The sequence below is a fragment of the Lysobacterales bacterium genome, assembly GCA_016703225.1.
GTDB lineage: Bacteria > Pseudomonadota > Gammaproteobacteria > Xanthomonadales > Ahniellaceae > JADKHK01.
The window spans coordinates 57,437-172,779 of record JADJCM010000001.1 but is presented as its reverse complement, the minus strand read 5'-3'; the positions used below and the strand labels follow the sequence as shown (position 1 = coordinate 172,779).

Here is a 115,343-nt window from a genome sequence, read left to right as displayed (position 1 = left end):
CCGTCGAACTCGCGATGATCGAGCTCGACGCGGTAGCCGAAGTCGCCGGCACCGCCGCTGATCTGGTTGTAGGTTGCATACAAGCCGTCGCCGCCGCCGATGTGGCGCGAGCTGGCTGCGAACTCTGCTTCCGGCAACGGATCGCGCGTCACCAGGTTCACCGCCGGACCGGGCTGCGGGCCATACAACAGCGCGGAGCCGCCACGCACGAATTGCACCCGTTCCAGGCGCTCGGTCGGCGGCAGGTAGTACATGGTCGGATAGCCGAACCAGCTGCTGGCGAGCGGCACGCCGTCTTCGAAGAACATCACGAACTCGGACTCGTGCGGATCGCCGAGGCCGCGGTAGTTGATGTTGAAGTGACTCGGGACCTGCTGCTCGGACACCAGCAGCCCGGGCACGCGCACGAAGGTCTGGCGCAGCTCGTTGTTCGCGACCGCGGGTTGCTCGGCCAGATCCACGTCGGTGGTCTTCTTGCCGGCCAGTACCTGGCCATCCTCGATCTCTTTGCTGACCTGCGGGAAGCGCGGATCGGCCTGGGCGTCGGCTTCCACCTCGGTGCGGTCGAGACGGTGCGGTTTGCGATCTCCGGCGTCTGCGGGTTCGGCCAGGGCAAAGGCCGGGAGGGCCGCGGCCAAGGCCAGGGCGAGCAGTTGGGGGCGGTGGGAAATCATGGGGTTACCTCGTGCAGAATCAGGTCAGCGGGCGACTGTAATGCGAATAGCTCGCATTTACAACCGAGAATGGCTCTCATTGCCTTGCGCTCCTTGATATCGACGGATAGCCTGCGCGCCTCCCCCAGTTTCCCCTTTCTGGCCCGCCCGGGCACGGAGTTTTGCCATGACCTCCCAACTCGCGACCCTGAACGCCTGGGTCCAAGACGTGGCTGCATTGACGCGGCCCGACCGCATCCACTGGTGCAATGGCAGCGAGGCCGAGCTGCAGCAGCTGACCCAGCTCATGCTCGACAGCGGCGATCTGCTGGCGTTGAATCCGGATACTCATCCCGATTGTTATCTGCACCGCTCCCACCCGTCCGATGTCGCGCGCGTCGAGCACCTGACCTTCGTCTGCACCAAGCATCAGGAGGACGCCGGGCCGAACAATCACTGGATGCACCCGAGCGAAGCGCACGCCGAGATCGACGCGCTGTTCCAGGGCTGCATGCAGGGCCGCACGCTGTACGTGATCCCGTATTGCATGGGACCGATCGACTCGCCGATCGCGCGTTGTGGCGTCGAGATCACCGACTCGCCCTACGTCGTCGCGAACATGCGGTTGATGACGCGCATGGGCAGCGCCGCGTTGGCGCGCATCGAGCGCGAGGGCAAGTTCGTCAAGGGCCTGCATTCGACCGGCGACCTGGATCCGACGCGTCGCTTCATCATGCATTTCCCCGAGGAACTGACGATCAAGTCGATCGGCTCCGGCTACGGCGGCAACGCCCTGCTCGGCAAGAAGTGCCATGCCTTGCGCATCGGCTCGTGGCAGGCGCGCAGCGAAGGCTGGCTGGCCGAACACATGCTGATCGTCGGCATCGAGAACCCGCAGGGCGAGGTGCACTACGTCGCGGCCGCATTCCCCTCTGCCTGCGGCAAGACCAATCTGGCCATGCTGATCCCGCCCGAGGGTTATCGCGAGGCCGGCTGGAAGGTATGGACCATTGGCGACGACATCTGCTGGATGTCGCCCGGCGAAGACGGCCGCCTGTGGGCGATCAACCCCGAGGCCGGTTTCTTCGGCGTCGCGCCGGGCACCGGCGCCAAGACCAATGCCAACGCCCTGGCCATGCTCAACCGCGAGGCTATCTTTACCAATGTCGCGGTGACGGACGACAACCAGCCGTGGTGGGAAGGTCTCGATGCCCGCATTCCGGTCAAGGACTGGAAGGGCAACGACTACATCGCCGGCAACGGCCCGGCTGCGCATCCGAACTCGCGTTTCACGGTCTCGGCCAAGCGCTGCCCGAGCTGGACGCCGAAGGCCGAGGAAGCGCGCGGCGTGCCGATCTCGGCGATCGTCTTCGGCGGTCGCCGCGAATCGCTGGTGCCGCTGGTGTTCGAAGCGCGCAACTGGACCCACGGCGTGCTGGTCGGAGCGGCGATGGCCTCCGAGACCACGGCCGCCGCGACCGGTGCGGTCGGTGTCGTGCGCCGTGATTCGATGGCGATGAAGCCGTTCTGCGGCTACAACTTCGCCGACTACTTCGCGCACTGGCTGTCCTTCGACAAGCCAGGCGCGAAGCTGCCGAAGATCTTCCACGTCAACTGGTTCCGCAAGGGCGCCGACGGCAAGTTCCTGTGGCCCGGCTTCGGCGACAACCTGCGCGTGCTCGAGTGGATGCTGAAGCGCTGCGAGGGCAAGGCCGGCGCAGTCGAAACCGCGATCGGTCATCTGCCGAAACCCGCCGACCTGAACGTCGATGGGCTCAAGCTCGGCGAGCAGGGCATCGCGCAATTGCTGCACATCGACGAGAGCGGCTGGGCGCGCGAGTTCGAGGCGATCAGCGAGTACCTCGACGAGTTCGGCGCACGCGCGCCGGCGGCGCTGCGCGAGGAAGCGGCGCGCATCGCTGCACGCCTGCCGCAGCGGGAAGTGCAGTCGGCCTGACGGCCGGTCGTTCAGTACCCGGCGGCGAGACCGGTGCCGCGGCGTGGGTCGTTCGCGCCGTGGAAGCGCATGCCCGGGATCGGCGCCGCATCGCGCGCCGGGGCACCGATCAGGATCGCGGCCAGGTGGTTTTCCGGCTGCGGTCCGCCGAAGCGGTGGCCCATCGCCTCCAGCAGGCGGCGCGAGTCGGGACTCAGCGCGAACGGCTCCACGTTGGTCTCCGGCGGTTGCCATTGCTGGTGGAAGCGCGGTGCGTCCACCGCCTGCTGGATGTCCATGCCGTGGTCGATGACGTTGACCAGGGTGTGCAACACCGCGGTGATGATGCGGCTGCCGCCGGGCGTGCCGACCACCATGAACGGCTTGCCGCCGCGGTTCACCAGCGTCGGCGTCATCGAGCTGAGTGGTCGCTTGCCGGCCGCCACGGCGTTGGCCTTGCCCTCGACCAGCCCGTACAGGTTCGGCGTGCCCGGGGCGGTGGCGAAATCGTCCATCTCATTGTTGAGCAGCACGCCGGTGCCGGTGGCGGTGACCTTGGCGCCGAACCAGTCGTTGAGCGTGTAGGTGACCGCGACGACATTGCCGTCGGCGTCGGCGATCGAGTAGTGCGTGGTGTGGCTGCCCTCGTGCGGGGGCTTGCCGGGTGCGAGTGCTGCGGAATCGCCGGCCTTGCGGTCGTCGATCGCGGCGCGGATGGCCGCGGCGTGCTGCGGCGCGATCAGCGCGGTCACCGGGTTGGACACGAACTCGGGGTCGCCGAGGTAGTGGTTGCGATCGACGTAGGCGTGGCGCATCGCCTCGATCATCCAGTGCGTCGCCTGGGCCGAACCGAAGCCGTGTTCGGCCAGCGGGTAGCCCTCCAGGATGGCGAGCAGCTCGCACAGGATCACGCCGCCCGAGCTCGGCGGCGGGGCCGAGACGATTTCGAAGCCGCGGTAGCGGCAGCGCACCGGCTCGCGCTCGATGGCGCGGTAGCCCGCGAGGTCTGCGGTGCTGATCCAGCCGCCGCCCGCCTGGCTGGCGCGCGCCAGTGCCTCGGCAATCGGGCCGCGATAGAAGCCCTCCTGACCGTGGCGGGCGATGCGCCTGAGCGTGCCCGCGAGTTCGGGTTGGCGCAGGCGATGACCCGGACGCGGCACGCTGCCGTCGGCGCTGAGGAAGACGCGCGCCGCTTCGGGGTCATGGCGCAGATCGTCGGCGGCGTAGGCGATCATGGCGATGTCGCCGGCGTCGAGGTCGAAGCCGCGCTGCGCCAGTCGGATCGCCGGTGCGACCAGGCGTCGACGCGACAGCGAGCCAAAGCGCATCCGCGCGAGTTCGAGCCCGGCGACGGTCCCGGGTACCGCAACGGCACGGTGACCGAGTGTGCTGGCGCCGGCGATCGGCTTGCCCTCGGCGTCGAGGAAGCTCCGCGCATGCACGGCCGCCGGCGCGGTCTCGCGGAAGTCAATGAAGTGCGCGCTGCCGTCGGCCAGCTGGATCGTCATGAAGCCGCCGCCGCCCAGGTTGCCGGCGGCCGGGTAGACCACGGCGAGCGCGTAGCCGACTGCCACCGCGGCATCCACCGCATTGCCGCCCTCGCGCAGCACGGCGACGCCGACCTCGGTGGCGTGGTGCTGAGCGCTCACCACCATGCCGTTGGCGGCGGACACCGGGGCCGGGGAGACGGCCTTGCCGGGCAGGCCGCAGAGGGCCAGCGTCGCCGCCAGCAGGAACGGGATCGGTCGCAGCAGGCGCATCGCAGTCTCCTTGGATGGAGCCGCGATTCTGTCGTCGCGCCCTGCCGCCGGCAATGCGCTCAGTCCGGGCTCGCGCCCTGCGATCGGCCGTGCTCGGTGTCGCGGTCGTAGTGCTTGCTCTTGCGGCCGGCAGCGTCGAGGTGCTCGTGTCCGAGCCGGTTCGCGGTTTCCTCGAGCAGTTCGCACGAGGCCATTTCCGGCAGGTCGAGAATGTCCTGATCGACGCGCTCGGCGGCATCCCGCGCGATTTGCGCGTGGCCGTCCTCGTGCTCGGCCAGCGCCTCGCGGAAACGCACGAAACGCGCCTGCATGGCCGGAGTGCCGCCTTCGAGTTCAGGCAGGGTGATGTCGAGGTCGAGGTGCGTGGTGACTTCGGTGATGCGGCAACGGCCATCGGCTTCGTGCCACCAGCGGAAGTTCCAGCGCACATGCCACTTGGTGTAGCCATGGAACAGCTTGCCTTCCTCGCGGATCGGACTGGCGGCATCGAGCGCCTGGCGCAGGGTCTGGCCGCGCCGCGGCGTTGCGGTGTAGTCGATCCGGTCGAGGTTTTCGATCACCTCGGCGCCGGCGGCCTGGGCCACGGCCAGCAACAATATCGAGCATGCGGCGTGTTTCATCGGTGCGGTTCCTTCAGCTCCTGGCGGACGGCGTTGCGGGTATCGAGCGCCACGCGGCGCGCGGCCTCGGCGAAGTCGAGTCCTTCGCTGGCGTAGAGAATGGCGCGCGAGGAGTTGATCATCAGGCCGCCGGCAGCGGTGGCGCCGGCGCGCACGGTCGCGTCGATGTCGCCGCCCTGCGCGCCGATGCCGGGGACGAGCAGGGGCAGGTCGCCGACCAAGGCGCGCACGCGGGCCAGTTCCTCGGGAAAGGTGGCGCCGACCACCAGCGCGTTCTGGCCGTGGCGGTTCCAGGGGCCGGCGACGAGTTCGGCGACGTGCTCATAGAGGCGCCGGCCGTTCGAAAGTTCGAGACCCTGCAGGTCGGAACCGCCGGGGTTGCTGGTGCGGCAGAGCACGATCAGGCCGCGCTCCGGATAGGCGAGATAGGGTTCGATCGAGTCGAGGCCCATGTACGGATTCACCGTCAGCGCGTCGGCGTTGTAGCGCTCGAAGGCCTCACGCGCGTATTGCTCGGCGGTGGCGCCGATATCGCCGCGCTTGGCGTCTAGGATCACCGGGATGCCGGGATGGCGGCCGTGGATGTGCGCGATCAGGCGTTCCAGTTGGTCTTCGGCGCGGGCGGCATGGAAGTAGGCGATCTGCGGCTTGAACGCGCAGGCGAGATCGGCGGTGGCATCGACGATCGCGGTGCAGAAGCGCAGCACCGCGTCCGGCGCGTCGCGCAACGCGCGCGGCAGGCGCCGCGGGTCAGGATCGAGTCCGACGCAGAGCAGGGTGTCGGCATCGCGCCAGCGCGATTCGAGCTGTTGACGGAAGTTCATCGGCGAACGCAGACCAGGGCAGGGGCGGGAAGCGCGGCATTATCGCCGTTTCGCGCGGTTGAATCGCGGGCGCGTGGCACCATGTCGGGCTTCTGGTTTCGAAGGACGTCGCATGCCGAACAGCCTTGCCCTCGCCGAATCGCGCCTGCTCGCGCCTGGCGGCTTGTCCGCCGACCAGCTCGGCCGCGTGTTCTCGCGCCTGATGTCGCCTGGCATCGACGCCGCCGATCTGTACTTCCAGCATTCGCGCCACGAGAGCTGGGTGCTGGAAGACGGCATCGTCAAGGAGGGTTCGCACAACATCGAGCAGGGTGTCGGCGTGCGCGCGGTCAGTGGCGAGAAGACCGGCTTTGCCTATTCCGACGAAATCGTGTTGCCGGCACTGCTTGAAGCCGCCGCGTCGGCGCGCGCAATCGCCCGTGCCGGACAGGACGGGACCGATCGTTCGCTGACGCAGGTGCGCGGACATGCGCTGTATGCGCCCGCAGATCCGATCGACTCGGTGCCGGTGGAGCGCAAGGTGGCGCTGCTGCGTGAGATCGACGCCTACACGCGTTCGCTCGATCCGCGCGTGAAGCAAGTGGTGTGCAGCCTGTCGGCGGCGCTGGAAACGGTGCTGGTGGCGCACAGCGACGGCACCCTCGCCGCCGATGTGCGGCCGCTGGTGCGCTTCAACGTCAACGTGATCGTCGAACACAACGGTCGTCGCGAATCCGGCAACGCTGGCGGGGGCGGACGTTTCAGTTACGCCGAGCTGCTGGGCGGCGATTTCCCGCAGATGCAGGCGCGCGAAGCGGTACGTGGTGCGCTGGTGAATCTGGAAGCGGTCGATGCGCCGGCCGGCGAGATGCCGGTGGTGCTTGGTCCGGGCTGGCCGGGGGTGTTGCTGCACGAAGCAGTCGGCCATGGGCTCGAGGGCGACTTCAATCGCAAGGGCCTGTCGGCCTATGCCGGGCGCGTCGGCGAGCGCGTGGCGTCGCCACTGGTGACCGTGGTCGATGACGGCACCCTGGCCGGTCGTCGCGGTTCTTTGAACATCGACGACGAGGGCACGCCGACGCAGTGCACGACGCTGATCGAGAACGGCGTGCTCAAGGGCTACCTGCAGGACAAGTTGAACGCCGGGCTGATGGGCGTGGCGCCGACCGGCAATGGCCGTCGCGAGAGCTTCGCGATGCTGCCGATGCCGCGCATGACCAACACCTGCATGCTCGCCGGCACGTCCGATCCGGGCGAGATCATCGCCTCGGTCGAGCGTGGCCTGTATGCGCCGAACTTCGGTGGCGGCCAGGTCGACATCACCTCGGGCAAGTTCGTGTTCTCGGCGAGCGAGGCGTATCTGATCGAGCACGGCAAGATCACGCGACCGGTGAAGGGCGCAACCCTGATCGGCTCCGGCCCCGAAGCCATGCAGCGCATCTCGATGGTCGGCAACGACATGAAACTCGACAGTGGTGTCGGCGTCTGCGGCAAGGACGGCCAGAGCGTACCGGTCGGCGTCGGCCAGCCCACGCTCAAGATCGATGCGCTGACTGTGGGCGGGACGCGGGTTTGATGGTCAAGAGCATCGCGACGTGGACGTCGCTCCCACTGTGGGCACAGATCCCGCTGTGGGCAAAAATCCCACTGTCGCTAGTCGGAGCTTTGGGGTGGGTCGACTGCATCAACTGCACTTCTCCTCTCTCCCCTCGTGGGAGAGAGGCCGGGAGAGAGGGGGCGACTGCGCGATGAGGCTACACCGCTGCGAACTCACCCTCTCCCCAACCCCTCTCCCATCGAGGGAGAGGGGCGGGCGCGCATCGGTTGAACGCGCGCGACCGCGGCGATCAAGGCGTGTCGTTGCCCGCCGCGATGTCGTCCAGATCCCGCGGCTCGATCGCTTCGCCGTAGGCAGCCTGGATGGCGCGGAACAGTTGCCGCGCGGCGGCGGGCGGCTTGTTGGCCAGGGCCTCGGCCTTGGCCGTGCGCAGCAGTTGGCGCAGTTGCTGGCGGTCGGCGTTCGGCAGGGCGGCGAGCAGTTCGTTGATCGCGTCGTCGCCGTCGCGAAGCAGCTTGTCGCGCCATTCCTCGATGCGGTGCAGTGCGGAGGCGGCGCGGCGGCGTTCGGCCTTGGGCGCTTCGAGCGCAGTGCGAATGGCGGGCAGTTCCTCGTCGTGCTTGCGCATCTGCTTGGCCAGGAATTGCACCTGGCGCTTGTGCGCGACGTGCGCGGTGATGCGCTGCGCCTCTTGCACGTGGCCACGCAACGCTTCCGAAAGCGGTACGCGGTCGAGTTCGCGCGGTGGCAGCGCGACCAGTTCCTTGGCCAGCGCGAGCACGTCCAGCGCTTCGCGCTTTTCCATGCTGCGGCTCGGCCCGCCGTAGTACTCGTCCCAGTCGATCTTCTCGTCGTGCATCGCGATGAACCCCGCATTCAATGAACCAAGGATAGCCCGTGAGCGCTGAACTCTCCCGCCCCGCATCGCCCGAGCGATCCCTCGACGAACTCGCCAACCTGGCCGAGGATGTGCTCGCGCGTTGCCGCAAGCTCGGTGCTTCGCAGGCCGAGGTGAGCCTGAACCTCGACGCCGGGCTCGATGTCAACGTGCGCATGGGCGAGGTCGAGACGGTCGAGCACAGTCGCGACCGCGGCGTGGCGATCACCGTGTATTTCGGCGGGCGCAAGGGCTCGGCCAGCACCGCCGACGTGCAAGCGGCCTCGATCGCCACCTCGATCGAACAGGCCTGCGCGATCGCCCGTCACACCGAGGAAGATCCCTGCGCCGGGCTCGCCGATGCCGCGCGCATGGCCACGTTCTTTCCCGATCTCGACCATTGGCACCCGTGGGAGCTGGACGCGAACCATGCGATCGAGCTCGGCATCGCCGCCGAAGCCGCCGGACGCGCGCTCGATGCGCGCCTGCACAATTCCGACGGTGCCAGCGTCTCGACCAGCAGCAGCGTTGCGGTCTATGCGAACAGCCACGGCTTCCTCGGGCGCGAGTCCGGCACCCGGCATTCGATTTCGTGCTCGCTGCTCGGCGAGGACGGCCAGGCCATGCAGCGCGATTATTGGTACACCACCGCCGTCGCGCGCGAGGACCTGGAGACCGCGGAGGCGGTCGGCCGTCGCGCCGCCGAGCGCACGCTGGCGCGGCTGAATCCACGCAAGCTCGGGACGCGCACCTGTCCGGTGCTGTTCGCACCCGAACTCGCGCGCTCGCTGATCGGACATCTGGTCGGCGCCGTCAGCGGTGGCGCCCTGTATCGGCGTGCGTCGTTCCTGCTCGACAGCGTCGGCGAGCGGTTGTTTCCGGACTGGTTCTCGATTCTCGAACGGCCGCACCTGAAACGCGGCGCCGGTTCCGGTGCCTTCGACGGCGAAGGCGTGGCCACCGTCGATTCGGATCTGGTGCGCGACGGCGTGCTCGCGCGCTACATCCTCGGCTCGTATTCGGCGCGCAAGCTCGGGCTTGAAAGCACCGGCAACGCCGGCGGCATCCACAACCTGGTGGTGCCGGCGAACGCCGGCGACTTCGCCGATCTGCTGCGTCGCCTCGACACCGGCCTGCTGGTCACCGAACTGATGGGCCAGGGCGTCAACACCGTGACCGGCGACTACTCGCGCGGTGCCGCCGGCTTCTGGGTCGAGCACGGCGCCATCGCCTATCCGGTGGACGAGGTCACCATCGCCGGCAACCTGCGCGAGATGTTCCGGCGCGTGGTCGCCGTCGGTTCCGATATCGACCGGCGCGGACCGATCCTCACCGGATCGATCCTGATCGAGCGCATGACCGTGGCGGGCGAGTAACAGGCATGGTCGGCGGTGCTCGGCCCCTCCCGGGTCCGCGCGCCCCTTTCTCTCGTGAACTGATGCATCCCGGTTGACGGGCGCCGAAAGGCAAGGCGAGTTGCGTGCATCGCGACGACCATGCACGGATTCCCGACCAAGTTCCGTTACTGGCGACAAATGCGCTGCATTGCCAGTTGCGTTGCCAAGGGATGCGTCCGCGACGGGTGCGCCTGGGGCTGCAACAGGGAACCGCTTCCGACTGTGGACCAAGTCGGGCGCCCTGCGGGGACGAATGCGGGTCAGGTCGCGGTTTGCTTTGCCGAAGTGGAGAACGCCATGAATGCACGAACCAGATGGCTCGTCAGCGCCATTCTCATCAGCGTCGTCTGCCCTGCGTGGGCGATCGTGTGTCCACCGGGTGTGGGCCTGCACACGGTAGGGCCGCACGGGCGTTTTCGAACCATGAACGAGGCGCTGCGGGCGATCGGCGGTTGTATCGCAAGCCAGAACATCATCTTTCTGGAACGGGGCGTTCACCGGGAGAGTCTGAGTCTCGAGTTCAGTGCGGGCGACTTGACCATCGCCGGTGGCTGGTCGCCAACCACCAATTCCAGTGCTCCTTACGACACGCAGTGGCGGGCGCCGCCCGATGGCGGTCGCGTGCTCAGTGTGCGCTTGTCCGGATTGGCGCGATTCACGCTCCGGGACATTGCGCTGATGGACGGATGGGATCTGCGCGAAGGAGCCGGTATCTACGCCGACCTGGACAATCAGTCGCAGATGTCGCTGATCAACACGTGGCTTTCTTACAACGAGGTCGCCACAGTGACCGCCGATCAATGGGTATCGACGGGTCGGGGCGGCGGCATGAGCGCGCACTTGCGTCAGTCCGCGCGGCTGGGACTGGATACGGTCCTTGCCCAATACAACGCGATCGCAAACGCCGCGTCAGCGCATGGTGTGGGTATCGCCATCACCAGTTATTCGCCGTACACGCAAGCTTCGTTGAACCGCGTGACGGCGTTCGCCAATGGCGGTTATGCGCCGGGTGCGCCGGGAGTGAAGGCCAACGAATGCCGCGGCGCGGGTGTCGATTTGGTGATCGATGATGCCTCACCTCCAAGGACATTTCTGCATGAGGGTCGGTACTTGGACGCAGACACCCACGAGCCAATGTATCTGGCAGATCACAGGTTGGTGGTGCGGTCCTCCACGTTCGAGTCCAACTACTGCTTCGGCTGGCAGTGGCCCGATGGAGTCGGGCTCTCTGCAACGGTCAACGGCACGGGAACGGAGATCACCGATCCGAAGAACCAACTCGAAGGCTACTTTGGCGCGAACATCCTGTTCGAGGCCAACACGCTGGCTGGGAACTACGAGTGGGGCGGCAACGATCAGGACGCGCAGCTCCTGATGCTCACGACGCGTCACAAAGACCGCTTGCTGGCGCGCAACAATCTCTTTGACGGGCGGGGTGGCTCCAACGCGGCGGCAAGGCTCTATCACTCCGGTCTCGCACCAGAGGGAATCCCGCTGGTCGTTCAATCGACGATCAAGTTCATCGGCAATACGGTAGTGCGCCACCTGCGCAGGCCGCTTCTGATGACCGGCGTCGCGACGACCCTGCATGACAGCATTGCGTATCCGCTGTATGTCGTGCGCAACAATCTGATCACGCACGCAGCCGAGATCGGTCCGCAGACGATCGACGATGTGCTCTCGAACACGGCCTTTTTTCGGCCCGCGCCCGGTTCGGTGCCGGCTGTCGAACTGCACCCGAACTGCGTGCTCGCCAATCCTCTGTTCGTGGACCCGGCCAACGGAGACTACCGACTCCTCAACACATCTCCCGTCGTGGATGCGGGGGCCGTGCTTTCGACGGAGGAGATGGGCGTGTTCGACCGCTGGGGCAGGACGCGCGTGCGGGGTCCGGCTCCCGATTGCGGCGCCCACGAGTTGTAGCCGTTGCGGCCCCTGCGTGCGAGCGCGCATCCAGGATGCAGAAGCGGTTGTTCCGCCGCTTGGGTGATTACCGGGGGCGGTCGTGACACACGACCGCCCCGCGATAGTGCTGCTCCAGGGCCCCACGTCGACGCTTCGAGCGAGTTGCCGCAACCCATTCGATGAGCTGCGAGAGTGGACCGAGGCTTCAGACCGCGAAGGCACTTGGTCTTCAGCAGTTCCGGCAGTTCGCGCCGTGTCCAGGTGGCTTCAAGGCGGGAGGCGATGCCTTCTTCAACTTTCCGCCAAGTTCGCTACGGCCCCATCAAGTCCCAACCGATGTCTTGGAGGAGCGCCGGTGTCAGGTCAAGCTGATCGAACAAGCCCGGCGTTATCACGGGCTCCATCAGCAGGTCGGGGCGAGCAGCAGTGCTGAAATGGGAAACCGATGATCCCGGCGCAAGCCCTGCAGGTGCGTGCAGACGCACCAGGCGAGACGTGGTTCCCCATGGCAATCCCGTCGCGGGATTCGTTTGGAGCAAGTCCTCGAACTGGAGGCGCACGTTGAGTCCGACCCAGACCAGGTTCGGGTCATTCGTGCTGGCTGCTGTGATTTCACTCGGGCTCATGTACGCAAACCACTGCGCAGCCCCGAGATCGAGTATCAATGCGCCGAATTGCGAAGGCACGTTCATGGGGAAACGCGACGTGCGGAAATCGATCATTGCGGTGAATCCCAGTCCATGTGCCAGTTCGTGCAGCACGACAGGCAGCAGGGCAAATCGGCGGTCGCCTCCCGCCGCTCGGTTGAATCCGTACCACCATTCGCGGCCCGGGGCCAGGCATCCCTGGTCGATGTCGGAATTGAATCTCGCAACGATCTCGGCACGCCCGCCGTTCAGATCTCTGCGCGTTCGCGCATTGGCCAAGGCTGCGGGTAACAAGTAGGGGCTTTCGCTCGCGACGACATGGGTGGTGGTTGGCCCCGCGCTACCCAGCGTCGCGCTGCTCGCGGAGCACGTTAGGGAATCGAAGTTTGCTTGCACGCGGATCTCGACGTCGCTTTGCAGGCGTGCGCCCCAGATATCTGCTGCGCGCTGGAAAACGAGGAGTCGCTGTTGTCCCAGCGTCGTGCCCGGATTGCCGCCGACCGACATCACCGGGGTGGGGTCGTTGAATCCCTCATCGGGTCCATCGTTGTTGACGATCGTGATCGTGGCTGCCTGCGCCGAGAGGCTCAGGGAAAGGAGAGTCGCAAGTGCGCAGTTGCGGAAGTGAGTGCTCATGTGAACGGTACCCTTATTGTGCTTTGGTCAGGTTGGCGCGCTTCGACTTGCCGCCACTTGCAGTGCCCGTTGCCGCGTCTTGATGGGCGTGGGTTCCGCAGGCTTGAACCTGCGTCCCGTCCGGCTGCGTGGTCACCGACATGTTCTCTTGGTAGCGATCATCCAAGAGGATGGTGATTTCACCCTTGGGCAGTACGCGCAATGGCAGGTAGGGGGTCTCCGCCTTGAGCATCGCGTAGACCGTGGGGCTGATCGCTTGCTGCTCCGGCGTCATGGGGTGCAGCGAGAGTGCGCCGCTCTTCGGGTCCTCGTAGACGTAGCCCTTCTGGGTAGCCAGTAGCTCCGCAGCAAAGTCGTCGTCGCCGCTCGCGGCGAATGCGCGGTCGCAGGGCAACAAGCCTAGAGCGAGCCAGCCCGCCAGTGTCCAACACAAGTGGTTCTGCTTTGTCATGTTCTCGTCCTCGATGTGGGGGGTGAAGAGTGATCTGCGGTGCCGGTCGAGGCCATCCGCAAACCAGATCGACCGATGTAGACCCACGCCGACCATTGCGTTGTCGGCTGTGGGCAGGCGCCCTCGGTTCGGGTGCGCCGAAATCCCAGAACGCGCAAGGCCCCGATTTCCGTGCAGGCAGAATCGATCGACGCAATGCGCACCACGTGCGATGCGCCATCGAGCAGTGCCGGTGGACGCCGCCGCGATGCCGGAATTGCGCGGTGCATCCGCCGTTCCAGGAAAGGCATGCACGGCTTTGGCGCCCAACGTCGTTACCTCCAACATCAACACAGCGGAGGCCACCATGGGTGTAAGAGCACAGGCAAGCTGGGCCGACGCGGCGTTGTCGCTCGGTGCATCGACCAATGTCGCCGGTGAGGTCGAGTGGCTGGACGGATCTTCGGCGGTGCTGGATGCCTGCGCCGATGCCAAGCGGGTGCTGTATCCGGTCGGGCACGATCGCGTGATCGGCGGTGCACGCGTCTTGCTGGGAGGGGAATTGCTGGCCACCGTGCTGCTGTGGGGAGGTGGACAGCAGGGGTTGGTGGTACTCGGCAGTTCCGTGCCCGGGCTCGTGATAGGACCGAATCAGGCCTGGCTGGCGTGCCATGCGCACGCAACCCTGCTGCTGTGTGTTTCCGATGTTCCTTCGCTGAGAGTCGAGCGCGGGCAGCGCAGCTTGGGGTCGAAGCCCCCGCAGAGACTTGCGCCGATCCGGCCGCCGGGCGATGTTCGTGCCGAAATTGTCGATCGACTGCGTTCGCTGGTGCAGCTCAATCGATGGGCGATGCCACGCGATGCGCGCACTGGACTGGCACTCCGGTTGTTGCGCGAGAGCCTGCACCTGCGGGTGCGCGCGGCGATCATCCGTGCCGGTCTCACCGACAGCGAGCCGATGCTGGCCAGGTTGCTCTGCGATCCCGACGTGGCCGAAGACGCGACGGGTTGTTTCCTGCGGTGCGCCGAGGAAGTGTTGGGGTGTGTGCAGTCGATGGCGAGCGTGCGCCCGAGGCGAGGAGTCTGTCGTGTTATCCCGTAGGTCTGGTCGTTGCGTGTCGAAGGCGTGTTTGGCGCTGGTGTTGGCTCTGCTGGCCGCCGCTGGTCTTGCGCAGGTGTTGCCCACCTTTCCCGGCGCCGAGGGATTCGGAGCGGTTGCGAGTGGCGGTCGCGGGGGGCGGGTGCTGTATGTGACTTCGCTTGATCCCGATCCCAACGGATTGCGTCCAGGCTCTCTGAACTGGGCGCTGGCGCAGAGTGGACCCCGCTACATCCTGTTCAAGGTCAGTGGCGTGATCCATGCGCCCGCCAATGTCGTGCATGGCGACGTCACCATCGCCGGGCAGACCTCGCCCGGTGGGGTGATCGTGCGTGGGCTGGTGTGCGACGCGCAGTACCAGCGCAATGACTGTGGCAACCTGGTCGTGCGCCATTTGCGCTCGCGTCCGGCAGCACAGTTGGGCGTTCCCGAAGGTGGTGATGCGATGGATGATGCGCTGCGACTCGACGGTATCCACGTGTTCATGATCGACCGCAGCTCGTTCGCCCATGCCACCGATGAGGGAGCGCAGGTTTCGTGGGCTTCGCAGGGAACGATCCAGCGCAGCATCCTCGCCGAAACCATCGGCGGACATGCGATCCACGGTGGAATGCTGCTCAACTACGCTCACCCGGAGTATCCGCAGGATCAACTGAGCATCGTGAAGAACCTCTGGTTTCGCTTGTACGGGCGACTGCCTGAACTCAACTGCGAAGCGTCCAGTTACGGTGGCGGGCCGCCGTACTCTTCGGCGGAATGCGCCGCGCGACCGCTGCGGGTTGAGGTGTCGAACAACCTGCAGTTCGATCCGGGAATCGACATTCAGATGGCGCAGTACGTGGATGGTGATCCGAGTCTCGGGCCCTACCGCATCCACTTGAACGCGGTGAACAACCAGGTGATGTCGCGAACCGGGTACGGCAACGCCTTGTTCAGTCACGTATTGCTGGCGAATGCCGAGAACCGGGTGTATCTGTCGGGCAACACGATGGATCTCTATCCCGCGTTCTCGGACTACCAGCTCGTGTACTGCTGCAACGATTTTCCGACCGCGGCACCCAACACCGACATGGGTGTGGCCGAGCGCTTGAGTGCGCGACACCCGTACCCGGCGATCGCCTACTGGACCCCGGCCGAGACCCGTGCGCAGCTTCCGTGGCGCGTCGGGGCGCTTCCGCATGATCCGATGGACCGCCGCATGCGTAGCCGTGCCCTGAGTGGAACGCCGCAGATCCTGCCGCACGCACAGCCCGAAGCCAATGATGCGTTCGACCTCGATTTCACCGCGCCACCCGCGCCCCCGGCCGACACGGATGGCGATGGCATGCCCGACGCCTTCGAAGTTCAGTACGCGGGTCTCGGACTCAACACGAGCTTGCCGCAAACCAATGGGCATGAGTTGTCGGTGCCATTACTCGGGGTTGCGGGTTACGACAACCTGGAGGTGTACCTGCATCTGCTGTCCGAACAGTTGGCGACGCCCACCGTGCTGTTCGCCTCCGGCTTCGAGAGCGTGCCGTGAGCGCGGTGGCACAGTCGCTCTCGATCACGCCGGCCTTCTCGCGGCAGCAGCGCATGTCCACGCAGACGCCGGCATGGGTCGCGACCGCGGCGGGAGCTGGGTTCTCGTTGCGCGAAATCGACCTCGGGCCCTTGCGCGATGACCAGGTGGAGGTCGCTGTCGAACACTGCGGGCTGTGTCGTTCCGACCTGGCCATGTGGCGCAATGAATGGGGGCGTTCGCACTACCCGTTCGTGGGCGGCCACGAGGTGATCGGCCGGGTGGTGCAACTGGGCAGTGGCGCGCGTGGCGTTTGCCCGGGACAGCGCGTTGGTATCGGCTGGATCAGCCATTCCTGCCTGGCTTGCGAGCCGTGTCGGGGCGGTGCGTTGCACCAGTGCGAGACGCTCGGGCGGCTGCTGATTGATGGTGTCGGTGGCTTCGCCGCGCGCGTGCGTGCGCACTGGGCTTGGGTGTTTCCGCTGCCCGACGGTCTGCCGGCCGCCGAGGCCGGCCCGCTGTTTTGTGCCGGAATTACCGTTTTTCATCCGATCGCGCAGTTCGTGCGTCCGGTGCATCGCGTGGCGGTGGTCGGTATCGGCGGGCTTGGGCATCTGGCGGTGCAGTTCCTGCGCGCATTCGGCTGTGAGGTGGTGGCATTCGTGCAGCGCGCCGAAGACTGCGTCGATGCCGTTTGTGTGGGCGCCCACCAGGCGCTGCCGGCGGGCTCGGATGCCGACGTGCTGCGTCGCTGCGGGCCCTTTGACCTGGTGCTGGTGACGACGTCGGGCGGTATCGACCTGCAGGCATTCGTGGGGGCGCTCGGACATCGGGGGCGGTTGCACGTGCTCGGCGTGGGCTCTGCGCCCGCCGCCTTCTCGGCGGATGAACTGATGGGTCGAGGCGCGTCGTTCTCTGCGTCGGCGATCGGCAGCCCCGCGCATATGCTGGAAATGCTGCGATTTGCGGAACGCCACCGCATCCTGCCGCAGGTCGAGCACCTGCCGATGTCGGCCATCGATACGGCAATGCAGCGGCTGGAGGCCGGCGACGTGCGCTACCGCCTGGTGCTGGACGCGGACTTCGACTGACGCTTGCGCGGCAGGCGGGCCTTGGTCTGGGCCGCGTTTCAGGCGTGTCGCCGGCGCCGTTCGACCGCCCATGCGCCGAGCGCGAGCAGGGCGCAGATCAGCACGATGGCACGATGCCCGAGCAGTGGCACAGGGACGGCGCTGTCTTGCAGCCACAGGAAGACGTCGGAAACGTTGTTGCTGTCGCCTGGTACCAGTTGGGTAGCGGCGGATGCGAATGCCACGCGCCTTCCGTTGGCCGAGAGGCTGGGTTGATAGCTGTCGCCATCACCCCCCACCCCGAAATCGCTCTCGCTGATGCGGGTGGTTCGTCCCGAAGCTCGGTCATGCACGAAGACATCCTCGAGCCCGTTGCTGTCCGCAGATACCAGGTTGGACGCGTAGGAGTGGAAGGCGACCCGCTGGCCGTCGGCCGATATGCGGACGCCATAGGTGTCGCCATCACCCTGGGTGCCGGTGCTATCCAGGCTGACACGGGTGGTCTGGCCGTTGCTGCGGTCATGTACGAAGGCGTCCGCACGCGCATTGGTGTCCCCCGGAACGAGATTGGTCGCGAGGGAATAGAAGGCGACGAAGCGCCCATCCGCCGAGAGGCTGGGCCACTGGCTGTCGCCATCGCCCTGGTTACCCGCGCTGTCAACACTGACGCGGGTGGTCAGGCCGGAGGTCCGATCATGCACGAAGATGTCCCACCTGCCGTTGCTGTCGCCCGCCACGAGTGCGGTGGCTCGGGAGAAGAACGCGAGGACTTGGCCGTCTGCCGAGACGCTCACGCCGTAGCTGTCGAGATCGGTCTGGCCACCCGAACTGTCCACGCTGATGCGCTGCGTCTGGCCAGTTTGCAGGTCGTGCACGAACGCATCCCACACGGCATTGGTGTCCCCCGGCACCAGGTTGGTGGCCATGGAGTGGAACGCGACATGGCTTCCGTCGGCGGAAGCTTCCGGACGGTAGCTGGCGCCATCGCTCTGCGCGCCCGCGCTGTTCACGCTGATGCGCGTGGTTCGTGCGGACTGCGTATCGTGCACGAAGATGTCGCGCTGAGCATTGGTGTCGCCGTGCACCAGATTGCTGGCATCGGAGGAGAACGCGACGTAGTGACCGTCAGCCGAGAGGCTGGACCAGATGCTGTTGCCGTTGCCCTCGGTACCCGCACTATCGAGGCTGACGCGCCGGAGTTGGCCGGTCTGGAGGTCCAGAACGAACACGTCCGAACTGCCGTTGTGGTCTCCGGGCACCAGATTGGTGGCATAGGAGTAAAAGCCCAAGTAGCGACCGTTGGCGGAGATCGATGGAAAGTAGCTGTCGCCATCTCCCTCGGCCCCGGTGCTGCTTACGCTGGCGCGCTGAACCGTCGCAGCGTGAGTTCCGTCCGCGGCAAGCAGTCCGATGGCCAGACCGAACGCAGCGGTCAGGCGCACGACGATAGGACACATGGAAATGGCCACGAGTTACTCCTATTCGAAACCGTCGGCGAGCAGGGTGTCGAAGGCCTGTGACGCTCGGCAGGCGTTGGCTTGCCCGCCGTCGACGACGACGTTGAACAGTGCGTCTGGGGTGGCATTGCGCACCTTCCAACGGCTGGGGGCACCGGGGCCGGTGGGCGGAGCATGTTGCAGCGAGAAGGGGGCAAGATTGAAGTGGGCGCCGTCGCCCAGGTCGTCAAAGCGACCCGCGATCGGAGCGGCGCAGGGGTTGTTGTCGAGCAGCGGGTGCTTCAGCGGATGCATCGCCCTGACGCGCAGACCGTTCGGGGAGTATGAACGCGGCGCCATGATGTTGAACGGGATGCCGGCCGACAGCACCACGCCGTCCTCATTGCGGATGCGCCAGCGACCGCCGTTGTCGGTTGTGTACGTCGCAGCGATCGCATGGTCGTGGTAGGTGCCGGGGCCGGTGTACTGCGGCATCACGATCAACGCCAGCGAAGAGTCACCGTTGATGCGGGCATCGTCGATCTCCTGATAGGAAAGTGCGGAAGCAGTGCTGACAAACGGCAGTGCGAGCTTGCTGAATACGGGCGTCATCACCGAAAACGTGCGGCCCAAAGGAACGGGAGAGAGGTTCTGGTGGAACACCTCCCATCGATTCGCGTCCGTGTCGCGCCAGACGCCGAGGTTCGGGTAGGGCGATGGGAGTTCGTCATATCGCGGTGTGGCGAACAGCAGGTCGGTTGCGTACAGCATGGTCGGATAGTGGTCCACCCACACGGTGTTGAATTCGGTGTTGGATGGCGTTGCGAGAAGGGATGTGGCGGCGTCCCAGCAGAATTCGAAGGCGCCGATATCGGTGTTGCCGTTGCATACCCGCTTCTCGCCGTCGGCGTCCACGACCGCAAGCACCGGAAGGTCGGCGGGGTTTCCGGCATCGAGGGCGACCGAACCGAGGCGCGGCTGCGGGTGGCCGATCGAGTCGAACAACGGATCGCCCAGCACCGTGCTCGGATCGGCGGAAAATCCGGGATTGTCGGGCACCGCGTGCAGCAGGTTGTGGCTGTTGCTGACGGCGGTGGATGTGGGACTGAGTTGGATGCCCACTTCCGACTGGTACGCCACGATGTTGTTGGCGAGACGCCCGGTGCCCACCGTGGCCGGCAGCACGATGTCGATGCCGGTGTGGCCATAGGCGACGGTGTTGTGGACCACGGTCAACGTGGTGGTCGGTGCTGAGTCCTCGAGGTCGGCCTCTATGGCCGCAAACCGAGCGATGCCTACCGCGACGTTGTTGTGGATTGCGATGGCCGATGATGTGGCTGGGTGGCTGCCCAGGAGAATGCCGCCCGCGATGCCCCGACCGACCATGCTGTTGCGGGTGATGCGGACAGTGCCGTCCCCCGCCCTGACCAAGATGGCCTGCCCGAGTGAACCGGCGAGAGTGGCGTGAATGCGGTTGGCGATGATGTTGATGTCGCGCGGAGGTGAAGCCGAGAATGCCTGAGCGACGCAGATGGCGTAGTCACTGCTGCCCAGCGCCACGGTTTCAGCCGGTGGCTCCAGGACGTTGCTGCTGATGTTGACGGTCGCGTGGGTCGAACCATCTGCCTTGACATCGATCCCGCAACCGATCGCTCCCGTCCGTTCGATCGCGGCGAGACGGTTGTGCTCGATGTTGACCGTTGCGCCAGCGGTACTGGTCGAGTACGTCACCTCGATGGAACCCTGTCTGAGCACCAGGTGGCTGATCGCAAGCCGATGGCCCAGAAGATCCAGGTCGGCGCGGACGTGCCGGTGTGGGGCAAACACCGCGTCGACGTCCGGCGCTGCGGTCAGGGTGATCGGGGTGTTGATCGAGATGTCCTCGTCAATGGCGGTGTAGCCATCCGGAGATGTGGTCTGATCGATGATCAGGACGGTATCGCCCAGGGAAGCCCCGTCGATGCATTGCTGCAGCGTGCCCGGGCAGGGGTGGGTGGCGGTTGTACTCGGCCACTCCCAAGTCCGCACAATCGCGTGGGCCGACAGGGGCAGCAATAGCGCGAATTCCGTGAGGAACGATCGCATGGGGAACACACCTCCGTCGTTATTGACGATGAACACGAAAGTCGGAGGCCATTCCGTGCACGGGAGGGGTTGAATGCATGCAGGGCGGTTGTAGGTGCCGGGGCGATGCTGCATTCTGCCCCTCGGTGGCTGCCTGCTGGGTCGGGGGCACGAGGGACGAGGGGTTGCCGATGCGAGACACAGCGAGCCACAGCCGATGGACTGCATGACGACGAGCGACCAACCGGCCCTCGCCGTGACCGTCGCGTTGCTGCGAGAGACATCGCTGGCCAAGGCTGCGGCCGGGCTGGGTATCGCGAGGGACGCTGTGTTGGTGGCGGTGCGTGCGACCGAGCAGATGCTTGGGGTCCGGCTATTCGTGTTTGCAACCGGATCGGTGGATCGCATCGAAGTCACTGCGGATGGGCGCCGCTTCTTGCACCTGGCTCCGCAGCTGATGGCACACGAGCGTCGGTTCGTGAATGCGTTCAGCGCGGACTGCGCTGCACAGCCGCTGCGTGTGCTGGCCAGTCAGTACTTGGCGTCCTATCTGCTCATCGACATCCTGGGGCGTTACAAACGGGCGTACCCCAGGGCGCCGCTGCGTCTGAGCATCCGCACCGAACAGCAGATTCTCGGGGCGCTGCTGCAATGCGAGGAGCGCACGGTCGGCTTCGCCGCACCGGTCGATTTTTCCGAGGACGTGCGGTACCTGCATTGGTTCGACCTGAACTGGTCGCTGCTCGTGCCCGAGTCGCATCGGTTCGCAGCGTACGCGCGCGCGGTTTCGCTGCGCGAACTCGCCGATGAGGAGTTGATTCTGTTCGAGCAGGGATCCACCGGGCGCCAGCATGTGCTGGAGGCCTTGCACGCCGCGCAGGTGCGTCCCTGTTGCGGCATGCAAGCGACCGGCACGCACACCATCGTGCAGATGGTCGAGGCCGGGTTCGGCGTGGCGATCCTGCCGTTGTTGGCCTCCGGTCGGGTGACTGCCGGGCACGCGGTACGAGTCGTTCCGCTGGTCGAGCCGGTGCAGCCGATCCAGTCCGGAATCCTGGTGGCCAACGCCTGGGCGGAAGATCCGCAGATCCTCGACCTGATCGCGTTCGTGCGCGCCGCGGCGGTCTGATCAGCGCAAGGTGGCGTCGAACACGCCGCGCAGGCGCAGGTCGTCGAGGGCGAGCAGCAGGGCAGCGAGCGCGAGCAGCGCCAGCAACCCGGTGGTCCTCGGCGAATCCGCAGCGATCTGCTGCAGCCGTTCCATGGCGGACCAGTGCCGCGCCGCGATCGGGCGGTGCCGTTGCCACTGCAGCAGATCGGCCTGCAGCGCCGTGACCGAGGGATGGCGCTGCAGGGGATCGGGCTGCAGGCAGCGCTGCAGGATGGCTTCGAGATCGCGCAGCCCGTGCCGCACTCCAGTCGTACGTACCGATGCAAGATCGACGACCGGTGGCTGTGTGTCCGCGGTCAGCTCATCCAGGGTTGCCGCGCGGCGCGCAGCCGGCAGCGCGCCGGCCAGCAGCAGGTGCAGGAGCAGGCCCAGCGAGAACTGATCGGCGGCGGCGTCGGAGGGGGCGCCACGCAAGCGTTCGGGCGCTGCATAGCGCGGCGTCAGCGAGGGGTCGCGGATCTCGCCGCCGGCAACCGCGGGACCGGTCAGGCGCGAGGCGCCGAAATCGATCATGCGCGCGCGCTGGCCATCGACTAGGATGTTGCCGGGCTTCAAGTCGCCGTGCGCTACGCCCTGTGCGTGCGCCGCAGCGACCGCGTCCACCAGTTGCAGCATGACCGCGATGCGTTCCGCGCTGCCCGGGTTGCACGCCGCCAGCCAGTCGTCGAGTGCGCGGCCGGCGACGTATTCGGTGACCAGGTAGGAGGCGCCGTCGGCTGCGACGCCGCCGTCGAGCAGTCGCGCGATGCCCGGGTGGTCGAGGCGCGCCAGTAGCTTGCGCTCGTGCGCGATGCGCCAGTCTTCGCCCTCGCGGTCGGCGCGCTGCCGCTTGAGCGCGCCACGTTGCGCGTAGGCATGGTCGGCGCGTTCGACTTCGTACACCTGCGCGAAGCCGCCGGTGGCGATCTCGCGGATCACGGACCAGCGGCCGATGGTCTGGCCGCCGATGAGGTTGCGCCGCGATATCGATGCGACATCGAGCAGGCCGTCCGAGGCGTCGATCGCGCGCAGCCAGCGCTTGAGGGCCTCGGCCTTGGCCGGGTCGTGCACGGCGACCCGCGCAATCGCGCGTGCGCGTTGATCCGGGGGGAGGTCGAGCACATCGTCGAGCTCCGCCTCGGTAAGCTGGGCGCGCTCGTCGATCGGTTTCACGAGGCCGCTTCCAGATGCATCAGCAGCCAGGCGCGGGCCTTGAGCCAGTCGCGACGGACGGTGCTTTCCTCGACGCCGAGTACCTCGCCGGTCTCACGATCGTCGAGTCCGCAGAAGTAACGCAATTCGACGACCCGCGCTGCACGCGGCAGTACTTCCGCCAGTTGCTCGAGTGCCGAATCCAGCTCCAGCAACTCTTCGGCGATCGGTTGCGCTGCGGCAACCTGCGTCGCGGCTTCCAGGGGCTCGTGTGTGGCGCCGCCGCCACGTTTTTGTGCACGTTGGATGCGCGCGTAATCGAGCAGGATCTGGCGCATTGCGCGCGAAGCGGTCGCCAGGAAGTGCTTGCGATCCGCGAAGCGGGAATCGGACTGCGCGAAGCGAAGATAGGTTTCGTTGATCAGTGCCGTCGTCGAGAGCGTTTCCGATGCGCGCGTGTCGCTGCGCGCGCCGTGCGCGATGCGGCGCAGATCGGACTGCGTGAGTCTGAGCCATTCGGTCAGGTCTGACTCGCCGATCCGGCGCGTGTCGGAAATTGCCGCGATCATTGATCGCAGCGCGTCTGCGTGGTCGGGATCCGAGGGCGCAGTCATCGGTTGACTCCGGTGGCGGAACGATTGTCGGCGCTCACGACGATCCCGGGCAAGTCGGTCCTGCGCGGCGGCGCGGCCACATCGCCGCGCCGCTGCGCTGCGGGTTACTCGAAGCCGTCGCCGAACAGCGCGTCCGGCGCCGCGATGTTCCAGCCGATGTCCTTGAACAGCGGGATGGTCAGGTCGACGTCGTCGAAGATGCTGGTGTTGAGCGCCGGTTCCATCAGCAGGTTCGGGAAGGTATCGACGGTCCAGTGCGACACCGATGAACCCGGCTGCACCGGGTTCGGCGCGTTCATGCGCACGTAACGGGTGCCGCCGCTGACCTGGGTACCGGCCAGCGTCGGCAGGTAGGTGAGGGTGCCGTTGACGGTGACCGGCAGCGCCAATTGCGCGCGGATGGCATTGCCGTCGGCCTGCGAGATGCCGAGCGAGGGAATGGTGACGGTGGGGTCGGAGCCGCCCATGCCGGGCAGGCCGCTGGCGGCGTTGTTGTCGATCACTGCCGCGATCGCCCCGGCGTTCTGCGCGTTCTTCACCTTGACCGTGAAGTTGCAGTTGCCGCGCACCATCAGCGCGATCTTGCCGGAGATTTGCGCGCCATTGGTCAAGGCCTCGCAGCCATCCAGCGTGGAAGCGCCAGCGCCGTCGGCAGCGGCGATGATTTCGCCGGGAAGCCCGCCGGCCGGTGCATACGAACCGAAGGCCGCGGCCTGGGCGGTCTTGTCGCCAACGATCGCCGCCGGCGCGGTGATGCGCAGGATCGGCGCGCCGAGCAGGAAGTTGCCCTGTTCCGCGGTCACGTTCGGGCCCTTCCAGATCAGGTTCGGGTCGCTGATTGCGGAAGCCTGGCGGGTGGCGTTGTCGGCCATGTTGAACCAGGTGGTGCCGCTCGTGGCATCGGCCAGGAAGGTGTCCCAGATCGCCGGCGTGCCGCTGAAGAAGGCGCCGGTGCTGGAGCTGGTGAAGGTCTGGAAGCCGAGCCCGTGTGCGAGTTCATGGAACACCACCGGCAGCAGCGGGATGTACCCGGCCGGCGTCGCGTCCGAGGCCGCGGTCGAGTAGTACCACCCGGTGGTGCCGGTCAGGCAGGTGCCGTTGTCGATGTCGACGTTGAACTGCGAGTTGATGTCGTTGGTGCCGGCGCCGTTGACGTCGCTGTTGGCGAGCGAGCTCGCCAGTGCGGGGCAATACCAGACGCCCGCCACCGGGGCATTCGTGAAGTCGGCGTGCACGGTGGTGGCGCCGGCCGAGCCGAGCGTGGCGCTGGTGCCGCTGCAGGTAAGCGGATTGAACGCCGCCTGCACGCGGATTTCGATATTGCTCTGCAGCAGCGCGCCCCACTGGTTGGCGGCGGTCTGGAACACGTGCAGACGCTGCGCACCGCGCGTGGTGAACGGATTGCTCGGCAGTGCTGCGACCGGCGTCGGGTCGTTGAAGCCTTCCCCGGCGCCGTCAAGGTTGACGATGGTGATGGTGGCGGCACCGACGGTGCTGCTGGCGAGGGCGGCGCATGCGCCGAGTGCGATCAGTCGTTTCATGGCGGCGCTCATCGGGTGGGGTCGTCATTGGCGGCGGCGGGGGCTTCCGGCGCTGCCGGTGCTGCCGGCGCTGGGTGCGAATGCGCGCCCGAGGCATGGGCTTCGACGTCATTGCACTCGGTCTGGATGCTGCCGTCGGCGGCGACCGTGGCCACCATCGCCACTTCGAAGCGGCCATTCAGGTGCGCCATCTTCGAGCCGTCCGGCATGCGGATCACCGCGACGCCGGCGTCGTCCTGGCGGAATGCGGGATCAGGAGTTTCTGCAGCCTGCTGCTGTTCTGCGGTCACTGGCGTCGAGCTCAGCGCGCCAGTTTCCGGGTCGATGTAGGCGCGCATGCCTTGTTCCGCCTTGGTTGCGGTCGGCTCTGCCGCCTTCGCGGGCGTCGATGACTCGGGTTCGGTGGCGGCGACGGACCAGCTCGCGGCGCAGGCCAGCACGAGGCACAGCGTCTTTCGGGAAGTGTTCACTTGGGAGTCCTCTGGGCAAGCGGCAACCCGCCGCAGGGCGCGAGGGTAGCGCCGTAGCAGCTCGGCCACCAATGCCACCACCCTGACCGGCGTCAGGGCGCGGTCTCGAAACCGTCCGCGAACAGCCGCGCCTGCGATTCGTAGGCACCAATGTCGTAGAACGCGCCGTTGAGGCGGGGCAGACCCGAAAGATCGAGTGCAGGCAGCGGCAGGCCGCTGCCGCCGTGATCGTTGATGGTCAGGACGGCGCCACAGTAAGCGCTGTCGCACTGGTTGTCGCGGATCAGGCTGTTGCTCAGCACGAACCTGCCACCGTCGCTGCCGCCATCCATGCCGCCGCCGATCGTGCCGGTGTTCGAGTGGACCACCAAGCGCTCGACCAAGACATCTCTGGCATAACCCGCGCCGCCGCCGACTTGCAGTCCGCCCGCGCCGCTGCTGCTTACGCCATTGCGCACGGTGAAGTTGCGCAGCGTGAAATTGCCGGCGCCGGCAAAGCCATAGACAAGCAGGACCCTCCGTACGTTGCTGCCGTCGAGCGTGGTCAGTGTCGGGTCGTCGATGCGCGCCCCGCACGTGCCGGGACCTCCGCCAAGTTGCCAGCCGCCCTCGACGACCAGCGCGTTCGCCTCGCTGGACGAGTAGGCGAACGCAACCGCGTTCATCGTCGCGTTGTAAGTCCCGGCACGGACGCGGATCAGATCGTCTTCGCCGTTGCCGCTGGCCGCATTCAGCGCAGCGCGAAGTTCGTCGCCGGTGCCGACGCAGAAGGTGGCGGCGGCCGCCTCCGCCAGCGGCAACAACGGCGTCAATGACAAGTACAGACGGCATTGGATCGGCAAGTCGGCGACTCCGCAGTGAGGGTTCTGATCTCAACGCGGATCGGTGCTCGAACCGAACGCGATGGCGTCCGCCTCAGGGCTTGCGGCAGCGGCCGTCCACGCAGTCGTGGCCATCGGCGCAGTCGGTCGGGCCGTTGCAGGTTGCGCGGCAGCTGCCCATCGAACAACGGTAGGGGCTGCGGCTCGCCGGCTGGCCGCCAGCCGATTCGACGGTAAAGGCGTCGGCGCAGTGGTAGGTCGCGACCACGCACTGGGGCGTCTTCTGGTCGCAGACCGCGCCCGGCGCACATTCCGCGGTCAGCTGGCAGCTGGCGCGGCACAGCGTGGTGCCGGGTTCACAGCCGAAGGGGTAGCAGGGCACGCGGAAGGCGGGCTGGCATTGCTTGCGCGCGTCGCCGACCGAGAATCGTCTGCACGCCGGTCTTGCACTCGACGGCGCAGATGCCGCCACTGTCCGTACCATCATCTACCGCCGCGGCGGCCAGCGAAAGGCGCTTCACCGGGACGGTGGTGGACGCGGGTCGTGCCGGCGCCGCGGTCTGCGCGAGCGTGATCGACTGCATCGCTGGCGCGGCGTCGCGTTCGGAGGCGAGCGCGCTGCCCGCCAAGTTGAGGAGCAGCAGTGCGGGAGCCAGAGCGAAACCGAGACGGTTCATGACGGCCTCTGCGGGCGCGGCGACACGATGCGTGCCGGGGCCGAGTCTATGCCGGACCCGGCACCGGTCAAGCGCTCAGGCAGGTTCAGCGTCGCGGTAGATGCCGACGCGGATGGCGTCGCCTTCGAGCCAGGCGCGGTACATGCCGGGCGAGTTGAACGGCAGCACGGTGCGACCTTCGCGGTCGATCGCGATCAGGCCACCGCTGCCCCCGAAGTGCACGACCTTGTCCAGCACAGCAGCGGCTGCTTCGGAGAGCGGCTGACCGCGATAGATCAGGCGCGCGTGCAAGTCGTGCGCGAGCACGGCGCGGATGAAGGCTTCGCCATGGCCGGTCGCCGATACTGCGCAACTGTCGTCGTCGGCGAAGGTGCCGGCGCCGATCAGCGGTGCGTCGCCGACGCGGCCGACGTGCTTGTTGGTCATGCCTCCGGTGGAGGTCGCTGCGGCGAGGTGGCCTTGCCGATCACGCGCGACGGCGCCGACGGTGCCGCTCTTGCGCGCGATGAGGTCGTAGCGTTCATCGTGGTCGAGGCTGATGCGGTTCTCGCGCTGCGCCTCGCGCAATTGCGCGAGGCGGATCGGCACGATCAGCGCTGCCGGATCGCAGACCTCAAGACCCTGCTCCCGCGCGAATCGTTGCGCGCCATCGCCGGCCAGCAGCACGTGGCGGCCATCGCGGCGTACGGCATCGGCAACGCGCACCGGATTGTGCAGTCCGCGCGTGGCGCACACCGCACCGGCCGAGCGGTCGCGGCCATCCATGATCGCGGCGTCGAGTTCGACCTCGCCGTCGGCATTCAGCACCGCGCCGTAGCCGGCGTTGAAGAACTCGGCGTCCTCCAGTTCGGCGACCGCCTGGCCGACCACCGCAACGGCCGAGGCGCCGCCGCGCAGCGCGGCGCAGGCGTGCGCCGCGATCGACCGCAACGTGCGCGCGACCTCGATCCGACGCGCCTCGGGAAACGAGTTCGGGTCCAGCACGCCGGCGCCACCGTGCAGGGCAAATCGGATAATCGAATCGGTCATGGCGCAACGCCGCGAAAGGGGCGCGCATCGTCGCGGGCGCGGCGGCGCGGTGCAAGCGGCGTCGCGCTTCAAGCCAGCAGGGAGGCCACCCGCTCGCCGATCGCGAGGCTGGAGGTGAGGCCGGGCGACTCGATGCCGAACAGGTTGACCAGATTCGCGATGCCGTGGCTGGTGGCGTCCTGGAGCACGAAGTCGCCGCTGGGTTCGCCGGGGCCGACGAGCTTGGGGCGCACACCGACGAAGTCGGGTTCGAGTTGATCGTCGCGGAGCTGCGGCCACCAGCGCTGGATTGAGTCTGCGAAAGCGCCGCGCTGGGTGTCGTCGAAGTGGTAGTCGGGTGCATCGATCCAGCGCGTATCCGGGCCGAAGTGCACGTGCCCGCCGCGATCGAAGCCGAGATGCACGCCGAGCCCGGCCGCCTGCGGCACCGGATAGATCAGGCGCGAGCATGGCGCCCGTCCGCGCAGGCGGTAGTAGTGGCCGGAGGCGTAGTGCTGCTGCGGGACGTGCTCCGGTGCGAGCGCGTCGATTGCGTGCGCGACGTGCGTGGCGCGAAGCCCGGCGGCATTGACCAGGCGCCGGCAGCGCACGCGGTCGCCGCCTTCGACCTCGACGCTGAACACGCCATCCGCGCAGTGCACCGCAGTCACCGGCATCGAGCAGGCCACACGGCCACCGAGTTGCTCGATCTCGCCGACCAGCGCCATCACGTATTCCGGCACGTCGAGGATGCCGGACTCGGCCGATTCGATCGCGGCGGTGCACTGCAGCGCCGGTTCCAGCCGCGTCGCATCGGCGGCCTCCAGATAGCGCAGGCCCTCGACGCCATTGGCCTCGGCGCGTGCGAGCACGCCGCGAAGCGATTCGGCTTCGAGCCAGTCACTCGCGACCACGAGCTTGCCGAGCTTGCGATGACTGACGCCGCGGCGCGCGCAGAACTCGTACAGCAGCCGCCGCCCACGCACGCAAAGCGTCGCCTTGAGCGAGCCGAGCGCGTAGTACAGGCCGGCATGGATCACACCGGAGTTGCGACTGGAAATGCCCTCGCCGGCGCGCGCCTCCGCCTCCAGCACGAACACCTCGCGCCCTGCTCGCGCCAGCGCACGCGCCACCGCCAGCCCGACCACGCCGGCGCCGATGACGATGCTGTCGATGTCCACCGCTGGTGTGTTCATGCGGCGAGCTTATCGCGGCTGCCACGGCAGGGGCGGCTGCCGTGGCCGTTCTGGGGCGAGCATCTTGAGCCATGGGGAGCGCATCGCGACCCGCGGGTCGCTCCAGCAACCGCATTGGCGGGTGTCGCTGTGCGGCGACGCCCGCCTGCCCTCAGTGGGTCTCGATGTGCAAGGTCTTCGCGAGGAACGCATAGATGTCGGCGTATTCCTCGATGATCATCGTGGTCGGCTTGCCGGCACCATGACCCGCGCGGGTCTCGATGCGGATCAGGGCCGCGTTGCCGTCCGGATTCGCGGCCTGCATCGCTGCGGCGAACTTGAAACTGTGCGCCGGGAACACGCGATCATCGCGCTCTGCCATCAACCCCAGGCGGATGGGGGCCGCGAGCGCAACGCGGACGAAGGATCCGAATGCCTACCGATCTTGCCGGTAGGAGCGACCGGGGTCGCTCCGTCGCACGATTGGCGTTGATCGCGTTGGCGAGCGGTCGTCGCGAATACGCCGCATCGAAATTCGATGTGCAGGCCTACTTTCTGGTCTCCGGATTGAAGAACGGAATCGGCGCGCCGGCGTAGATCGCGGTCGGCAGGGCACCATCCCATTTTTCGGCCTTGATGCGCTCGACCTCGATGCGGCGCAGCTCGAGTACGTCCTTGTTCTCGGCCAGGGCGGCGTTCTGAACCTTGAGCGCGTCGGCCTGGGCGGTGGCGAGCTTGAGGTTCGCATAGGCCTGGCCATCGGCCTGTGCCTTCAGCGCCGCCGCCTCGGCCTCCGCGATCGCGACCTTCTGCTTCTGCTCGGCTTGCACGGTCAGCAGCTTGTTCTCGGCGGCGAGGCGCAGCTGCTCCTGGGTGACCTTCTGCGAGATCGCCGCCATGTAGTCGGGCGAGAACGCGAAGTTGCGCATGTCGACATTGATCACCTGGGCGCCGTACTGCGCGAGCTTGAGGCGCAGGCCCTCGACGATGTCGGCCGAAACCTGGCTGCGCTTCGCGATCAGGTCGGGCGCGGTGTATCTCGCGGTGACCGCCTTGAACACTTCCTGCGTCGCCGTCTGCACATACGACGACAGGTCGCCGTCGCGGCTGTACTTCTCGAACACCTCGGCGACCTTGTCGACCTGGATCGAATAACGCACGGTCAGCGACACCTTCACCGGCTGCGTGTCCTTGGTGCTGCCATCCGCATCTTCGACCGCGGCCTGCTCGGCGCGGATGTTGAAGATGCTCAGCTTCTGCCAAGGCCACAGCAGCATGAAGCCTTCCGACTTGATATCGCCGATCGCGCCGCCGATGGTGACGACGCCACGATGACCGGTCGGCACCGTGCGCAGCGGCCACAGCCAGCTGATGAGCATCAGCACCACCACGGCCACGATAGCGTCGCGCAGGATCACGCCCGCGCGCGGCTTGTCCTGCGCATCGATATATCGCCCGCTCATTGCCTTCTCCGTCTGGTGAAAGCGTCAGTCTAGCTCGCGCCGCGGTGATGTCTTCGCGTTGACATGCAAACCGCGATGTAGGAGCGACCCCGGTCGCGACCTATGACGCCGCTGCCTGCGGTCGTCGCGAACGCGCCGAATCGCGAACATCGATGGCGCCGCGTCCACGGTCGCGACCGGGGTCGCTCCTACGCCGCACGATGGAATTGCATCGTGGTGATGGGGGGCGAACACACCGCATCGCGACCATCGACGGTATTGCGTCAACGGTCGCGACCGGGGTCGCTCCTACGTCGCAGGATGAGATGTCATCGCGGCGACGCCCGCGCTCAGCGGATCTCGATGTGCAGCGTCTTCGCCAGGAACGCGTAGATGTCGGCGTATTCCTCGATGATCTTCGTGGTCGGCTTGCCGGCACCATGACCCGCGCGCGTCTCGATGCGGATCAGGGCCGGGTTGCCGTCCGGGTTCGTCGCCTGCATCGCCGCGGCGAACTTGAAGCTGTGCGCCGGGAACACGCGATCATCGCGCTCTGCGGTCGTGATCAGGGTCGGCGGATACTTGCTGCCGGGTTTGATGTTGTGCAGCGGCGAATAGGCATGGATGGCCTTGAACTCGGTGGCGTCCTTGACCGTGCCGTAGTCCGATTCCCAGGCCCAGCCGATGGTGAACTCGCGGAAGCGCAGCATGTCGAGCACGCCGACCGCAGGCAGGGCGGCGCCGAACAGTTCCGGGCGCTGCAGCAGGGTCGCGCCGACCAGCAGGCCGCCATTGCTGCGACCGGAGATCGCGAGCTTGGCCGGCTGCGTCACCTTGTCGGCGATCAGGTATTCGGCACCGGCGGCGAAGTCGTCGAACACGTTCTGCTTGTTTGTCTTCATGCCGGCCTCGTGCCAGGAGCGGCCGTATTCGGAGCCGCCGCGCAGGTTCGCGACCGCGTAGACGCCGCCCATGTCTAACCACTGGATGATGGCCGGGCTGAACTTCGGCGTCACCGCAATGTTGAAGCCGCCGTAGCCGTACAGGATGGTCGGGTTGTTGCCATCGCGCGCGAAACCCTTCTTGGCGGTGATGAACATCGGCACCTTGGTGCCGTCCTTGCTCGGGTAGAACACCTGGGTGGTTTCATAGGCGTTGACATCGAACTTCACCGACGGCGCCTTGAACAGGGTGGTCTCGCCGGTGGTCGCGTCGAGGCGATAGACCGAGTCCGGCACCGCCCAGCTGCCGAACGCGAAGAAGGTCTCCTTGTCCTCGACCGCGCCATCGAAGCCGGTGGCGGTGCCGAGGCCGGGCAGGGTGATGCTGCGCAATTCCTTGCCGGCGGCGTCGAACATCTTCACTTCCGAACGCGCGTCGCGCAGGTAGTTCGCGATGAACTGGCCATGCACGTGCGAGACCTGCAGCAGCAGCGCGTCGTTCTCGGCGATCACCGTCTTCCACTTGTCCTTGGCCGGGTTGGCGGTGTCGACGGCGAGCAGACGATTGCGTTCGGCGCCATCGTCGCTGAGGAAGTACAGCACGCTGCCATCGTTGCCGACAAAGTCGTAGGCGGCGACCAGGTCCTCGATCAGTGCCACGACCAAGCCATCCGCCTTCGCGAGGTCCTTGTAGAACACGCGATTGCGCACGTCGGTGCCCTGCGAGCCGTTGATGATCAGGAACGCGCCGTCATCCGACACCGTGGCGCTGAAGCCCCAGTCCGGCTGGTCCGGGCGCTCGTAGACCAGCGTGTCGTCGGCTTGCGGCTTGCCGATCGTGTGCAGGAACAGCTTCTGGTTCTTGTTGACGGCCTTGAGCGGGTCCTCGCCTTCCGGTGCATCGAAGCGGCTGTAGAAGATGCCGCTCGAGTCTTTGGTCCAGGCGATGTTGGTGAACTTCGCCCAGCGGATCTCGTCGTCGAGGTCCTGGCCGGTCTCGACATTGCGCACCTTGATCGTGCGCCAGTCGGAACCGCCGTCGGAGAGCGAATACGCATAGAGCTTGCCGTCGGGGCTGACCGCGGATTCGCTGAGTGCGATCGTGCCATCGGCCGACAGCGTGTTCGGGTCGATCATCAGGCGCGGCTCGCCGTCGAGCGTGTCCTGCACATACACCGGCGACTGGTTCTGCAGGCCGTCGTTGCGGGTGAAGAAATACTTGCCGCCGTGCACTTTCGGGGTGCCGAAGCGCTCGTAGTCCCAGAGCGCGGTCATGCGCGTCTTCAGCTGTTCGCGGTTGGGCACATCGCTGATGAAATCGGCGACCAGCTGGTTCTCGGCCGCGATCCACGGCTGCAATTCGGGGTCGTCGAGGTTCTCCATCCAGCGATAGGGATCGGACACCTGGGTGCCGTGGTAGTCGTCGACCTGTTCGACCGTGCGTGCGACCGGATAGGTCAGCTTGGCCGGCGCCGCAGCTGCCGCAACCGGCGCCGGCGTTGCCGTCTCGGCTTCCTTGGAACCGCCGCAGGCGGCAAGGGTCGCGGCCAGCGCGACCGCGAGGGCGGCAGTGATGGGGGAACGCTTGAACATCGGGAATCTCCAGCAAAGAGGCGCGCAGGGTACGGAATTCCACCGCTGCTGCCAGTGAGGCTGGGACGGGGCGACGGGTTTCGTGGTCGGGGCGGGCAGCAAGAACCGGCCACGACCGCGGCGCGGGAGAAATCCGTCGCGAACGTTTAGAATTCGCGCCCTCGCAATTCAGGATCGGCGGCAATGGGCAAGAAGTGGAAGGAGAAGGGCAAGGAACTGGTCGCGAATGCCAGGGGCAGTCTGTTCACCAAGCTGTCCCGCGAAATCACGGTCGCGGCGCGCGCTGGGGCCGACCCCTCGACGAATTCGCGTTTGCGTCTCGCGGTCGAACAGGCGCGCAAGCTGTCGATGCCGCGCGACACGGTTGAGCGTGCGATCAAGAAGGGCGCCGGCCTGCTCGACGGCGGGGCACAGTACGAGAAGCTGACCTACGAAGGCTTCGCACCGCACCGCGTGCCGGTCATCGTCGAGTGCCTGACCGACAACCCGAACCGCGCCGCCTCGGCGATCCGCGTGCTGTTCCGCAAGGGCCAGCTCGGCAGTTCGGGCTCGGTGAGCTGGGACTTCGATCACCTCGGCATGATCGAGGCCGAGGCCGCCGCTGCGAATGCCGACGCCGAAACGGCCGCGATCGAGGCCGGCGCCCAGGATGTCGAGATCGACGATGGCGTCACTTTCTACACCGACCCGACCGACCTCGATGCCGTGAGTCGCGCATTGCCGAACTTCGGCTACACCGTGCAGAAGGCCTACCTCGGCTACCGCGCCAAGAACCCGGTCAGCGTCGAAGGCGCAGAACTCGATGAGGTCGAAGCCTTCCTGCGCGCGCTCGACGACGACGACGAAGTGCAGACGGTCTACGCCGGGCTGGCTTGAGGCCATAGCGTCAACGCGCATGCAAGTGGTGGGCGCGCTTTCGCTCTCGTGGAGCGCGCCGTCTCAATCGCCCGAAATCGTGTCCGGGCCCTCGCCTGCGGTCTTTTCGTACTTGCCTTTCTCGACCTTGCGGTACTGGGTGAAGCCGCGTTTCGAGAAGTGGCTTTCGCGCAGGTGATGCGTGCCGCCGACGATGACGGCGCTCGCCGAGATCACGCGGCGTATCGGTTGCTTGCAGGTCGGGCAGTGGGTGAGTGCGTCTTCAGCGAGCTTCTGCACGATCTCGAAGCTCGGCGCGCAGTCGGAGCAGCCGAGGGTGACGGGCGCGTATTCGTAGGTCGGCATGGCGGATCTCCTCGGCGCCGATATGGGCGCGCGCTCGGCGCGGGTCAAGGCTCTTCGAGCGTGGCCGCGGCGATGTCGGCTTCGGCGTCGGGCGGCAGCGCGGCCATCGGCGTCGCGTCCGGCGCGACATCGACGAAATACTTCCAGCGGTTCACGATCAGGCAGAACAAGTCGGCCGTGGTCTCGGCGTCGTAAACGGCCGAGTGCGCCTCGTCGCTGTTCCAGTTCAGGCCCGCGGCCTGCACCGCGCGACTGAGCACGGTCTGGCCGAGCGCGAGGCCGCCGAGCGTGACCGTGTCGAAGCACGAGAACGGATGGAACGGGCTGCGCTTGTGGCCGGTGCGCTTGATTGCCGCATTGACGAAGCCGAGATCGAAATGGGCGTTGTGGCCGACCAGCACCGCGCGCGTGCAGTCGGTGGCCTTCATCAGTTTGCGCAGCGGCTGGAAGATGTGGTCGAGCGCGACTTTCTCGTCGAGCGCGGCGCGGAACGGATGGGTCGGGTCGATGCCGGTGATTTCGAGTGCGCGCGGATCGATGTTCGCGCCCGGAAACGGCACGACGTGGGTCGATACGGTTTCAGCGCGCACGACCTCGCCGTTCTCGTTCATCAGGATCGGCACCGCCGCGATCTCGAGCAGGGCGTCGCGCTCCGAGTCGAAGCCGCCGGTCTCGACATCGACGACCACCGGCAGAAAACCGCGGAAGCGCTCGGCGAGACGCGCGTTGAACTTGGTCAGGGGCATGGGGGCAGGATAACAGCGAGCGGTTGCGTGAATCGTCGGGGCGCGTGGCTGCGATCTGCGCTGAGGGAACCCCGAATCGGGCGGCCACGGGGGGCCGCCCCTACAGGGTCGCGGTGAATGGGGTCACCGGAGTGGGTATGCGCGATGCATGATTTGTAGGGGCGACCCCCGTGGTCGCCCTGGTCGGTTCTCGCGGTGCACGATTCGTAGGGGCGACCCTCCGTGGTCGCCCTGGTCGGTTCTCGCGCCGCCTGTGTCAGGCCCGCGACGTCCAACCCGACCGGCTGCCACCACCGCTATTGCCGCGGCTGGCGCCGCCCTGGTTGCGACGCTGGCCGGGCTTGGCGCCGGTGCTGCTGGGCTTGGCGTGATGCGGACGATGCGCGCCGGCCTTGCTGCCGCCGGGACGCTGGCCGTCGCGAGACGGACGCTGGCCACCGCGATTGCCCATGATCGGGCGCGGGCCGCCGGCGTCGATGCGCAGCGGACCGGAAGGCGCGTAGCCAGCGAAATTCGTGATGGTGATTTCCTGCTTGATCGCGCGCTGGATGTCATGCAGCAGGCCGGACTCGTCGTGCGACACGAGCGACACCGCCTGGCCGGTTTCGCCGGCGCGGCCGGTGCGACCGATGCGATGCACGTAGTCCTCGGCGACCATCGGCAGATCGAAGTTGATCACCACCGGCAGCTGCGGGATATCGAGCCCGCGCGCAGCGATGTCGGTCGCGACCAGCACCGTCACGCGACCGGACTTGAAGTCGGCCAGGGCCTTGGTGCGCGCACCCTGGCTCTTGTTGCCGTGGATCGCGGCGGAACGGAAACCGGCCGCGTCGAGCGATTCGGCGAGCTTGTTGGCGCCGTGCTTGGTGCGCGCGAACACCAGCGTCTGCCGGCGCGAATCCTGGGCCATGAAGTCGATCAGCAGGTTGCGTTTGCGGCTGGCGTCGACCGGATGCACGATGTGCTGGATGGTCTCGGCGATGGTGTTGCGCGGCGTCACCGACACTTCCTTGGGGCTGCGCTGGAACTGGCCGGCGAGCTGCTTGATCTCGTCCGAGAAGGTGGCCGAGAACATCAGCGTCTGGCGCTGCTGCGGCAGCGCCTGCACCACGCGCTTGAGCGCCGGCAGGAAGCCCATGTCGAGCATGCGGTCGGCTTCGTCGAGCACCAGCACTTCGATTTCGCGCAGGTCGACGGTGCGCTGCTGCATATGGTCGATCAGGCGACCCGGAGTCGCGATCAACACGTCCATGCCACGACGCAAGGCATCGACCTGCGGCTGCATGCCGACACCGCCGAAGATGGTCGCCGAGCGCAGCGGCACATGCGCGCCGTACTGCTTGAAGCTGTCGTGCACCTGCGCCGCGAGTTCGCGCGTCGGCGTCAGCACCAGCACGCGCGGGGCGCGGCCGGCATGGCGCGGGGCACCTTCGGGGAACAGACGACTGAGGATCGGCAGTGCGAAGCCGCCGGTCTTGCCGGTACCGGTTTGCGCCGCAGCGAGCAGGTCGTTGCCGGCCATGACCAGCGGAATCGCCTGGACCTGAACCGGAGTGGGGGTGTCGTGGCCGAGCGTGACGAGCGCACGCAGGACTGCGGGCGTGAGCCCGAGGGAAGAAAAGGACATGGTGTGGCTCCAGAAGAAAAACCCGGAGCGTTCCCAAAAACCGCGCTACGAGACAGGGCGCTTGCGCGCTGGTGGTCTGCTGCCCGATGGCTCTCGAACTTCAATCGCTATGCGACGGAGTGATACGAGCACTGGGAATTCGTGCGGCAGATGATTTCGCGGCGGAGTCTGGCGGCTGGCTCTGGGCAAGTAAAGCCAATCCTCGTGCAAGCTGAATCGCCGTTCACGCTTGCCCGTGGCATGCTGCCCGGACAGTGAGGCTGCGGCGCGGAGTGCGTTCGAGGATGTTGCGAGGCGATGATGGTGCGCGATTGCCCTGTCCAGCGTACGCGATTGCCAGTCGGGCCGAGTAGCGCGCGTGGATTCCCTTTCGCAAATCGTGCTCGGCGCTGCCTGCGTGGCGGCGGTGGCGCCGGCTGCACAACGGCGGCGGGCATTGGTAGTGGGCGCCGCGCTGGGCACGCTGCCGGACCTGGATGTGCTGCCGCTGCTGTTCGTGCGTGACCCGATCCAGTTCCTGACCTGGCATCGCAGCTTCAGCCATTCGCTGCTGGTGTTGCCGCTGCTCGGGTGCTGGTTGTGGTGGCTGGCGCAGCGGCGCTGGTCGTGGGCGGGCGGCGAGCGCTGGCGGTGGTTCGCGGGTTTTCAGTTGGCGCTGATCACGCACCCGCTGCTGGATGCGCACACGGTCTATGGCACGCAGTTGTTCTGGCCGTTGCCGGGCGAGCCGGTGATGTGGTCGACGGTGTTCATCATCGACCCGCTCTACACCCTGCCACTGCTGGTCGGTGCCGTTTGTGCGTGGCGCTGGCGCGAGCGTGCCGCGGCCTTGCGTGCGGTGCAGATCGGCCTGGTGCCCTCGACGGCGTATCTGGGCTGGTCATGGGTCGCGAAGTGGCGGGTCGAGCACCAATTGGTGCCGATGCTGGAACGTATCGGGCTCGAGCACGATCCGCTGCTGACCGTGCCGACGCCGTTCAATACGCTCGGCTGGCGCGTGGTGGTGATGCGCGACGATGGCTACTTTGAGGGCTTCGCCAGCGCGCTCTATCCGGATCGTCCGATCACGCTGAGATTTCACGCGAGACACGGCGAATTTGCGCGACGCTTCGAGCGGCTCCCGGCCGTGGTCCGGATGAAGTGGTTTACCCGCGGCTTCTTCCACATCGAGCAGCGGGCCAGCGCCGCCGTGCTGACCGACCTGCGCATGGGCATGGCGCCGGACTACTTCTTCTCGTTCCTGATCGCACGCGACAACGGCACGCGCTGGACCACGGTGCACCCGGCCGAGCAACTGCCGCGGCCGCGCGCCGACGAAGCATCGCTGGCGCGCGTCCAACATTCGGTGTTGCAGGCGTTCGAGCCGGTCAATGCGGTGGTCGAGGCGATAGAGGCGGCGGAAGAAGGCAAGCCTTCGCGGGTCCTCCGTTCGCCCTGAGCCTGTCGAAGGGCGGTTGTGCGGGTCCTCGGTCCCGCGGTCTCGAGGCACCGGCCTTCGACAAGCTCAGGCCGAACGGAATCAGTCGCGGACCGAGTCCCAGTCAGGCGGCTCGCGGCAGGCCTTGATCGGCGAGGCGGTCGAAATATTCCGCGGTCAGGCGACGCTGGTCGGCGGCGGTTTCGGCGCGCACTGCGACCTGGCGGAAGGCTTCGTGCTCGGCACGATCACGCGCGTACCAGCCGAGGTGCTTGCGCGCGATGCGTACGCCCTGCAACTCGCCATAGAACGCGTACAACTCGTCAAGGTGACCGAGCAGCACGTCGCGCACCTCAGTCGGCGTCGGTTCCGGCAGGAGTTCACCGGTCGCGAGGTAATGCGCGATCTCGCGGAAGATCCATGGCCGCCCTTGCGCGGCGCGACCGATCAGCAGGCCATCGCAGCCGGTGTGCGCGAGCACCTGCTTCGCCTTCTCGGGCGAGTCGATGTCGCCATTGGCCGAGACCGGGATCGACACTGCCTGCTTGATCGCGCGGATGGTCTCGTACTCGGCCTCGCCCCGGTACAGGTCCGCGCGCGTGCGGCCATGCACGGCGAGTGCGGCGATGCCACTGGCTTCCGCGATCTTCGCGATGGTCACGCCATTGCGATGCGCGCGATCCCAGCCGGTGCGGATCTTGAGCGTCACCGGCACCGCCACCGCGCGCGCCACCGCCGCGCAGATGCGTGCGACCAGATCTTCGTCCTGCAGCAGGGCGGACCCCGACCAGACATTGCAGACCTTCTTGGCCGGGCAACCCATGTTGATGTCGATGATCGCGGCGCCGTGGTCGACATTGAAACGCGCCGCATCGGCGAGCATCTGCGGGTCGTAACCGGCGATCTGTACCGCGATCGGCGCCGGTTCGTCGACGTGGTCCATGCGCAGCCGAGATTTGCGCGTATGCCAGAGCTTGGGGTCGGCGTGCGTCATCTCCGACACGGCGAGCCCGGCGCCGAAGCGCTTGCACAGTTGCCGGAACGGCTTGTCGGTCACGCCCGCCATCGGCGCGAGGATCAAATTCGGTTCGATGGCGTGCGGGCCGATGTGCATGGCCGGATTGTAGTGGCGGCCGCAACGCGCGGCCGCCACGGTGTCGCGCCTCAATCGGGGCAGGCCCCGAGCCGCTGCAAGGTCACGCTGCGCTGCAGGTTGGCGAAGCTGCCGGCGACTACGCTGTCGTCGAAGCGGTAACTCAGCGTCGCGTGCGCGCAGTCGTGCACGGTGAGCGTGGCCTCGCCGACGGCGTGGGTGTTGCGCGTGGGTTCGCCGGCACGCGAGCCGCCGATGGTGCGATAGATCTGCGCAGCCACCGCGACGCCGTAGCCGGAGGGGTTGGCGCCTTGCAGCGTGAACCAGTGCTGGGCCGATTCGTCATCGACCCCGGCTTCGGTGTCGTAGGTGAACCAGCCGGCGAGGAACTGATTGAAGCGTGTGCCGCTGGCCGATACTGCCAGACCCTGTCCGCTGCGACTCGGGTCGTACCAGGCGCCACTCAGTTCGATGACGGGCGCCGCATCCTGCGCCGGCGAGACGCCGCTGCCAGTTTCACAAGCGCTCGTGCGTGGCGTCAGCCGCTGCAGCGGCAAGGCACCACTCTCGTCGCCGATGCGATACCAGAATTCCATGTGGTCGCAATCGGTGAACACCAGTTCGGCGCTGCCGACCGGTTCCGCACCGGTCTCGCCCGCTGCATCGAATCGTCCGCCGCCATTGCGGTAGATCGGCAGCGTGATCGAGCCACGTTCGAGCCCGACATTGCCCTGCACGCTGAGCCACTGCTGCTTCTCCAGGCGATTGCCGCCCTCGGCCGCATAGGTGTGCCACGCCGCGAACAGGTGGCTGCCTTGGTTCAGCTGATCGACGATCAAACCCTGTCCGGTCGAGGACGGTGAGTACCACGAACCGGAAAGTGCGGTCTGCGCGACCTGGCCCGCGAAGGCCGGCGTCGTGGGCTGGTAAAGGCGCAGCCAGTAGCGGTCGGTTGCGGCATCCGAGTCGGTCGCCTGCAGCAGGCCGTCACCGGCGACGTGCAGCACCGTCCCGTGATCGAGCGCGAGCGCATGTCGCTGCGAGATCGTGCCGCCGGCGTCGACACGCAACAGCGACACACTGCCGGGTGAGGTGCCGGTCAGCCATGCGCCGGAATGGTTCGACTTCCAGAAGCGGATGTCGAGGCCGGGCGCGGGTTCCGAATGCAGGACGCTGCCGAGGTCGCGTGACAGCGCGTGCACCTGCGGTGCCGCGCGACCTTCATCGGCTCGCGTCGCGACCAGCACGGAGCTGCCAGTATCGATGGCATCGCTGATGCGCTGGTCGTTGGCGAAACGATGCTGCCCGACCAGAGTGCCGTTGGCCGCGAGCCGAAACAGGTGGCCTTCGTCGTTGCTGAATCCGCTGAGCAGCAGGCTGCCATCGTCCGACCAGCGCGCGCGCTCGAGTTCGATGTTCGCGGCGATGCTGATGCGGGACCGCGCTTGTCCAGCGAGGTCGTACAGCACGATCTCGGCACCGGTGAGCGTGGCGATACCAAATCGGCTGTCGGCCGCCGCAAAGCCCGCTGCGGGCAGGGTGAAGCGCAGCGTGCCCGCAGCATCGTATGCGAATACATTTCCGTCGAATTGGACCAGTAGATCGCCGTCGACGCCGAGAATGCGGCCGCGCGGGAGCGAGGCGAAGCCCGCGTTCTGCTCAACGCTGGTCAAGAGGGCGCCACTGCGTCGATCGAAGCAATCGGTACGGCTGCCGTTGGACAGAGTGAACACTTGCGTCTGCATTACGCAGATCCGCGCCATGCCGGCGCGGACGCCATCGATGCGGTCATAGAGAACAGGCAGCTGGAGCGTGATCGAGGACGGCGCGCCATGTTCCGCCAGCACGCGGAGCTGGTTCCTGTCTCCCTGCACCAGCACGCCGTCGAAGGCCAGCACGGAGGCATTCGCTGGGCCGAGGGGCAGTGTGTCCTCGTCGGCGAGCTGTTGTCCGTTCGGTGAGTACAGCGCAAGCCCTGCCGAGGACTGGACAAGCGCGAGTCCGTTGTCGAGCACATCCAGCGAATGCATGCCATGAGCCAGCGGGACTACGGTGCGCACGCCGGAGGAGTCGATGTGGATCAGACTCAGGAGACCGGGTGTCTCGAGCCAGAACCCATGGTCGTAGGTGCGCAGGGCCGATGGGGTGACGACACCGAGGCGGAAGCGGACGGCTCCGTTTGCAGCGCGATACTCGATTTCCTGACCCCTTGCGGTGACCACGCCGCCCTCGCGAGTCGCCTGCAGCGGACGGGCTCCCGCGATGGTTTGATCCTGCGGCCACTGGTCGCCATTGGCGAGGAGGTGGGTCGCCCGCCCGCCCCCGTCCAGGGGATCCCTGACGCCGACCCAGGCGCCGCCAGCGAGGTCGTCCACGACGCTCGTGGCGCAACTGCCTGTGTCCCAGCGCGCCAGCGTCCGCCCGCGGGCGTCGATGCGCTTGACGCTGCCGCCGCTGGCGCCATCGAAACTGAGGCACTCCGCGATCAGCGCACCGTCGCGGTCGACCAGCGGAGCGCTCGGTGGGGCTTCGCGGTCTGGCGAGAACGCGAACACGCTGCGCGTTGCGCCGTCGCGGGCGAGGCGATCGACCGAGCCCAGTCCGGAGAAGAAATCGGAGTACTTGCTCACCCACAGGTTGCCGGCGCCGTCTGCGCGCAGGTCGTACGCGTTGTAGTCGGCGTTGTCCCACAGCTTTCCGCGGCGCGAGCTGTACAGCGATTTCCCGCGTACCCCGTACTGTTCGGGAAGGTCGTAGATGCCAACGCGGCGCCCTTCACGGTCGATCGCGAACGCGGTGCCGACCGAAAATCCGTGGGGTCCGGTCACGATCACCGGATGCGCGCTCTGATCATCGGAGGCCGGCGAGCTGATGTCGGTACTCTGTGTCCACTGCGCTGCATCCGCACCGCTGGCGAGCATTCCGAGCAGCAAGGCGAGGCTGTGCTTCTTGGTCTTGTTCATGGGGTTCACTCCGTTGAATTGTCGTTCTCGTCGGGTCTGTGCCCGATCTGGCCCGGCCCGCGACGAGTCGCGGGCCGGAGAGGTGGTGTTATTGCGGGCAGGCCCCGAGCCGCACCAGCGCCACGCTGCGCTGCAGGTTGGCGAAGCTGCCGGCGATCACGCTGTCGTCGAAGCGGTAACTCAGCGTCGCATGCGCGCAGTCGTGCACGGTGAGCGTGGCCTCGCCGACGGCGTGGGTGTTGCGCGTGGGTTCGCCGGCACGCGAGCCGCCGATGGTGCGGTGAATTTGCGCCGTCACCGATTCACCGAAGTGTTCCGGCGTGGCGCCCTGCAGGGTGAACCAGTGTTGCGCCGCTTCGTCGTCGACGCCAGCCTCGGTGTCGTAGGTGAACCAGCCGGCGAGGTAGCTGCCGAAGCGTGCGCCGGAGGTGTTGAAGGTCAGGCCCTGGCCGCTCTGCGAGGGCACGTACCAGGCACCGTCGATGGCGAGACCCTTCGCTGCGTCGAGCGGCGGCTGCGTGCTGCTGCCGTCGTCGCAGGTCTGCGTGCGCGGCGTCAGGCGTTGCAGCGGGAAGGCGCCCGTGTCCGCGCCGATGCGGTACCAGAACTCCATCTGGTCGCAACTGGTGAACACCAGTTCGGCGCTGCCGACCGCTTCGGACGGTGTGGTGCCGTCGGTGTCGAAACGGCCATTGCCGTTGCGGTAGATCGGCAGGGTGATGCGCCCGCGTTCGTTCGCCACCTCGCCGGTGACAGTGAACCACTGCTGCTTCGACAGCGCATTGCCGCCCTCGGGTGCATAGGTATGCCACGCACCGAACAGCACGTTGCCATTCAGAAGTTGCAGCAGCAGGCCTTGGCCGGTCGAGGCCGGTGAGTACCAGGAACCGGTCAGCGCGGATTGGCGGATGGGGCCAGTGAAGGCGCTCGGTGTCGGATGCGAGATGCGCAGCACGTCGCGGCCCAACGAATCATCCGCCGTCATGGCTCGGACGGTGCCGTCGGGGTCGACATTGAAGCGGTTCGTCGTGCCGCTGATCGGAAGCACCTTCCTCTCCATCGCCACTGCTTGGCCCGGCCGGTACTGCAGCGTCAGTAGTCCGAATGCAGCCTCGTAGCCGAGCCGTGCCGCTCCGAGGCGCGCCGGCCACAGGCGCGGACCCGGGTAGCTTGTCGTGTCGGGGCTGCGGAAATCGTGTTGGCCGCGCAACTCCAGGCCGCGGTCGAGCAGGAGCAGTTGCGCGTCGCGCATGCCCGCCTGGGCGGCGGCGGCCGCCAGCAATTGCACGCCATGCGCCGATCCATCTACAGCGATGATGCTGAACGCGGCAGCGGGAAGCGCCACGTCGCGTTGCGCCAGCAGCGTACCCTCCTGGCTGTAATGAAACACCGTGGCCGGAGAGGCAGTTTCGGCCACCACGGTGCTGCCGTCGCTGCCGACACCGACGATGGCCTCGCCGGTCGCGATCGGTGCTGCAACATCAAACATCGGGCTCCCGTCCAGTCGGTAGCGCAGCAGTCGTTGGGCACCATCGACCGAACGCAGGACAGCGATGCCTTGGGTCGGATGCAGGTGGTAGTCGAGCGCGTCAGCGAGGCTGATGCGGTTGACCAGGGTTAGCTCTGAACCCCAGACCTCAAGTGCGCTGCCAGAAGCCGTCACCAGCGTACCGTTCAGGTGTAACAGACGTCCCCCGGTGACGTCCGCGGTCGTTCCGCTCCTGCGAGAGTAGCAACGCACAACGTGGGGGTGCCCAAGCTGCACCTTCTCGTATCCCGCGCAGATGTTGTTGGAGTCCGCCAGAACCTGAAGCGCGCGACCCCGAGGGGTATCGAGCCTCGGTGCTAGAGGTCGACCGTTGCTGTCGAGGGCCTCGACGCCATCGTCGTAATACGCGGCGGCAGAACCGCCGATGGAGGAAACTTCTATTCGCGTGCGTGTGGCGGTCGGGAATTCCGTGCCGGGCAGATCGCGCAGCGGCATGCCGTTGCCGGAGTGGATGCGGTACGCACCGAATCCGGCCGGCTCAGATGGTGCGGCAGGGTAGGCGAGGACCAGCGTGCCACCGGGATGGGCGGCGTAGGCGGTGGCACGAGCATCGCTCACTTGCGTGACCCAGCTGCCATTGGAGCTGACACGCGTGAACTTGCCCAAACCGGCGTCGTGGAACCAGAAACCGTCTTGCACGGCGACACCCGAACGCTCCGATCGCGAAAACCGGATGCGACCTCCGATGTCAATCGACTGCATCCTCGGCGCGGAGGGTTCCGGCGAAAGCACGAGCACTCCACCATCGGCGCTGATTCCGTCGCGGGAAAGGAACGCTTGCATGACCTGGCGCGACCAAGCGCCGCCGCTCGTTCCAGGTAAGTGATGAAGCGTGCCGGCGGCGAGCGGGCTCGTCGCCTCGCACAGTGCGTAGAGTCCACCGTGGCGGTCTTCGGCCGCGTTCTTGCTGCAAGTCGGAACCGTGAACTCGCGAATCACGCCACGCAGCGGGTCGAGCTGCACGGCGAGAGCACGGGTGGCGTTGGTCAGCAGGACAATGGCGCCGCGCTCCCGCATTCGCGGCTGCACGCGCACAACGTTCATATCGGGATGCCCCAGGCTGGCGCCGTTCCAGCTCCAGTACTGGGCTCCGTCGGCAGCAAGGTAGACGGCTTGGTGGGAGTCCCAGAACCCCCCTGACGCGTCTTTGTCGTGGCCGAAGAAGCCGATGGGGTAGCGAGCCTGCCAGATCTTGCCGCGCCGCGAACTGACCCCGCTCATGTAACCCACGAGATCGATCTTCTCGGGGATCGTGTAGGGCGAAATGTCTGCGCCCGTAATTGGATCGAGCGCGCGGGAGGGGCCGAGCCAAATCGCATCTTCCGTGGCGGTCGGTGCATCTCCGTTGCGCTGCGCCGCGGTTTCACTCTCATAGATGTCGACCGTGGTCGTCCATTCCGCTGCGTCGCTGCGGCCGACGCCGCTGGCCAGCATTCCGAGCAGCAAGGCGAGGCTGTGCTTCTTGGTCTTGTTCATGGTGTTCACTCCGTTGAGCCTTCATCGCCGTCGGATCTGTGCCCGATCGGTCCTGCATGCGGCGTGCCCGGATGGGGTCGCGCAGTGCATGCGGAGGAAGTTAACCCGCCTTGGCGAGGATGGTTCCGAAATGTCACGCAAGTGCTGTTGCGGGAGCGCAACAATTCAGCCGGCGAGGCGTTGCTCGACGTCGGCGCGGGTGGGCATGGCCAGTGCGGCGCCGCGTTGTTCGGTGGCGATGCCGGCATAGGCGCTGGCAAAACGCAGGGCCTGGGCGAGCGGCTGTTGCGGATCGCGTGCGAGTTCGGCGGCGAGTGCGCCGTTGAAGGCATCGCCGGCGCCGGTGGTGTCGATGGCGTTGGCCTTGATCGCGGCGATGCGATAGCTGGTGGCGGTGTCGTTGAACGCGGCCGCATCGGCGTGCGAGACGAAGCAGCCGGCGGAGCCGAGCGTGATCGCGACGCTGCCCTGGTGCAGGCGTCGGCACAGTGCGTGCAGTTCGCTGCTCGGGGTCGAGGCGATGTCGTCAGCGCGCACGCGCTCGCCGAGAACGTGAAGGCACAGCGCGGCGAACTCGGTTTCGTTCGGGGTGGCGAGGTCGGCGAGTTCGAGCAGCAGTTCGTCGACCACGGCGTCTGCCGGTGCCGGGTTGAGCAAGGTGCGGCGCCCGGTTTCGCGTGCGATCGACAGGGCGCGGAATACCGCGTCGCGATCCACTTCGAGTTGCGCCAGCACCACCACGGCGTTGCGGATGCGTTGTGCTTCGCGCTCGATGAATGCGGTCGAGAGTGCAGCGTTGGCGCCGGGCGCGACGACGATGGCGTTGCGGCCGCGGGCGTCGACGAAGATGCCGGCGGAACCGGTGGCGATGTCGCCATGCACTTCGTCGACCAGATCGATGCCGCAGCCGGTGGCGAGCGCGCGCGCGTGCTGCGCGGCGAGGTCATCGCCGAGCGCGACCAGAAAGGTGGTGGCCGCACCGCTGCGCGCGCAGGCCACCGCCTGGTTGAAGCCCTTGCCGCCGGGGCCGCTGTGATAGCGGCCACTGCGGGTGGCGCCGGACGCGGGCAGCTCCTCGCCGACCCAGACGTGGTCCTGATTGTACGAACCGACCACGACCACGGTGCCCATCGTCGTCACCTCAGGCGAACTGCGACAGCACGCCGGCGATGGTCGCGGTCATGAAGGTCGCGATCGAGCCGCCGAGCACGGCGCGCAGGCCAAGTCGCGCCAGGTCGCTGCGGCGTTCCGGCGCCAGTCCGCCGATGCCGCCGATCTGGATCGCGATCGAGCTGAAGTTGGCGAAACCGCAGAGCGCGTAGGTGGCCACGAGCGCGCCCTGCTGGGTCAGTTCCACGCCGCCTGGCTTCAGGATTTCCGACAGTTGCAGGTAGGCGACGAACTCGCTGATCACCACCTTCTGCCCGATCAGCGAGCCGACGGTGTTGGCGTCGCTCCAGGGCACGCCGATCAGCCAGGCGATCGGCGAGAGGAGGTAACCGAACAGGTTGGCGAGGTCGGTCGGCTTGCCGAGCTGTGCGGCGATGCCGGTGACTTCACCGAGCCAGGTCAGCGGTGCATTGACCATCGCGATCAGCGCGATGAAGGCGAGCAGCATCGCGCCGATGTTCAGCGCCAGCTTCAGTCCGTCGCCGGCACCGGCGGCGGCAGCGTCGATGATGTTGCTGGTGGTCTTCTCGACTTCCATGCGCACGGTGCCGCGGGTCAGCGGTTCGCCGACCTCGGGCACCAGGATCTTGGCGATGACCAGTGTCGCCGGTGCCGCCATGATCGAAGCGGCGAGCAGGTGTTTGGCATAGAAGCCCTGGGCCGCCAGGTCGGGGCCGCCGAGCATCAGCACATAAGCCGCGAGCACGCCGCCGGCGATGTGCGCCATGCCGCCGATCATCATCGTCAGCAGTTCCGACTCGGTCATCCGGCCGATGTACGGGCGCACCGTCAGCGGCGCCTCGGTCTGGCCGATGAACACGCTGGCGCAGACGCTGGTGGTCTCGGCGCCGGAAACCTTCATCACCTTGGTGATCGCCAACGCCATCACCCGCACCACCGCCTGCATCACGCCGAGGTGGTAGAGCACGCTCATCAGCGCGGCGAAGAAGATGATCGTCGGCAACACCTGGAAGGCGAAGATGAAGCCGTACTTCGGAATGTCCATCAAACCGCCGAAGACGAAGTTCGATCCGGCGGCAACGAAGCCAAGCACCTTCACGAACACGTCGCTCAACCACTGGAACGCGTCCTTGCCGCCGGGCACCAGCAGCACCAGCGTGGCGAAGGCGATCTGCAACGCGATGCCGGTCGCGACCAGCGTCCAGTTGACGCGGCTCTTGTTGTTGGAGAACAACCAAGCGATACCGATCAGGCAGAGCAGCCCGAACAGGCCGAACAGAATGCTGACAACCACGATCCACTCCCCAGGGGCAAAGACCAGCGCAGGCTAGCCGGTCGCGACCTGCAGCCGCAACCTGCGCTGCCGCATCAGCGCAGCGTCGCGAAACGATCCTGGTCGCAGGCTTTGCGCTGCGCGTCTTCCTGCTCCCACGGCGGCCGCCTCGAGTCCGTCGTGGCGTCGGTACGCGGCCACGAGGTGCGCAAGTCGGCCAGACGCTGGTCGGCGCGCGCCTGCTCGTCCGCATCGAGTTGCGACAAGGAAGGCGGTGGCGCCGTCGCCTCGCCGCGACGATCCATTTCGGAACGCGGCAATGCGATGCCGCGTTCCTGCATCAGGCGCAGGATCGCCTGGGCCTCGGCCGCGTCCGGTTGGATCGCCTGCTGCAACAGCGTGCTGCGCGGGCTGCGCTCGGGCGCGTAGGCCAGCAGCAGTTGCTGCAGTGCTTCGGGCGAACCGGCAGCGGCAGCCGCGCGCATCAGGCGCTCCGCATCGCGCTTGTAGCTGCCAAGGCGTTCGAGGTTGTCGAGGGTCGCATTCAAGCGGAACGCGTCGCCCCGGGCGTAATGCAGCAGCGATGGCAGATGGCCGCTGAGCGCGGCAGTGCGCCACCAGTCGACGTGCCCGGCGACCTGGGCATCGCTCAAGCCCTCGCAACGCGCGTCCAGCGCCGCAGCGTAGTCGGCCTGGCGCTGCGCCAGGTCGAGCATGCGCGATTCCCACTCCACCTGCCGGGGGTCGTTGCTTGCCGACGGCGGCCGGTTCTGCATGCGGCGCGTCGCCTGGTCGAGATCCTGCAGGATCGCCTCGCGCCAAACGCACTGCTGCAGCTCGATCGCGAGCCGGCATGCCGCCTTGCCGTCGCCATGTTGCGCGCGCTCCTTGAGCGCGTCGTGGATGTCGGCAATCTTTGCATCCAATGGCGGCAGCGGCGCGGCGGCGAAGCCGGGCGCGACCTGCGTGATCATCTCGAAACCGACCGGTTGGGCGGGCGACATGGACGCGCCGGCGGCGGGCGCTGCACGGTCGGCAGGCACCGCATCGCCGGCCGCAGTCGTCGCGATCTCGCCGTCCGATTCCGAATTCGCTGCAGGTGCTTGCCGATCGCGCGTCCAGAACCCGATGCCGGCGCCGAGCGCGAGCATGGCCACGGGGATCAGCCAATCCTGCTTCTTCATGCCGGGCATCCTTCTGCTGTGCTTGAATGCGCACCTTTCCATGCGGAGGCGTGCCCATGCAATACCGTCGACTGGGAACTTCCGGGTTGCAGCTTTCGGTGCTGTCCTATGGCACTTGGGTCACCTTCGCCAATCAGCTCGGGCGTGGCGAGGCGCGCGAGTTGGTGGCGCAGTGCCACGACCACGGGGTGAACTTCTTCGACAACGCCGAAACCTATGCCAACGGCGAATCCGAACGCATCCTCGGCGACGTGCTGGTCGACCTGCGCCTGCCGCGCGACTCGTTCTGCGTGTCGAGCAAGGCCTTCTTCGGCGCCGTCGATGCGCCGCGACCGACCCAGCGCGGGCTCTCGCGCAAGCACCTGCGCGATGCCTGCGACCAGGCGCTGGCGCGCATGCGCCTCGATTACCTGGATCTGTATTTCTGTCATCGGCCCGACCCGGAAGTGCCGATCGCCGAGATCGTGACCACGATGGATCTGCTGATCCGCCAGGGCAAGGTGTTGTACTGGGGCACCAGCGAGTGGCCGGCGGCGCTGGTGCTGGAGGCGATCGAATTCGCGCGCGGCAACGGCTTGTTCGCGCCGCAGATGGAGCAGCCGCAATACAACCTGCTGGAGCGCGCGCGGGTCGAGCGCGAATACCTGCCGCTGTTCGCCGAGCATGGTTTCGGTGCGACGGTGTGGTCGCCGCTGGCTTCCGGCCTGCTCACCGGCAAATACGCCCAAGGCGTGCCCGAGGATTCGCGGCTCAACGCCGAAGGCTACGAATGGCTGCGCAAGTTGGTGCTGGCGCGCCGCGATGCGGTGCAGCGCAGCCTCGCCCGCTTCAGCGCGCTGGCCGATGCGCTCGGCGCGGCGCCGGCGACGCTGGCGATCGCGTGGTGCCTGCGCAATCCGCAGGTCACCACGGTGATTCTCGGCGCCTCCAAGCCGGCCCAACTCGATGCGAACTTCGCAGCGCTGGAACTGGTCGCGAGCCTCGATGCGGAGATGGTCTCGCGCATCGAGGCGTGTTTCGCGGCGAATTGAATCAGGCTTCGAGCATCGCCACCGGGGCCACCGGTGGTGCCGGTGGCGCGGGTGGCGCCGAAGGAGCCGCCGGAGCAGCCGGAGCGGCCGGAGGAGCAGGCGGCGCCGGCGGCGCGTGCATGCGGAAGAACAGGTCGTCGCGCTCGGGTGCGGCGATCGTCAGCACCAGCTTCTTGCGCTCGCGCAGCACTTCCACGTTCAGCATCTGCCCGGGCTCCTTGGCGGTGAGCAGGCGCATTGCACCCGGCACGCTTTCGGCCGGCTGGCCGTCGATCACCTGGATCACGTCACCGGCCTTCAGCTGCGGCAGCTTGTCGCCCTCGTTCTCCAGTACCAGCACGCCACTGCCAGCGCCGAAGTACTTGCCGAGCTCGGCATTGAGGCTGGTCAGGTTCAGGTCCAGCCCACCGGCGATGAACCGCAGGTGTTCACGCATCGGGCCGCGATCGCCCTGGTGCATTTCGCGCACGATCTTCTCGCTATCCTTCATGATGATCTGGATATCGCGCTGCATGCGTCCGGGATCGCCATGCATGGGCGCGTGCGGGGCATGGCCCGGCGGCAGGTCGAGCATGCCGACCCAATCGCCCGGCTCGCGCCGCTCGGCGACCATCTTCGCGTCCACGGTCTTGCCCTCGCGCTGGTAGCGCACCGTCACCTCGGTGCCGGCTTCGAGTCCGCCGATGCTGTCGCGCACGGCGGTGACCGCTTCGCGACTCTTGCCCATGGCCTTGCCGTTGACGGCGACGATCAAGTCACCGGGCTTCAGGCCGGCCTTCGCCGCCGGGCTGCCGGGCGTGACCGCGGCGATGCGCGCGCCGTTGTCATCCGGCTCCAGCACCACGCCGATCAGGGCGCGCCGCGGTTCGCCGGCGAACTCGAAGGCGAAGGCGCGCGGTCCGTGGTCGCCGAGCTGCATCGACAGTTCGGCGATGCGCCGCGTCAGTTCGCGAAGTTCGCCGCGGGCGGCGTCGAGTTCCTTGCGCGCATTCGCGCGCGTGGCCTCGTCGGGTTCGGCGCAGAAAGCGGGCGTGCACGCGAGCATCAGTGCGGCGGCGAGCAGTGTGGGTTTGAGCTTCATCGGAATCTCCTTGCGGGTTGCGGTCAGTCGATGCGGTAGTCCGCGCGCTGCAGGTACGCGTCACCGTTGTCGGAAAGGGCGTCGAAGCGCGCGCTGGAGCGCGTCGCCGCGAGTCGGGTCATCAGCTCAACGCGGCGCGACCACAAGGCCTCAGCCTCGTCGTTGCGGGTGGTTGCGTTCAGTTGCAGATCGGTCAGTCCGATCAGGTTTTCGAGCTCGACGCTGGCCATCGCGCTGGCGGCGTCGATCGGCACGCTGCGCGCATCGAGCGCGGCCAGGATCGCGTCGAGCTGCTGCGACTGCTCGATCAGTTCGCGCGTACTGGCGTTGGCGTCGCGCGAGGGCGCCTCAGGTTGCGGATGCAGCACGCGTACGCCGACGATTGCGGCGAACAGGGTCGCGGCCAGTGCCAGCCACGCCGTGGCGACGCGGCGCGTCCCGAACGCCCGATCCGGCCGCGGTGTCACCAGAGCCAACTCGCGGCTCAGCGCGGCGAAGCCGCCTGCGCGCGGCGACCGCAGCGGCAGGGCGCGCAGCGCCGTTGCCAGCGCGGCGTCGTCGCGGTCGGGGTTGGGCGGGAAACGATCATCAGGCATAAGCCACCTGCGCCTGCGGCGCGTCGTAGTAGTCGCGCAGCTTGCGGGTGCCGCGCGCGAGTTGCGATTTCGAGAAGCTCACCGACTTGCCGAAGCTGGTAGCGATCTCCTCGTGTGAATAGCCTTCGACGTGATACAGCCAGACCACACTGCGGGTGATCTCCGGCAGCTTGGCGAGCGCGCGCTCGAGGTCGCGCTGATGTTCTGGCGAGGCGGCCGCGTCATCGGCGGGCTCGGGCATCTCGTCGACGGTCTCGACCACACCACGCCGGCGCAGCCGCATCAGCGCCTCGTTCACCGCGATCTGGCGCAGCCAACCCCAGAACGGGGCGTCGCCGCGGAACTGTCCAAGCTTGCGGAACAGCTGCAGCATGGCGTCGTGCAGGATCTCCTCGGCCTCTTCGGCGTCGCCGAGCAGGCGCAGCGCCAGCGTGTACACCGGGCGTTCGAACAGGCGGTAGATCTGCTCGAACGCACGCATATCGCCGCCGGCACCTCGTTCGATCAGGCTGGCGGGTACGTCGATGGCGAAATGGCTGCTCACGGAACCTAGGATGCGCCGGGGCCGGAAAGGGTCGCAAGCGCCGCGGCCCGCCGGCTGGAGCCGGTTGACCGTGTACGCAGAGCAGCCAATACTCGGACTTGCATTGCCCGCATGGCGGGCGCGAGCGAGGAATCGAGATGAGCGCAAGCGTGTCGAACCTGCCTGAGTCCCCGGTGATCATGCCGTCGCCAGCGATCTCGCCGCAGGGGATGCGCGCGTCCTTCGCACGCTTCTGCTGGGTGCTGCTGCTGGCAGTCACGGTCCACGTTCTGCTCGCGGCTGCGCTGGCTGCGCAGTTGGCGCAGATGGTCTTGCCGCTGCGCATGCTTGCCGACGCAGTGCTCCTGCTCGTCGCGGTCGGGGTGCCGGCCTGGTATCTGCTCTACCTGCCGATCATGCGCGAGGCGCGCTGCGCATTGGATGCCAAGGAGCAGGAGTCCGCAGCCCTGCACGAGCGGCTGCGCGTGCACGACCTGAATGTGCGTCTGGCGGAGGCGCTGGAGATGGCCGAGGATGAGGATGCCGTGCTGCGCATCGCGCGCCAGGCGCTGTCGGTGGCCGCCGACGGTGCTCCGGCGCAATTGCTGCTGGCCGACTCGGCGGATTCCTCGATGCGTCATTCTCTAATCGAGGGCGACTTGCCCGAGGCGGTTCGTTGCTTCATCGAACGCCCCTGCGACTGCCCATCGGTGCGGCGTGGCATGGGTACGGTGTACGAGGACAGTCTGGTTCTGAGCGCGTGTCGCGGGCTCAAGGGGCCGATCTCCAGTTCTTGCGCCGCTGCCTGCACGCCGATCACCGTTGCCGGGTCCGGGGTGGGCATGGTGCGCGCGCTCGGGCCGGCGGGCGATCCGGTGCTGTATCGCTTGCTGCAGGCACTGAACACCGCGGCGCACCATGTAGGCGCACGTCTCGCGGTGATTCGCTCGATGGCTGCGTCCGCGCGTCAGGCGGCGACCGATCCGCTGACCGGTGCCGCAAACCGGCGCAGCGCCGAGGCACGCATGGCCGATCTCGCGCAGCAGCCTGGCGGCTACGTGCTGGCGATGATCGACATCGACCACTTCAAGAAGATCAACGACGGCCATGGTCACGAGGTCGGCGATCGCGCCCTGAAACTGCTGGTGGACACGGTGCGTCGGGTGATCCGCCGCGAGGACGTGCTCTGTCGCTACGGCGGTGAAGAGTTCCTGCTGATCCTTCCCGGCATCGACCTCGCGAACGCGGTAGGCGTGCTGCAGAGCGTGCGCGGCGAACTGCCGGCGGCCTGTGCCCATGCCGGCTTGCCGGCATTCACCATCAGTGCCGGCGTCGCCGATGCGCCTACCGCCAACCCGGGAATGCAGATGCGTGCAGCCGACGCGGCACTGTATCGAGCCAAGGCTGCCGGTCGCGACCGGGTGTTGTGCGCGGAACCCTTGGCTGTGGCCGCGACGTCGGAGGAGCGCGCCTGATCCGCCCGCCGGAGGGAGTCGGAGCGCAATAAAAACGCCGCGGACCGGCCGCGGCGTTCGTGGGGTCGCGTCTGACCGATCAGAGATCGGTTGCGATCGTGATCGAGAAGTACACGCGCTGGTCGGCGGTTTCCGCCCAGAAGGCCTCGGCTTCGCTGTCGCTGTCGGCCCAGCCGAGCGTGGTGCTCACCGGTCCGAACTCCTTGGACAGGGACACGCCGTAGTGCATGTAGTCGATGTCGTGGGCGCCGGTCTGTTCGCCCTCGTCGTTGAACTCCGGCCAACCGCTGCCGACGCTGAAGTGACCGACTTCGCCATCGAGGGTCAGGTCCCACCACGGCAGGCCGTAGCTGCCGGAGAGGGCGAAGTAGACGCCGTCATCGTCGAGGTTGAACACGTCATTGGTGTAGCCCACCGTCGCCGTGATCATCTCGTTGAAGGTGATCGAACCGACCAGTTCGTTGTAGTCGTAGTCGACGCCCTCGGCGGTGCCGGGATAGATGTAGCGGATCAGCTGGATGTCGCCGGCCAGGCTGTCGTTGAAGTCCCAGGCGTAGCCGATGTAGGTGTCGAGCTCGATCTTGGCATCGTCCTCGTCCATCCAGTCGGTGTCATCGGGGGTGAAGTCGACGCTCGAACCCCAGACGCCGCCGTAGAGGCCGGACTCGTGCTCGAAGGCGAGCTCGCCTTGCAGCGCGAAGTCCTCCTGCGACTGCGAAACGCCGCGCCAGACATAGTCGCTGGTCAGCGTCGCCGAAGCGCTGAAGGTCAGCGGGCCCGAGCTCTCCTCGCCTTCCTCGTCCTGCGCCATGACCGACAACGGCAGCGCGGCGAGCAGGGCCAGGGCAAACAGCGATTTCTTGTGCATGTGGAACCTCCAGTGGTTGGGGCAATGGCCGGGAGTCGCGTAACCGTCCTGCGACGCCTTGGCGCCGAGTGTAATCCGGTTTCGGCCCCGGCAATCACCCCCGCAATCGTCAACCTTGGCGCCCGTGGGGGTGGCGACAACGCCGGCTCCCCATGCTGGCCCGAGCCGGTTCCGATGCGCGAAGCCGGCTGCCGGGGGCATGTCCTTCAATCGGTGTGCGGCCAAGCGAAGCCCGGTCGATGCCGAAAGGAGATGTGAAATGTCGAACTGGCCCCACCTTCGCCGACACGACTCATTCAAATCCATCTGCGTGCATCGGTAGATCAAAGATCACAACGCGATTTCCCTTCGATTGCACGGCGACACGTTGTTCATTCGGAAATCGAGCGATGTTCCCGACACCACCGTACTCGATTGTGCCGATACAGCTATTTTCTTCGCTCACGATGCCGCGCGGCTGCACCGATCTATTGCCGACAGTCACGGCGCCGACATTTTGCAGTCCATTGTGATCGAAAGTACGCGCCTTCAGTACGAAGAGCCCATCGGGATAGATCACCGGATCATCCCATCCGACCGAGTCACCCTCGGAATCGCCGACCCAAGCATTCTCGGACGTAATCAACCCTGTTGCGGCGCCGTTGCCAGAAAAAATGGCGCCCGAGAACGCGGCGGGGCCATTCGACCAACGGTCGGAGCGGAGCAGGAAATGGCCTGCTCCGACATCATCGATCGCTCCGAAGAAATCACCGGTGCTTGCGCCGAGCAATGACACCGTTGAAGAATGCGTGCCAGTGATTGCCGCGAGCCCGTCCGACCATCGCACGGCACCTACGTCTTGCCGGGCGCCATCGTCCCAATTGTAGGAGACAATCGCGTACGCTCCTCCCGACAGAAGACGTACGCGACCCGCGATGGACTCCGAGTTTGCACCGACAAACGAATTGGCCGAGGACACGAGTCCGCTGGTGCCTCCTAAGCCGTTGCCCCAGGTGACAGCGCCCGCGTCCGCACTCGCGCCATTGGCCCAACCGCCCGAGTCAACCACGTAGTTGCCGTTTGGCAGCGCTTGAACGGATCCGACACCATCGTGCATGGCGCCGCCGACCAGGGAATTGGACATGTTGACCGGTCCGGCCGCTCCGACGAAGCCGTCGCACCACGTCACTGCGCCCGCATCGACCAGTCCTGCGTGGTCCCAGAAAGAACTGCTGGCCACGTAGTGTCCGTTGCTCAGCGGGACAACGTTGTAGCCGACGTTGTCATAGGCAGTGCTTCCGATCAGCGAGTTGGACGCGGATACCACGCCCGTGGTGCCCGACATGCCATCACCCCACGTTGCAGCGCCTGCGGATGATGCACCGGGCGCATTCCAGTTCATGGATGCAACGACGTAGTTTCCATTCGCCAGCGCGGTCACTCCGGAATTCGAAACGCGGTCGTTCGTCGTACTGCCGACCAACGAGTTCAGTGCACTGACTTCGCCGATCGTCGGCGCACCCGGGTTGATCCACGTGGCAGCTCCGGCATCCACGGCTGCGCCGTTGTTCCAGGATTGCGTCTGTGCGACGGCTCCGCCTGAGACGAGTTTGGTTAACCTGTATCCGACGCGATCTGCGGGCGCCGTGCCCACCAACGAATTCGCGAGACCGACCGGGCCGGATACGCCAGTCATTCCGTCACCCCATGTCACTGCGCCCGCATCCGCAAGGGGAGGCCCGGTCCCAGTTCGGAGAATTAACCACGTAGTTGCCATTGTCGAGCACGATTAGATCGCTGCCGACTTGGTCCCCAGCCGATGTGCCGACCAGCGCATTCGCAGACGAAACAGGACCCACGCTTCCTCCGGACGAGTTCAGCCAGACGACTGCACCGGCATCGACAGCGCTGCCGTTATTCCAATGCCGCAGGGGCATGGCGATGTTTCCCCCGGCCAGCACCACCGGGTTCGATGCGTGGAGACTGACACTGTCCCCCGCCGACGATCCCACGATCGAATTGGATGCCGAGACAACGCCAACGGAACCTCCATTGCCGTTGCCCCAAGTGACCGCGCCGACATTCGCCAGAGGTGGATTCATCCATCGTTGGCTCGATACGAAGTAGTGCCCGGTCGACAACGGAAGTACGCCGCCGTAACCGATGGCATCGCCCTCGTTCGATCCGATCAGCGAATTCGAAGCTGACACGACACCGATGCACGGCGAAATCCCGGGGCACCAGGTCACCGCTCCGCGCTTGCCACGCCAATCGTTGCTGATGACTACGTAATTTCCGTTTTCTAGAACCACCGCAGAGTCAGGTCCGAACTCAGAGCCTCCTCCCACCTCGTCGTCAGGTTGATCGCCGACGAGCGAGTTCGCTGCAGAGACAATGCCTGTGGTTCCGGTCACGCCGTTGCCCCATGTCACTGCACCGAGCCAGTGCGACTCGCCAACGCTCCAATCAGGCATGGTGAGCACGTAGTGACCATTCGGCAGCGCAGTCACCCTTGCCCAACCCAGTGAGCTGCCGCTCGCCGCAACGAGCGAATTTCCTGCGCTGACGGCGCCATTGAGGCCTGTGACCCCGTTCACCCATGTGACGGCACCGCGTGGAGCCAATCCTGGCGCGCCGCCCCAAGAGTCGCTACCGACCAAGAAATTGCCGTTGGTGAGCAGGTGAAGTTGCTCGCCGACCATGTCATAGGCATTGGATCCGGTGAGTCGGCTGATCAACTGGCCGTTGGGACGGTAAAGATAGACGGCGCCCACATCCGGGGTCGAACCCAAGTCAAATCGACGATCGGCAATTACGAGATTGCCCGACGGAAGAGCCAGAATCGACGACCCGAATTCCTCGCTACCCGGTGGGCCGACAATGTCGATTCGCCTCACGAGGCCAGCGCCTAGAGACGGCGTCGCAAGCGCAAGAGCCAGCGTGCCACAACAAATCAGCTGCGGATTCAGAAGTTTTTTCATGGACTCAGATCTCGACGAGGCGACCGCGCCATCCGGCTGGGACGACACATGGGTTTTCTGCAGTTGGAGTCACCGCGACTCCCCCGAATCGCGATGAAAGACGGCGCGCACTATAGCCTCCGTAACGGGGTTTTACAAAGTGAGGACGGGATATCGGCAGCTCTCGGTGACATCGCCACCACCATCCCCGCGCGCTCAACGCTGTGCTCGACCGCCGGCTGCGCTTGAGTTCGAGGGAGCAGTCGTTGTGGCCGCGCCGGCGCGGCTGACCCATCGCCCAGATCGGCTCGTAGGCGCGCGTGGGGGCGATGTTATGATCCGGCGCGATCCCTACACGTGCCCCGATGAGCACCACGCCTGCCTTCAACATTCCCGGTTTCGAGCTGATCCGTGAACTCGGCGTGGGCGGGATGGCGACCGTGCACCTGGCGATCCAGAGCTCGCTTGAGCGCAAGGTCGCGATCAAGGTCATGCGGCGCAACATCGACGATGCCGAGAAGTTCGAGCGTCGCTTCCTGGTCGAGGGGCGCACGCTGGCCAAGCTGCCGCACCGGAACATCGTCGCGGTCTACGACATCGTCAAGAGCGACGTCGCCACCTACATCTCGATGGAGTACCTGGAAGGCGGCACCCTGCACGAGAAGATGCGCAGCGGCCTGTCGCTGGCCGAGGCGGTGGCGATCGTGGTGCAGATTGCCGGGGCGCTGCAGTTCGCGCACGACCACGGCGTGATCCACCGCGACCTCAAGCCGGCCAACATCATGTTCCGCGACGAGCTGACGCCAGTGCTCACCGACTTCGGCATCGCCAAGCAGCAGGACGCTTCAGCCACCCGCCTGACCCAGACCGGCATGCTGGTCGGCACCCCGACCTACATGAGTCCGGAGCAGATCAACGGGCTCGATGTCGATGGCCGCTCCGACCTGTACAGCCTCGGCGTGATGTTCTACGAGCTGCTGACCGGGCGCGCGCCATTCCAGGGTGAAACGCCGATCGCGGTGTTGATGGCGCACCTGACCAGCCCGCCGCCGCCGCTGCCGCCACAGTTCCGTGAGTTCAGGATCCTCGACCGCATGCTGGCGAAGAATCGCGACGAGCGCTTCGCCAATCTGAAGGAGTTCACCAAGTCGCTGAAGGCGATCGTGGTCAACAACGATCGGCTGTGGGAGCGCTTGCAGGCTGACCCGAACCAGAGTTCGTCGGAACAACTGCGCGCGCTCGGCTTCTCGGTGAGTTCGTCGACCGCGCTCGATCCGGTACAGCAGGGCTCGCCGTCGAAGCGCCAACTGCCGGCGCCGCGGGCGCTGCCCACGCATGTCGCGCGCACGCCCACGGCTTCCGGCGGAGTGACGCAGATCTCCAATCCGACCCTGCATCCGGCGGGCTCGCAGCATTCTGCCGGGCCACCGCGTCGCGGCGGAATCTGGCTGGGTGCCGGGGCGGTGATTGCAGTGCTGGTGGCGGTGCTGGCGTGGTGGGTCTTGCGTGCGCCGGGAGAGGAAATCGACCCGCGCATCCGCGGCGAAATCGATGCGCGCCTGGTCATCGTCGATCGCTACGTCGGCGAGGGCAAGCTGACGGTTGCGGCCGGTGCCGACAACGCCTTTGACACACTCAAGGTGGTGCAGGAACGCGCCCCTGATTATTCCGGCACCCGCAAACGTGTGCAGGCGCTGCTCGCGGCACTGAAAGCGGAAGCCAAGGCGCGCAGCGCGCGCGGCGAATTCCTCGACGCCGAAGGCGCGCTTGATTCGCCGAGTCGCTGGCGCCCGAAGACGCCGAGATCGCGGCCCTGCGCACCAGCATCGCCGACGCGCGCGCCGGCAACGAACGCGCCACGCAGGCGCGCGAATTGCTGACCAAGGCCGAGGAGGCTGCAGCCGCGGGACGCGATCTCGGTGGGGGCAGTGCCTATGCCTTGCTGCGCCAGGCAGCGCAGTTGGCACCGGCTGATCCCGCTATCGGGGCAGCCCAGCAGAAACTGCTCGCGCGCCTGCTGGCACCGACCCGAGATGCACTTGCCGGCGGTGATCTGTCACGGGCGCAGTCGCTGCTCGATGGCTATGCCGCGGCGCTCGGCAACGATCCGGCCTGGCGCAAGCTGCGGGATGACATCGCGGCGGCTCGCACCGTGGCCGAACGCAGCGCCCAGATCGCCGGGCTGCAGAACCAGTTCGACCTGCGACTGCGCGCCGCTACGCCGAGCCCTCCGGCGACAATGCGCTGGAGTCCCTCGCCGCGCTGCGCCAGCTGGATGCCGCAGCGGCCGCAACACGCAGCGCGACCTGGCTGCCGCCCTGCTGGTCGATGCGCGTGCAGCCATGGCCAGAGGGGAGGCCTCGACCGCGCTGGCACAGGTCGAGCTGGCCCTGCGCGTGCAACCCGGTTCGACCGAAGCCGGCGCGCTCAAGCGCGAGATGGAAGGGCGCCTCAGTGCCGAACAGCGCCGTGTCGCCGGATTGCTCGGCCAGGCGCAGCAGGCGCTGGCCGAGCGCCGCATCTTCGCACCGCCGGGACAGAACGCCGCCGAGTCGCTGGCCGAATTGCTCAAGCTCGATCGGACAATGCCGAGGGCATGCGCCTGCGCGATGGTTTGGCGCACAGCGCCATCGAAGCGGCGCGCGCCCTGGCGCAGGAGCAAAACGTCGAAGCCGCGCTCGAACTCGCGAACCAGACCCGCCAGCGCTATCCGGAGGATGCCGAAGCGTATGCGCTGGTCGCGCAGTTGAAGCGGCAGCAGGCTGCTGATGCGGCGGCGGTGATGCGTCGCCAGAAACTGGAGAGCGTGTTGTCCGCTGCCGCGCAGCGACCCCTGGACGTGGCGACATTCCAAACCGCGCTCACCGACGCCGCAATCTTGTTGAAGGCCAACGTGCGCGATGTCGACGCCCAGACCGCGCGGCAACGACTGCTCGATGCCCTGCGCGAATCGGCCGAAGGCGCGGCGGACACGGCCGCGCTCGATCAGGTCGAGGGACTGTTCCAACGCTATCGCAAGGCCTTCGCCGACGATGCGGTGCCGGTTGCGGCAACCTTCCAGAGCGCGCGCAGCCGGCTCGCCGAGGAGTCGCGTGTGCGTCTCGCCGCCACCGCCGGTGACCTGGTGCTGCTGGCACTGCCGTGGGGCGAAGTGGACTCGGTGACCGACGTGCAGCGCAAGAGCAACGTCGAGTTGCCGAATGACCGGGTGACGCCGCTGCGCCTGCGTGTGCCGGCCGGGTGTATCGCATCACCTTCAAGCATCCCTCCGGTGCACGCAGCAGTGCGCAGGCGACGGTGAAGGCGAAGACGGAAACCCTGAGTTCGGCCGCGTTCGCGGCGCTGGATGAAAAGGAGTACGTGCGCCGTGCCGGTCTCTGAGCGCCGTCTTGCCGTACTGATCGCCGCTGCGCTGCTCGCGCCGGCCGTCGCGTGGGCGGACTACAAGGCCTATGCGCGCGGTCAGGAAGCCGCCGAGAAGCAGGACTGGGGCGCGGTCGAGACGGCGATGCAGGAAGCGCTCGCCGGCAATCCGACGCCGAAAGTGCGGGTGAAGCTCTACGGCCAGCGTTTCGCGCCTTATGTGCCGCACTACTACCTCGGGCTTGCCGCCTACAAACAGAACGACTGTGCCGGCGCGATGCGCTGGTTCGGTGATGCGGCGGCGGCGGCGGTGATCGCGCAGTTGACCGAGTTCAAGGGCGTGGCCGATACCGCGCGCGGCGACTGCAGCGCGAAGCTGGCGCTCGCTACGCCAAGCAAACCACCGCCGACAGCAACGACCGCAGCCGCGCCGAATGCCGCCGGTGTAACCACCCCGGCGCCCGTAAAGCCGGCCGCCACGACCACGCCAGCGCCGCCGTTGGTGCCGACGAAACCGCAACCGGGTGCGACCACAGCGACCACTGCGACTCCCGCCACGGTGCCGGCGGCGCTGCAGAACGCGCTGCAACAGTGGCTGGGCGGACGCTATCGCAATGTCGTCTCGGCTTCGCTGGCCGGCGTCCAGGGCAAGGCGCTCGCGCACCTGCATCTGTTGCGCGCGGCGTCCTCGCATGCCCTGTCCGAGATCGAGGTCGCGAATGCCGCAGCGCATCGCAGCCGCGCCGAGCAGGAGATCCGCAGTGCACGCGCCGCGCAGCCATCGATCGCGCTGGACGCCGGTTTCTACTCGCCGCGCTTCCGCGCCTTCTTCAGCAGCGTGCGCTAGAAACGACGACGCCGCGCAGGTGCGCGGCGTCGTGGTGCAGCGGGCAGGGCTTGAACGATCAGAAGCGCAACACGCCGGAGAGCGAGAAAGTCTCGTTGCGCTCGGACGCGTCGAAGGCAGCGTCGAGCTGGAACTTCTCGAATGCCCAGCCGAATCCGACCGACGTGTGCAGCTCGTCGTCGCCGTGCGAGAACAGCACGGCATTGGCGACGGCATCATCGCCGGTTCGTCGTTCGGCACGCCATTGAAACGGATCGTGTGTTCCGGGTCGCGCCAGACGCCGGCACGCAGCGATAGCGGCACTTCCATTTCGGTAAAGGTGTACTCCATGCCGAGGCGCACTTCGTAGTCGTCCTTGGTGAGCAGCGGGTCGATCGCCGCGCGACCCGCAGCAGTGTCATCGTTGAGGTTGAAGTTCGAGACCATGTCGTCGGTCAGTTGCGAGTACTGCACATGCGACACGTCCAGCGCCAGCGTCAGGGCATCGGACGGGCGATAGACCAGCCCGAGGCCGAGCAGGTCCGGGGTGTCCAGGTAGGCCTGCTTGTCCAGGCGCGTGAAGGTCTGGGTGCCGGGAACGATGCTCGCGGTGTACTTGAACTTCGGTGCGCGCCGGAACACCAGGCCCGCCTGCCACTGGTCGTTGATGTGGTATTGGGCACCGAGACCGAAGCCGGATGCGCCGTCGTCGCCCCGCTGCTGGGTCGAGAAGCGCACCAGCGTGTCGGCGACGGTCGTGAAGCGGCGCGTGTTGGAGTCGAGGTCCATCTGGTAGGCGTTCAAACTGGCACAAACGACCACTTGTCGCCGAGCTTGAACGCGCCGGACAGTCCGTAGCTGTAGACCGACACGTCGATCGCGGCATCGAAGGGATAGATCGAGCCGATGCCCTCGGTACGGAACGCGGTCTGGTAGTTCAGGAACTCGTGGCGGTAGAACGCAATCGCCCAGTCTTCGCGCGGCAGCACGGCGGACAGGAAGGACAGGCCACGGGCGTCGCTGTCGGCCTCGCGGTAGTTCACGCCGGCGGTGCTGAACGGGTCGGCGGTAAACGAGCCGCTGTGCGCGTATTCGGTGCTGAAGTCGTTGGCGCGGAACTCCATCGAAACCTCGGGCGACGCGAGCTGGACCAGCCCGGCCGGGTTCGAAAATGCGGCGGTGGCGTCGTCGGCCAGGCCGATGAAGGCGCCGCCCATCGCCAGCGAGCGTGCGCCCGGAGCCGAGAAGTTGAACTGGAGCGAGGCGTTGCCTTCTTCGTCGGTGACTGCGAAGGCGCTGGAGGCAGCGGCCAGCAGCGCGACGCCGATGGCTAGGGGGAGCAGCTTCTTCATCGTGGTTTCTCCTCTCGTTCGGGATAGGAAGGATCGCTCGGGGCGAGCGCGCTCAGTTTAACGCTTTCTTGACTCCGCGCGGCGCGTTGCGGAACTCCTATACTGCGGGCCCCGCCACCTGGAGGTCGCCATGTTCGAGCCGATTGTCCTGTTCCTGCTTGCCTTCATCATCTTCACCCTGTGGAAGGGCGTGGTCATGGTGCCGCAAGGCTTCGAGTTCACCATTGAGCGCTTCCGCAAATACACGCACACGCAGACGCCCGGCATCGGCATCATCATCCCCTACGTGTTCAATGTCGGGCGCAAGATCAACATGATGGAACAGGTGCTCGACGTGCCGTCGCAGGAAGTGATCACCAAGGACAACGCCGTGGTCAAAGTTGATGGCGTTGTCTTCTATCAGGTGCTCGATGCCGCCAAGGCTGCCTACGAGGTCTCGAACCTGGAGCAGGCGATCATCGCGCTGGTGATGACCAACATCCGCACCGCGATCGGCTCGATGGATCTGGACGAGTCGTTGTCCAAGCGCGACGAGATCAACACCAAGCTGCTGCGCGTGGTCGATGAAGCCACCCATCCCTGGGGCCTCAAGGTCAATCGCATCGAACTCAAGGACATCCAGCCGCCGCGTGACCTGGTCGATTCGATGGCACGGCAGATGAAGGCCGAGCGCGAGAAGCGTGCGCAGATCCTGGAAGCGGAGGGCTCGCGCCAGTCGGAGATCCTGCGCGCCGAGGGCGAGAAGCAGTCGGCGGTGCTGGAAGCCGAAGGTCGCCGCGAGGCGGCGTTCAAGGACGCCGAGGCACGTGAGCGCCTGGCCGAGGCCGAGGCCAAGGCGACGATGATGGTGTCGCAGGCGATCGAGCGCGGCGACGTGCAGGCGATCAACTATTTCATCGCGCAGAAGTACGTCGAGGCGCTCAAGGCGCTGGCCACCTCGCCGAACCAGAAAGTGCTGATGATGCCGCTCGAGACCACCGGACTGCTTGGCTCGATCGCCGGCATCGCCGAGTTGTCGAAGGGCGCACTCGACAAGGCGGCCACAGTCAAGCCGCCGAAGATTCCGGGAGCCTGAAATGGGACAGCTGGTCTACACTTGGTGGGCAATCGCGCTGGCGCTGCTGGCGCTGGAGACAATCATTCCCGGCGCCAGCATTCTCTGGTTCGGGATCGCGGCATTCGTGGTCGGTGCGGTGGTCTGGTTGTTTCCGGAGTTGCCTCTACTCGGGCAGGTGGTGATCTTCGGCATCTGTTCGATCGCATCGGTGGCGGTGTACTGGAAGTGGTTTCGCAGCCACGAAGTTCCGAGTGACCAGCCATTGCTGAACCGCAAGGCTGACCGTCTGGTTGGACGCGAGTTCGTGCTCGATGCGCCGATCCAGTTCGGCCGCGGCAAGCTCAAGATCGGCGATGCGCTGTGGACGGTCGAGGGGCCGGACCTGGCGTCTGGAACGCGCGTTCGAGTCTGTCGAACCGATGGCTTGAACCTCACCGTCGAGAAAATGGACAGCTGAGTCGTTATGCTCCGCGCCCTTGATCCCGGCGCGGAGTTTTCATGTTGAACCAGACCATCCTCAATGCCACGCACCGCGCCCAGGGCGCGCGCATGGTCGATTTTGGCGGATGGGACATGCCGCTGAACTACGGTTCGCAGATCGACGAACACCACGTCGTGCGCCGTGACGCCGGCATGTTCGATGTTTCGCACATGACCATCGTCGATGTCCGCGGCGCGCGCGCGCGCGAGTTCCTGCGGCATCTGCTCGCCAACAACGTGGACAAGCTCAAGGCCTCGGGCAAGGCGCTGTACAGCTGCATGCTGAACGAGTCCGGCGGCGTCATCGACGACCTGATCGTGTACTTCCTAGACGAGTCGTTTTTCCGCATCGTGGTCAACGCGTCTACGCGCGACAAGGATCTGGACTGGATCGCGCGCCAGGGCAGCGGTTTCGGCGTGACCCTCGCCGAGCGCCGTGACTACGCGATGATCGCGGTGCAGGGACCGACTGCGCGCTCGCGCGTGCATGGTCTGCTATCGGCGGATGGTTCGGCGCGCGCCGGCAAGCTCGGCAAGTTCGTGGGCGCCGAGATCGACGGCATGTTCGTGGCGCGCACCGGTTACACCGGTGAGGACGGCTACGAAATCATGGTGCCGGAGCTGGAAGCGGCCGCATTCTGGAATCGTCTGGTCAACGCCGGGGTGAAACCGTGCGGGCTCGGTGCACGTGACACCTTGCGTCTCGAAGCCGGCATGAATCTCTACGGTCAGGACATGGACGAGACGGTATCGCCATGGGAAGCGGCGTTGGCCTGGACGATCGCGCTCGATCCTGCGGAGCGCGACTTCATCGGTCGCGCCGCGCTGGTCGCGCAGAAGAGTGGCGGCGTCGCGCGCGAAATGATCGGCCTGGTGCTCGACGACAAGGGCGTGCTGCGTCACGGGCAGCGCGTGATCACCGAACGTGGCGACGGCGAGATCCTGAGTGGTTCGTTCTCGCCGACGCTGGCCAAGTCGATCGCGCTGGCGCGCGTGCCTGCCGGCGCTGCGGCGGGCGCGCTCGCCGTCGACATTCGCGGCAAGGCGCTGCCGGTACGTGCGGTGAAGTTTCCGTTCGTGCGCGACGGCAAGCCCTGCGACGGCATCTGATTCCGTCTGCAACACCACTACTATCCGCCATCAGCCACCACGAGGACCGAGTCATGAGCGAAATTCCAGGCGATCTGAAATTCCTGAAGAGCCACGAGTGGGCGCGTATCGAAGACAACGGGCATATCACCGTGGGCATTTCCGATCACGCCCAGGCGGCGCTCGGGGACCTCGTCTATGTCGAACTGCCGGGAGTCGGTGACCAGCTGCAGGCCGGAAATGGCGCCGCAGTGGTCGAGTCGGTGAAGGCCGCATCCGATGTCTACAGCCCGGTGTCGGGCACCGTCGTCGCGGTCAACGAGAAGCTCGCCGACGCGCCGGAAACGATCAACGGCGACGCCTATGGCGAAGGCTGGCTGTTCGTGGTGGAGGCGGCGGATCGCAGCGAGCTCGATGCGCTGCTCGGTCCCGACGACCATGCCGCGATGACCGAAAACGAAGAGCACTGAGCGGCAACGTCGTGCGATGGAAAGACCGGTTGCTCGCGCGACCGGTTTTTTTTTGCCGGTCGCGCAGCGCGCGGCGTGCGAGTGATCGAGCGATGCGCGACGTGTTCGCAGTCGAACTCGCGAGCACCATTCGCGGCGAATCGAACTGGTCGCGTTGTCGACGAGTTTGCGCATCGTGATCGCGCGCTCACAAAACGTGTTGACAGTCAACGCGTGTGCAATTAGTTTTGCCGCAGCGTGACAAGCATGCTTCGGAAATGAGTGGCGAAAAATTCATCGAGATGGCGACCGCAACGAACTCCTCGCAGATGTCGCGATCGATCCTCCGCCTCTCCCGCATGCAATCCATTTCCCGCGATCACGACGCAACCCAACTGATGCTCCCGACGACGCGTCGTGTCGTTCCTTCCACCCGTGTGCGTGTCGGCAGTCCGCGCACGCGGCGCTTGATCGGTTTTCAACCGGGCGACCACTGCCAAAACCAAGAGGAGCACTACAATGAAAGCAGCAACTACCAAGAAGAAAGTCGGCACGGTGAAAGCCGCCGCCAAACCTGCAGCGAAGAAAGCCGCCGCCAAGAAGCCGGCAGCGAAGAAGGCTCCGGCCAAGAAGGCCGCTGCCAAGAAGGCTCCGGCGAAGAAGGCCGCTGCCAAGAAAGCCCCAGCCAAGAAGGCTGCGAAGAAAGCTCCGGCCAAGAAGGCCGCTGCGAAGAAGTAACTTCAAGCTGTAACGCTTTATCCGGGTCAGACCATCGCACGACCGCCCGGCGTGCGATGGTCACTTTGGCCCCGAAGGCTTCCGGAGCCGCCAGGCTTCCGATGACGCGGCCGTCGCCGCAGACTCCCCTGAAAACATCCTTTGCAATGGTTCGGTAGCCAGCCGGACTGCATGCCGCTGGCGTTTCCGCGGCTCAGGGCTTGCTGTAAGGTGTGCGTAACGGCGCGCGGCCGTGTTGTTCGCGTGAACGTCCGCGCGAATTGCGGTACAAACCGCATCGTGACCACGGTCACGGCTGTCCCTGCTGCAGCGGCGCGCAGTCTGACCACGAATCAACGAGGACGTGAAATGCCGAACGAGATCCGTACACCCCGCGTCAACAACTGGATGGGCGTTGCCGCCCTGGGCATGGCTTGCGTGCTGGCGATATCGGCTTGTGGCAAGAAGGAAGAGGCGGCCAAGCCGGCGCCCGGTGCGCAACCCGCAGCCGGCGTTTCGCCGCAAGTGGTCGCGCCGGCGGCGCCCGAGATCACCGTCCCGGAATTGCTCGGCTCCGCAACGCGCGCAGTCAATGAGGAGCGTTTGGTGGCGCCGGCCGGCAACAATGCCATCGAGTTCTACCTGCAGGTGCTGACCAAGGACGCGAACAATGTCAGTGCGACCCAGGCGCTGGTCGATCTGTTTCCGCTGGCAGCCGGAAATGCGGAGCGCGAGATCGTCAACCGCAACCTGCCCGAAGCGGCACGTATCGTCGGGTTGCTGGATCAGGCGAGCCCGGGTTCGTACACGGTGTCGACGCTGAAGTCGAAGCTCAATGCGGCGCGCACGCAGATGCAGCGCGAAGAGGAACGCCGTCTGGCCCAGGAAGCAGCGGCCGAGCAGCAACGCGCGCAGGCGGCGGTGGCGGCCGCAGCGCCGGCGCCGACACCGACTCCGGCGCAGCCGGCACGACCGGCTGCGTCCGAACCGAAGCCGGTCGAGCCGAAGCCGGTGGAGCCCGCGCCGGTGGCAACCGCTCCGGCGCAGCCAGTGGCGCAGTCGCGTGATCCGGTACTGGTGCGCCAGGTGCGGCCGGTGTATCCGGCGGCCGCCGCGCGGCGTCGCCAGGAGGGCTGGGTGGAAGTGTCCTTCACCGTGGCTGCGAGCGGCGACGTGACCGATGTAAACGTTTCACGCGCGCAACCGCGTGGCGTGTTCGACCGCGATGCGGTGCGCGCGGTGTCGCAGTGGAAGTACGAACCGGCGATGGAAAATGGCAAGCCGGTGTCGCGCACGCTCACTCGTCGCATCGAGTTCGCGCTGTCGGCCAAGTAGTCGGCGGGAGTCCGCTCGTGATTGCGGCGCCTGCGGGCGCCGCAGTCGTTTCATCGGTCGCGCAGCAGTTGCAGCAGCGCGCCGCGTTCACCGCGTGTGGTCGATTCGCCCAGGGTGGCGAGCGCGTTCAACAGGCGACGGCTGACATCGACGGGAAGCAGGTCGGGCAGCACGCCGGCGAGGTCGGTGGCGAGTGCGAGCGCCAATGCCGGTGTGTCGGCAGCGGCGCCGGTCACGGCCGACTGCAGCAGGGCCAGCGACTCGTTGAAGGCCTGGCGCGAGCGCAGGTGATGGCGGCGCAGGAACGGAAACGGGACGCGCAGTTCGAGTACATCGCGCGCAGCCAACGACTGAAGCATGCGCTTGTGCCAACGGCGCGACTTTCCCCGCAGTAGCACTGCCGCCGCCTGCAGTGACTGGATTCGGCCGTGCGCAGCGAGCAGCCTCGCGGCCTCGGCCAGCACCGGGTGCGCAATGGGAAGGGCGTCGTCAGACTGCAACTGCGACCCCTGGATGCGGACGCGTCCCGCCAGCATCAGGTCCACCAGCACCAGGCCGGCGATCGCCTGCGGCAGGCGCCGCGCATCGCACGAGACGCGTTCGCGCCCGCGCTCCGGATCGAGCACGAACAGACAGAGGCGTTCGGCCAGGATCATGGCGATGCGCCGTCAGGGGTTGGCAACGCGTTTGCGCCGCGCCGCTGGACGCGGCGTCAGTCGATCGAGTTGCAGCCAGTCGCGCGCCGGCAATTCGAGCTCGCGGTCGATCAGGGTGGGCAGCAGTCCCGCGGGCACCGCGGACTCGCTGTTCCAGAGCAGCGCCACGCCGAAGTCGTGGTCGGGCAGCATCGCCAGCGCGGCGCGATAGCCCTGCACTGCACCGGCGTGGAAAATCATGCGATGGCCGCTGTAGTCGAACACGCGCCAGCCCAGCGCGTAGGAAGCCGTGCGCACGCGTTGACGGCGCCAGGGCGAGCCGAGTACTTCGCCGGGGGTGTCGATCTGCGGCGCATGCAGGGTGGCGAGCAACTCGCTGTCGAGCACTTCCGGTGCGTGGCCGAGGTGCGCCAGCATCCACTGCCCGAGATCGCGCGCACTGGCATTGACGCCGGCTGCGGGCGGAATGCGGTAGTAGGTGAGCTTCGGATAGACCGACTGCCAGCGACCGCTGCGCTTCACATGCGGCCGCGCCCAGTCGCCGCTGGACTCGAGTGCGTCGCGCCCATAGGTGGCGGTTTCCATGCCGAGCGGATGGAAGATGCGCTTCTCGACCTGGTGCGTGAAGAAGTCGCCGGTGACCGCGAAGGTCACGTCGCCGATCAGGCTGAAAGCGATGTTCTGGTAGCTGTAGCAGCTGCCGACCGAGCACACCGGCGTGACTTCATCCAGCTGTTCGACCAGCAATGGATATGGCGAGTCGGCTTCGAGCGCGCGATCGAGGGTGTTGTGCGGCAGGCCGGAGCGATGGCTGAGCAAGTCGTCGATGCGCAGTCGGCCGGCACCTTCGATGTCTTTCAACAGCAGTGCCGGCACCAGGTCCTGGACGCGGTCTTCCCATTGCAGCGCACGCTCGTTCACCAGCAACGCCGTCAATGAGGCCGCGAACGACTTGGACAGCGAGGCGATGCGGAAGACGGTGTCGGGTCCGGCCACGACGCGCTTGCCCTGTTCGGAGATGCCGAGGCCGCGCAAGCTGACGATGGCGCCATCGCGCACGACCACGGCGGCCAGCGCCGGTGTCTGCCCGGTACGCATCACGGCATCGCTGAGGCGCTCGAACTCAGCCACGATCGCAGCGTCTGCAACGCCATTGGCGGCGGCGCCGGTGTTGGCCGCAGACGCGGTGGCAGCGGCCATCAGGGCGAGGCTGGCGGTGCCGGCGACGGATGCAAAGCTTCGTAAAACGCCCATGTTATGCTCGTGTGGACGCCGCGATTCTAGCAAGCAGTCTGGTGCAATGCGGCCCGTTTCATCACAGGCGGAGGGCAGGGCAATGATGGGTTTGTTGATCCTTTTGGTGCTGGTGGCGGTGGTGGCCTTCTGGGTGATCGGCATCTACAACGGCCTGATCCGCGCCCGCCGCGGCTACGAGAACGCGTTCGCCCAGATCGACGTGCAACTGACCCGTCGTTACGACCTGATCCCGAACCTGGTCGAGACCGCCAAGGCCTACATGAAGCACGAGGCCGGCACCCTCGAAGCCGTGGTCGCCGCGCGCAATGCCGCGGTCAGCGGTCTGAAGGCGGCGCAGGCGCACCCCGGCGACGCGGCGGCGATGCAGAACCTTGCTGCCTCCGAAGGCCAGCTGGCCGGGGCGCTGAGCAAGCTGATGGTGGTGGTCGAGGCCTATCCGGACCTGAAGGCCAACCAGAACATGATGCAGGTGAGCGAGGAACTGACCTCGACCGAGAACAAGGTCGCGTTCGCGCGCCAGGCCTTCAACGACTCGGTGATGGGCTACAACGTCAGCCGCGACGTGTTCCCGAACAACATCATCGCCGGCATGTTCAACTTCAAGGAAGCCGCGCTGCTGCAGATCGAAGATGCGGTCAAGCGCGAAGCGGTCAAGGTGAAGTTCGACTGAGCTTCTGGCCGTGTTAGGTCGAGCTGAGACGGATCATGCGCGCAATGCCCCGTTCGGGCTGAGCTTGTCGAAGCCCGGCCGCTGAACACGCCCTTCGACAGGCTCAGGGCGAACGGGGTTGGTTGGCTGTCGCCCTTCGAAAGACGCGGGGCGAACGCATGAACTTCTTCGAACTCCAGCATCAGGCCCGCAAGCAGTCGAAGCGGTTGATCGTGCTGTTCGTGCTCGCGGTGCTGGCGATCATCGCCGCGATCGATCTGGTCATCGTCATCGCGATGCTGGCGAATGCGGACGAGGCTCGCGCCGCCAACCTCTCCGCCGGCGAGATCATCGCCCAGCACAGCGGTGCACTGCTCGGCATCAGCCTGATCGTGGGGGCGGTGATCGCGCTGGCGTCACTGTTCAAGATCGGAAGTTTGCGGTCGGGCGGCGGCACCGTCGCGCAGTCGCTCGGCGGCACGCTGATTTCGGCCGAGACCAACAATCCGCACTATCGCCGCCTGCGCAATGTGGTCGAGGAGATCGCGATCGCCTCGGGCGTGCCGGTGCCCGAGATCTACGTGCTCGAACAGGAGTCCGGCATCAATGCCTTCGCCGCTGGCTACACGCCGGCCGATGCGGCCATCGCCGTCACCCGCGGCGCGCTGGAAAAGCTCAAGCGCGACGAGTTGCAGGGCGTGGTCGCGCATGAGTTCAGCCACATCCTCAACGGCGACATGCGCCTGAACATCCGCCTGATGGGCCTGCTGTTCGGCATCCTGGTAATCGGCATCATCGGCCGCAAGATCCTCGAAGGCATGCGCCATGCGCGCGACAGCAAGGGCACCGTGCCAATCTTCGTGATCGCGCTGGCGGTGATGATCATCGGCTATGTCGGCGTGTTCTTCGGACGCTGGATCAAGGCCGGGGTGTCGCGCTCGCGCGAGTTCCTGGCCGACGCCTCGGCGGTGCAGTTCACGCGCCAGACCGAGGGCCTGGCCGGGGCATTGAAGAAAGTGGGCGGGCTGCCGCAGGGTTCGAAAATCGACAACGCCGAAGTCGAGGAAGTCAGCCACATGCTGTTTGGGTCGGGCATGAACTTCTCCTCGATGTTCGCGACCCATCCGCCGCTGCTCGATCGGATCCAGCGTCTGGACAAGCAGTTCAAGCCGGAGCAGTTCGCGGCGATCGCGAAGCAGTGGTCGCAGCCGCTGGACGTGCTCGCGCTCGACGATGCTGCCGGCGTTGGACTCGCCAGTGCCCCCGCGACCGGGTCGACCCAGGGGCCACCGCCCTTGCCGGATGCGCGCAGCGACATCGCGGTGCAGCCGAGCATCGTCGCCAATCAGGTCGGCGCGCCGCGGCAAGACGACTTCGCCACCGCCGACAACATCCAGAATCGCATTCCGCCGCTGCTGCTCGCAGCCGCGCGCGCGCAGCGCACTGCCGACCGCGTGATCTGCGCCTTGCTGCTTGATCGCGACGCCGACATCCGTGCCGCGCAGAGCGCGATGATCGTGGCGCAGCTCGGGCCCGAGGCCGAAGCCGAAACGCGGCTGATGCGCGAGGCGATCGATGCTCTGCATCCGATGCAGCGCATGCCGCTCGCGGCGATCGCGTTCCCGGCGCTGCGTCGGCATCCGCGGCCGTGGTTGAACGAGTTTGTGCAGCTGATCGATCGCCTGATTCATGCCGACGGCCAGCAGGGCCTGTTCGAGTTCTGCCTGGCGCGGCTGGTCTCGATCCACGTCATCGAGGCGCTCGATCCGGCGCGCGCGCGCGTGATCGGTCGGCGCAAGCTGGTGCAGTGCGAGGCCGAGACGGCGCTGCTGTTCGCGGTGCTCGCACACGCCGGCCACGACAGCACGGTCGATGCCCAACGCGGCTTCCAGGCCGGCATGCAGATGCTTTACGGCCAGCGCGGCGTGAGCATGCCGGACAGCAGCGGATGGCACCTCTCGCTGGTGCCGGCCCTGTCCGCGCTCGATCAGCTCGATTCCGCCGGCAAGCAGCTGCTGATCGAGGCGATGGTGACCAGCATCAGCCACGACGGACGCATCACCGTGGCCGAGTCGGAACTGCTGCGCGTCGCCTGCGCCGCCATCCATTGCCCGCTGCCGCCGATGCTCTCGCGCTGACGGCAAAGCCTCCCTCATCCGGCCCTGCGGGCCACCTTCTCCCGGTGGGAGAAGGGAAGCGCGCTCTCTGGTCTCCCTTCTCCCACCGGGAGAAGGGCCGGGGATGAGGGCGGACTTGCGGAAACGCTCCCCTCATTCGCCAAGAATCAGATCACTTGCGCGTTCGGCGATCATGATGGTCGGGGCGTTGGTGTTGCCGCTGACGATCTTCGGCATCACCGAGGCATCGATCACGCGCAGGGCCTCAATGCCGCGCACACGCAGATGTGGGTCGACCACCGCGAGCGCGTCGCTACCCATGCGACAGCTGCCGACCGGGTGGTACACGGTCTCCGACTTGCGGCTGAGGAAGGCGCTGATCGCCGCTTCGGAATCGTCGCCATCGCCGGGGAACATCTCGGCGCCGCGGTAAGCATCGAACGCGCGCGCCTGGAACAGACGTCGCGACAGGCGTACCGCCTCGACCAGCACGCGACGATCAAAGCCGTCGGCGTCGCCGAGGTAATTGGCGAAGATGCGCGGCGGTGCCAGCGGATCGGCGCTGGCCAGTTCGATGCGTCCGCGCGAGCGCGGCTGCAGATGGCAGGCGTGCAGGGTCATGCCGTGGCCGGGATGGCGCTTGCGGCCATGGTCGTCGAGGATCGCCGGCACGAAGTGGAACTGGAGGTCGGGGCGTTCATCCGGTGCCAGGGACGAGCGTACGAAACCGCCGGCCTCGGCGATGTTCGAGGTGCCTGGTCCCTTGCGCAGCAACGCGTATTGCAGGCCGATCCACAGCTCGTTGGCGTGGTCATAGCTGAGCGGCTGCAGACAGTGGAAGATGGTGCATGCGTCGAGGTGGTCGTGCAGGTTGCGCCCGACCCCGGGCAGGTCGTGCTTCGGCTCGATGCCGTGCCGGCGCAGTTCGTCGCCGGCGCCGATGCCGGAGAGCAGCAGCAGTTGCGGCGAGTTGATGGCGCCGCCGGCGAGCAGGATTTCGCGCGCGGCCTCGACGCGCACGCGCTCGCCGCGGTGGCGGTACTCGACCGCGACGGCGCGACCGCGTTCGATCCGCACACGTTCGACGCGGGCGCCGGGTTGCACGACCAGGTTGTCGCGCCCGCGCGCGGCAGTCAGGTAGGCGGCGGCGCTGCTGCAGCGGCGGCCGTCCTGCTGCGTCACCTGGTAGAAGCCGAAGCCCTCCATGCGTGCGCCGTTGAAGTCGGCATTGCGCTCGAAGCCGAGTTCGACGGCGGCATCAAGGAGGACCGACGACAGCGGATTGTGATGGCGCAGGTCGCTGACCCAAAGTGGCCCCTGGTTGCCATGGAGTGCATCGGCACCGCGCGCGTTGTGTTCGGCGCGCCTGAAATACGGCAGCACCGAGTTCCAGTCCCAGCCGGGCGCGCCGAGCGCCGACCAATCGTCGTAGTCGCGCGCATGGCCGCGGATGTAGCACATCGCGTTGATCGAGCTGGAACCGCCGAGCACCTTGCCGCGTGGCCACCACAGGCGGCGCTGGTCGAGTTGCGGTTCGGGTTCGGTGCCGTAGTCCCAGTTCAGGCCCTTGCGCGAGATCAGTTTCGAGAATCCCGCTGGCATGTGGATCAGCGGGTTCCAGTCGCGCGGGCCGGCTTCGAGCAGCAGCACGCGCGTGTTCGGGTTGGCCGAGAGCCGGTGCGCGAGCACGCAACCCGCGGAGCCGGCACCGATGATGATGTAGTCGTAGCTCACGGGCGGTTTGCTCCGGCTCAGCGGGCGCGCCGGGCCAATGCTCGGCGCAGTTTCATTCGATCACCTCGACCGCCATGCCGGTGGTGATGCGGCCGGTCGCGCGCACCAGCAGGTTCTGGCCGAAGGTGACGCCGATGGCTTCGCGCCGATAGCCGCGCAGCGTCGCCAGCGGTTCGCCGTCGGCGGCGGCGATCGCGGTGTCCGGGTCGATGGTGGTGAGGATGCAGCGCGTGCAGGGTTTGACGATGGCGAATCTGGCGGCGCCGATGCGGATGCGGCGCCAGCGATCCTCGACATGCGCCTCGCGCGTCTGCACCACGATGCTGGGACGGAAGTTCGTCATCGACACCGGTTGCGCCAGTTTCGAGTTCAGCAGATCGAGCGAGGCACTGCCGATCAGCAGCAGCGGAAAACCGTCGGCGAAGCTGACGAAGTCGCCGGGCTCGGACCACTCGGCGGCCACCGCGCGCAGGCAGTCCTCCGCCATGCACCAGCCGCACCGCGAACCCGAGATGGTGCGACAACCATTCGTTGGTCGCGGCGTCGGCGAGCCGCGCCGGGCTCGAAGACTTCCAGATCCCGACCGCGAGCGTGGGGGCGCTTGCAGGCGGTTCGGCCACGGCGCGTGCGCTGCCATCGGGCGCGAACAGCACCAGGCCATCGCGGATCGATTCCGCCGCGAAGTGCAGCAGCAGCGGATGCTGGCGCGCAGTGACAAAGCGGTTCTTGCCATCGACCAGCATCCAGCGGCGATCGTGCTGCAGGCCGCGCGTTTCGACTCGGGCCTCGTTGAGCGCGAGGCCGCGCATGGACTTGACCGGATAGACATGGATCGATGCGAGCTTCATGCCCCGAGTGTACGTGCAAGCCGGGGCCGCTACACTGCGTCCCGGTTCGATCTTCGGGTTCCCGTGGCGCAATCGCAGCAGGTGCAAGCGGCGCAGGCGTCGCGGATGTCCGGTGCCTTGCGCGAAGTGCAGGCAGCGGCGATCGCGGCGCTGTATTTCTTCCTCGTGCTCGGTTCCTACTACCTGATCCGTCCGGTGCGCGAGCAGCTCGGCGCCGCCGCGGGCGGCTCGGATGCGCTGCCCTGGCTGTGGACCGGCACCTTTCTCGCCACCCTGGTGCTGACGCCGTTCTATGGCGCCATCGTTGCGCGTCATCCGCGCCGGGTGTTCATCCCGGTGACCTACGCCTTCTTCGCGATCGGCATGGTCGCGTTCTCGCCGCTGCTGCGCACCGATGCGCCCGGCACCCTGCTCGCGGCCGGGTTCTACATCTGGGTCAGCGTGTTCAACCTGTTCGTGGTTGCGGTGTTCTGGAGCTTCATGGCCGACCTGTTCACCGACGAGCAGGCGCGCCGCCTGTTCGGGCCGATCGGCATTGGCGGCACCATCGGTGCGATCGCCGGGCCGACGGCGGCGAAGGAACTGGTCGGGCAGGTCGGTGTCGCCGGGCTGATGTGGATGTCGGCGCTGGCGCTGTGTGCGGCCTTGCTGTGCGTGCTGGCACTGACGCATTGGGCGAAGCAGCACGGGCGGCGCGACGCGCGCATCGCCGAGCAGCCGATCGGCGGGGGGCTGTGGTCGGGTGCGGTGCAGGTACTGCGTGATCCGTTCCTGCGCGCGATGGCGATCCTGATGCTGCTCTCCGATGTCATCGGCACCATGCTCTACGCGCTCAATTCCGACATCGCCCGCGACACACTGACCACCGCGATCGCGCGCACCGAGTACTTCGCCGGCATCGACCAGGCCGCGAACGGGCTGCAGATGATTTTCCAGTTGCTGCTCGCGCCGCTGCTGATGAGTCGCCTCGGGCCGCTGGCGGTGCTGCTGTTCGCGGCGGCGATGAACATCGTGGTGTTGGCGGCGGTGGGCTGTTTGCCGGGTGCGGAAACGACCATGCTGGCGATGGTGATCTCGCGCGCCGGCGGCTACGGCCTGGTGCAACCGGCGCGCGACAGCCTGTACACGCGCGTGCCGCGCGAACTGCGGTACAAGTCCAAGGCCTTCATCGACACCGCGGTGTGGCGTGCCGGCGACGTGCTGACCAGCTTCGCCATGCTCGGCCTGCGCGGCATCGGATTCGGCGTCGCGACCTTTGCGGCCATGGCCGGGGTCGCATCGCTGGCGACGATGTGGTTCAGTTGGCGCGCGGTGCGATCATCGGAACAACGCAGGGATCCGGAATGAGACAAGTGCTTCGATACTGCCTGGTCGTGCTCGCCCTGCTGTTCGCAGGCAACGCCGCAGCGCGTGCGAGTGACGACGCGCAATGGGAATTCGGTGCGCGCATCGGCGGCATGATCACCGACAACTCGTTTCGGCTGGATGGCTCGGCCGAAGTGCTGACGCTGTCGCGCACGCTCGATGACAAGCGCGTGATCGAGTTCGAACTCGGTGCCGACCAGCTCGACTTCTCGATGGACTATGGCCTGAGCCACACCACGTTCGCGGTCAACTACCTCGAAGTGAACCGCGAACCGCTGTGGGACCCCTACATCCTGGTCGGCGTCGGCGTCTCCGAGTTCGAGGCGCCGAGCGGCATCACCGAAGGTCGCGACGCGATGATGCAGGTCGGCACCGGTGGCTCCTGGGAATTGTCCGACAACGGCAAGCTGCTGCTGCGCGGCGACCTGCGCTTCCGCTACGACCTCAACGACACCGGCCAACCCGGCCAGGACGGCTGGGGCGACGCGATCTTCACGGTCGGGTTGTCGTATCGGTTTTAGGCATGGCCCGCACGGATTCAGGCATCGAACTCGACTTCCAGATAGGCGCCGCGCCTACAGCGGGCGATGGCGTCGAGTACGCGCGGGCAGCTGCTGACGAATGCGCGGCCAGCGGGTCGTTCGTAGCACGACGATCGCGATTTGCCTGGAAGCCAGATTCTGCTGGTAGCGCAAGTTCGTGTCGGTGGTGAGCAACACCTCGCAACAGGCTTGCTCGGCGGCGAGCAAGAGTTCGCCGTTGCGCAACGTTGCCCATCCCGCTTCGTAGGCGGTGATGACTTCGTGACCGATCAAGGCATCGCGCAGCGGCACGGGTGTGCCCTGGTCGAACAGGATGCGCATCAGGCCGCGGCCAGCGCGCTGCGTGCGGCGTGCTCGAGCACCGCGCGCACCTGATCCGCAGACACGCCGGGAAACCACGCGATGAAGTCTTGTACGCGTGCACCTTCTTCGAGATTCTCGAACAGCGCCGACACCGGCACGCGCGTGCCGCGAAAGGTCCAGGCGCCGCCAAGGCGTGCCGCGTCGCGTTCGACTTCCGGGCAGGTGGACCAATCGATCATGGCGGGGATGCTAGCAGCGACGCGCCCGAGTGCGCCCGCGTGGTCGAGCGCCAACGGCGCAGCAGCAGGGTGTTGGCGACGACGCTGACGCTGGAGAACGCCATCGCGGCGCCGGCGATGACCGGGTCGAGCTGGCCGGCGGCGGCGAGCGGGATGCCGATGACGTTGTAGAGGAACGCCCAAAACAGGTTCTGGCGGATCTTGCGGGTGGTGCGGCGCGACAGGTCGATGGCATCCACGACCAGGCGCGGGTCGGGTCGCATCAGCGTGATGGCGGCGGTCTGCATGGCCACGTCGGTGCCGCTGCCCATGGCGATGCCGACATCGGCCGCGGCCAGCGCCGGTGCGTCGTTGATGCCGTCGCCGACCATGGCCACGCGGCCGCCTTGTTTCAGTCGATCCAGCAACGCTGCCTTGTCGCCCGGTGCGACCTCGGCGTGCACGTCGGCTTCGGCGATGCCGGCTTCGCGCGCGAGCGCCATCGCCGCGCCGCGGTTGTCGCCCGAGATCAGCACCGTGCGCAGGCCGCGCGCTGCGAGCAGGGCAATCGCCGCGCGCGACTGCGGGCGGATTCGGTCGCCGAACGCGAGCAGCGCCAGCACGCCCGCGTCCGGCGTCGCCAGCCACGCCACGCTGCGGCCGAGCGCGGCCTGTGCATCGGCGTGCGCTTGCAGCGACGAAAGATCGATGCCAGCCGCCTGCATCAGGCGGGCATTGCCGAGCGACAGCTCGCGCCCGGCGACGCGACCGCGCACGCCCTGGCCGGCGATCGCGCGCACCTCGGGCGCAGCCGTGATGGCGATGCCCCGCTCGCGCGCTGCGACCAGCACCGCGCGCGCCAGCGGATGTTCGCTGCCTGATTGCAACGCCGCCGCGAGGCCGATCAGCAGCGCCTCGTCGCCATCGAATGCCTGCACCTGCAGCAGACGCGGGCGGCCTTCGGTCAGCGTGCCGGGTCTTGTCGAAGGCGACGACCGCGACATCGCGCGCCAACTCCAGCGCTTCGGCATCGCGGATCAGAATCCCGGCACGCGCGGCGACGCCGGTGCCGGCCATGATCGCCGGTCGGCGTCGCCAGCCCGAGCGCACACGGACAGGCGATGATGAGCACCGCGACTGCGTTCAGTACCGCCGTCGGCCAGTCACCGTGCGCGAGCCCCCAGAACAGCAGGGTGGCGATGGCGATCACCACCACCACCGGCACGAACACCGCGCTGACGCGATCGACCAGTCGCTGGATCGGCGCCTTCTTCGCCTGCGCGTCCTCGACCAGGCGGATGATGCGTGCCAGCGCAGTCTCGGCGCCGAGCGCGCGCGTCTCCACCAGCAGCCGCCCCTCGCCATTCATCGCGCCGCCGGTGACGCGCTCGCCGGTCTGCTTCGGCACCGGCATCGACTCACCAGTGAGCAGCGACTCGTCGACCTGGCTCTCGCCCTCGACCACCTCGCCATCGACCGCGATGCGTTCCCCGAACAGTACCACGACGCGATCGCCGAGCCGCAGCAACGCGATCGCGAGCTCCAGTTCGACGCCGTCGCGCAGCACTCGCGCGGTGAGCGGTCGCAGCGCCTGCAGTGCGCGAATCGCCGCCGTGGTCTGGCGTTTCGCGCGCGACTCCAGCCACTTGCCGAGCAGGATCAGCGTGATCACCACCGACGATGCCTCGAAGTACAGGTGCGGCGCATCCCCGTGCGCGTGTCCGGCCGACCACTGCCACATACTGAGTCCATAGGCGGCAGTGGTACCGAGCGCGACCAGCAGGTCCATGTTGCCGGTACCGGCGCGCAGCGCCGCCCAGCCAGCGCGGTAGAAACGCGCCCGGCCAGAACGCACTGGCGTCGCCAGCAGCCATTACTGCGGCCACGCCGGCAACACCCAGTGCTGGCCCCACAGCAGCCCGAGCATCGGCAGGGCCAGCGGTGCCGACAGCAACACCGCGAGCAGCAAGTGACGCCACTCCTGCGCGTCGCGCTATCGCCGCGTCCGCATCCGGCTGCTCCATCGCGGCGGGTACGGTCGCGGCAGCCGGCTCGACCGCGGCCGCGAGCAGCGCCCTCGACCGTCACCGTTGCATCGGCCTGCACCTGCGCCGACTCCGTCGCCAGGTTCACGCTCGCCGCCACCACCCCCGGCACCCGCAGCAACGCGCTCGACCCGGCCGACGCAGGAGGCGCAGCTCGTCGCCTGCACTGCAAGCCGCCGGGGCGATGTGGTGTCCATGCCAACTCGAATGAGTCTGCAGGCTGACGCAAAGCCCCCCAGCACAGCGGTGGACACTCGCGCACTCGGTCCTGCGCCAGCCTTGTGCCCGAGCGGTTGCCTCGGAGGGCGGGCATGAGTGCGGTATGGAGATCGGAGTCGGCGCAATGAGCGGCGACCGTCGCCATTCCGCATCCTCGCCGGAGGAACAGGCGCTGTTGTTCCGCGGCGGTCGGCGGGCAGGTCGAGGCCTTGCGCAGGTTGCTGCAGCAGGGCGTGTCACCCGATTGCTACGACAGCTGTGGCGACCCGCCGCGCATCTGGCGGCGCGTTTCGAGAATGCCGCGGCGCTCGCGGAGTTGCTCGCTGCGGGAGTCGACGTGCGCGACGTCGGCCCGATCGGACAGACGCTGTTGCATTGCATGGCACCGTATCCGCCGGTGCATGGTCTGCTCGACGAGGTCATTGGTCGAGGTGCCGACATCGACGCGCGCAACGATGCCGGTCAGACGCCGCTGATGACCGCGACCTACAATACCTGTGCCGCCGGCCTCGATGCCCTGCTCGCACGCGGCGCCGCGGTCGATGTTCGCGACCACGAAGGCAGCAACGTGTTGCTGCTGTTCGTGCGCGGCTGCGGCGCACTCTGGCCGCCGCGTGAAGCCGTGGCGCGCCTGCGGCTGCTGCGTGACCTGATCGTGCTCGGCGTCGATCCGCTGCAGCATGGTGCGCAAGGCGACAACGCCGTGACTGCAGCGCGCGGCGGACTCGATGCGGTGTTGTCCTGTTCGCCGATCAGATCGGTGCGCTGGCAGTGGCCACCGCGCGCACGGCGCAGGGCGAGCCGGGCGTCGATGTCGCCGCTTTCCATGGCCACGCGCAGACGGTGCAGCAGCTGCTGCGGCTCGGCGCCGCACACGATCTGCTCTGCGCCGCGAGTCTCGGCGACGTCGCCGCGATGCGTCGCCTGGTCGAGGCGGATCGGGTCAGCGCGCGCCGCGTCTTCGGCAGCGGCTGGCATCGCAGCACCGCGCTCGCCGCAGCGATCCGCAACGGTCATGCCGACGCCGCGCTCTGGCTGCTCGCCGATGGCGCCGACGCGAACGGCACCCGCCCAGAGATATCGATGCTGCACGCGGCCATGCGCCACTGCCCCGACGACGCGCTGGTGCGTGCCTTGATCGCAAGCGGCGCCGACCTCGAATCCAGTGATGGCGATGGCAATACCCCGCTCAACTTCGCCGCTCGCCATGACCGCCTCTCCGCCGCACGGCTGCTGCTCGCAGCCGGCGCCAACCCCAACGCCGAAACCGAACGCGGCTACACCCCGGACCAGTTCGCGGTCTCGGAGGCGATGCGTGGTCTGCTCCGAAACCACCGAAAGACGCAGGGCGCTTCTTCGGGAGGACGCTGAGACGGTCTTGGGTGGTGATGATGGTGACCGGGCCTGGCGCGCAATCATGGGCGAGTAGCTGCAGTCGCTGCTTCGCCGATCAGAGGCGTGATCCCTGGGCGCCGCCACGGTTCGCAGGAAAGACAGCGCTTGACGGAGGAATGGGTTCCTGCAGGGCTGTGCACCGCAACGCGGTGCGCACCGATGCGGTCACTCGAAGCCGTCGCGCAGCAACGGCGGGTGGCGGGTCGCGTGCAACATCATCGAGGCCGCCCCAGGAATCGTGCGGCAGGAAGCCCGCGCCGGTGCGCCGAAGGTGCCGTGGCAGGGACGCGCAGGACTCGACATCCTCCAGCGGCACCGCCAGCTCCCGGCTGCGTGCCATGCGCGGTGAAGTCCTGGGCGCAGGCCTGGCCCGCGACGAACGCGGCCAGCAGCGCCACGGCGTGGATGGCTCGTGGCATGCGGACGAATCCAAGAATGCAGCCGCGAACAACGCGCCACCTCGCAACCATGGTCGCGAAGAAGGTCTTCGCGCAAATCCGGTGGCGTGCGCCTGCTGGGCCGAAAAAAACACCCCGGCACGAGGCCGGGGTGCGGGGTAGCGCATTGCCGGATCGGCCTCAGAAGGTGACCGACCACTGGTTGATGTAACCGGTATCGCCGGCGGCGTTGTCGTTGACGCGCAACTTCCAGATGCCGTTCAGCGCTTCGGTTCCGAGATTCAGCGTGACCGTCTTGATCACGTTGTCGGTGCCGGAGCCGGTGCGGTTGTGGATGTTGTACAGCGAGCCATCGGGCGCGACCAGGTCGACCTTCAGGTCGCCCTGATAGGTATGCACGATGTTCACCGAGACCGAGGCATTCGTCGGTGCGTTGCCGCTACGACCGCTGACCGTGATCGGCGAGTCGACTGTGGTGTTGTCGCGGATCTGGTAGTCGGCGGTGTTGCTGTAGGTCTGGCGCGGACCGGTGATGGTGTAGCTGCCGGTCAGCGATGCACCCGAGAACGCCGCGTACGCCTTGACGCGCACGTACCAGGTGCCGGGCATGGCGGTCGGCATGTTGCAGGTCTCGGCATTTGTCGAACCTTCCGACTTGCAGTCGTAGACGGTGTCGGTCGGTGCCGAGCCGAACTTGACGAACAGGTCGGCATCACCGGTACCACCGGCCAACACGAACTTCAGTCCGGTCGAATCGGACGGCACGACCATGGTGAAGTTCAACGAGGTGCCGATCGCCGCGCCGAGTCCGGTCTTGGCGACGCCGTTCTGCAACACCGTGTTCGTGGTGCCGACAGTGACCGATGACGACTTGCTGTTCGTCGCACCGCCATTGTCGGTCACGGTCAGGGTCACGTTGTAGGTGCCCGCGGCCGCATAGGTCTTGCTCGGGTTCGTCGCCGTGCTTGTGGTGCCATCACCGAAGTTCCAGCTGCGCGACGCGATCGTGCCGTCGCTGTCGGTACTGCTGTCGGTGAAGCTCGCGACCAGGCCGCTCGTCGTGACCGAGAAGTTCGCCGTCGGCGCGGCGTTGCTCGGCGTGCCGGTATCGCCGTTCGGCACGGTGCCACCGAAGAACGACGAGACTTGCGGCCAGATCAGCGAGAACTTGGCGCGGAGTTGTTGCAACCGCCGAAGTGGTGCAGCGCGATCGCCTTGTTCGTCGAACGTGCGACGACCGGCGAACCCGAAGAACCCTGTTCGGTGTCGCAGGTGTAACCGGCGTCGGTGCCGGCGGCATTGCCGTCCTGGTTCGCGTTGTCGACCTTGCAGCGCGCGCCGCCGTCGACCGTGGTCGCGATCTCCTTCATGCGCCCGCCCGGATGCTGCGGAATGTAGATCTCCTGGTTCGTCGTCGGCGCTGATATCCAGTCCGAGGTAGCCGAAGCTCGCGATCGACGCGAGGTTGTTGACCGAGAACAAGTGTAATCGAGCGTCGCGTCGGTCTTCAGCATGGTGTTGCCGGTGACCTTGGTCACGGTCGCGCCGGTGCTGCTGGCACAGTCGCACGCTGGTAGTTGAACCACACTTCCGCAGCCTGTGCTTGCGCGGTGGTGGTGAAGCAATGGTTATTCGTGAACAGGTGGTTGCTTGCGCCAACGCGCCAGGCCGTGCACGAACCGCCGCTGCCAGAATCAACTTGCCGACCGGACGCGCGCGATCGAACGCGGTGGCGATCCGATGACGAAACACGCCGCTGCCTGCTTGTTGTCGACGCCGCAGATCGACTTCGGGCCAGCGCCGATCGCCACAGTCCTTCAGCTGCGAGTGTGGGCTTCAGCTCTTCCGGAAATCCTTCGAGGATTCGGCTGACGCGGATACCGTGCGCCGCGGTCCAGCGCTCCTGCGCCGTGCCGACGATGCGAATCTTGGCGACATCGCCATGGATCGACATGGCGGCAAAACTGTTGATGCCGTTCTGGCCGATCTTGGCGTCAAAGGTGTAAGCGTCGCGTTGCTCGTTGCCATAACGATAAATCTCGCTGCCGTCGCGATTGAACACTTCGACGGCCAGGCCCTTGGGCAGGCTGGAAGTAATCGAAATGCACCTTGATGAACGAGGCGTCGGGTGCCGAGATCCGAATCACGGCGCGCGATGCGCTTGCCGAATCCGACTTCCAGTTCGAACTCGCTGAAGTCCGCGACGCGGTCTATGCCGGAGCGCATTTCGGGCGCTGGTGCATCGGCGGCAAGGGTCACGGGGCCGACCGCCATCAAGGCGGCGGCAAGCGAGGCAGACAACAGCAATTGCGCTTGAAGCTTCATCATTTCTCCCCAGAGATTTGGCGTGGTCCCGCAGTGGCCGCGACGCTCCTCTGCCGCCGTTCTGCGGCGCGGTCGGCGATCTGTTTTGGAGACTCGAGTGAAGACGCGCCCATTTCTGCGACGCATCGCCCCCCTGCACGGCAGCGCCGGAAGCTAGGCGCGTCGTTACAGACTGTCAATCGTGCAGCGCAGCAAGAAGAGTCCGCGGGCTGGGTTGAGCGGTGCGCCTCGCTTTGCTCGGCACACCCTATGTATGGACTCACCCCCTCCGTCAACCGCTGCTTTTTTCACGGACCTTGGCTGCGTCTATGTATCAGGCCTCTGATCGGCGAAGCATCGCCTGGGCCAGCATCGGATGAGCACGCGGACTGCCAATTCACGTGTAGGCCTCAAGGGCCGTAGGTGTTAGGAACCGATCCGCGTCGGTCTTACCTGTGGTTCGTGCGTGAAGCAGCAGGCTGGGCGCTCAGCGCCCGGGGTGAACGCAGGTTTCATCTCATGGCGGCATCCTCGCGGTAGCTGCCGCCGTTCTTCAGCAACGCGTACATGATTCTCAGGTTGCGATTGGCCAGGCGCACCGCAGCAGCCTTGCTGCCCAGCTTCTCCTTCCAGCGGCGAAGACGATGCGGATGTTTTCTTTCCTCGCACGCCGGATTCACTTGTCGCAACACAGCATGTGCACCGTTGATCAGTAGGCTGCGGACATAGCCATCTCCGCGCTTGGACATGCCCCTCAGCCGGATTCGATTGCCACTGCTCGCCTGATCTGGCACCACGCCACCAGTTCCGCAGTTGGCGCCGTAAAGCATTGATTTCATTGATGCCGAACAGGCAAAATGTGACTACAAGGCGTTGGCTTGGGGTGGCGGGGGAGATTGAGCGCTGAACAGGTCGGTTTGCTCGGGGCTGATTCGGCTGATGCCGCTGACGGGCTTGTGATCGATGGCGACGCGGTGTTTCTGGATTTGCTTGGAGCATCGCGAGAGCGCGGGTCGGTGACAGCGGGCTCTTGCTGTCGCGCAGGCGCTGGCGCGTGACGCGATGCATGACGAGTGCGAGGAAGCAGATCAGGGCGTGGGCGCGGATCCGCTCCGGCAGGCGGTGGTGCACCGGCGCGATGTCGATGTCGCTCTTGAGGACGCGGAAGCCGCGCTCGATGTCTGCGAGGGACTTGTAGCGATCAACCACGTCGGCGGCATTGAAGGTGGTGTTGGTGACCAGCAGCAGTTTGCCGTCGAACTGCTCTGCATCCTGGATCGCATCCTCGTCAATGTCGAAGCTGAACTGGTCGGCGTTGAGATCAGCCTTGAGGATGCGGCTGAGACCTTGCGCTTTCACTTGTTCCGAGAAGCGCAGGTACGCGCGGCGGTCACTCGACTTGCGCCCGCGCTGAGGCTGTCCGGCATCTTCGTCGTCCAGCCGCTTGGCCATGCGCTCGCCCTCATCGCCAAGGCGCTCGACGGTCTTGCGCCGCTCGGCGTGTTGTCGTTGCGCGCGATCTTCGTCGTGGGCGATCACCAGGCGACGTGATTGCCACACCGACTCGCCGACGCCATCGTTGATTTCCGCCGCGCGCACGATGTCGGCGAACTCGGTGTAACGCCGGCCGGGCACCGCGAGGATGTATTCGATCGGCTTGTCCGCAGGCGTGCGCAGGGCTTCGATCGCCGCCAGGTTGTCGAGGCTCAACAAGCCGCGGTCGGCGACCAGCACGACGCGCTTCAGGGCATAGCGCGCTTGAGCGTGGCCTCGATCATCGGAATCAATGTCGTGACTTCGCCGACGTTGCCGGCATGCACCTGATGCGCGATCGGCAAACCCTGTGCCGTCTGGATCACGCCGAGCACGAACTGCCGCGCGACACCGCCAGTTTCCTTGCTCAGCCCCGATGCGCATCGCTGGAGACGTCGCTGGCACCGCTGATGCGGATCGTCGTCAAGTCGTAGAACACCACCGACAACTCGCTGTCGAGCAGCGGTCGCAGCTGTGCAGCCACTGCGGACTCCACATCGTCGACGCGATCCATCAACGCATCCATGGCGCGCAGCAAGTGGTCGTGCGTCACCGCCGCCGGCATCTCCGGCATCGCCACAGTGTCCAGCCAACGCAGCATTCCAAGCTTCGACTCCGGCTCGCACAAGCGATTGAACACCATCGCGCGAACCATCGCTGCCGCGTCGAACTGCCGCCGCGACGAACGCAGCGCGCGACAGCGCCGCAGCCAAGCCCAGTTCCGACCACAGCGCATGCAACACATACAAATCGCCAAATGCCTTGGATGACTCGAACACCACGGCCGGCACGTTTTCGGCCACCTGCGGCGCGCGCCCTGCGGCACGCTCGAGCCCGGCGATCAGTGGCGCGAGTGTCTTCTCGGTGAGCTGATCGAGCCGCCCCAGGTTCGCGACCACGCGCGATCGCGGATCGCCCGCCTCGTTGCGGTACGCCTGAACCAACTGCAGATAGGCCCGGCCACCGGAGCGGGAGATGCGCGTGAACATGTGCCTACCATATACCCGCCTATCGCCAGCCTGCAATAGCCAGTAGGGGTCATTCGTGTAACTACACGAGAATTCGGCTTATCCACAACGAACCCCAGCAAAACCGCGACACTTCAAGCATTCTGGCCCTCGAAACCGCCTGGATTTCAGCGCGAACTGCGGAACCTGAGACGCCAAAATACGCCGCAAATTGTCGCGCATTGGCAAAGCGTTCTGGATTCAAGTCCTTGCACACCAATGCGGTCGCAGTCATCGGCCCCTACACCAGGAACCGTCATCAGGCGCCGCGTCAGTGGATCGGTTGTTGCCACGCTCTGCAACTCCGCGTCGAGCGCAGCCATGCGTTCGCCCAAGCATTCCCACTCCGCCCACAGATCCGCAATCAGATCGCGCAGCCGAAAGGGAATGGGCAAGCTCGCATCCTCCAGCACCTGCCGCAGGCGAACGACCAGCGCCATCTCGCCGCGCGCGAAGACCAGCCCATGCTCGGTAAGCAACCCGCGAATCTGATTGCTGATCGCCGTACGCCGCGACACGTACCCCGAACGCACCCGATGCAGAGCCTGCATCGTCAGCCGCTCCACCGACTTGACCGGAACTGCGTGGATCGATTTGTCGCGCCCCGCACGCAGGATCGCGAAAGTGTCCTTGCGGTCGTTCTTGGCGCCGCTGCGATGCTCCTCCACTCGCTGTGCGGGTAGTACGAAAACCTCGATGCCGTGTGACTGCAACTCACGCGCCCATGACTGCGCGCCAGGGCCGGTCTCCATAAGCACCACCAACGGCGGTTTCAGCGTCCTCAGGAACTCGACAAACGACTCGCGCGACTTGATCCGGTCCTCGAAAACAACAGTGCCTCGCTCGTCCTCGCCGGCCACTTGGAAAACGCTCTTCGCCAGATCGATCGCCAACGTCCGCACACGTGCCATACACTCGTTCATGGGCTCGCCCTCTCACTTTGGTCGTGGTGCACGCAGTTCACCACTCCTGGCGCCTAGACGCCTCGGTGAGGGGGTGAGTCCATTCGATTACGCGAGTCGACGCGCATCGCCGCGCATCGACGCGCATGGATGGGCCGGGCGTCGTAGGGTGTGCACCGCAACGCGGTGCGCACCGATACGGTGGTGTTGCGATCGTGCGGCTATTCGAAGCCGTCGCGCAGTAACGGCGGTCGATACTCGATGGCGCCGAGATCGGGCGCGGGGCCGAACGGGCGCGGCAGGGCGTGCAGGTCTTCGGCGATGCTCGCGGGCACGGCGGCATCGACGGCGGGTGAGCTCGCGATCGGCAGGAAGCCTTCGGCGTCGAGCGCGTCGGCGTTGGCGAGCTGCGGATCGGCGAGCAAGTCGCCCGCGCCCTGCACTGCGGCCGGCGGGGCGTTGCCGCCGAACCAGAGGTTGTGGTCGTAGCTGATGCCACTGCTGCCGCTGACGCTGGCGACCGGCTGCACCGGGTTGCGCTGCCAGACCAGATTGCCGGCGAACACGCTGCCGCCGTGGTCGCCGGCGTCGGCGTGCCAGGCGACGTCGCTGGCGGCACAGGCCAGGGTGTTGGCGCGGATTTCGACGGCGTGCATCGGCACGCCGGAGTAACCGTTCCACTGACCCAGACAGCGACGACGCGGTCCGCCGATCAGATTGTTGGCGATGCGGATGGCGTCGAGCTGGATCGGATCGCTGGCGCTCTCATTCGCCAGGTTGATGCCGATCGCCGCGGCGCCGAAGCGCAGGAACTCCGGAGTGCCGAGCGCGAGCAGCGTGTTGCGTTCGACCGTGCTGTCGGTGGCATTGCTGACGTAGATGTCGATCGACCAGTTGTCGCGCACTTGGTTGTCGCGCACCGCGTGGTGGCGGCCGTAGAGGCCGATGCCTTCGCCGAAGTTCTCGAAGATCCGGTTGCCCGTCACCACGTCGCCGTCATCGCTGAGGTTCACCGCCGACGGCCAGCCGCCACCTTCGACCGGCGGGTTGTTGACCTGCACGTTGCGCCAGACGCGGTTGTCGAGGAAGCGAATGCGCACCGCGCCATTGCCCGGATACAGCGCGCCGCGCACGCTGTGGTGGACCCAGCAGTCCTCGATGGTGATGTCCTGTCCGCCCCAGACCGAGAACGTGGTGCGCCGCGCGTTGCGGAACTCGAGTCCGCGGAAGATGTAGTGGCTGCCGCCGACGCGCACGAAGTTGCTGTCGGGGGCCATGCCAATGGCGTCGAACACCGGGCGCGAGCCATCCGCCGGCTCAACCACGATCGGCATGCCGGAGGTACCCGCAGCGTTGGCGTCGATCGGCGCGGTCTCGAAATAGGTCCCGGCGTGCACGCGCACCACATCGCCGGGATCGGCGCGGTCCAGGGCCGCACGCAGGCTCGCCAACGGCGCGGTCGGGGTGCCGTCGCCACTGTCGTTGCCATCGGTGCGCACGTGCCAGTCGCGCGCCAGCGCGGGGGCGGCGAAGAGCAGCAGGCAGAGGCCGGCGAAGTGCGCTCGGTGCTCGATCATGCGCCGAGTGTAACGGTTCGCAAACTCGAACAAATCCGTTCAAGCCACCCGTCGGCGCGTTCGCAAACGCGAACCAGGCGCAGCCGCAGCACGCAAAATCAATGAGTTGCCGTTGGCATGCGGATTGCGCTTCAGGGCCATCCCACACGGAGTTCGCCATGAAGCCATTGCTCGCATCCCTGTTCCAGCCGGCCCGGCACGGTCTGCACGCTTTACTCGTGGCCGCTCTGGTTGCCTCGGGACCCACGCTCGCCGCCACCATCCTGGTGAACAGTGCCGGGGACGACAACATCAACGGCGACGGCGCGTGCTCGCTGCGCGAGGCGGTGGAAAATGCCAACTACGACTACGGCGCCAGGATCGACTGCGTCGCGGGCACGGTGGGCATGGACGTGATCGAGATCGCGCCCGGCCTCGGCACCATGCAGCTGGCGCAGGGCGAAATCGTGATCAAGCGCACCCTGCGCATCGTTGGCCCCGCGGGACGACAGGAGATCAGCGGCGGCAACAGCTCGCGCATCTTCCACGCCGACTTCACCTTGCAGACGCCGGGTCTCGCGCACGAGCTGCGTTTCGAGAACCTGTTGCTGCGCGACGGGCGCGCGATCGCGTTGCCGATCGGCTGCGGCGGGGCGATCCGGCTGCACGACGCGAACATCATCGTTACCAGCCGAGTGATCATCGACAACCTGGCCTTCACCGAGAACGTGGCTGGCGACAGCGCCGGTCGCGGCGGTGCGGTTTGCGCCGAAGACGTGGACGAACTCACCATCCGCAACTCGCACTTCGACAGCAACCGCGCTTACAACACTGGGGCCGCCGGCCAGTACGCGACCGGCGGTGCGGTGTGGATGCTCGACGGCGACAGCCTGCGCATCGAGAACTCGCAGTTCGAGGGCAATGTCGCCGAGGGCAGCAACGCCGAGGCCGGCGCGCTCTGGGTCCAGAACGTTGGCTCGTTCACGCTGGCGCACAGCACCCTGCGTGGCAACGGCACCACCCTGACGCCGTCCGCGTCTGCCGTGCTCTTGTACGACGTCGCCCAGAGCTGGGTCAGCGACAGCCTGCTGGACAGCAACGGCAACCGGGATGGCGCCGGCAACCCGCGGGACGACGCCTCGGTGTTCCGCGCCACCGCCGGCAGCGGCGCGCTTTCGGTCTCGAACACCTGGTTCAAGAACAACCGCGGTACGGCACTGCGGCCGGGCAGGGAGCTGTACCTATCGAATTCGACGATCTCGGGTGGGGTGGCGACTGGCGCCTCGGCGATCACGACCGTGGTGACCCAGCGGATCGAAATCGGTTCCAGCAGTATCGTGAACAACCTCGGCGGCTTCGCGGCGATCGATGCACTGGACACGCCGATCCGGATCGAGAACAGCACGATCGCGCACAACGTGGCCACCGACGTCGGCGAGCCCGGCGGGTTGCGCGTGCACAATGCCTGGGGCTGGTTGCGCAGCACCCTGATCACCGACAACGCGGGTGCCGCCGGCAACGCCCTGGCCTCGGGTACCGACCCGCGCCTGTATGCCGATTACAGCCAGTTCGGCGACCCCGCCGGCGAGATCTACGCCGGCGGCCACAACCTGTTCCACAACGATGGCGGCCTCGGCATCCTGGCCGACTACGGCTGCGCCACCAAGGTCGGCGCCAGCCTGTTCGAAGCCCCGGTTTGCGTGCAACTGCGCGCGCTGAACGGCAACAGCCCGGCACTCGATCGCGGCGACGACTATGGCCACGCCTACGACCAGCGTGGCTCCGGCTTCGCGCGCGAAGTGGCCCCGGCGGTCAACGTCGCCGACATCGGCGCCTACGAATACCAGGTGCCGCAGATCACGATCGAGGCCGTGGATGCATCCAGGGTCGAAGGCAACGGCGGCACTACGGCGTTCTCGTTCCGCGTGCTTCGCAGCGGTGACACGCGCGTCCCGAGTTCGGTGGGCTGGCTGCCCGAGGGTCATGGTACGCATCAGGCCGACGCCGGCGACTTCCCGCCCACGACCTGGGCCGGAGGCACCGTCCACTTCGCCATCGGGCAGACCGAGGCGACCCTCCTCATCCACGTCAACGGCGACTCCTCGGCCGAGAACACCGAGGGCTTCGCGGTGTCGCTCGGCACGCCGACCAACGGCCGGCTCGGCAGCGCTTCCACCGCCACCGGCCAGATCATCAACGACGACTCGTTCTTCCCGAGCGCAGTGCTGTCGCTGACGCGGCTTGAAGGCGACCGCAACGAAGGCCAGTACTTCAGCACCAAGCACCGCTTTCGCGTCACCCGCGCGCAGGTGACCACCGGCATCTGCTCGTTCCAGCTGGAAGTGCTCGCCGGCAGCGGGCCGTTTGCTCCCGACGCCGCGGACTTCGTGGGCTGGACCCCGGGCGTTCCCATGACCTACGTGATGCTGCCGGGCGCCACCCAGTGGGACATCGACGTCGACGTCGCGGGCGATTCCGCGCTCGAGTTCGACGAAACCTTCGATCTGCGCCTGCAGAACGCCAGCGGCTGCGGCATCGACACCAACGCGAACCAGGTCAGCTCGACCATCCGCAACGACGACAGTTCGCTGTGGATCGAAGCGGTCACCGCCTCGGCGCCGGAAGGCCATGCCGGCAGCACGCCGTTCAGCATGATGCTGCGTCGTGGCAGCAGCGACCTGCACCCGGCGACGGTGACCTGGACGGTCTCCGGTACCGGCGCAAACCCCGCCAGTGCCGCGGACTTCAGCGGCGGTGTCTTCCCCTCGGGCACCACGACCTTCGCTGCCGGACAGTCCGAAATGCTGATGGTGATCAGCGTCGCCGGCGACACCGGCAACGAACCCGATGAAGGCTTCCGCGTCACGCTGTCCAACCCGAGCGGCGGCGACATTTACCCGACCGGCCACGTCGACGCCACCATCGTCAACGACGACGCCATCGGCGCCAACGAGATCTTCAAGAACTCGTTCGAGTAGAGCGGATCAGCGCTCCGCAGTCGCCGTCTGCAATTCGCGCAGGCGTGCGACTTCGGCGCTGTCGGGGGCAAAGCTGGCTTCGATCGGGGTGCGGGCGGCGGCGACTTCGACGATGGCTTCGGCGCGGCGGTTGGCGGCCAGCAGCCATTCGGCGCAGGTGAGTTGCCATCAGGCCTCCAACGCCGCCGCACTCGTCACCACGGCCTGAAACGTCGGGTCGCTCATGAAACGCTTGAGAATATTGACCTCGCGCCTGGCCTCGCGATTGCGCTCGGTTCAAACCATCCGGATTCTCCGGAGAGTTGCGTCCTCGGATCACCGGTCAGTTGGGCGTCTGCCTTCGAGCGAGGCGTTCCTTTTCGTCCGCGAGCCATGTGCGCAGCTGCTCTTCGGTCGGCAAGCGCGTCAGGTAACGTGAGACAAAGACCTGATTGTCGAGTGTTCCCGTTGCGTAGTGGACCTCCTCGGCGTCCTTGTCGGCGCACAGGACGATGCCAATCGGGTCGGATTCGTCGTCGAGCGCCACGTTGTCGCGGAGGTAGCTCAGGTAGAAGTTCATCTGCCCCGCGTCCTCGTGGCCGAAGCTACCGATCTTGAGATCGACTGCAATCAAGCAGCGCAGGCGCCGATGGAAGAAGAGCAAGTCGATGAAGTGGTGGCGGCCGCCCACGGTGATGCGGTACTGGCGACCGAGAAAGGCAAAGTCGCCACCCAGTTCGAGCAAGAAGGCCTGGAGATGGTCGATCAGCGAGGCCTCGAGATCAGCTTCCAGATAGGTTTCGCGCTCGGACAGGCCAAGAAACTCGAGCACATAGGGATCGCGGATAATCGCTGCGGGCGTGTCGAGCATGTGCCCTTGTTCCGCGAGCGCGAGCACCGCCGCCTTGTCACGCGACAGGCCGACGCGCTCGAAGAGCATCGACTCGCGTTGGCGCTTCAGCTCGCGCACGCTCCAGCGCTGGGCAAGTGCCTGCACCTCATAGAAGGCGCGTGCCAGCGGCTCTTGAACGCGAGACAACTCCAACAGGTGGGAGAACGAGAGCTCCTGGCGCAACCTTGCCTGCCATGCATCGTCTTGCCAAGGCAGCGGCTCCGAGCGTGCGGGCAGCGCAGGAACCAAATCGGCAGACGGTGTCTGCCGAATCAACTCCGGCAGCGGCGGCAGAATTTCGCCAGACGCCGTCTGGCGAATTCCAAGCCGGGGCCAGGTGAGCGCCAACTGCCTGCAATTCTTGAGATTGCTCGCGCCGAGACCGGTGACGCCACGGCGCTTGAACTCCGCAGCGAGCGCATCGAGCAGCCCCTCGCCGTATGCAGCCCGGTCGGCACCGTCCTGCTCAAAGGCAACGATCCACACCCCGATCAGCCAGCTTCGCAGCGTGAGCATTTCGTCGACCGATCGCGCGGCAGCAGCGCGGGCTCGCCCGTGCAGCGTCGCCAGTTCGTCGACGAGTCGATCAAAGCTCGACCAAGGTCGAAGCACGCTGCGGTTCGAGAACGGGTGGTGATCGGGCATGGCGTGCTCTGGGTTGCTCGCGACGCGCGGGTGCGCGGGACGATGGACCAAGCGTTCCCGCCGGCGCAGGCGTGGCGCGATGGTAGCCGAGCGCTTGCGTTGCGTGATGGCGCGGGCAGGGGAGCGGGTGCGTCCGGTAGGTGTTGCGGTGCAGGGGCGACCCCGCGGATCAGCGCCCCGCAGTCGCCGTCTGCAATTCGCGCAGGCGCGCGACTTCGGCGCTGTCGGCGGCGAAGCTGGCTTCGATCGGGGTGCGGGCGGCGGCGACTTCGACGATGGCTTCGGCGCGGCGGTTGGCGGCCAGCAGCCATTCGGCGCGGGTGAGTTGCCATACAGCGTAACGCGGGTGTTCGCGGCCGAGGCTGGCGGCGAGGATGGTCCCGGCGCGCTCGACCAGCGGTTCGACCTCTGCGGCGCGGCCGAGGCGGATCAGGTTGCGTGCCTGGTTGTTGAGCGCGATGCCGAGGTGCGAATGCTCGCTGCCGAGGCTTGCTTCGAGCCCATGCACTGCGGCCGCGTGCAGCGGTTCGGCGGCGGCGTGCTGGCCGAGCAGGCTGAGCACGTTCGCCAGGTTGTTGGCGGTGAGCGCGGTGTCCATCGACTCGGCCCCGAGCATGCGCCGGTTGATGTCGTAGGCGCGCTGCGTGATCTCGGCCGATTCGCGCAGGCGGGCATCGCCGCCGCGGCGCTGCAGGAGCGCGCCGAGGTTGCTGAGTGCGATCGCGAGCCCGGGGCTGTCTTCGCCCCAGATGCGCTCGGTCAGGGTGACGATGGCGCGGCGTTCGTGTTCGGAACGTTCGAGGTCGCCGGCTTGGGCGCGTGCCACCGCGAGATCGGAGAGCGTGTCGAGGGTGCGCAGGTCCTGTTCGCCGAAATGCGTGCGTGCGGTCTCGAGTGCTGCGGAGAGGTGCGTCACCGCGGCAGCCGCATCGCCGCCCACGAGCACGACGCGGCCGAGCAGGCGCTGCAGGCGATGGCGCAGTTCCGGATCGTGCGCCATCGTGACCAGCGGCTCGGCTTCGGCAAGCAGCGCGCGTGCGCGGGTCAGGTCCTCGGTGTATTCGCCGATTTCGGCGCGCACCAGCAGCGCGTCGGCGCGGTCGGCCGCGGCGCTCACCGGCAGCGTCGCGAGTGCGGCGTCGGCGAGCGTGGTGGCGGCCTCGAAGTCCTCGGCATTCATCAACGCCTGCGCCTGCGCCAGTTGCAGGCGCGTGTGTTCGGCGTCGTCGCTGGTCAACTCGGCGGCGGTGGCGAAGGACTGCGCGGAATCCGCGAACAGTTCCAGTCGCGACTGCACCTCGCCCAAGGTCCGCAGCACGCGCACCCGCACCTCGGGCGTGATTGCACGCTGGCCGATGTCCGCGGCGGCGCCGCGCAGCAGATCGCGGGCGCTGATGCTGCCGCCCGGATGCGCGTACGGATCGGCGGCGCTGAAGGTGTCGAGCAGCAGGCCGGTGACCTGGTCGGCGGTGTCGCGTTCGCGCCGCGTCTCCGCGAGTTGCGCCACCAGTCGCCAGACCAGCACCGCGCTGACCACGGCGAACACCAGTACCGCGGCCGAGAGCAGCGCATGCCGTCGCACGAAGCAGCGGAAGGCGTAGAACCCGCCCTGGCCCGCGGCCAGCACCGGTTGGTGCGCGAGGAAACGGTCGAGTTCGTCGGCCAGCGCGTCGGCACCGGCGTAACGCCGGTCGCGGTCGCGTGCCAGCGCCCGGTCGAGGATCGCTTGCAATTCGCGCATGCGGGCGCCGCCGAGGCCGCGGCGCGCGAACGCCGGACAGCCGTCGGGTTCGTCCTCCACGCGCTGTCGCGCCGACGCCAGCGGCACCAGGCTCTCGGCAGCCCAGGGCCGGAAGCGCTGGTCGGTGATCGCCTCGAACAGCAGCACGCCGAGCGAGAACACGTCGCTGCGGGTGTCGATGTCGGCCTGCCCGAATTGCTCCGGGCTCATGTAGCCGGGGGTGCCGGCAGCTTCGTGCCGACCCTCGCCGATCGAATGCGCGATGCCGAAGTCGATCAGCTTGGCGAACGGTCGGCCATCGACTTCGGCCACCATCAGGTTGGAGGGCTTGAGGTCGCAGTGCAGCACGCCTTTCGCATGTGCGTGCGCAACGGCGCGGCAGGCGTCGCGCAGCAGCAGCAGGCGCTGATCGAGCGTGGCCGCCGGGCGCTGGTACCAAAGGTCGAAGCGTTCGCCGACGACGTATTCCATGACGAAGTAGAGATCGCCCTCGGGGGTGGCGCCGGCGTCGAAGATCTGGGCGATGCCGGGATGGCCCATGCGCGCCAGCGACTGGCGCTCGATCTCGAAGCGCATCCGGTATTCGGGCGAGAAGCGACCGATGGTCATCACCTTGATCGCCACCTGGCGACGCACCGGTTTCATCTGCTCGGCGAGATGGACGGTGCCCATGCCGCCGCTTCCGATCGCTTGCAGGATGCGGTAACGACCGAAACGCGTGCCGACTTCCGGCGCGGCCGCAGCCTCGCGCTCGGCACCGGCGAGCGTGCGCGTGAGCGCGATCAGGTCGGTGCGGTCGATGTCGACCTGCTTATCGGTGGATTCGGGCGTGATCACGCTCAATGTCCTCGGCATCGGCCGGGCAGTGTGCCACGGGCTTGTGCGCGTTCGCGAACGCGCGGCCCGCGCACGCGGGCGGGCGTTCGCGAACGCGAACGATACCGTCCGAAAAAATCGTCCAAGTCGTTGATCGGACAGTCTTTCGCTAGTGGCACGCGGATTGCGCAAGACGTGGCATGAGCAGCTTCGACGACATCGACGCAAGTCCACGGCGGCCCACCTCCGGTGCCACCCGCTCGCTGCGCGCCCACCGAGCGCTGAACGGCTACGTGCTGTCGCTGGCGGCGCTGCACGAAGACGCGCAGGTGGGGCTCGCCGCGCTGCAGTCCGAGGCGCGCCGCTGGGGCCAAAGCCACGGGCTGCCGGCACGGGACCCGGCGCAGACCCCCGCCTGCTACTGGTCCTACCTGCAGCCGCCCGAGGCGGTGCAGCGCGAATGTCGCTTCCTGCTGCACGAGGGTCGTTTCCGCCTCGGCCGCTCGCCTGACGCCGACCTGCACTTCGACTGCCCGGGCGTGTCGCGCCGGCACGCGGAGATCGTGGTGCTGCCGACCCGCGGTGCCTTGGTGCGCGACCTCGGCTCGGTGAACGGCACGCGCATCGACGGCGAGCTGATTACCGAAGCCGCGATCGACGGCTGGGTCGTGCTCGACATCGGACCGCTGCGCCTGAACCTCGGCCCGGACGGGCTGGCCTGATCCCTTCACTCCCGACAAGGAACCCTGTCATGTCCCATCGTCTCGCGTTACTGCTGCTCTCGCTGGCCACGCTGCTCGCGGCGTCGCCACTCGGTGCTGGAGTGCCGCGCTTCGACCGCGTCGAAATCGCCGGCACGCCGATGCAACTGCCGCGTGGCTGGTCGCGCCAGCAGGACGAGTACGGCCTGATCGTGAGCGAGAACCGCAACGACGACGACTCGCCGGTGCTGGCGCTGATCGGTGTGCAAGGGCAGCCCGGGCAGTACGTCGCTCCGCGGCAGGTCGCCGACACCGTGCTGGCGCAGCTCGACCTGCCGAAGCAGGGCATCGTCGCGACGCTGATCGAGGAGCGCGACCAGAACGGCGCGCTGTATCGCCTGCACCAGCTGCAGGAAGGCCGCAAGCCGGGATACCTGGCGAGCTACACCTACACCGACGCGCGCAGCGGCGCGATCGTGCACCTGTTCTTCTCGGCGCTGGAGCAGCGCTTCATCGAACTCGGCGGACCGGTGTTGCCACTGGTTGCCTTCGCCGGGTTGCCGGTTTCCTCGATCGAGCAGGTCAAGCAGTCGGTGCACGCACCTGCGCCAGCAATGCAGCGTTCCGCACCTGCGGGCTACAGCGCCGCCGACGAAGCCGCGGCCTACGCGCTCGCCAGCCAGATCTCGCGCATGAGCCACGAGACCAGCATGAAGATTCTCTACAACATGGACAGCGGCTGGTGCTACCGCGGCGAGTCCGATTGCGAATGAACCGCTGCCGCGACGTCCCCCGGCGCGCAGCCTCCAGCTTCCTCTTCTTCTTTCCCCGATGGAAACCACGATGAAATTGTTCCTCAAGATCCTTGCTGGCCTGGCCTTGTTCGCGGTGCTCGCGGTCGGCGCCGCGCTCTATCTCACCGCGGGCATCACCCGCAGCGCCGACGAATTCTTCGCCGCGGTCGAGCGCGATGATCTGGCGGCGGCGCGTGATCTGCTGTCGCAGCAATTTCTGGCCAGTGTCGACGAGCCGAGCCTGCGCCGCTTCCTCGGCGAAGACCTCGGCCAGGTGACGCAGACTTCGTGGTCGTCGCGCGTCATCGAGAACGGCAGTGGCCGGCTGGTCGGCGAGCTGACGACGCGTTCCGGCGGCACCGTGCCGGTGAAGGTCGCGCTGGTGAAGGAAGACGCCGGCTGGCGCATCCAGGCGATCGAACGCAGCCTGCCGACGGGCTTGGTCGAGGCGCGTCCGCCGCTGCCCGCGCCGGACGCGCAGGCGCAACTGGTGGCGCAGTCGCTGCGTGATTTCGGTGCCTCGGCAGCGGCCGGGAGCATGCGCCAGTTCCGTGATTCGACCTCGCGCCTGTGGCAGGAACAGTTTTCACTGGAGCGCTTCGAGGAGTCGTATCGCGGCTTCCTCGGCGTCGACTTCGACTGGTCCTTCGCCGACCAGCTGGCGCCCGCCTTCGATGGCGAGGCCGAGATCAACGAAGACGGCGTGCTCGTCCTCAGCGGCCACTACGCCCGCGATGCCTATCGCGTGAACTTCACCCAGAAGTTCGTGCGCGAGCAAGCGCAATGGCGGCTGATCGGCTTCTCGCTGCAGATCCAGTGATGACCACGCATTCCAACCCGAGGAGCTTCCGATGAACCTGCGCAATGCCTTGCTCGCCCTGGCCCTGGCCGCAACGTTGCCGTTCGCCACCGCCCAGGCCGATCCGTTCACCTTCCAGGGTTTCCTGGAACAGGCGGGCACGCCGCTGAACGGCAGCGCCAACCTGGCGTTCAAGCTCTATGACGCCGACACGGCCGGCAGCCAGATCGGCTCGACGCTGAGCGCGAACGCCTGGCCGGTTGCCGCCGGCGTGTTCTCGATCGATCTCGACTTCACCGGTGTGGTCTTCACTGGCGCGCCGCGCTGGCTGCAGGTTGAGGTGAACGGCACGCCGCTCGCGGGCCGCATCGCGGTGCAACCGGCGCCGCTCGCCGCTTCCGCGAACGCGCTGCGCGGCTTCAACGTGCTCGGCAGCACGCCGAGCAGCGGCCAGGTGCTGAAGTGGAACGGCGCGGCCTGGGCACCCGCTGCGGAGTCCGGCGGCGGTACCTACAGCGCCGGCAACGGCCTCAGCCTGAGCGGTACGGTCTTCAGCGTGAACTATGCCGGCAGTGGCGCGGCGAACACCGCGTCGCGCAGTGATCACGACCACTACGGTGATGCCTGGAGCGGCAACAGCGCTTTCAATGCACTGCAGGTCTTCAACCAGAATCCAGGTGTTGGCACCGGCGCGATTGCCGCCTTCAACAGCAGTCCCGACTCGGAATCAAAGGGACTGTTCGGTCAGTCCACGGCAGGCTATGGCGTGGTCGGCTTCGGCCGCGTGGGCACTCGCGGTTCCAGCAACGTTGCCGGCGGGATCGGCGTGACCGGCATCTCCTTCGCCAATTCCGGCGCGGGCGTGGGCGTCGAAGCACGCGGCGCGTCGCCGGATGGCTTCGCGTTGAAGGCGGTCAGTTCGGCGACGACCGGCAGCGCGATTGCGGTCTACGGCGAGACCGGTTCTGCCGATGGAGTTGCCGTGCGCGGCAACGCGACCTCGACCGGTAGCGGTGCGACCACCGGCGTGTACGGCAGCAGCCTGTCCACGAATGGCGCGGGCGTCCGCGGCAGCGGCCGTACCGGCGTCTCAGGGCAGGGCTCGGCCTATGGCGTCTTCGGCGTGGCCACTGATGCTTCCGGGGCCGGCGTCCAAGGTGAGGCGCAGCATGCCAGCGGCTATAGCAAGGGTGTGTTGGGGCGGGTGGTGTCGCCCCAGGGAGTCGGTGTCTTTGGCGAGAACAACGCCAGCGCTGGTGTTGCCTACGGTGTGCTCGGCAATACCGATTCGCCGGACGGCGTTGCCGTCTTCGGTGATGCAGCGGGCGGTGGCATCGGTGTGCGCGGTGCCGGCGAGACCGGCATGGAGGCCGAGGGCACGAAAGACGGATTGATTGCATCCACGACCGGCGGCGACGAGGCAACGGCGGTGATGGCGGTCGCCGCGCATCCCATTGCCGCCACCTACGGCGTGCAAGCCATGGTCGCATCACCCGCGGCCATCGGTGTCTACGTGATCAACACCGCAACCAGCGGCAACGCCTACGGTGTCGCTGCCGCGACCGGCTCCAGCGGGGGTACCGCGATCTACGGTCTCGCCCCCGGTGGTGCGAGCGGCAGCCCGATCGGCGTGCGCGGCGAGACCGGTGCCGCCGGCGGTTATGGCTTGTACGGCGTCAACACCGCGACCGCGGCACCAGCGATCGCGCTCGGTGCGGTCAGTTCTGCCGATGGCGCGGTGGCTGCGGAGATCCGCGCACTGGGCGCCGGCAATGCCAAGGCCATCGACGCGCTGTCCAGCGGCACCGGTGGCACCGCGCACGCACTGCGTGCACGCCTGACCAACGCCGCCAGCACGGGCGATGCGATCTACGCCTACGCCAATAGTGCCTCGGCCAAGGCCGCGCGCTTTGGCAACAGCAGCGGCACCGCGGTCACCCTGGCCGGCGGCAGCAGCGCGCTCGAGGCCAGTGGCAACGCCATCATCGCGGGCGACCTCGGGGTGTTCGGCACCCTGAGCAAGGGCGGCGGCAGCTTCAAGATCGACCATCCGCTCGACCCGGCGAACAAGTTCCTGCTGCACAGCTTCGTCGAGTCGCCGGACATGATGAACGTCTACAACGGCAACATCATCACCGACGCACGCGGCTACGCGACGATCGATCTGCCGGACTGGTTCGAGGCGCTGAATCGCGACTTCCGCTACCAGCTCACCGTGATCGGCACCTTCGCGCAGGCGATCGTCTCGAAGAAGGTCGAGCACAACCGCTTCGAAATCCGCAGCAGCCGGCCCGGCATCGAGGTCAGCTGGCAGGTCACCGGCATCCGCAAGGATGCGTGGGCGGAGAAGCACCGCATCCCGGTGGAAGTCCAGAAGGCACCGGCCGAACGCGGCAAGTACCTGCACCCGGAACTGTACGGCGTGCCCGCCGGCAAGCGCATCGGCGTCGTGCCGAGCGGCAAGTGACACCGAAGCGGCGTCCTCACACCCATCCATCCATCAGTCGACACGAGAGCCCGTCATGAACCGACCCCTCCGCTCGCTCCTGCTCGCCGCCGCCATCGCGCTCGCCTTGCCCGTGACCGCGCCCCGCGCCGAACCTTTCACCTTCCAGGGTTTCCTGGAACAGGCAGGCACGCCGCTGAACGGCAGCGCCAACTTGGCGTTCAAGTTGTATGACGCGCAGAGCGCCGGCAGCCAGATCGGCTCGACGCTGACCGCGAACGCCTGGCCGGTCGCGGCCGGCGTGTTCTCGATCGACCTCGACTTCACCGGCGTGGTCTTCACCGGCGCGCAGCGCTGGCTGCAGGTCGAGGTGAACGGCACGCCGCTCGCTGGCCGCATCGCCGTGCAACCGGCGCCGCTCGCCGCTTCCGCGAACGCGCTGCGCGGCTTCAACGTGCTCGGCAGCACGCCGAGCAGCGGCCAGGTGTTGAAGTGGAACGGCGCGGCCTGGGCCCCGGCCGCGGAATCCGGTGGCAGCAGCTACAGCGCCGGCAATGGGCTGACCCTCAGTGGCAGCACCTTCAGCGTCAACTTTGCCGGCAGTGGTGCGGCGAACACGGTGTCGCGAAGTGACCACGGGCATTTTGGAGCCGCCTGGGTCGGTGCGGCTGCGGCGGGCCTGACGGTCACCAACAGCAGCGCAGACATGGCGTCGAGCGCCATTTTGGGTCGTCATACTGGAAGTGCCAACGCCGGCACCGGCGTCTATGGCGAGAGCACGAACCCGACTTCCGGAGTGGGCGTCTACGGGAAGGGCATGCGTGGCGTCTGGGGCGATTCCGAGACGCCTGGAGACGGTGCAGGTGTTTACGGGTGGCGTCAGGTCGCGGGTGGCGCAGGGGTATGGGGGCATTCGACAGGCGGAGAGACCGCGGTCGGCGTGTTCGGACAAACCGTTAGCAATGGCGCGGACGCCATCGTCGGACTGTCGTCTTCGACTGGGTCGGGTGACGGCGTGGGGGTCCGTGGCCAAAGCTGGAACACGTCGGGTGCAGGTGTCCTTGGCGAAGCCTTTGCGGCGACGGGAGCGACGGTTGGTGTGCAAGGCACAAGCGGCAGTCCGACCGGCATCGGCGTGCAAGGTCGCGCGCTGCACGCGACTGGCGTGGTCTCCGGCGTGCGCGGCGAGACCACGTCGTCGCTCGGCAGCGGCGTGCAGGGCAACAACACCAGCACCAGCGGCGGCAGCGGCGTGTACGGGCTCAGCGTCGCCGCGCTCGGCCGCGGCGTGCTCGGCGTGAACCAGGCGACCACCGGCGCTGCCACCGGCGTCTACGGCCAAACCGCGTCGGTCGGTGGCTACGGCGTGGTTGGCTCCAACACCGGCAGCGGCGTCGGCGTGCGTGGCGAGGGCGGGACCGGTGTGGTGGCGCAGGGGCAGTCCCTGGGCCTCGATGGTGCGGCCAGCGATTCTGCGGGCCAGGCCATTGGTGTACGCGGATCGACCGGTTCTCCCGACGGCGCCGGCGTGTTCGCGATCAATTCTTCGGCCACTGGCAACGCCTATGCGGCTTATGCGCAGACCAACTCGATGGCCGGCACGGCGCTGGTCGGCGACGCGCTCGCGACCAGTGGCAACAACATCGGCGTGCTGGCGCGCACCGCGTCGGGCAGCGGCACCGGGTTGCGTGCCGAGAACAGCGCGACCAGTGGCACCGGCAGCGGCAATGCGCTGGTCGCCGTGGGCAACCTGCCGAGCGGCGACACCTTGGTGGTGCAGGCGAACGGCACCAGCAGCGCCTGGGCGATCCGCGCGACCAGCGCCGGCAGCCAGGTGATCAACGCCGAACTGGCCAGCACCACCACCTCTGGATCGACCATCAGCGCGATCGCGAACACGGCCACGGGCCGCGCCGGCTACTTCCAGAATGCGGCCGGCCAGGCCGCGCTGTTCGTCGGCAATGTCGACGTCAGCGGCACCCTGAGCAAGGGCGGCGGTAGCTTCAAGATCGACCACCCGCTCGACCCGGCGAACAAGTTCCTGCTGCACAGTTTCGTCGAGTCGCCGGACATGATGAACGTCTACAACGGCAACATCGTCACCGACGCGCGCGGCTACGCATCGATCGATCTGCCCGACTGGTTCGAGGCGCTGAATCGCGACTTCCGCTACCAGCTCACCGTGATCGGCAGTTTCGCGCGCGCCATGGTCGCCGAGGAGGTGCAGGGCAACCGCTTCGCGATTCGCACCGAAACGCCGAACACCAAGGTCAGCTGGCAGGTCACCGGCATCCGCAAGGATGCGTGGGCGGAGAAGCACCGCATCCCGGTGGAACTCCAGAAGGCGCCGGCCGAACGCGGCAAGTACCTGCACCCGGAACTGTACGGCGCACCCGCCGGCAAGCGCCTCGGGGTCGAATCCGCCAAGGACGCGCCGCGCCTCGCGCCGACGAAGTCCGCCGCAGCGCCGGGGAAGCTGCCATGAACCTGCGCCCAAGCATCGTTGCCGTGCTGGCGATGTTCGCGCTGGCACCACTTGCCGAGGCCGGTTCGCTGCGCAACGGCGACTTCAATGCCAATGTCGCGGACTGGATCCCGATCAATCCGCCGGACTGGACGGCGACCTGGGTCGCGGATGATGCCGATGGTCAAGCCGGATCAGGCGCGGTCGAAATTCGCGACAACGAACCCGGTGATGGCAACGGCCGCATCGTGCTGAAGCAGTGCATCGATATCCGCGCCATGGCGAAGCCGATCACGGTCGAAGTGGCGGTACGTACCTTGCTGGAAGGCGAGCCCGGCGTCGCTGCCGCCATCGGCTACGCCCCTTACAGCGATGCGGCTTGCCAGACCACCGAGAACGGCTACTTCACCATCACGGTGGACGTCATCGACAGCCAGACCAGCTGGCAGCCATTCATCGACGCCTACATGCCGATGGCGCCGAGCGTCCAGTCCGTCGAGTTCTGGCTGGTCATCAAGAAGCCGGTGGGCAGCGGCAATGGCGGCGCGGTGCGCTTCGACCGCATTCGCTTCGGCCCGCCCGTGCTGACGCGCTGGACCATCGACAGCGGCGGCGGTCGCCTGACGGGCGGCAGCTACGTGCTGCGAGGCACGGTCGGCCAGCCCGATCCCGGCAGCGCGTCCGCTGGCGGCACCAGTCTGCAGTCGGGCTTCTGGTTCGGCGAGTCGGTGCCGCCCGGCGACGCCGTGTTCAAGGATTCGTTCGAGTAGTCGTCCGCATTGTCCACCGGTCGTGTCTGTCGGCACGACCGACCACCCGTTTCCAAGGAGTTGTCGCCATGTCTGCATCCACGCTTCGTCCCGCCGCGCTCGCGCTCGCCCTCGCAGCCACACTCGGCGCACACGCGGCCGAATACCGCTACGACGGTCGGCTCGATGATTCCGGCCAGCCGGCCAATGGTCGATACGACATCGAACTGTCCGTGTTCGGCGGCGAGACCGCCGGCAAGGCCCTGTCCCCGTCGCTCACCTTCCCGGGTGTCGAGGTGCGCGATGGCCGCTTCCGGCTCGACTTCGATGTGCCGCTCGCGGTCAGCCGCGAGACCTGGGTGCAAGTCGCCGTGCGTTCATCCGGCGACGCGTCCTTCAGCACCATCCCTGGCCGCAGCAAGGCGATCAGCGCGCCGCTGATCGGCGCCTGCTGGAGCAGCACCGGCGATGCGGGCAGCAACCCGTCCACGAACTTTCTCGGCACCACCGACGCCAAGCCGCTGGTGATCAAGACCGCGAACGTGCAGAGCCTGCGCATCGAGCCGAGCGCGGGGCTTTACGATGGGTTCCCGGAGACGGCCAATGTCACCGCCGGCAGCCACCTCAACGCGATCACGGTCGGAGCCGACGGGGCGACGATCTCGGGAGGAGGCCTGGCGTACCTGCCGAATCGGGTCACGGATGATTTCGGCACGGTGGGGGGCGGCTACAGCAACCGGGCGGGTGATGCGGATTTCGCGAACGATACCCAATCGGCGTCAAAGGCCACCGTCGGTGGTGGCGAAGGCAATCAAGCAGCCAGCACTTACGCCACGATCGCCGGAGGCATCAACAACATCGTGAACGGAACGGCGGGCAGCGTCGGCGGTGGCAATCACAACCTCGCAGTCGGCATCGCTTCCACCGTTGCGGGCGGCACGCACAATACCGCCCACGGAGCGCACGCGGTCGTCGGTGGGGGCAACCTGAATTGCGCCGGTGGTGCCAGCTCCTGGGCCGGAGGCTATCGATCCAAGGTGAGGCCCGCTTCCTCTCCGTCCGGGTTGGCCTGCAGCGGCATTCCAACCACGGGGTCGGAAGCGGGTCGGCGCACGTTCCTCTGGGCCGACAGTCAGTCCGCCGACTTCATCTCCAGCGGCCCCAATCAGTTCCTGGTGCGTGCCGATGGCGGGTTCATGCTGAATGCCTCCGCCGTGCAGGAGAGCTACGACGATGTCGTGCTGCGATCGCGCGAGACCACTGCCGACGCCGATTTCGACATGCGCCTGGCGACGCGCAATGGCAAGGATGTGCTGGTCTATGTCGCGGACGGCACCGGCAGCCTGGTGTTCCGGCCCAACGACATCGGTGCCACATTCGATCGCCTGCAGGTCGAGGGCGGCATGGGCGGCACGGCCGCGCTGTCCAACGGCGGCACCTGGACCAACGCATCTTCCCGCTCCTTCAAGCAAGGCTTCCAGCCGGTGGATGCCGAAGACGTGCTCACGCGCGTGCTCGATCTCGACATCAGCCGCTGGCAGTACATCGGATCCGCCGAAGGCCAGCACATGGGGCCGGTGGCCGAGGACTTCCACGCTGCCTTCGGCCTCGGTCGCAGCGAAAAGCAGATCGCCACGGTGGATGCCGACGGCGTCGCGCTCGCTGCAATCCAGGGTCTGAACGCGAAGCTCGAAGCCGAAAATGCCGCGTTGCGTGGAGAACTGGAAGCTCTGCGCAGGCTGGTCGAAAGCCGCCTGAACGCGGAGCACTGACATGCGCGCCCTGATGCATGCAGGCTGGATCCTCGCTGCGATCGGTCCGGGCCTCGCGCGAGCGGGTGTGCCAATCGAGGTCGACGCGCGCTATCGCGTCAGTGCCGAACTGAAGCCAGTCGCCCGCAGCGACAACGGGCGCTATGCGTTGTCCGCCGAAGTCCGCGTGGTGCCGCAGCAGACCTCGGCGGACGGGCGCTATGCGCTCAAGTCCGCATCGGGCATTGCCTGCGGCGTCAGTCCCGACGCGCTGTTTGCGAACGGTTTCGAGAACTGATCGCGGCTGCGGAGGGCAGACAGCGGATGTGGGGTGGTGCGCGCGCCCAACGCGCGTGAGACGATGTGTCACACATTGGTCCCACGGAGTCGCTGCCATGTCCACGTCGTTCTTACGTCCCGCTTCGCTCGCCCTCGCCCTGACTGCCGCGTTCGGTGTCGATGCCGCGCAGTACCGTTACGACGGTCAGCTGGATGATTTTGGCGAGCCGGCCAATGGTCGCTACGACATCGAGCTGTCGTTGTTCAGCGATGAAAAGGCTGGCAGGGGCTTGTCGTCCGCGTTGACGTTTCCGGCTGTGCAGGTGCGCGATGGCCGCTTCAAGCTCGAGTTCGATGCGCCACTTGCGGATGCCGCGGAGGGTTGGGTGCAGATCGCCGTGCGTGCAACGGGTGACGCCACCTACAGCCGCATCCCCGGCCGCAGCAAGGCCATTGCCGCGCCGCTCATCGGTGCCTGCTGGAGCAGCACCGGCGACACCGGCAGCAGCGCGGCCACGAACTTCCTCGGCACGACGGACGCGCAGCCGTTGGTGCTGAAGACGCACAACACCCGCCACCTGCGCATCGATCCATCGTCGCAGCTCTCGGGCGCAACGCCGATCACGGCGAACATCCTGGCCGGCAGCAGCGGCAACATGATCTGGGGAGGGGTGCGCGGGGCGACCATTGCCGGTGGCGGCGTGATCAGCGCCGCCGATCCGGATTTTTCGAGCGGCGACGGCAACCAGGTGTCGGACGTCTACGGCAGTGTCGGCGGCGGTGCCTCGAACATCGCCGGCAACAGCGGTGGAACCGCCATCGACGCGCCCTTCGCCACCGTTGCTGGTGGCAGCTGGAATGTGGCCAAGGGCGCCTATGCCAGCGTGGCGGGCGGGCTCGCGAACAGCGCGGTCGGCCACTACGGCGTGGTCGCCGGCGGCTCGGGCAATTGCGCCGGCGGCGACCGCTCGTTCGTGGCCGGGAGCCGGGCGAAGGTGCGTCCTGGCGTAGCGGAGCCCTTCGGTGCCTGCAGCGGCGTGCCCACCGGTGGAGCGGGAGGCGACACCGGTACCTTTGTCTGGGCCGATTCGCAAGCGGTGGATTTCACCTCTAGCGGCCCGAATCAGTTCCTGGTGCGCGCAGATGGCGGGGCGGTGTTCAATGGTTCGTCGTTGTACGGTGCCTACGACGACTTTGTGATCCACGCCCGGCCGAACACGGGAGACGCCGATGTCGATTTTCGGCTGGTGACGCGCAACAGTGCTGGCGTCAATCTGTATGTCTCAGACAGTTCTGGCACCACCGTGTTCAGTCCGTTGGGACTGGCCAGCGGCGCTGACCGATTGCAGGTGGTCGGGAGCAGCGGCGGTACCGCTTCGCTGAGCTACGGCGGGGTATGGACCAACGCATCCTCGCGCACCTACAAGGAAGGGTTCCAGCCGGTCGATGCCGAAGACGTGCTCGACCGCGTGCTCGGCCTCGACCTTAGCCGCTGGACCTACATCGGTTCGACCGAGGGCGAACACATCGGTCCGATGGCGGAAGATTTCCACGCCGCCTTCGGGCTCGGCCACAGCGACCGCCAGATCGCCACCATCGATGCCGACGGCGTTGCGCTCGCCGCGATCCAGGGCTTGAACGCGAAGCTCGAAGCCGAGAACGCGGCCAAGGACGCGCGCATCGATGCATTGAGCCATGAAGTTGCCGCGTTGCGCGCGCTGATCGAAGCGCGTCTGCGGGCGGAGCACTGACATGCGCTCGCACCTCCTCAAGTTGCTGGCTGTTGCGTCATTGCTGCCCCTCGGTGCAGTCGAAGCCGCCGAGCCCGCACGCTTCGAGCTTCGCGGCGAACTGCAGCCGAGCGCCTCCAGCGACGATGGTCGCTTCCGCCTGCGTGCCGAGGCGCGGGTGACGCCCGAGGCGAAATCCGCGGACGGCCGTTTCGCGCTCAAATCCACGAACGCGAGCTGCGACCCGCTGGACCTGAATCTGTTCAAGGACGGCTTCGAGACGTAGGCGCGGTCGCGCGCGTTCGGGTGGAGTCGCTAGGCTAATGGCTCCGATCGAACGAGGATCCGCCATGTCACGAACGCTGCACTCGACCTTGCTGCACGCCGCCCTGCTTGCCGCCATCGCCTCCAGCGCGCACGCTGCCGAGTTCGTCTACCAGGGCCAGCTCGATGATCGCGGCGTTCCCGCGAACGGTCGCTACGACCTGCGCATCGCCGCTTACACCGATGAAAAATCGGCATCGGGCCTGATGGCGCCCATCGAATTTTCGAGCGTCGAAGTCAAGGACGGCCGCTTCGAACTGCGCTTCGATGCGCCGCTCGCGAAGGACCGCGAAGCCTGGCTCGAAGTCGCGGTGCGCGATGTGGGCGCCGGCAACTTCGCGACCATTCCCGGCCGCAGCAAGGCCATCAGTGCGCCACTGATCGGTGCCTGCTGGAGCAGCACCGGCGATTCGGGCAGCGATCCGGCGACGAACTTTCTTGGTACCACCGACGCGCAGCCGCTGGTGATCAAGACTGGCAACGTCCAGAGCCTGCGCATCGAGCCCTCCAGCATCCTTTCGGGCGGCCTGCCGATAACCGCGAATGCGATCGCGGGATCGCGCGTCAACGGCGTGACGGCTGGTGTGCGTGGCGCGACCATTTCCGGCGGCGGCGTGCCCACCGGCAACAGCGACCCGGATTTCAGTGCCGAGTCACCGAACCAGGTTGCCGATCACTACGGAACCGTCGGCGGCGGCTATGGCAACGTGGCCGGCATGGATGAGGGAGATCTGGATCTGCAGTCGTTTGCGGTCGTGGGTGGTGGCAAGGGCAACTTGGCGATGGGAAGCCAAAGCACGATTTCGGGCGGCTGGGAAAATCAGGCCAGCGGCGAATTCAGCTACGTCGGTGGCGGCTATCAGAATATCGCCAGCGGGCACACCAGCACCATCGGCGGTGGCGATAACAACAGCGCATCCGCAGACTCCGGGGCGGTGATCGGCGGTGGCGGTGAGAACGCGGCCAGTGGTAGCTACAGCACCGTTGCGGGCGGAGGAGCGAACATGGCCAGTGGCGAATTCAGCGCGATCGGTGGTGGCGGTTACAACACTGCCAGCGGCGCCTACAGCACGATCACTGGCGGCGCCTTTAACTGTGCGGGTGGCAACTTGTCTTCGGCGAACGGATACCGCGCCAAGGTTCGCCCTGGTAGCGAGTCGGGAAGCGCAGGACAGGGTTGCATCGGCGTGGCAACGGTTGGCACATATGGTGACCGGGGTGCGTTCGTCTGGGCCGATGGCCAAGAAGCGAGCTTCGTTTCGACCGGCCCCGACCAGTTCCTGATCCGTGCCCTGAATGGCGTGGCGATCAACACCAACACGCCGGAGGCGAACACGGCGCTGACAGTCGCCGGTGATGCCGCGGTGCAGGCACCGGCAGCGCTGTCGTTCGGCAGTCTGGCGCGCCAGATGATCAACCTCTACGGTACCTCGTACGCCATCGGTGTGCAGTCGAGTACCCAGTACTACCGCGCTGGCGGCAGTGGCTACTTCGCCTGGTTCAGGGGTGGCGTGCACAGCGACACCGCGCTCGATCCGGGTGCCGGCGGTACCTTGCTGATGACGCTTGGCCCGGGTGCCAGTACGCCGACCGGTACGGCGCGTGCGCAGAGCTTCACCAACGTCAGCGACCGCGCGGCCAAGACCGGCTTTGCGCCGATCGACGCGGGCGAAGTGCTGGCGCGCGTGGCGCAATTGCCGGTCAGTGCATGGTCGTATCGCGACGCCCCCGAAGTGCGCCACATCGGCCCGGTCGCGCAGGACTTCCGCGCCGCTTTCGGCCTGGGCGATGACGAGCGCACGATCAGCACGGTCGACACCGCCGGCGTCGCCCTCGCCGCGATCCAGGGTCTGAACGCGAAGCTCGAAGCCGAGAATGCGGCGTTGCGTGAGGACAATGCGGCGATCCGGAGCGAGCTGGATGCGCTGCGCGAGCTGGTCGAAAGCCGCCTGAACGCGGAGCACTGACATGCGCTCGCACATCCTCAGGTTGCTGGCTGTTGCGTCATTGCTGCCCCTCGGTGCAGTCGAAGCCGCCGCTTCCGCTCGCTTCGAACTCCGCGGCGAGCTGCAGCTGAGCGCGACCAGTGACGACGGTCGTTTCAGCTTGCGCGCCGAGGCGCGGGTGACGCCCGAGGCGAAATCCGCCGACGGCCGCTTCGCGCTCAAGTCCACGAACGCGAGCTGCGACCCGCTGGACCTGAATCTGTTCAAGGATGGTTTCGAGACTTAGGCACGGTCGCGCGCGTTCGGGTGGAGTCGCTAGGCTAATGGCTCCGATCGAACGAGGATCCGCCATGTCACGAACGCTGCACTCGACCTTGCTGCACGCCGCCCTGCTTGCCGCCATCGCCTCCAGCGCGCACGCTGCCGAGTTCGTCTACCAGGGCCAGCTCGATGATCGCGGCGTTCCCGCGAACGGTCGCTACGACCTGCGCATCGCGGCGTATGGCGACGAGAAGTCGGCCGCCGGCTTGATGGCACCGATCGAGTTCCCTGCAGTCGAAGTCAAAGACGGCCGCTTCGAACTGCGTTTCGACGCGCCGCTCGCCAAGGCGCGCGAGGCCTGGCTGGAAGTTTCCGTGCGCGACGTGGGCGCCGGCAACTTCGCGACCATTCCCGGCCGCAGCAAGGCCATCAGTGCGCCACTGATCGGTGCCTGCTGGAGCAGCACCGGCGATTCGGGCAGCAATGCCGCGACGAACTTTCTTGGTACCACCGACGTGCAGTCCCTGGTGCTGCGCACCGGCAATGCGCAGAGCCTGCGCATCGAGCCTTCCGGCATTCTGGTCGGTGGCCTGCCGATCACCGCCAACGTGATTGCCGGATCGAGTGCGAATGGCGTCGTTGCGGACGTTCGCGGCGCGACGATCGCAGGCGGCGGCGTGCCAACCGGCGACAGCGATCCCAACTTCGGCAGCGATGCGCCGAACCGCGTGACCGATCACTACGGCAGCGTCGGAGGCGGCTTTGCCAATCAGGCAGGTGATGACACCGGCACCGTGCAGGACCGCAGCATGGCCACCGTCGCCGGCGGCTGGAGAAACCGGGCCACCGGGGGCCAGGCGGCGATCGGCGGCGGCTACAACAATCTGGCCAGCGGCCAGGTCAGCACGATCGCCGGAGGCAATGTCAGTCGCGCCACCGGCGAATACGCCGCGGTCGCGGGCGGCGCCTACAATGCTGCCGAGGGCCCGAGCGCTTTCGTGGCCGGTGGCAGTTTCAACTGCGCCGGGGCGGCGCATTCGCTGGCGGCGGGCTACCGGGCCAAGGTGCGCCCGCCGACGGATCCGGGAACCGGGGCGTGCGCTTCGCTGGGCAGTTACCCCGGCGGTGACGGCGACCAGGGCACCTTCGTCTGGGCCGACAGCCAGCCAGCGAGTCTCCCATCGACCGGTCCCAATCAGTTTCTGGTGCGCGCGTCGGGCGGGATTTGGTTCGGCAGCAACAGCTTGGCCCTCATTCCGGCGGGACGATTCCTCAACACATCCACGGGTGGCTACCTCAGCAGCGCCGGGGTGTGGACCGACTCGTCCTCGCGCGCGGTCAAGACCGCCTTCGAGGCGATCGATCCGGGCAGCGTGCTGGGTCGTGTGCTGGCGTTGCCGATCCGCGAGTGGTCGTATCGCGCGGCGCCCGATGTGCGCCATGTCGGCCCGGTTGCGGAAGACTTCCATGCTGCATTCGGACTGGGTGAAGGCGACACGCACCTGGCCAGCCTCGACACCGCCGGCGTCGCCCTCGCCGCGATCCAGGGTCTGAACGCGAAACTCGAAGCCGAGAATGCGGCGTTGCGCGAAGAGCTGGTCGCCCTGCGCAGCCTGGTCGAAAGCCGCCTGAACGCGGAGCACTGACATGGACGCACGCTACCGACTCCTGCTCGGTGTCGCGATGCTGTTGCCGCTCGGCATGGCCACGGCCGGCGAGCTTTCGCGCTTCGCGGTGCGTGGCGAATTGCAACGGAGCGCGACCAGCGCGGATGGCCGTTTCAGCTTGCGCGCCGAGGCGCGGGTGACGCCCGAGGCGAAGTCTGCCGATGGCCGTTTCGCGCTCAAGTCCACGAACGCGAGCTGCGACCCGCTGGACGTGAACCTGTTCAAGGATGGTTTCGAGACCTGATCGATCGTGGGCGGCGCGGGCGTGTCGGCTTACACTCGCGACATGCCCACGCCCGAAGCGCCCGCCTCGCAATGGTTCGACCCGCTCTATGCCGAGCTCAAGCGCATCGCGCATCGGCATCTGGAGGGCAATGCGGGCACGCTGCAGACCACCGGCCTGGTGCACGAGGCCTGGCTCAAGCTGGGTCGCGCCGAGGCGCTGGTCGAGGGCGAGGCGCACCTGCTCAACCTGGCCAGCCGCGCGATGCGCCAGATCGTGGTCGATGCGGCGCGCCGGCGTGCGGCGGAGAAGCGCGGTGCCGACGTGTTGCGCGTCACGCTCGACGAGCGCATCGACGTGCCGGGCAGCGGCACCGAAGTCGACGTGCTGGCGATCGAGCAGTCGCTGCTGCGCCTGGAACGGATCGAGCCGCGCCTGGCCCAGGTCGTGGAGATGCATTTCTACGGCGGGCTCGGCTTTCCCGACATCAGTCGCGCGCTCGGAATCACCGAACGCACCGTGTTCCGCGACTGGCGCGCGGCGCGGGCGATGATCCTCTCGGATCTCGGTGGTGCCCATTGAGCACGCAGCGTCCATGAGCCCGGGCGATGCTGATGCGCGCACCCGCCGCGCGCTCGACCTGTTCCGCGAACTGCTCGATTTGTCCGCCGGGGCGCGTGCCGAATGGATCGACCGTGCCTGCAGCGAGGATGCGCTGCTGCGTGCGGAAGTCCTGCGCCTGCTCGCGCTCGATGCCGAGTCCGCGCCGATCGATCAGGGCGTGGCAGCGCCGTCGTTCGATGCCGACGCACCCGATCCGCGAATTGGCAAGCGCATCGGTCCGTTCCGGCTCGATGCCGTACTCGGCGAGGGCGGCATGGGCACGGTGTTTCGTGCCAGTCGTGTCGCTGCGGGCTTCGAGCAGCAGGTAGCGTTGAAGCTGATCCGCGGCGGCGTCGACGGCGTCGCGGCGCGGCAGCGTTTCGAGCGCGAGCGCGCGATCGTGGCGCGACTGGTGCACGCCGACATCGTGCCGCTGATCGACGGTGGCGTCAGCGACGAGGGCGTGCCCTGGTATGCGATGCCGCTGATCGAGGGCGAGCCGGTGACGCGTCACTGCGACGCGCAGCGCCTGCCCTTGCGCGAACGCGTGGCGCTGATCGCGCGCGTCTGCGACGCAGTGCAGGCGGCGCACCAGGCGCTGATCGTGCATCGCGACCTCAAGCCCTCGAACCTGCTGGTCGATGCCGCGGGTCGACCGCACGTGCTCGATTTCGGCATCGCCAAGTTGCTCGACCAGAGCGATGACGTCACCCATACCGCGGCGCAGCTGATGACGCCGGCCTACGCGGCGCCCGAACAGATCCGCAGCGAGCCGGTCTCGACCGCGACCGACGTGTTCGCGCTCGGCGTGATCCTGTACGAACTCGCCTGCGGCCAGCATCCGTTCCTGGCCAGGCAGGCATCGCCGTTCGCGATGCAGCGGGCCGTGCTCGAGGCCGAGCCGCGACGCCTGAGCGCTGCGCTCGGCGAGCGCACCGCCGAGGTGATCGAGCGTGCGCATCTGCGCGGCACGCAGCCCGCGCGTCTGCGGCGTGCGCTGCACGGAGATCTCAATCGCATCGTGAGCAAGGCGCTGGCCAAGGATCCGGGCGAGCGCTACGGCAGTGCCGCTGCGCTCGGCGCCGACCTGCAGCGCTGGCTGCAGGACGAGCCGGTGCAGGCGACCCCCGCGTCCTTCGGCTATCGCGCGCGCAAGTTCCTGCTGCGCCATCGCTGGTCGCTGGCCGCTTCGGCGCTGGTCGCGACGGTGCTGCTCGCCGCCACCGTCTTCAGCTTGCAGCAGGCGCGCACCGCGCGGCTCGCCCAGCGCGAGGCCGAGGCCAACGCCCAAAGCGCGCAGGCGACACAGCGCTTCCTGCAGCAGGTGTTTCTCGCCGCCGAACCGTGGAACCACGAGGGCGCGATGCCCAACGCGCTGCAACTGGCCGATCGCGCGTTCGAGACGCTCGATCGCGATCTCGCCGACCAGCCCATGGCGCGGGCCGACCTGTATGTCTCGCTGGCGCGGCTGTACAACACGGCGGGTGCCGGCGCGCGCGCCGTCGAGGCCAGCAGGCGCGCCGTCGCCCTACTCGAATCCGACGTGGCGGACGTCGATCGCCTGTTCGTGGCCTGCCTGCGTCTGGCCGATGCCTATGGCCAGCAGGGAGAACCGCATCTTCAGTTGCGCTGGATCGAGCGCGCTGCGGCGCTGCCGGGACTGGGGTCCGGGCAGCGCTTCCTCGTGGCCAACCACCAGGCGCAGGCATTGCGCGATCGCGGGCGCTACGACCTGGCGCTGGAGCGCTTTCGCGAGGCCTACGCCTTGGGCGAGGACCTGCTGCAGTCCACCGAGACCCCGTTCGCGCGCGGCAATGCCGAGCGCATGCTGCGCCAGCATCGCGACGCGACCATGCACCTGCTGCAGCAGGATCGGATGCGCGACCGCTCGAACAACCGCGGCTGGCGCCTGCAGATGGCGATCTACCGCATCGGCCTGCTGCCGCCGGAACAGCGCCGTGCCGAGGATCTGCAATTCGCAGCCGACCTGGAAGCCGAACGTGCCGCCGTGTGGGACGACGGCACCTGGCAGGCGGTCCACGCCGGGCTGCGCGCACAACTGCACTTGCAACACGGCGACCTGGACGGTGCGTTGCGCATCGCGCGCGCGCTGCCGCTGCCGCCAGGACACCCGGAGGCGGAGACCGGCGGGTACGACGCCGAGTTCTGGCTCGGGCTCAGCTACGTGCTGCTGCAAGGCGGTGACCGCGATCAGGCTGCACGCCAGTTCGCGCAGATCGAGTCGGCGCTGCGCCGCTATTCGGATCCGCTCGATCCGCGGCCGCTGCTGGCGCGCGTCGGCGCTGCCTGTGCACGAGGCCAGGCACTGTTGCCCGAACTGGCGGCGGCATTGGCGCAGCCGCCGCAGCCGGACTACCTCGGCTACGCCTGGCTGCGTGATGCGCCGTGCCCGGAATTGCGCGACAGCGCCGGCGCCCGGCATCCGCCGCCCCAGGATTACGCCTTTGGCGAGGAGCTGCGCGCCGCGCTCGATGCCGCCGCGGCGCGCCTCGGCGAGTGCCGCGACGGCCACCGCGTGGCGATCGGCGGCTCCTGCGCCAGGTCCGAGGCGCCTTCGGGATAGGCCTGCCCCCGGCCATCGCCACGGCCGATGTCAGTGTTTGCTGCGCGACTGCGTATCCCCCGGTGACCCCCACCACCGGATCCACG

Annotated in this window: 92 protein-coding genes and 3 pseudogenes (1 of these 95 cut by a window edge); 42 read left to right on the top strand and 53 right to left on the bottom strand. The window is 67.0% G+C overall.

All coding sequences use genetic code 11. The annotated features are described in order from the left end of the window. Positions 1-674, bottom strand: partial view of a TonB-dependent receptor gene (locus IPG63_00745; protein ID MBK6725781.1) — the 5' end (the start) only. It extends 1,468 nt beyond the left edge of the window; 674 of the gene's 2,142 nt are visible here — the first part of the coding sequence; the start codon lies at positions 672-674; the stop codon falls past the left edge of the window. A gap of 166 nt (positions 675-840) precedes the next feature. On the opposite strand from IPG63_00745, the gene IPG63_00740 reads away from it, so the two are divergent. Then, positions 841-2,610, top strand: coding sequence for a phosphoenolpyruvate carboxykinase (GTP) (locus IPG63_00740; GenBank protein MBK6725780.1), 1,770 nt, complete (start codon positions 841-843; stop codon positions 2,608-2,610). A gap of 11 nt (positions 2,611-2,621) precedes the next feature. Here IPG63_00740 and ggt read toward each other — a convergent pair whose 3' ends face one another. Genes ggt through pyrF form a run of 3 tightly spaced genes read right to left on the bottom strand, consistent with a single transcriptional unit; the run spans position 2,622 to position 5,793 of the window. Further along, positions 2,622-4,349, bottom strand: a complete 1,728-nt coding sequence (ggt, locus tag IPG63_00735) for a gamma-glutamyltransferase (GenBank protein MBK6725779.1) — start codon at positions 4,347-4,349, stop codon at positions 2,622-2,624. 59 nt (positions 4,350-4,408) lie between these two features. Next, positions 4,409-4,969 (bottom strand): DUF922 domain-containing protein, encoded by a 561-nt coding sequence (locus IPG63_00730; protein ID MBK6725778.1) that lies wholly within the window; start codon positions 4,967-4,969, stop codon positions 4,409-4,411. Then, positions 4,966-5,793: an orotidine-5'-phosphate decarboxylase gene (pyrF, locus tag IPG63_00725; GenBank protein ID MBK6725777.1), complete on the bottom strand. Its 828-nt coding sequence runs from the start codon at positions 5,791-5,793 to the stop codon at positions 4,966-4,968. Before pyrF ends, IPG63_00730 begins: the two co-directional genes overlap by 4 nt. Positions 5,794-5,905: 112 nt before the next feature. Between pyrF and tldD the strand changes: the two genes are divergently transcribed. Then, entirely contained in the window at positions 5,906-7,348 is a 1,443-nt protein-coding gene (tldD, locus tag IPG63_00720; GenBank protein ID MBK6725776.1) for a metalloprotease TldD, read from the top strand. Positions 7,349-7,619: 271 nt separating this feature from the next. On the opposite strand, the gene IPG63_00715 is transcribed toward tldD, so the two are convergent. Beyond that, entirely contained in the window at positions 7,620-8,189 is a 570-nt protein-coding gene (locus IPG63_00715; GenBank protein MBK6725775.1) for a DUF615 domain-containing protein, read from the bottom strand. A gap of 38 nt (positions 8,190-8,227) precedes the next feature. On the opposite strand from IPG63_00715, the gene pmbA reads away from it, so the two are divergent. After that, the gene (gene pmbA / locus IPG63_00710) at positions 8,228-9,583 is read left to right on the top strand and encodes a metalloprotease PmbA (GenBank protein ID MBK6725774.1); all 1,356 of its coding nucleotides are present in this window, start codon (positions 8,228-8,230) and stop codon (positions 9,581-9,583) included. Positions 9,584-9,901: 318 nt separating this feature from the next. Then, positions 9,902-11,527: a hypothetical protein gene (locus IPG63_00705; protein MBK6725773.1), complete on the top strand. Its 1,626-nt coding sequence runs from the start codon at positions 9,902-9,904 to the stop codon at positions 11,525-11,527. 293 nt (positions 11,528-11,820) lie between these two features. Here the strand turns inward: IPG63_00705 and IPG63_00700 are convergent, their stop codons facing one another. Further along, complete coding sequence (locus IPG63_00700) at positions 11,821-12,792, bottom strand: hypothetical protein (GenBank protein ID MBK6725772.1); 972 nt, start codon at positions 12,790-12,792, stop codon at positions 11,821-11,823. A 13-nt stretch (positions 12,793-12,805) separates the two neighbouring features. Further along, positions 12,806-13,552 carry a hypothetical protein gene (locus tag IPG63_00695; protein MBK6725771.1) on the bottom strand — a complete coding sequence of 249 codons (747 nt, stop codon included), beginning with the start codon at positions 13,550-13,552 and terminating at the stop codon, positions 12,806-12,808. 37 nt (positions 13,553-13,589) lie between these two features. On the opposite strand from IPG63_00695, the gene IPG63_00690 reads away from it, so the two are divergent. The 3 genes from IPG63_00690 to IPG63_00680 are packed head-to-tail and all read left to right on the top strand — an operon-like array spanning position 13,590 to position 16,913. Next, the gene (locus IPG63_00690) at positions 13,590-14,324 is read left to right on the top strand and encodes a hypothetical protein (protein MBK6725770.1); all 735 of its coding nucleotides are present in this window, start codon (positions 13,590-13,592) and stop codon (positions 14,322-14,324) included. A 13-nt stretch (positions 14,325-14,337) separates the two neighbouring features. Beyond that, positions 14,338-15,843: a hypothetical protein gene (locus IPG63_00685; GenBank protein MBK6725769.1), complete on the top strand. Its 1,506-nt coding sequence runs from the start codon at positions 14,338-14,340 to the stop codon at positions 15,841-15,843. 53 nt (positions 15,844-15,896) lie between these two features. Continuing rightward, entirely contained in the window at positions 15,897-16,913 is a 1,017-nt protein-coding gene (locus tag IPG63_00680; protein ID MBK6725768.1) for an NAD(P)-dependent alcohol dehydrogenase, read from the top strand. Positions 16,914-16,951: 38 nt separating this feature from the next. Here the strand turns inward: IPG63_00680 and IPG63_00675 are convergent, their stop codons facing one another. Then, complete coding sequence (locus IPG63_00675) at positions 16,952-18,202, bottom strand: PD40 domain-containing protein (GenBank protein ID MBK6725767.1); 1,251 nt, start codon at positions 18,200-18,202, stop codon at positions 16,952-16,954. Positions 18,203-18,370: 168 nt separating this feature from the next. Further along, complete coding sequence (locus IPG63_00670) at positions 18,371-20,413, bottom strand: hypothetical protein (protein MBK6725766.1); 2,043 nt, start codon at positions 20,411-20,413, stop codon at positions 18,371-18,373. 205 nt (positions 20,414-20,618) lie between these two features. Between IPG63_00670 and IPG63_00665 the strand changes: the two genes are divergently transcribed. Further along, the gene (locus IPG63_00665) at positions 20,619-21,521 is read left to right on the top strand and encodes a LysR family transcriptional regulator (GenBank protein MBK6725765.1); all 903 of its coding nucleotides are present in this window, start codon (positions 20,619-20,621) and stop codon (positions 21,519-21,521) included. Here the strand turns inward: IPG63_00665 and IPG63_00660 are convergent, their stop codons facing one another. The 11 genes from IPG63_00660 to IPG63_00610 form a co-directional block, all read right to left on the bottom strand. After that, complete coding sequence (locus IPG63_00660) at positions 21,522-22,715, bottom strand: serine/threonine protein kinase (protein MBK6725764.1); 1,194 nt, start codon at positions 22,713-22,715, stop codon at positions 21,522-21,524. Next, positions 22,712-23,308, bottom strand: coding sequence for a sigma-70 family RNA polymerase sigma factor (locus IPG63_00655; GenBank protein MBK6725763.1), 597 nt, complete (start codon positions 23,306-23,308; stop codon positions 22,712-22,714). The genes IPG63_00660 and IPG63_00655 overlap by 4 nt, the downstream gene beginning before the upstream one ends. Before the next feature lie 104 nt (positions 23,309-23,412). Then, positions 23,413-24,849: a peptidase gene (locus IPG63_00650; GenBank protein ID MBK6725762.1), complete on the bottom strand. Its 1,437-nt coding sequence runs from the start codon at positions 24,847-24,849 to the stop codon at positions 23,413-23,415. Positions 24,850-24,857: 8 nt separating this feature from the next. Beyond that, positions 24,858-25,319: a hypothetical protein gene (locus IPG63_00645; protein MBK6725761.1), complete on the bottom strand. Its 462-nt coding sequence runs from the start codon at positions 25,317-25,319 to the stop codon at positions 24,858-24,860. A 92-nt stretch (positions 25,320-25,411) separates the two neighbouring features. Beyond that, positions 25,412-26,161: a hypothetical protein gene (locus IPG63_00640; protein MBK6725760.1), complete on the bottom strand. Its 750-nt coding sequence runs from the start codon at positions 26,159-26,161 to the stop codon at positions 25,412-25,414. Between the two features lie 335 nt (positions 26,162-26,496). After that, positions 26,497-26,817, bottom strand: coding sequence for a hypothetical protein (locus tag IPG63_00635; protein ID MBK6725759.1), 321 nt, complete (start codon positions 26,815-26,817; stop codon positions 26,497-26,499). Between the two features lie 75 nt (positions 26,818-26,892). Continuing rightward, positions 26,893-27,846: an isoaspartyl peptidase/L-asparaginase gene (locus IPG63_00630; GenBank protein MBK6725758.1), complete on the bottom strand. Its 954-nt coding sequence runs from the start codon at positions 27,844-27,846 to the stop codon at positions 26,893-26,895. Positions 27,847-27,914: 68 nt separating this feature from the next. After that, positions 27,915-29,021, bottom strand: a complete 1,107-nt coding sequence (locus IPG63_00625) for an NAD(P)/FAD-dependent oxidoreductase (GenBank protein ID MBK6725757.1) — start codon at positions 29,019-29,021, stop codon at positions 27,915-27,917. Positions 29,022-29,172: 151 nt separating this feature from the next. Then, positions 29,173-29,382 carry a S9 family peptidase gene (locus tag IPG63_00620; GenBank protein MBK6725756.1) on the bottom strand — a complete coding sequence of 70 codons (210 nt, stop codon included), beginning with the start codon at positions 29,380-29,382 and terminating at the stop codon, positions 29,173-29,175. A gap of 166 nt (positions 29,383-29,548) precedes the next feature. Then, positions 29,549-30,463, bottom strand: a complete 915-nt coding sequence (locus tag IPG63_00615; GenBank protein MBK6725755.1) for a prohibitin family protein — start codon at positions 30,461-30,463, stop codon at positions 29,549-29,551. A gap of 329 nt (positions 30,464-30,792) precedes the next feature. Next, complete coding sequence (locus IPG63_00610) at positions 30,793-32,976, bottom strand: S9 family peptidase (protein MBK6725754.1); 2,184 nt, start codon at positions 32,974-32,976, stop codon at positions 30,793-30,795. 183 nt (positions 32,977-33,159) lie between these two features. On the opposite strand from IPG63_00610, the gene IPG63_00605 reads away from it, so the two are divergent. Next, positions 33,160-33,852, top strand: coding sequence for a YebC/PmpR family DNA-binding transcriptional regulator (locus IPG63_00605; GenBank protein ID MBK6725753.1), 693 nt, complete (start codon positions 33,160-33,162; stop codon positions 33,850-33,852). Between the two features lie 63 nt (positions 33,853-33,915). Here the strand turns inward: IPG63_00605 and IPG63_00600 are convergent, their stop codons facing one another. The 3 genes from IPG63_00600 to IPG63_00590 form a co-directional block, all read right to left on the bottom strand. After that, complete coding sequence (locus IPG63_00600) at positions 33,916-34,197, bottom strand: zinc ribbon domain-containing protein (GenBank protein MBK6725752.1); 282 nt, start codon at positions 34,195-34,197, stop codon at positions 33,916-33,918. Positions 34,198-34,241: 44 nt separating this feature from the next. Beyond that, positions 34,242-34,943, bottom strand: coding sequence for a ribonuclease T (rnt, locus tag IPG63_00595; protein ID MBK6725751.1), 702 nt, complete (start codon positions 34,941-34,943; stop codon positions 34,242-34,244). A 256-nt stretch (positions 34,944-35,199) separates the two neighbouring features. Beyond that, positions 35,200-36,570: a DEAD/DEAH box helicase gene (locus tag IPG63_00590; protein MBK6725750.1), complete on the bottom strand. Its 1,371-nt coding sequence runs from the start codon at positions 36,568-36,570 to the stop codon at positions 35,200-35,202. 358 nt (positions 36,571-36,928) lie between these two features. On the opposite strand from IPG63_00590, the gene IPG63_00585 reads away from it, so the two are divergent. Further along, complete coding sequence (locus IPG63_00585; protein ID MBK6725749.1) at positions 36,929-38,008, top strand: metal-dependent hydrolase; 1,080 nt, start codon at positions 36,929-36,931, stop codon at positions 38,006-38,008. A 103-nt stretch (positions 38,009-38,111) separates the two neighbouring features. Here the strand turns inward: IPG63_00585 and dusB are convergent, their stop codons facing one another. The 6 genes from dusB to IPG63_00555 form a co-directional block, all read right to left on the bottom strand. Further along, a complete protein-coding gene (gene dusB, locus IPG63_00580; protein MBK6725748.1) occupies positions 38,112-39,101 on the bottom strand; it encodes a tRNA dihydrouridine synthase DusB in 990 nt (329 codons plus the stop codon). 50 nt (positions 39,102-39,151) lie between these two features. After that, on the bottom strand, positions 39,152-42,043 hold the full coding sequence (locus tag IPG63_00575; GenBank protein ID MBK6725747.1) for a hypothetical protein: 2,892 nt from the start codon (positions 42,041-42,043) through the stop codon (positions 39,152-39,154). A gap of 88 nt (positions 42,044-42,131) precedes the next feature. Further along, positions 42,132-45,068 (bottom strand): hypothetical protein, encoded by a 2,937-nt coding sequence (locus tag IPG63_00570; protein MBK6725746.1) that lies wholly within the window; start codon positions 45,066-45,068, stop codon positions 42,132-42,134. 165 nt (positions 45,069-45,233) lie between these two features. Then, a complete protein-coding gene (locus tag IPG63_00565) occupies positions 45,234-46,199 on the bottom strand; it encodes a ribokinase (GenBank protein MBK6725745.1) in 966 nt (321 codons plus the stop codon). 10 nt (positions 46,200-46,209) lie between these two features. Then, complete coding sequence (locus tag IPG63_00560) at positions 46,210-47,496, bottom strand: NupC/NupG family nucleoside CNT transporter (GenBank protein MBK6725744.1); 1,287 nt, start codon at positions 47,494-47,496, stop codon at positions 46,210-46,212. A 71-nt stretch (positions 47,497-47,567) separates the two neighbouring features. Further along, positions 47,568-48,656: a hypothetical protein gene (locus IPG63_00555; protein MBK6725743.1), complete on the bottom strand. Its 1,089-nt coding sequence runs from the start codon at positions 48,654-48,656 to the stop codon at positions 47,568-47,570. Between the two features lie 56 nt (positions 48,657-48,712). Here IPG63_00555 and IPG63_00550 point away from each other — a divergent pair, with 56 nt between their 5' ends. Next, the gene (locus IPG63_00550) at positions 48,713-49,687 is read left to right on the top strand and encodes an aldo/keto reductase (GenBank protein ID MBK6725742.1); all 975 of its coding nucleotides are present in this window, start codon (positions 48,713-48,715) and stop codon (positions 49,685-49,687) included. A gap of 1 nt (position 49,688) precedes the next feature. Here IPG63_00550 and IPG63_00545 read toward each other — a convergent pair whose 3' ends face one another. The 3 genes from IPG63_00545 to IPG63_00535 are packed head-to-tail and all read right to left on the bottom strand — an operon-like array spanning position 49,689 to position 51,845. Then, positions 49,689-50,768, bottom strand: a complete 1,080-nt coding sequence (locus IPG63_00545) for a PDZ domain-containing protein (GenBank protein MBK6725741.1) — start codon at positions 50,766-50,768, stop codon at positions 49,689-49,691. 23 nt (positions 50,769-50,791) lie between these two features. After that, positions 50,792-51,364, bottom strand: a complete 573-nt coding sequence (locus IPG63_00540; protein MBK6725740.1) for a hypothetical protein — start codon at positions 51,362-51,364, stop codon at positions 50,792-50,794. Next, positions 51,357-51,845, bottom strand: coding sequence for a sigma-70 family RNA polymerase sigma factor (locus IPG63_00535; protein MBK6725739.1), 489 nt, complete (start codon positions 51,843-51,845; stop codon positions 51,357-51,359). Before IPG63_00535 ends, IPG63_00540 begins: the two co-directional genes overlap by 8 nt. A 200-nt stretch (positions 51,846-52,045) precedes the next feature. On the opposite strand from IPG63_00535, the gene IPG63_00530 reads away from it, so the two are divergent. Further along, the gene (locus IPG63_00530) at positions 52,046-53,362 is read left to right on the top strand and encodes a GGDEF domain-containing protein (protein MBK6725738.1); all 1,317 of its coding nucleotides are present in this window, start codon (positions 52,046-52,048) and stop codon (positions 53,360-53,362) included. A gap of 79 nt (positions 53,363-53,441) precedes the next feature. Here IPG63_00530 and IPG63_00525 read toward each other — a convergent pair whose 3' ends face one another. From IPG63_00525 to IPG63_00515, 3 genes are all read right to left on the bottom strand, one after another. Continuing rightward, a complete protein-coding gene (locus IPG63_00525) occupies positions 53,442-54,230 on the bottom strand; it encodes a hypothetical protein (protein ID MBK6725737.1) in 789 nt (262 codons plus the stop codon). 292 nt (positions 54,231-54,522) lie between these two features. Further along, a complete protein-coding gene (locus IPG63_00520; protein MBK6725736.1) occupies positions 54,523-55,905 on the bottom strand; it encodes a hypothetical protein in 1,383 nt (460 codons plus the stop codon). A 4-nt stretch (positions 55,906-55,909) separates the two neighbouring features. After that, positions 55,910-57,190 (bottom strand): hypothetical protein, encoded by a 1,281-nt coding sequence (locus tag IPG63_00515; GenBank protein MBK6725735.1) that lies wholly within the window; start codon positions 57,188-57,190, stop codon positions 55,910-55,912. Between the two features lie 344 nt (positions 57,191-57,534). On the opposite strand from IPG63_00515, the gene IPG63_00510 reads away from it, so the two are divergent. Further along, positions 57,535-59,049 carry a protein kinase gene (locus tag IPG63_00510; protein ID MBK6725734.1) on the top strand — a complete coding sequence of 505 codons (1,515 nt, stop codon included), beginning with the start codon at positions 57,535-57,537 and terminating at the stop codon, positions 59,047-59,049. Between the two features lie 716 nt (positions 59,050-59,765). Further along, positions 59,766-60,470 (top strand): hypothetical protein, encoded by a 705-nt coding sequence (locus tag IPG63_00505; protein MBK6725733.1) that lies wholly within the window; start codon positions 59,766-59,768, stop codon positions 60,468-60,470. Here the strand turns inward: IPG63_00505 and IPG63_00500 are convergent. Next, positions 60,426-62,096 carry an outer membrane protein transport protein gene (locus IPG63_00500; GenBank protein MBK6725732.1) on the bottom strand — a complete coding sequence of 557 codons (1,671 nt, stop codon included), beginning with the start codon at positions 62,094-62,096 and terminating at the stop codon, positions 60,426-60,428. The genes IPG63_00505 and IPG63_00500 overlap by 45 nt on opposite strands. Before the next feature lie 62 nt (positions 62,097-62,158). Next, positions 62,159-62,710, bottom strand: coding sequence for a hypothetical protein (locus IPG63_00495; GenBank protein MBK6725731.1), 552 nt, complete (start codon positions 62,708-62,710; stop codon positions 62,159-62,161). 130 nt (positions 62,711-62,840) lie between these two features. Between IPG63_00495 and IPG63_00490 the strand changes: the two genes are divergently transcribed. From IPG63_00490 to IPG63_00465, 6 genes are all read left to right on the top strand, one after another. After that, positions 62,841-63,785: an SPFH/Band 7/PHB domain protein gene (locus IPG63_00490; GenBank protein ID MBK6725730.1), complete on the top strand. Its 945-nt coding sequence runs from the start codon at positions 62,841-62,843 to the stop codon at positions 63,783-63,785. Between the two features lies 1 nt (position 63,786). Then, positions 63,787-64,224, top strand: coding sequence for an NfeD family protein (locus tag IPG63_00485; GenBank protein ID MBK6725729.1), 438 nt, complete (start codon positions 63,787-63,789; stop codon positions 64,222-64,224). Positions 64,225-64,265: 41 nt separating this feature from the next. Next, a complete protein-coding gene (gene gcvT, locus IPG63_00480; protein ID MBK6725728.1) occupies positions 64,266-65,357 on the top strand; it encodes a glycine cleavage system aminomethyltransferase GcvT in 1,092 nt (363 codons plus the stop codon). Positions 65,358-65,410: 53 nt separating this feature from the next. Continuing rightward, a complete protein-coding gene (gcvH, locus tag IPG63_00475; GenBank protein ID MBK6725727.1) occupies positions 65,411-65,806 on the top strand; it encodes a glycine cleavage system protein GcvH in 396 nt (131 codons plus the stop codon). 498 nt (positions 65,807-66,304) lie between these two features. Then, a complete protein-coding gene (locus IPG63_00470; protein MBK6725726.1) occupies positions 66,305-66,523 on the top strand; it encodes a hypothetical protein in 219 nt (72 codons plus the stop codon). Positions 66,524-66,871: 348 nt separating this feature from the next. Beyond that, positions 66,872-67,837, top strand: coding sequence for a TonB family protein (locus IPG63_00465; GenBank protein ID MBK6725725.1), 966 nt, complete (start codon positions 66,872-66,874; stop codon positions 67,835-67,837). Between the two features lie 50 nt (positions 67,838-67,887). Here IPG63_00465 and IPG63_00460 read toward each other — a convergent pair whose 3' ends face one another. Together IPG63_00460 and IPG63_00455 are read right to left on the bottom strand one after the other, a co-directional pair. Further along, the gene (locus tag IPG63_00460; GenBank protein ID MBK6725724.1) at positions 67,888-68,493 is read right to left on the bottom strand and encodes a GPP34 family phosphoprotein; all 606 of its coding nucleotides are present in this window, start codon (positions 68,491-68,493) and stop codon (positions 67,888-67,890) included. A 12-nt stretch (positions 68,494-68,505) separates the two neighbouring features. Further along, on the bottom strand, positions 68,506-69,747 hold the full coding sequence (locus IPG63_00455; protein ID MBK6725723.1) for a beta-lactamase family protein: 1,242 nt from the start codon (positions 69,745-69,747) through the stop codon (positions 68,506-68,508). An 85-nt stretch (positions 69,748-69,832) separates the two neighbouring features. On the opposite strand from IPG63_00455, the gene IPG63_00450 reads away from it, so the two are divergent. Both IPG63_00450 and IPG63_00445 read left to right on the top strand, forming a co-directional pair. Beyond that, positions 69,833-70,420, top strand: coding sequence for a LemA family protein (locus IPG63_00450; GenBank protein MBK6725722.1), 588 nt, complete (start codon positions 69,833-69,835; stop codon positions 70,418-70,420). 158 nt (positions 70,421-70,578) lie between these two features. After that, positions 70,579-72,537: a M48 family metallopeptidase gene (locus tag IPG63_00445; protein MBK6725721.1), complete on the top strand. Its 1,959-nt coding sequence runs from the start codon at positions 70,579-70,581 to the stop codon at positions 72,535-72,537. Between the two features lie 132 nt (positions 72,538-72,669). Here IPG63_00445 and IPG63_00440 read toward each other — a convergent pair whose 3' ends face one another. Then, on the bottom strand, positions 72,670-74,250 hold the full coding sequence (locus tag IPG63_00440) for a choline dehydrogenase (GenBank protein MBK6725720.1): 1,581 nt from the start codon (positions 74,248-74,250) through the stop codon (positions 72,670-72,672). 17 nt (positions 74,251-74,267) lie between these two features. Beyond that, complete coding sequence (locus IPG63_00435) at positions 74,268-75,098, bottom strand: MOSC N-terminal beta barrel domain-containing protein (GenBank protein MBK6725719.1); 831 nt, start codon at positions 75,096-75,098, stop codon at positions 74,268-74,270. 105 nt (positions 75,099-75,203) lie between these two features. On the opposite strand from IPG63_00435, the gene IPG63_00430 reads away from it, so the two are divergent. Beyond that, on the top strand, positions 75,204-76,445 hold the full coding sequence (locus IPG63_00430) for an MFS transporter (protein MBK6725718.1): 1,242 nt from the start codon (positions 75,204-75,206) through the stop codon (positions 76,443-76,445). Beyond that, positions 76,442-76,984, top strand: a complete 543-nt coding sequence (locus IPG63_00425; GenBank protein MBK6725717.1) for a hypothetical protein — start codon at positions 76,442-76,444, stop codon at positions 76,982-76,984. Before IPG63_00430 ends, IPG63_00425 begins: the two co-directional genes overlap by 4 nt. 17 nt (positions 76,985-77,001) lie before the next feature. On the opposite strand, the pseudogene IPG63_00420 reads toward IPG63_00425, so the two are convergent. The 4 genes and pseudogenes from IPG63_00420 to IPG63_00405 all read right to left on the bottom strand — a co-directional run bounded on the left by IPG63_00420 (position 77,002) and on the right by IPG63_00405 (position 80,481). Next, positions 77,002-77,326, bottom strand: a pseudogene (locus IPG63_00420) (hypothetical protein). After that, positions 77,326-77,547, bottom strand: coding sequence for a DUF433 domain-containing protein (locus IPG63_00415; protein MBK6725716.1), 222 nt, complete (start codon positions 77,545-77,547; stop codon positions 77,326-77,328). The pseudogene IPG63_00420 and the gene IPG63_00415 overlap by 1 nt, the downstream one beginning before the upstream one ends. Further along, positions 77,544-79,942 (bottom strand): annotated as a pseudogene (locus tag IPG63_00410) (copper-translocating P-type ATPase). The gene IPG63_00415 and the pseudogene IPG63_00410 overlap by 4 nt, the downstream one beginning before the upstream one ends. A gap of 95 nt (positions 79,943-80,037) precedes the next feature. Beyond that, on the bottom strand, positions 80,038-80,481 hold the full coding sequence (locus IPG63_00405; GenBank protein ID MBK6725715.1) for a hypothetical protein: 444 nt from the start codon (positions 80,479-80,481) through the stop codon (positions 80,038-80,040). Between the two features lie 80 nt (positions 80,482-80,561). Here IPG63_00405 and IPG63_00400 point away from each other — a divergent pair, with 80 nt between their 5' ends. Further along, positions 80,562-81,161, top strand: coding sequence for an ankyrin repeat domain-containing protein (locus IPG63_00400; protein MBK6725714.1), 600 nt, complete (start codon positions 80,562-80,564; stop codon positions 81,159-81,161). A gap of 602 nt (positions 81,162-81,763) precedes the next feature. Here IPG63_00400 and IPG63_00395 read toward each other — a convergent pair. The 6 genes and pseudogenes from IPG63_00395 to IPG63_00370 all read right to left on the bottom strand — a co-directional run bounded on the left by IPG63_00395 (position 81,764) and on the right by IPG63_00370 (position 88,906). After that, positions 81,764-83,065 carry a proprotein convertase P-domain-containing protein gene (locus tag IPG63_00395; protein MBK6725713.1) on the bottom strand — a complete coding sequence of 434 codons (1,302 nt, stop codon included), beginning with the start codon at positions 83,063-83,065 and terminating at the stop codon, positions 81,764-81,766. Positions 83,066-83,117: 52 nt separating this feature from the next. Beyond that, on the bottom strand, positions 83,118-83,645 hold the full coding sequence (locus tag IPG63_00390; GenBank protein MBK6725712.1) for a hypothetical protein: 528 nt from the start codon (positions 83,643-83,645) through the stop codon (positions 83,118-83,120). Between the two features lie 754 nt (positions 83,646-84,399). Beyond that, positions 84,400-84,717 (bottom strand): transposase, encoded by a 318-nt coding sequence (locus IPG63_00385; GenBank protein MBK6725711.1) that lies wholly within the window; start codon positions 84,715-84,717, stop codon positions 84,400-84,402. 33 nt (positions 84,718-84,750) lie between these two features. Beyond that, positions 84,751-86,409: pseudogene (locus tag IPG63_00380) on the bottom strand (IS1634 family transposase). A 146-nt stretch (positions 86,410-86,555) separates the two neighbouring features. Beyond that, positions 86,556-87,320, bottom strand: coding sequence for an IS110 family transposase (locus IPG63_00375; protein ID MBK6725710.1), 765 nt, complete (start codon positions 87,318-87,320; stop codon positions 86,556-86,558). Positions 87,321-87,550: 230 nt separating this feature from the next. After that, positions 87,551-88,906: a right-handed parallel beta-helix repeat-containing protein gene (locus IPG63_00370; GenBank protein MBK6725709.1), complete on the bottom strand. Its 1,356-nt coding sequence runs from the start codon at positions 88,904-88,906 to the stop codon at positions 87,551-87,553. A gap of 158 nt (positions 88,907-89,064) precedes the next feature. Between IPG63_00370 and IPG63_00365 the strand changes: the two genes are divergently transcribed. Then, positions 89,065-91,863 carry a CSLREA domain-containing protein gene (locus IPG63_00365; protein ID MBK6725708.1) on the top strand — a complete coding sequence of 933 codons (2,799 nt, stop codon included), beginning with the start codon at positions 89,065-89,067 and terminating at the stop codon, positions 91,861-91,863. A gap of 322 nt (positions 91,864-92,185) precedes the next feature. On the opposite strand, the gene IPG63_00360 is transcribed toward IPG63_00365, so the two are convergent. Continuing rightward, positions 92,186-93,379 (bottom strand): DUF1016 family protein, encoded by a 1,194-nt coding sequence (locus IPG63_00360; GenBank protein MBK6725707.1) that lies wholly within the window; start codon positions 93,377-93,379, stop codon positions 92,186-92,188. Between the two features lie 169 nt (positions 93,380-93,548). Further along, positions 93,549-95,957, bottom strand: a complete 2,409-nt coding sequence (locus IPG63_00355) for a serine/threonine protein kinase (GenBank protein ID MBK6725706.1) — start codon at positions 95,955-95,957, stop codon at positions 93,549-93,551. Positions 95,958-96,136: 179 nt separating this feature from the next. On the opposite strand from IPG63_00355, the gene IPG63_00350 reads away from it, so the two are divergent. From IPG63_00350 to IPG63_00275, 16 genes are all read left to right on the top strand, one after another. Next, positions 96,137-96,658: an FHA domain-containing protein gene (locus tag IPG63_00350; GenBank protein ID MBK6725705.1), complete on the top strand. Its 522-nt coding sequence runs from the start codon at positions 96,137-96,139 to the stop codon at positions 96,656-96,658. Between the two features lie 29 nt (positions 96,659-96,687). Beyond that, positions 96,688-97,410, top strand: coding sequence for a hypothetical protein (locus IPG63_00345; GenBank protein ID MBK6725704.1), 723 nt, complete (start codon positions 96,688-96,690; stop codon positions 97,408-97,410). Between the two features lie 70 nt (positions 97,411-97,480). Then, positions 97,481-98,251 (top strand): hypothetical protein, encoded by a 771-nt coding sequence (locus IPG63_00340; protein ID MBK6725703.1) that lies wholly within the window; start codon positions 97,481-97,483, stop codon positions 98,249-98,251. A 31-nt stretch (positions 98,252-98,282) separates the two neighbouring features. After that, positions 98,283-100,697 (top strand): hypothetical protein, encoded by a 2,415-nt coding sequence (locus tag IPG63_00335; GenBank protein ID MBK6725702.1) that lies wholly within the window; start codon positions 98,283-98,285, stop codon positions 100,695-100,697. Between the two features lie 55 nt (positions 100,698-100,752). Then, a complete protein-coding gene (locus IPG63_00330; GenBank protein ID MBK6725701.1) occupies positions 100,753-103,161 on the top strand; it encodes a hypothetical protein in 2,409 nt (802 codons plus the stop codon). After that, on the top strand, positions 103,158-103,910 hold the full coding sequence (locus IPG63_00325; protein ID MBK6725700.1) for a hypothetical protein: 753 nt from the start codon (positions 103,158-103,160) through the stop codon (positions 103,908-103,910). The genes IPG63_00330 and IPG63_00325 overlap by 4 nt, the downstream gene beginning before the upstream one ends. A gap of 68 nt (positions 103,911-103,978) precedes the next feature. Beyond that, a complete protein-coding gene (locus tag IPG63_00320) occupies positions 103,979-105,661 on the top strand; it encodes a hypothetical protein (GenBank protein ID MBK6725699.1) in 1,683 nt (560 codons plus the stop codon). Between the two features lies 1 nt (position 105,662). Beyond that, positions 105,663-105,938, top strand: coding sequence for a hypothetical protein (locus tag IPG63_00315; protein ID MBK6725698.1), 276 nt, complete (start codon positions 105,663-105,665; stop codon positions 105,936-105,938). Between the two features lie 97 nt (positions 105,939-106,035). Continuing rightward, positions 106,036-107,670 (top strand): hypothetical protein, encoded by a 1,635-nt coding sequence (locus IPG63_00310; GenBank protein MBK6725697.1) that lies wholly within the window; start codon positions 106,036-106,038, stop codon positions 107,668-107,670. Position 107,671: 1 nt separating this feature from the next. Further along, positions 107,672-107,935 carry a hypothetical protein gene (locus IPG63_00305; GenBank protein MBK6725696.1) on the top strand — a complete coding sequence of 88 codons (264 nt, stop codon included), beginning with the start codon at positions 107,672-107,674 and terminating at the stop codon, positions 107,933-107,935. Positions 107,936-107,999: 64 nt separating this feature from the next. Beyond that, entirely contained in the window at positions 108,000-109,940 is a 1,941-nt protein-coding gene (locus IPG63_00300) for a tail fiber domain-containing protein (GenBank protein ID MBK6725695.1), read from the top strand. Position 109,941: 1 nt separating this feature from the next. Continuing rightward, the gene (locus IPG63_00295; GenBank protein MBK6725694.1) at positions 109,942-110,205 is read left to right on the top strand and encodes a hypothetical protein; all 264 of its coding nucleotides are present in this window, start codon (positions 109,942-109,944) and stop codon (positions 110,203-110,205) included. Between the two features lie 64 nt (positions 110,206-110,269). After that, complete coding sequence (locus tag IPG63_00290) at positions 110,270-111,826, top strand: hypothetical protein (protein ID MBK6725693.1); 1,557 nt, start codon at positions 110,270-110,272, stop codon at positions 111,824-111,826. A 1-nt stretch (position 111,827) separates the two neighbouring features. After that, on the top strand, positions 111,828-112,091 hold the full coding sequence (locus IPG63_00285) for a hypothetical protein (GenBank protein ID MBK6725692.1): 264 nt from the start codon (positions 111,828-111,830) through the stop codon (positions 112,089-112,091). A 21-nt stretch (positions 112,092-112,112) separates the two neighbouring features. Further along, positions 112,113-112,652, top strand: a complete 540-nt coding sequence (locus tag IPG63_00280) for an RNA polymerase subunit sigma-70 (protein ID MBK6725691.1) — start codon at positions 112,113-112,115, stop codon at positions 112,650-112,652. A gap of 13 nt (positions 112,653-112,665) precedes the next feature. Continuing rightward, the gene (locus tag IPG63_00275; protein MBK6725690.1) at positions 112,666-115,257 is read left to right on the top strand and encodes a serine/threonine protein kinase; all 2,592 of its coding nucleotides are present in this window, start codon (positions 112,666-112,668) and stop codon (positions 115,255-115,257) included. Positions 115,258-115,343: the final 86 nt, after the last annotated feature.

What these genes read in the sequence shown, in the direction of transcription:
- IPG63_00655 (MBK6725763.1), bottom strand. Translation starts at nt 23,308, where the DNA reads ATGACTGCGCCCTCGGATCCCGACCACGCAGACGCGCTGCGATCAATG.
- IPG63_00625 (MBK6725757.1), bottom strand. Translation starts at nt 29,021, where the DNA reads ATGAACACACCAGCGGTGGACATCGACAGCATCGTCATCGGCGCCGGC.
- IPG63_00715 (MBK6725775.1), bottom strand. Translation starts at nt 8,189, where the DNA reads ATGCACGACGAGAAGATCGACTGGGACGAGTACTACGGCGGGCCGAGC.
- IPG63_00290 (MBK6725693.1), top strand. Translation starts at nt 110,270, where the DNA reads ATGTCACGAACGCTGCACTCGACCTTGCTGCACGCCGCCCTGCTTGCC.
- IPG63_00470 (MBK6725726.1), top strand. Translation starts at nt 66,305, where the DNA reads ATGAAAGCAGCAACTACCAAGAAGAAAGTCGGCACGGTGAAAGCCGCC.
- IPG63_00360 (MBK6725707.1), bottom strand. Translation starts at nt 93,379, where the DNA reads ATGCCCGATCACCACCCGTTCTCGAACCGCAGCGTGCTTCGACCTTGG.
- IPG63_00545 (MBK6725741.1), bottom strand. Translation starts at nt 50,768, where the DNA reads ATGAAGCTCAAACCCACACTGCTCGCCGCCGCACTGATGCTCGCGTGC.
- IPG63_00445 (MBK6725721.1), top strand. Translation starts at nt 70,579, where the DNA reads ATGAACTTCTTCGAACTCCAGCATCAGGCCCGCAAGCAGTCGAAGCGG.
- IPG63_00460 (MBK6725724.1), bottom strand. Translation starts at nt 68,493, where the DNA reads ATGATCCTGGCCGAACGCCTCTGTCTGTTCGTGCTCGATCCGGAGCGC.
- IPG63_00670 (MBK6725766.1), bottom strand. Translation starts at nt 20,413, where the DNA reads ATGCGATCGTTCCTCACGGAATTCGCGCTATTGCTGCCCCTGTCGGCC.
- ggt (MBK6725779.1), bottom strand. Translation starts at nt 4,349, where the DNA reads ATGCGCCTGCTGCGACCGATCCCGTTCCTGCTGGCGGCGACGCTGGCC.
- IPG63_00340 (MBK6725703.1), top strand. Translation starts at nt 97,481, where the DNA reads ATGAAATTGTTCCTCAAGATCCTTGCTGGCCTGGCCTTGTTCGCGGTG.
- IPG63_00610 (MBK6725754.1), bottom strand. Translation starts at nt 32,976, where the DNA reads ATGTTCAAGCGTTCCCCCATCACTGCCGCCCTCGCGGTCGCGCTGGCC.
- IPG63_00605 (MBK6725753.1), top strand. Translation starts at nt 33,160, where the DNA reads ATGGGCAAGAAGTGGAAGGAGAAGGGCAAGGAACTGGTCGCGAATGCC.
- IPG63_00730 (MBK6725778.1), bottom strand. Translation starts at nt 4,969, where the DNA reads ATGAAACACGCCGCATGCTCGATATTGTTGCTGGCCGTGGCCCAGGCC.
- tldD (MBK6725776.1), top strand. Translation starts at nt 5,906, where the DNA reads ATGCCGAACAGCCTTGCCCTCGCCGAATCGCGCCTGCTCGCGCCTGGC.
- rnt (MBK6725751.1), bottom strand. Translation starts at nt 34,943, where the DNA reads ATGCCCCTGACCAAGTTCAACGCGCGTCTCGCCGAGCGCTTCCGCGGT.
- IPG63_00700 (MBK6725772.1), bottom strand. Translation starts at nt 12,792, where the DNA reads ATGAGCACTCACTTCCGCAACTGCGCACTTGCGACTCTCCTTTCCCTG.
- IPG63_00485 (MBK6725729.1), top strand. Translation starts at nt 63,787, where the DNA reads ATGGGACAGCTGGTCTACACTTGGTGGGCAATCGCGCTGGCGCTGCTG.
- IPG63_00665 (MBK6725765.1), top strand. Translation starts at nt 20,619, where the DNA reads ATGACGACGAGCGACCAACCGGCCCTCGCCGTGACCGTCGCGTTGCTG.
- IPG63_00490 (MBK6725730.1), top strand. Translation starts at nt 62,841, where the DNA reads ATGTTCGAGCCGATTGTCCTGTTCCTGCTTGCCTTCATCATCTTCACC.
- IPG63_00535 (MBK6725739.1), bottom strand. Translation starts at nt 51,845, where the DNA reads ATGCGTGCGTTCGAGCAGATCTACCGCCTGTTCGAACGCCCGGTGTAC.
- IPG63_00300 (MBK6725695.1), top strand. Translation starts at nt 108,000, where the DNA reads ATGTCACGAACGCTGCACTCGACCTTGCTGCACGCCGCCCTGCTTGCC.
- IPG63_00335 (MBK6725702.1), top strand. Translation starts at nt 98,283, where the DNA reads ATGAACCTGCGCAATGCCTTGCTCGCCCTGGCCCTGGCCGCAACGTTG.
- IPG63_00515 (MBK6725735.1), bottom strand. Translation starts at nt 57,190, where the DNA reads ATGAAAAAACTTCTGAATCCGCAGCTGATTTGTTGTGGCACGCTGGCT.
- IPG63_00600 (MBK6725752.1), bottom strand. Translation starts at nt 34,197, where the DNA reads ATGCCGACCTACGAATACGCGCCCGTCACCCTCGGCTGCTCCGACTGC.
- IPG63_00620 (MBK6725756.1), bottom strand. Translation starts at nt 29,382, where the DNA reads ATGGCAGAGCGCGATGATCGCGTGTTCCCGGCGCACAGTTTCAAGTTC.
- IPG63_00415 (MBK6725716.1), bottom strand. Translation starts at nt 77,547, where the DNA reads ATGATCGATTGGTCCACCTGCCCGGAAGTCGAACGCGACGCGGCACGC.
- IPG63_00495 (MBK6725731.1), bottom strand. Translation starts at nt 62,710, where the DNA reads ATGAAGAAGCTGCTCCCCCTAGCCATCGGCGTCGCGCTGCTGGCCGCT.
- IPG63_00305 (MBK6725696.1), top strand. Translation starts at nt 107,672, where the DNA reads ATGCGCTCGCACCTCCTCAAGTTGCTGGCTGTTGCGTCATTGCTGCCC.
- IPG63_00520 (MBK6725736.1), bottom strand. Translation starts at nt 55,905, where the DNA reads ATGACTGGCGTATCCGGCCCGGTCGGTCTCGCGAATTCGTTGGTGGGC.
- IPG63_00325 (MBK6725700.1), top strand. Translation starts at nt 103,158, where the DNA reads ATGAACCTGCGCCCAAGCATCGTTGCCGTGCTGGCGATGTTCGCGCTG.
- IPG63_00345 (MBK6725704.1), top strand. Translation starts at nt 96,688, where the DNA reads ATGTCCCATCGTCTCGCGTTACTGCTGCTCTCGCTGGCCACGCTGCTC.
- IPG63_00690 (MBK6725770.1), top strand. Translation starts at nt 13,590, where the DNA reads ATGGGTGTAAGAGCACAGGCAAGCTGGGCCGACGCGGCGTTGTCGCTC.
- IPG63_00435 (MBK6725719.1), bottom strand. Translation starts at nt 75,098, where the DNA reads ATGAAGCTCGCATCGATCCATGTCTATCCGGTCAAGTCCATGCGCGGC.
- IPG63_00590 (MBK6725750.1), bottom strand. Translation starts at nt 36,570, where the DNA reads ATGTCCTTTTCTTCCCTCGGGCTCACGCCCGCAGTCCTGCGTGCGCTC.
- gcvT (MBK6725728.1), top strand. Translation starts at nt 64,266, where the DNA reads ATGTTGAACCAGACCATCCTCAATGCCACGCACCGCGCCCAGGGCGCG.
- IPG63_00450 (MBK6725722.1), top strand. Translation starts at nt 69,833, where the DNA reads ATGGGTTTGTTGATCCTTTTGGTGCTGGTGGCGGTGGTGGCCTTCTGG.
- IPG63_00570 (MBK6725746.1), bottom strand. Translation starts at nt 45,068, where the DNA reads ATGAACAAGACCAAGAAGCACAGCCTCGCCTTGCTGCTCGGAATGCTG.
- IPG63_00330 (MBK6725701.1), top strand. Translation starts at nt 100,753, where the DNA reads ATGAACCGACCCCTCCGCTCGCTCCTGCTCGCCGCCGCCATCGCGCTC.
- IPG63_00385 (MBK6725711.1), bottom strand. Translation starts at nt 84,717, where the DNA reads ATGCTTTACGGCGCCAACTGCGGAACTGGTGGCGTGGTGCCAGATCAG.
- IPG63_00295 (MBK6725694.1), top strand. Translation starts at nt 109,942, where the DNA reads ATGCGCTCGCACATCCTCAGGTTGCTGGCTGTTGCGTCATTGCTGCCC.
- IPG63_00510 (MBK6725734.1), top strand. Translation starts at nt 57,535, where the DNA reads ATGAGCACCACGCCTGCCTTCAACATTCCCGGTTTCGAGCTGATCCGT.
- IPG63_00370 (MBK6725709.1), bottom strand. Translation starts at nt 88,906, where the DNA reads ATGATCGAGCACCGAGCGCACTTCGCCGGCCTCTGCCTGCTGCTCTTC.
- IPG63_00365 (MBK6725708.1), top strand. Translation starts at nt 89,065, where the DNA reads ATGAAGCCATTGCTCGCATCCCTGTTCCAGCCGGCCCGGCACGGTCTG.
- gcvH (MBK6725727.1), top strand. Translation starts at nt 65,411, where the DNA reads ATGAGCGAAATTCCAGGCGATCTGAAATTCCTGAAGAGCCACGAGTGG.
- IPG63_00285 (MBK6725692.1), top strand. Translation starts at nt 111,828, where the DNA reads ATGGACGCACGCTACCGACTCCTGCTCGGTGTCGCGATGCTGTTGCCG.
- IPG63_00680 (MBK6725768.1), top strand. Translation starts at nt 15,897, where the DNA reads ATGTCCACGCAGACGCCGGCATGGGTCGCGACCGCGGCGGGAGCTGGG.
- IPG63_00565 (MBK6725745.1), bottom strand. Translation starts at nt 46,199, where the DNA reads ATGGGCACCGTGGTCGTGGTCGGTTCGTACAATCAGGACCACGTCTGG.
- IPG63_00350 (MBK6725705.1), top strand. Translation starts at nt 96,137, where the DNA reads ATGAGCAGCTTCGACGACATCGACGCAAGTCCACGGCGGCCCACCTCC.
- dusB (MBK6725748.1), bottom strand. Translation starts at nt 39,101, where the DNA reads ATGCACATCGGCCCGCACGCCATCGAACCGAATTTGATCCTCGCGCCG.
- IPG63_00425 (MBK6725717.1), top strand. Translation starts at nt 76,442, where the DNA reads ATGAGACAAGTGCTTCGATACTGCCTGGTCGTGCTCGCCCTGCTGTTC.
- IPG63_00530 (MBK6725738.1), top strand. Translation starts at nt 52,046, where the DNA reads ATGAGCGCAAGCGTGTCGAACCTGCCTGAGTCCCCGGTGATCATGCCG.
- IPG63_00525 (MBK6725737.1), bottom strand. Translation starts at nt 54,230, where the DNA reads ATGCACAAGAAATCGCTGTTTGCCCTGGCCCTGCTCGCCGCGCTGCCG.
- IPG63_00275 (MBK6725690.1), top strand. Translation starts at nt 112,666, where the DNA reads ATGAGCCCGGGCGATGCTGATGCGCGCACCCGCCGCGCGCTCGACCTG.
- IPG63_00550 (MBK6725742.1), top strand. Translation starts at nt 48,713, where the DNA reads ATGCAATACCGTCGACTGGGAACTTCCGGGTTGCAGCTTTCGGTGCTG.
- IPG63_00315 (MBK6725698.1), top strand. Translation starts at nt 105,663, where the DNA reads ATGCGCGCCCTGATGCATGCAGGCTGGATCCTCGCTGCGATCGGTCCG.
- IPG63_00555 (MBK6725743.1), bottom strand. Translation starts at nt 48,656, where the DNA reads ATGAAGAAGCAGGATTGGCTGATCCCCGTGGCCATGCTCGCGCTCGGC.
- IPG63_00310 (MBK6725697.1), top strand. Translation starts at nt 106,036, where the DNA reads ATGTCCACGTCGTTCTTACGTCCCGCTTCGCTCGCCCTCGCCCTGACT.
- IPG63_00615 (MBK6725755.1), bottom strand. Translation starts at nt 30,463, where the DNA reads ATGAGCGGGCGATATATCGATGCGCAGGACAAGCCGCGCGCGGGCGTG.
- IPG63_00635 (MBK6725759.1), bottom strand. Translation starts at nt 26,817, where the DNA reads ATGAACCGTCTCGGTTTCGCTCTGGCTCCCGCACTGCTGCTCCTCAAC.
- IPG63_00540 (MBK6725740.1), bottom strand. Translation starts at nt 51,364, where the DNA reads ATGCCTGATGATCGTTTCCCGCCCAACCCCGACCGCGACGACGCCGCG.
- IPG63_00465 (MBK6725725.1), top strand. Translation starts at nt 66,872, where the DNA reads ATGCCGAACGAGATCCGTACACCCCGCGTCAACAACTGGATGGGCGTT.
- IPG63_00650 (MBK6725762.1), bottom strand. Translation starts at nt 24,849, where the DNA reads ATGAAACGACTGATCGCACTCGGCGCATGCGCCGCCCTCGCCAGCAGC.
- IPG63_00740 (MBK6725780.1), top strand. Translation starts at nt 841, where the DNA reads ATGACCTCCCAACTCGCGACCCTGAACGCCTGGGTCCAAGACGTGGCT.
- IPG63_00430 (MBK6725718.1), top strand. Translation starts at nt 75,204, where the DNA reads ATGTCCGGTGCCTTGCGCGAAGTGCAGGCAGCGGCGATCGCGGCGCTG.
- IPG63_00575 (MBK6725747.1), bottom strand. Translation starts at nt 42,043, where the DNA reads ATGAACAAGACCAAGAAGCACAGCCTCGCCTTGCTGCTCGGAATGCTC.
- IPG63_00320 (MBK6725699.1), top strand. Translation starts at nt 103,979, where the DNA reads ATGTCTGCATCCACGCTTCGTCCCGCCGCGCTCGCGCTCGCCCTCGCA.
- IPG63_00630 (MBK6725758.1), bottom strand. Translation starts at nt 27,846, where the DNA reads ATGACCGATTCGATTATCCGATTTGCCCTGCACGGTGGCGCCGGCGTG.
- IPG63_00505 (MBK6725733.1), top strand. Translation starts at nt 59,766, where the DNA reads ATGCGCCTGCGCGATGGTTTGGCGCACAGCGCCATCGAAGCGGCGCGC.
- pyrF (MBK6725777.1), bottom strand. Translation starts at nt 5,793, where the DNA reads ATGAACTTCCGTCAACAGCTCGAATCGCGCTGGCGCGATGCCGACACC.
- IPG63_00455 (MBK6725723.1), bottom strand. Translation starts at nt 69,747, where the DNA reads ATGGGCGTTTTACGAAGCTTTGCATCCGTCGCCGGCACCGCCAGCCTC.
- IPG63_00705 (MBK6725773.1), top strand. Translation starts at nt 9,902, where the DNA reads ATGAATGCACGAACCAGATGGCTCGTCAGCGCCATTCTCATCAGCGTC.